Consider the following 115,343-nt stretch of genomic DNA (forward strand, 5'->3'; position numbering starts at 1 on the left):
CACTGAAAAGTTGCCGGAGAGGGCATTTCAGACCTCCAAACGAGATCGGTCCTTAAGAGCACCGAGACCGTTGTTTCCCCGGCGATACCGGGACTTGCTGCCCCTGAGACACTCCGTTTCCCGCCCGAGATCAGGCGTGTCCCGCCTGAGATCGCCGTAGCCGCGCCGCGATCGCGCCTTGCCATCGCCGAGACATACGGGAAGCTCCCCGCCGGGGTCGGCGCTGTCTCCGGCGCCGCCCACTCGGCCCCGGGGCCCGCGCCTCAGGCCGGCCGGTAGGTGAACCGATCCCAGCCGAGGGTCTCGATGGCCTCGGCCATGCGCTCGCACCGGGCGTCCCAGCCGGGAGCGACGACGTCGAAGGCCCCGCTCGTCCCCCTCCCGCGCGCCTGCTGGAGGGCGTAGACCCGCGCCCCGGCATCGTGGACGCGGCGGGCGACCTCGACGGCGTCGTCGGCGGTGACGTCCCCCGGCACCACGGTGGTGCGCACCTCGAGGCCCGGCCCCCCGACGGCGCGGGAAGCCACGAGCGCGGCCAGGCAGGACCAGGCCTTCTCCCCCGCACCGGGGCGGCCGACGACGGCCTCGTAGTGCTCGGGCAGGGCTTTGATATCCAGGCCCACCCAGTCGATGAGGCCGGAGGCCACGAGGTCGGCCAGCCGCCTCGGGTAGGCGCCGGCCGTGTGCAGCCCGACGGCGAAGCCCATCGAGCGCGCCTCGGCCGCGGCGCCGGCGAGGGCGTCCTGGCGCAGGGCCTCCCCGCCGGTGAAGACGACGCCGTCGAGCAGACCGCGCCGCCGCTCCAGCAGCTCTCGAACCTCCTCCCAGGCCACCGCGCCCGGGGCGCGGGCGGGGATGAGCGCCCGGTTGTGGCAGTAGAAGCAGTTCCAGGGGCAGCCCTGGCAGAACACCGTGGCCACGAGGCGGTCGGGCCAGTCGACGGTGCTCATGGGCACCAGCCCCGCGATCACCAGGGAATCAGCGGGACCGGCGAGCCGGGCTCTCGACCCGTCCGCCTCAAGCATCAAGCCCGAGCTCCGCGACGATCTCATCGAGGCGGCGGGTCTTCAACTTGCCACCCCCGTCTCCGCCGTGGGCCCTCACGCGCTCACGGCGGTCAGTCGGGAGGCGACGGGGCCGTGCCCGGCGGCGGCGCCCTCGGTGAACATCCGGCGCTCGGCGTACTCGCCCTTCTTGCCGATGTTGAAGGAGCGCACGGGCCGGAAGTAACCCATGACGCGGGTCCAGACCTCGCACTCGGTGGGCTCGGCATCGGGGTGGAGAGCGGAGCACTTCTCGCAGGTGGCCTGCTCGCCGGGCAGGTAGCCGTGGACCGGGCAGATGGAGAAGGTGGGAGTGATGGTGATGTAGGGGGTGCGGAACGCCGTGAGCGAGCGGCGCACGAGCTCCTTGCAGGCGGCGGCCGAGGAGATGCGCTCGTTCATGTACAGGTGCAGAACGGTGCCGCCGGTGTACTTGGTCTGCAGCTCCTCCTGCATCTCCTGAGCGGCGAAGGGGTCGTCCGTGTAACCCACCGGCAGCTGCGAGGAGTTCGTGTAGTAGGGATTGGCGGGAGTGCCGGCCTGGAGGATGTCCGGGAAGCGGCGCAGATCCTCCTTGGCGAAGCGGTAGGTGGTGCCCTCGGCGGGGGTGGCCTCGAGGTTGTAGAGGTGTCCGGTGGCCTCCTGGAACTCCACCATCGCGGCGCGCACGTGGTTGAGGATGCGCACGCACATGGCGTGGCCGCGCGGGTCGGTGAGGTCGTACTCATCCGCCGTGAAGTTGCGGACCATCTCGTTCATGCCGTTGACGCCGATGGTGGAGAAGTGGTTGTCGAGAGTGCCCAGCCAGCGCTTGGTGAAGGGGAAGAGGCCGGTGTCGATGTGGTGCTGGATGACGGTGCGCTTGAGCTCGAGGGTGTCGCGCCCCAACTCCATGAGGTGGTCGAGGGCCGCGGTGAGGGAGGCTTCGTCACCGCGGTGGAGATAGCCCAGCCGCGCCATGTTGATGGTGACGACGCCGACGCTTCCGGTCTGCTCGGCGGACCCGAACAGGCCGTTGCCGCGCTTGAGGAGCTCGCGCAGGTCGAGCTGGAGGCGGCAGCACATGGAGCGGATCATGCCGGGGTCGAGCTCGGAGTTGATGAAGTTCTGGAAGTAGGGCAGGCCGTACTTCGCGGTCATGGTGAACAGCCGCTCGGCGTTCTCCGATTCCCAGTCGAAGTCCTTGGTGATGTTGTAGGTGGGGATGGGGAAGGTGAAGACGCGGCCGTCGGCGTCGCCGTCGGTCATCACCTCCATGAAGGCGCGGTTGATCATGCCCATCTCCTCGGCGAGGTCGCCGTAGGTGAAGTCGCAGAGCTCATCGCCGACGAGGGGGTGCTCCTCGGCGAGGTCGGCGGGGCAGGTCCAGTCGAAGGTGAGATTGGTGAAGGGCGTCTGGGTGCCCCAGCGCGAGGGGACGTTGAGGTTGAAGATGAGTTCCTGCATCCCCTGCCGGACCTCCTCGTAGGTCATGGAATCGAGGCGGACGAAGGGGGCCATGTAGGTGTCGAAGGAGGAGAAGGCCTGGGCGCCGGCCCACTCGTTCTGCAAGGTGCCCAGGAAGTTGACGATCTGCCCGACGGCGGAGGAGAAGTGCTTGGGAGGGTTGCAGGCGATCTTGCCGGGGATGCCGTTGAAACCCTGCTGGAGAAGGGACTTGAGCGACCAGCCGGCGCAGTACCCGGCGAACATGTCGAGGTCGTGGATGTGCAGGTCGCCCTCGCGGTGGGCCCGGCCGGCCTCGCGGGAGTAGATCTGGCTCAGCCAGTAGTTGGCGATGATCTTGCCGGAGGTGTTGAGGATCATCCCGCCCAGCGAGTAGCCCTGGTTGGCGTTGGCGTTGACGCGCCAGTCGGAGCGGTCGAGGTACTCGGTGATGGTGGCGACGGCGTCGACGACAGGGCGCTCCCCTCCGGCCACAGCGGAGTCAGCGGCGCCTTGGGCCACGAGCTCGGGGCGGGCCGCGGGGGAGAAGCCGACGGGCTCGGCGGGGCGGGCGGACTGGTTCTCGGGCTGTGCGGGCACTGCTCTCTCCCTCTGTGCTGTCTGCGATGACGCTCGCGGGCCCCACTCGGGTGCCGCGCGGCCGACGACGCGACCGACCTTACCCCCGAATCACACTCATGCAACACACTATGTGGGCATGTTGACTCCATCAACCACAATATCTTGTGGTCTCATACGGTTGCGAAGCAGTAACTCTCACACCGATAACCATCGACTTTTCGGCGGGACGACGGTGAAACCCAGCAGCGGGGAGGGGCGGTCGGCCGACCGATGCTAGGCGAGCGTATTGAGGCGCGCGTCACACATCCGGCGACCGGGCGGCGCGTCGACCTCGCCACTTCGGGGATCAGGCGGCACCCGCACCGCGCGCCATCGCCAGGGCGGCGGCCGCGGCCTCGCGACCCTTGTCCTCCACGGATCCCTCCAGGCCGGCCCGATCGAGCGCCTGCTGCTCGTCGTCGCAGGTGAGCAGGCCGAAGCCCACGGGGACGCCGGTGTCGAGCATGACGCGCATGAGGCCGGCCGTGGCGCCATCGCAGACGTAGTCGAAGTGCGGGGTGCCGCCGCGGATGACGACGCCGAGGGCGACGACGGCGTCGTGGTCCGCCGCGGCCCGCTGCGCGCCCAGAGGAAGCTCGAAGCTGCCGGGGACGCGAATGATATCGGGCGTGATGCCGGCCTCGGCGGCAAGGCGCGTGGCACCACCGATGAGGCCGTTCATGACGGCGTCATGCCACTGGGCGGCGACGATGGCCAGGCGCAGGGGACGGCCGGCGAGACCGGGGGTGATGGCAGTGGTCGGTGCTCCGGATCCGGACATGGCTCCTCCTTCAGGACAGGTGGGTGAGGGCGTGGTTCATGCGATCGCGCTTGGTGCGCAGGTAGGCGAGGTTCTGCGGTCGCGCGGGGATCTCCAGGGGCTCGGCGCCCACGACATCGATCCCAGCGCGCCGCATGGCCTCGACCTTGAGAGGATTGTTGGTGAGCAGGCGGATGCGGCGCAGCCCGAGCTCGGCCAGGATGTCCGCGGCGTCACGCCATTCGCGGGCCTCACCGGGCAGGCCGAGGAGCTCATTGGCCTCGACCGTGTCCGCGCCCTGGGATTGGAGGTGGTAGGCGCGCAGCTTGTTGACCAGACCGATCCCACGCCCCTCATGACCCCGCAGGTAGATGACGGCGCCTCCCTCGGCCTGGACGCGCGCCATGGCGGCGTCGAGCTGCTGGCCGCAATCGCAGCGGTGGGAGGCGAAGACGTCACCGGTCAGGCACTCGGAGTGCAGGCGCACGAGGGGCACCGGGGCGGGGCGGGCGCCGGGGGCCGCGAGGCTCAGGTGCTCGGCCGGGGCTCCGGCGATCTCGGCAGGACCGCTGGCGCCCGACTCGGAAGCGCCGATCGCGTCTGCGCGGCTCCAGGCGATGGCCTCGAAGACACCGCGGTCGGTGGGCAGCTCGACGGCCTCGCTGCGCTGGAAGGCGGACAGGCCGCGCAGGCAGGCGGCGAGGCGATCGATGCCGAGCATGGTCAGGCCGTGCTCGGCGCTGAAGGCGCGCAGGGCTTCGACGCGCATGAGGGCGCCGGCGTCGTCAACGATCTCACCGATGGCGGCCACGGGCTCGAGGCCGGCCAGGCGGCACAGGTCCACAGCGGCCTCGGTGTGCCCGGGGCGCTCGAGGACGCCGCCGGCGCGGGCGATGAGGGGAAGCACGTGGCCGGGCCGGTGCAGGCTCGTGGCGGTGGAATCGGGGTCGGCCAGCGTGCGGATGGTCAGGGCGCGGTCGGCAGCGCTGATGCCCGTGGTCACGCCGCTGGCGGCATCGCAGCTGACCGTGTAAGCGGTGCCGCGGGGATCCTGGTTGTCGGGGACCATGAGGTCCAGGCCGAGGCTCCGCGCGCGCTGGCGGGTCATGGGGGAGCAGATGTAGCCGGAGGTGTGGCGCACGAGGAAGCCGAGGGTCTGCGCGGTGAGCAGGCCCCCTGCGGCAATGAGGTCGCCCTCGTTCTCACGGTCGGCGTCGTCGGTGACGATGACGGGGCGGCCGGCGGCGAGCTGCTCGACAGCGCGGACGACGTCGTCGAACCCGGCGGGGATCGCGGAGGCGCTCATGCGGTGTCCCCCGTCTGCGCGGAGTGGGCGGCCCCGACGTCGGTGAGGCGCGCGACGTACTTGGCCACGACATCGGTCTCCAGGTTGACGAGGGCTCCCACCCGCGCCTCACCGAGGGTGGTGGTGGCCAGGGTGGCGGGGATGAGGCCGATCTCGAACCAGGGCTCGCGCTCGTCGGCGGGGCTCACGCCGGTGACGGTGAGGGAGACGCCGTCGACGGCGATGGAGCCCTTGGCGGCGACCTGACCCGCCAGGGGAGCGGGGAGGCAAACGCGCATGAGCATCCACCCGCCCTGGTCCGTGATGGCCAGGACTGCGCCAACGGCGTCGACGTGACCTTGGACGATGTGACCGTCGAGGCGGCCGCCCGCGGGCACGCAGCGCTCCAGGTTGACGCGGCTGCCGGCGCCGAGGGAGCCGAGCGTGGTGCGCTGAAGGGTCTCGCCCATGAGGTCGGCGGCGAAGGCGCCGGGGGCGGGCACGGCGGTCAGGCAGACCCCGTTGACGGCGAGCGAGCCGCCGTCGGGGAGGTCGGCGATGAGCTCGCCCGCATCGATGATGAGCCGGGTGACGCCGGGGCGATTGGTGGGCGCGAGGTCGAGCACGGTACCCGTGCCGGCGATGATGCCTGTGAACATGGGGGTCCTTCCGTATGGGGTCAGTGGGCGCGCGGGGAGGCGGTGCAACGGATGACGATGTCGTCGCCGAGGAGGACGGGCGGGCAGTCTGGCTGGAAGCGATGGGCGCCGGCGAGGGTGGCGATACCGAGGTCGCCGACGGCGCCGCGGCCGGAGCCCAGGAGGAGGGGTGCGATGTGGACGATGAGCTCGTCGACGAGATCCGCGGCGAGGAAGGCGGTCAGCACGGTGGCGCCTCCCTCGATGAGGACGTGTCCGATGCCGCGCTCGGCGAGAACAGCGAGGGCTTCGCGGGGATCGCGGGTGGGCAGGTGGAGCCAGTGGTCGTCGGCGCGCAGGGCGGCATCCGAGGGGACGGGGCGCAGGCCCATGACGCAGCGCAGCGGCTGGTGGATGGGGGACGTGGAGGCGCTGGAAGCGCCCGAGCCGACGCGGGCGGTGAGGCGGGGGTTGTCGGCAGCGAGGGTGCCCGAGCCGACGAGGATCGCGCCCGCCCGTGCGCGCAGGTCGTGGCCGGAGGCTCGGGCGGCGGGGCCGGTGATCCACTGGCTGGTGCCGTCGGCGGCGGCGATGCGCCCGTCGAGGGTCATGGCGGTCTTGGCGGTGACGAAGGGGCGGCGGGCGCGGGCGCACTCGAGCCAGCGGGAGTTGAGGACGGTGGCCTCGGGGGCCAGGAGACCGCTGCGGACCTCGACGCCGGCAGCGCGAAGGGCGGCTGCCCCACCGGAGGCGGTGGGGTTCGGGTCGTCGATGGCGTGGATGACGCGGGGGATGCCAGCATCGATGATGGCCTGGGCGCAGGGCGGAGTGCGGCCGGTGTGGCCGCAGGGCTCGAGGGTGACGAGGAGCTCGGCTCGGCTGAAGTCCGCTCCGGCGTGGCGGGCGGCGTCGATGGCGTCGACTTCCGCATGGGGCGTGCCGGCGCCCCGGTGGTGGCCGACCGCGATGATCCGCCCGTCGATGAGAATGGCCGCGCCCACGAGGGGATTGGCGCCGCGGGGGCCCTGGCGGGCGGCCTCGAGGGCCGCGGACATGGCCTCGCTCTCGGCACGCGTCCAGGTCGATTCGCGCGGGTTCCCGCCTCTCACTTCCTGCTCCTCTCGGCTGCGGGGCGAGGGGAGGGCGGCGCGTTCTACGCGAGGCGCGTTGGGACGGCGGCCCCGGGTGGGGCCGATGCGGCCAGCGCGCCCATGCTCCCTCCCATCCAGACTTTCACTGTCGGCTCTGGAGTTCCACCAGATCAGCCGGTTGTCGAGCGGATCGACCACCGGGTCGCGGGCTGTGACCGCCGGTACGGAATCTCACCGTCCCCGGGACATGACGCGAGCAGTCTGCCACAGGCTGTGGGAGCGCGCCATCGTGCTGTGCCGTCCGGTCGAGGCCGATGAGCGGTGTCATCGGAGCGGTTGCCATGGTCGTGCCCCGTGACGGTGTGGTGGGTGGGCGAGTTGGCCCACGCCCCGTTCGGCTGGCGGCCGATGGTCCTGCGGGTGGGGTTGCGCCGTGAGCGCCTCCCCGGCTGCGCGCACATGTGGCGCCAAGACCCCACCCGCGCCGCATCACCGGACGGCATTCAAGACCTGACCGGCCACCCACCCCCCGACATAGCGCGACAGCCCCTCCCCCGCGCCGAGCATCGACGATCGCGCTCAGGAGCGCAACGCCCGCATCGCTGTCACGGTCTTCCCCTCATCATGCTCGCGGCCCTCCTGCCGCGCTCCTCGCCCCCGCGACTTACCGACCGCTCGCCGAGCACATGACGCCGCTGCTGGCCGTGGCGTACATGGTGGTGCCGGCCGCCCTCGACGCAACCAGCACCACCACCGTCGTTCACAGCATGCAGCTCACGCAGCCCTGGACCTCGGTTCCCTCGAGGGCGGCCTGGCGCAGGCGGATGTAGTAGAGCGTCTTGATGCCCTTGCGCCACGCGTAGATCTGGGCGCGGTTGACGTCGCGGGTGGTCGCGGTATCGGGGAAGAACAGCGTGAGGCTCAGGCCCTGGTCGACGTGCTGCGTGGCCGCGGCGTAGGTGTCGATGATCTTCTCCGGGCCGATCTCATAGGCGTCCTGGTAATACTCCAGGTTGTCATTCGTCATGTAGGGCGCCGGGTAGTAGACGCGCCCGATCTTGCCCTCCTTGCGGATCTCGATCTTGGCCACGATCGGGTGGATCGAGGAGGTCGAGCCGTTGATGTAGGAGATCGAACCGGTGGGCGGCACCGCCTGGAGATTGCGGTTGTACAGGCCGTGCTCCTTGACCTTGGCGGCCAGGCGCGCCCAATCCTCGCGAGTGGGCACGTGCACGCTGGAGGCCTCGAAGATGGCCTTGACCTTCTCCGTGACGGGGACGAAGTCCTGGGTGGTGTACTTGGTGAAGAACTCGCCGCTGGCGTAGGCGGAGTCCTCGAATCCCACGAAGGTCCGGCCCCGCTCGATCGCCAGGTCACAGGAGGCGTCCAGAGCCGCGAAGAGGACGGAGGCGAAGTAGACGTTGGTGAAGTCCAGGCCCTCCTCGCTGCCGTAGAAGATGGACTCGCGCGCCAGGAAACCGTGCAGGTTCATCTGACCCAGGCCAATGGCATGGGACTCGTGGTTGCCACGGTCGATCGAGGGGACGCTGGGCAGATGCGTCTGGTCAGAGACGGCGGTCAGTCCGCGTACAGCCGTGCGGATGGTGCGAGCGAAGTCCGGGGAGTCCATGGTCTTGGCGATGTTGAGGGAGCCCAGGTTGCAGGAGATGTCCTTGCCGATATAGGCGTAGGACAGGTCCTCGTTGAGCCGACTGGCCTCGGAGACCTGCAGGATCTCGGAGCACAGGTTCGACATGACGACTTTGCCCTTGATGGGGTTGGCCTTGTTGACCGTGTCCTCGAACATGACGTACGGATAGCCGGATTCGAATTGGATCTCGGCCAGCGTCTGGAAGAAGATGCGGGCGTTGATCTTCTTCTTCTTGATCCGGCCGTCGTCCACCATCTCGCGGTACTTCTCGGTGACGTTGATATCCGAGAAGGGGACCCCGTAGACGCGCTCGACGTCGTAAGGGGAGAACAGGTACATGTCCTCGTTATTCTTGGCGAGCTCGAAGGTGATATCCGGGATGACGACGCCGAGCGAGAGGGTCTTGATGCGGATCTTCTCATCGGCATTCTCGCGCTTGGTGTCCAGGAAACGCATGATATCCGGGTGGTGCGCGTGCAGGTAGACCGCCCCCGCGCCCTGGCGGGCGCCGAGCTGGTTGGCGTAGGAGAAGGAGTCCTCCAGGAGCTTCATCACCGGGATGACGCCGCTGGACTGGTTCTCGATCCGCTTGATGGGGGCGCCCATCTCACGCAGGTTGGTCAGCAGCAGGGCGACGCCGCCACCGCGCTTGGACAGCTGGAGGGCGGAGTTGATGCCGCGGGCGATGGACTCCATGTTGTCCTCGATGCGCACGAGGAAGCAGGAGACGGGCTCGCCGCGCTGAGCCTTGCCCTCGTTGAGGAAGGTGGGGGTGGCCGGCTGGAAGCGGCCGGTCATCATCTCGTCGATGAGGTCGAGGGCGAGTCGCTCGTCGCCGTCGGCCAGGGCGAGGGCCACCATCGTGACGCGGTCCTCGAAGCGCTCCAGGTAACGCTTGCCGTCGAAGGTCTTGAGCGTGTACGAGGTGTAGTACTTGAAAGCGCCCAGGAAGGTCTCGAAGCGGAACTTGTGGGCGTAGGCGGCCTTGAAGGCGCTCTTGACGAAGGCCGGGGCGTACTTGTCGAGGATGTGCTTCTCGTAGTAGCCCTCCTCGGTGAGGTACTCGAGCTTCTCCTCGAGGTCGTGGAAGAACACGGTGTTCTGGTTGACGTGCTGGAGGAAGTACTGGCGCGCGGCGGCGCGATCGGCGTCGAACTGGATCTTGCCGTTCGCGTCGTAGAGGTTGAGCTTCGCGTTGAGCGCGTGGTAGTCGAGCTCGGGGGCTCCAGAGGGCTCCAGACCGGTGTCCGTCAGCGTGTCTGCCAAAACTGTTCCAATCCTTGTGCGACGCGATCGACGTCGGTGGGCGTGCCGAGCAGCTCGTATCGGTACAGGTAGGGCACCCCGAGCTTGTCGGCGATGATGTCCCCGGCAAGGCCGTAGGCCTCGCCGAAGTTGGTATTGCCGGACGCGATGACGCCACGGCACAGGGATCGGTTGTGCTCGTCGTTGAGGAAGCGGATGACCTGCTTGGGCACCGCCCCCTTCACGGCGCCACCACCGTAGGTCGGCACGACGAGGACGTACTCGCCGTCAACCCTCAGGGGGGACTCCTTGGGAAGGAGGGGGATCCGCTTCGTCGGGAAGCCGAGCTTCCCGACGAAGCGATGCGTGTTCTCCGAGACGGAGGAGAAGTAGACGAGGAGGGGCGCGTCAGGCACGACTCGCCGCCGCCTCAGATCGCGACGGCCTCAGCAGCCGCGACGAGGCCCTTGATCTTGTCCGGGCGGAAGCCGGACCAGTGGTCCCCACCGGCGATGACGACGGGGGCCTGGGCGTAGCCGAGGGACTTGACCTGCTCGAGGGCCTCGACATCGACGGAGATGTCCACCGTGCTGTAGGACAGGCCGGCCTTGTCCAGGGCGCGGTAGGTCGCGGTGCACTGGAAGCAGTTGGGCTTGCTGTAGACGGTGATCGGCATGGCCGGGCCTTCCTCTTGATCGGAGCCCCCTGCGGCCGCCCCGGCCTCGCTGCGATGAGGAGGTTCCACGGGCGTAACCACACGGTTGTCATTCTTGGGAGGGCGCGAGTCCCTCGCAGTCCTGAACACTACCCCTGGGGGTGAGGATGGTCCACCACCCCAAGATGATGTGTCCACCACGCTGCTGTGCATAGCACTCCTCCTCCCTGTGGACAGCGGGCCTCGGCCTGTGGACAGCAGGTGGACGACGCTGCCCGACGATCCCGGCGACGATGGGGCCCGGCCCCTTCGAACCCGCGCCACCATGCTGCCGCGGGGGTCTGACACGAATCCGGGGGCGTTAGCCACAGCCGCGGGAGGCGCCGCGCGCGCGGCGCCTCCCCACCCTGGGGATCGAGATCGAAAAGTCATCTGCATCGCAGTGCGGCGTCGGCGTGTCGCCCCTCCCGCATCCCATGGCTCGGGCCGGGCTCATTCCGGACCCGGCCCATGGGATGAATTCCATGCGCCACTCTCACCGTTCTCACAGGCTCTCCATGGGATCAGGCATTTCACTAGTCATCACCAGCCAGTTACGACACTCAGGAGTGATCCCCATGACCACCCTCTCCCTCGCCTACATGGCTGCCGACATCACCGCGCTCGGCATCCTCGTGGGCGCCCTCTACTCCCGCCGGCACCACCGCAAGGACCTCGTGGCCGCGTACATCGGCGTCAACATCGGCGTTCTGGCGGTCACCCTCCTGCTCTCGACGGCGTCTGTGGCCGCCGGCCTGGGGCTGGGCCTCTTCGGTGTTCTGTCCATCATCCGCCTGCGCTCCACCGAGCTGGAGCAGCACGAGGTCGCCTACTTCTTCGCAGCGCTGGCTCTCGGCCTCCTCGGCGGGATCCAGACCGCCCCACTGGCAATGGTCGCCGCCCTCATGGCGCTCGTCGTCGTCTCCCTGTGGATCGGCGACCACCCCTCGCTCCTGGGGCGCAACCGCCACCAGATCGTCACGGTGGACCGCGCCATCCCCAACGAGGCCGAGCTCAGGGCCCGCCTGGAGGCCCTCCTGGGCGGCACCGTCCGCAGCCTCACCGTGCAAAGCCTCGACCTCGTCGATGACACCACGCTCGTGGATGTCCGCTACACCCTCCCCAGCGCGCCCGCCCCCGCCGTCCCGGCCATCCAGCCGCGCTACGAGCCCCTCACCGCGCTGCGCTGAGCACGCCGCGCCCCACCACGACGCCCCTGAGAGGAGGGGATCATGACCGCCGCAACCACAACAGACACCAGCCTCTCCCCGAGCACCACCCCCCTGCCCCCGGTGGCGCGCACGCTCACCGGCCACCTCACCGCAGCGGCCACGCGTCCGGCCCTGAGCACGCGGGCCCTCGACGCGATCAGCCTCGACGAGCTCAACGCCACCGCGGGGCTGCTGACCCGCATGGACCGCAAGTACCTCGTGCCCATCGAGGCGGCGCAGGGCCTCCTGGACGCGCTCGCCTCAGGGATCGCGGGCAGGTCCCGAGCCCTGGAGATCAAGGGGCAGCGCTCCTTCGCCTACGCCTCGACCTATTTCGACACCCCCGACCTCGCCGCCTATCACCTCGCGGCCCGCAAGCGCAGGAGGCGCTTCAAGGTGCGCACCCGCTCATACCTCGACTCCGACCTGTGCTTCCTCGAGGTCAAGACCCGGGGGCCCCGCGGCGCCACCATCAAGGAACGCATCCCGTGGGCCCTCGACGACGCCGACCGCCTCACCCCGGAGGGGCGGGCATTCATCGCCGCTCTCCTGTTCGGCTCGGGCGTGTGCCGCGCACGGGACGGGGCTGAGCGGATCGCCGCCGCACTCACGCCGGTCATGGGCACCACCTACGAGCGCACCACCCTCCACCTGCCGCAGGCGGAGGCGCGGGCCACCATCGACACGCGCCTGGTCTGGATGCCCATGCGGGCCTCCCGGCACTCGGCCACAGGCGCGACCCGGGGAGCCGGCCGACCCGCAGGACCGCAGGCGATCATCGAGACGAAGAGCCCCGGGACACCGTCGCCCGCCGACCGCTTCCTCTGGAGCCTGGGGCACCGGCCGGCCAAGATCTCGAAGTACGCCACCGGCCTGGCCCTCCTCGAACGCGACCTTCCCGCAAATAAGTGGCACCGGGTCATCACGAACGATCTGGCCGGCGCTGCGAGGCCCCCCGAAGCGCAGGCGCACGACTGAGTCCTCGCAGCCGCGAAGGAGCAACCCCCACCCACCGCAACAAGACGCCCAGATCCCCGGCGAGTGACCGCCCCATCGCTCCGGGATCTGGGCGCACCCGTTCTTCTCCTCGATGCTCGCGCCGGATATGGCCGCCGATGCCGTGATCGGCCTGCGACCGCCCCCCGCATTTTCGCAGCCGCGTCATCCGCCATTCACAGCGGCCGCATAAGCCGTCCGGGAAGCATCGGTGGTGTCACCGACCAGGACCCACCCCAACGGGTCCCCCAGAGGAGCTCATGATGAACACACCCCTGACCACCAGACGCGCCATCCGCCGAGCGGGAGGAGGCGTGGCGGCCCTGGCCTGCGCGGCACTCGTCGCCGCTTGCGGGACGAGTGCCGCCTCCATCACCGGGGCCTCCGGATCCAGCGGTTCCACGAGCTCTCACAGCTCCGGGGCGGCCGTCGGAGCCGACTCGTCAACCACCGCCTGGACCGAGATCCCCGCGGAGACGGCCTCGGCCTCCACCGGCGCGACCGCCGCGATGATCAACAGCGCCAATGCCGAGGTGGCCGCCGACTCGACCGCGGCGGAGGACGCAGGCGGCTACGACGCCTCGTCCGCGACCGCCATCACCCTGTCCGGTACCAGCGCGAGCGTGTCCGGCTCCGGGGCCTCGGGGTCGGCCGGAGCGAGCGTCGACGGCTCCACGGTGACGATCAGCGCGGCGGGCACCTACGTGGTCTCCGGTGAGCTCACCGACGGCGAGATCATCGTGGCCGCTCCGGACGCGGATGTGCGCCTCGTCCTGGCCGGCGCCACGATCACCAACGCCGACGGGGCGGCGATCGATATCCAGGACGCGGGAACCGCCGTCATCACCCTGGCCTCGGGCACCACGAACAGCCTGTCCGACGGCGCAGCCCGTGCCGATGCCTCGGACGGCGCCGCCGACGCGGCCCTGTTCTCCTCCGACACCCTGACCATCACCGGCACCGGCGGCCTCACGGTCAACGGCGGCTATCAGGACGGTATCGCCTCGAAGAACGGGCTCATCGTCACCGGCGCCCCCACGATCAACGTCACCGCCGCCGACGACGCCATCCGCGGCAAGGACTACCTGGTGATCAACTCCGGAACCATCACGGTCAGCGCCGGAGGGGACGGCCTGAAGTCCAACGAGGACAACGACATCACCAAGGGCTTCGTGCGACTCGGCGCCGCCACGATCACCGTGACCTCCGCGGACGACGGCGTGGCCGCGGCCACCGATGTCACGGTCGAGAGCACGACCCTGCAGATCACCGCGGGCGGGGGCCAGGCCAACGCCGTCGATGAGGGGAAGGGCGACCCGGGCCGGCAGCGATCCTCCAGCTCCGAGGCCACCACCCCGAGCCCCAAAGGCATCAACGCGGGGGTCTCCTTCACCCAGGACTCCGGCGCGGTCACGATCGACGCCGCGGATGAGGGCGCGCAGGCGGCCTTCGTGAACATCAACGGCGGCGCCCTGCGCATCACCTCGGGCGACGACGGCATCAACGCCTCGAGCGGCGATCACACGATCGGCGGTTACGGGGAGGTGGACTCCGAGTCGGACGACGGCTCCGTGCTGACCATCAGCGGCGGCGAGGTGCAGGTGGGCAACGCGGGCTCCGATGGACTGGACTCCAACGGCTCGGCGCATGTGACCGGCGGAACTGTCCTGGTCTCGGGCAGCGTCGGTTCCATGGATGGCGCCGTGGACGCCAATGGGGAGACCACCCTTGTCGGGGCGAGCGCGGCCACGGCGATCGCCACGGGTGACGCGGTGACGCTCACGGACTCCTCCGGGACGACGACGATGAGGGCCGCCTTCAGTGCCCCGAGTGTCACTGTCCTCGGGCTGAGCGAGGGCACCACGTACACGGTGTCGACCACGTCCGGGGGCTCGGCCTCAGTGACCGCCACCGCCCTGACGACCGGTGGCGGCCCTGGGGGCCCGGGCGGCGGCCGGGCCCCGGGGAACGCCCCGGCGGCACCTGGCAGCGGGAGCTGAGCCCTTCTCAGGAGGGAACTCGGATCCAGGCGGCGGCGTCGGCGGGCAGGATGACCTGCCCGCCGGCGCGCGCCTCAGGAGCCGCGGGGGCGACGGGGACCTCCAGGGGCGCGGAGGCCAGGAGGACGTCGCCGGCGGGCAGGGCGACGGAGCCCTCGAAGGCGATCCAGCATTGAAGGTCGCCCCGGGCGAAGGCGAGGGCGCTGCCGCCCGTCTCCAGCCAGCGCGCTTCACGGCCTGCTTCCGCCCACGCGCTGCGCCGCAGGGCGAGGCCGGCGCGGTAGAGGGAGAGCATGGAGGAGGGTGCCGTAGCAGGCCCGGGCATGGCGGAGGATGCTGCGCCTGCTCTCCCCTCCCCATCGGCCTCCCGGATCCTCCGGGTCTCCTGGGCCTCCTGGGTCTCGATCGCGAAGGCGCCCCACCCGGCGGGCTGGGGCAGGTGGGGCTCGGCGGCACCGTCGGGGCCGAAGCCGTGGGAGCCGCCCCCTGCGGTCCATGGCAGGGGGACGCGGCAGCCGTCGCGGCCCTTCTCCTTGTCCCGCATGCGGTAGGCGATGGGGTCGGCGAGGCGGTCCTCGGGGATGTCGGGGACCTCCGGCAGGCCGAGCTCGTCGCCCTGGTAGATGTACATGGAGCCGGGCAGGGCCATCTCGACCATCGCGGCGGCGCGAGCGCGGCGGCGGCCGAGGGCGGCATCGCAGAAGGGGGCGGCGCCGTCGTTCATGAGCCAGCGGCGGGCGATGCGCTGGCCGATCCCGCCGAGGTAGTCGGGATCGCAGTCCTCGGGGGCGTCGTCGGCGGTGAGGTCGAAGCCGAGGCGGGTGGCGACGCGCGGGGTGTCGTGGCAGCCGAGCACCCAGGTGGTGGAGCCGGTGGTGGCCAGGTCCGCCAGGCCCGCCTCGATGGCCCAGCGGAAGGAGGCGGCGGTGAAGTCAGCGTCCTGGAGCTGAAAGTTGAAGGCCTGGCCGAGGCTGGCGGCGTAAGCGGCGCGGCGCGAGGGCCAGACCCCTGCCTCGGCGACGGCGAAGCGAGGCGGATCGTAGGAATCGAGGAGGGCGCGCCAGTCGCGGTAGATGGCGTGGACGGCGTCGCGGTCGAACAGGGGGTGGGAGCCGTCGGCCGGGAGGGGCCACCAGGGGATGCGCTCGAAGGGGCGGAAGGGCTCGGTCAGGTCCTTGGCCAGGCCGGGCGCGACGTCGACGCGGAAGCCGGCGACGCCGCGGTCGGCCCAGAAGCGCAGGGTGGCCAGGAAGTCGGCGCGCACCCGGGGGTGGTCCCAATTGAGGTCGGGCTGCTCGGGGGCGAATATGTGGAGGTACCACTGGTAGGGGCGGGCCGTACCGGGGCCGGTGAGGGGACGGCCATCCGGACCGGTGTCCTCGATGCGCTCCCAGGCGGGGCCGCCGAACATGGACATCCAGTCGTTGGGGGGTTCGGTGCCTCCCTCGCCGGTCCCGGGGCGCACGTGGTAGAGGGCGCGCTCGGGGGCGTCGGGACCGCCGGCGAGAGCCGCGCGGAACCAGGGGTGGCGGTTGGAGGTGTGGTTGGGGACGATGTCCACCATGACGCGGATGCCGTGGGCGGCGAGGGTGGCGACCATGCGGTCGAAGTCCGCCAGAGTGCCGATCTCGGGGGCGACGTCGCGGTAGTCGTCGACGTCGTAGCCGCCGTCGGCCAGCGCCGAGGGATAGAAGGGGGACAGCCAGACGGCGTCGATTCCGAGGGAGGCGAGGTAGGGGGCGCGGTCAGTGATACCGGCCAGGTCCCCGATGCCATTGCCGTCGGCATCGGCGAAGGAGCGGGGGTAGATCTGGTAGACGACGGCGTCGCGCCACCAGTCGGGGTCAGGGGCCGATGCGGGCGAGGCGTCGGCGAGGGCGGCGGGGGTGTTCACGGGGCGATGATGTCACGAGCCCGGCGCCGCCGATCTCACGCTGAGAGCCGCCGCGAGGTGGGGTTCAGGTGCTCGGCGATCCAGGCGGTCACGGCGTCGGGCATGTCGGGGCCGGCGGCCCAGGCCTCGCGGAAGCGCTCAACGGTCTCATCGACGACGTCGAGCACGTCCTCGTCCCCGACGCGGAGTTCCTTCTGCAGCCGGGCGAAGTGCTCACGCCCGACGTCGGCCAGCCGCGTCGCTTTGAGGAAGGGCAGCCCGAGCTCGGCATGCCCCTCATAGGCCCCTGTGCACACGAGGTCATAGGCGGGTGAGAGTTGGGCGCGACGGCCGTCGGGGTAGATGAGGGACCAGTTCTTCAGGTGGGCGTCGCCGTTGCCGACGAGCAGGTTGAAGACGGTCCTGCGCACCGCCTCCTGGAGCGAGTCGTAGTCCTGGCCACGATAAGCCAGGCCGAGGACCGTCTCGACATTGGACAGGTACTTGGCTCTCCCCGCCCCGTGGCGTCCGAGGACCTGCGCGAAGTCCTCGATGTGAATGCGTCCCGCGGGCGAGCGGTCGAAGCGGCGCACCGCGTAGGCCTGCGGCTCCTGCGAAGGCCAGGCGCCGGGGCCGAGGTCATCGACGTCGTCCCGGTGCCACAGGTCCACCTCGGGCACGTCGATCCCCACCTGACGGGCCAGGCTCATGACGGCGCGCTCATTGGCGGGCAGACCCGGGAAGGACTGGTCCGGAGTCTTGAGGATCCAGTCGCCGTCCTCGCCATGGACGGGGACGGCGAGGCGGTCCCCCTCTCGGCGCACGGAGAACTTGAGCGCCATCCCCGCAAGCGAGGCCCGGCGCGGGCCCGCGACCGGCACAGGTTCCCGCCCTGAGGTGGAGACCGCGTCATCGAAGGAGGTGTCGACTGGCTGGGCGGGGTCCAGCACGACGGACACCGCTCCCGGCAGGTCGCGGCCGATCCGCTCGAGCAGGTCCATCTCGCGGTACCCGGACACCGCCTGCTCCCGAGCGATGAGGTCGCGCAGCCTCCCCTCGGGCAGGAGGTTGGAGAACCAGGCGGGGACGCTGTTCGTGGCGAGCTGCTGCTTGCGCGGGTGGTCCTCGAACCAGCGCCCCAGGACCATCCGGTGGGGGCGGTCCCAGTAGTCGGCGTCGAAGACGAACTTCGTGAAATCCCCCCGGCGCTGGAGTGAGCCCACCTGCTTGCCATGGAGGAGGACCGCGTAGACAGCCTCGTTCATGCGCCGACCTCGGCGTCGTCGACGATGTAGTCCTCCAATGGCGGGGTGTCCTCCTGGTCCCAGGCGGTTCGCACAGCCACGAAGCGATGCAGACGCTCGGCAAGAAGGTCGCCCCGAAGCCGGATCGCCTCAGCACCGTCGTTGTTCTGCAGGCATGCGACGATTCCCTCGGTCAGGAGGAGGGAGTCCAAGCGCTTGACGTCGCCGCCCAGGAACTCCATGACTTCCCGTCGATCCAGCCCTGAGATCATCCGGTTCGCCGCCACTGGAACGCCCCCGGCAAGAGTATCGGCCGGCACAAGCTCCGTAAGGGCGGGGCTCGGCGTACTGCTGGACACCAGCATATCCGCGAGGGCCTCAACCGTCAGGGGCTCGCCTGTGCGCAGATCGGTGGGCTCAAGGCTCCACAGCGCACTGGCGATGACCTTGGAGTCGGAGCGATTGGCCCGGAACACGCTCAAGTCCGGCAATGGCGCCTCGTGCTCCAGGCGGGCCGCGGCGAGAAGGCGCTGGATAGAGTCCGACTCCTGATCCACCACGAGGCAGGCGGCCATGCTCCGCAGATCGGTCTGCGATCCGCTGATCCCGAGCTCGTCGGCGCCCACGCTCGTGCGCCACAGCCAACGGCCGAGCAGATCGAGGTTGCGATCATGCGGGCTGGGGAAGAGCGCGAAGAAGCGGGTGAGGACCAGCAGTTGGAATCGGAAGGGCAGGAAGGTCCAGTGCGGAACGCCTTCCTCCTGGAGGAAGCGGACAGCGGCGAGCAGCGCCGCCTCCGTGCCCCGGTACGCCTCCTCCTCGCTCTCGTCTGGGAAGTCGCTCACCCGGCGTCGGGAGTCGGAGAACTCACCGTGAAGATCCCGGGTGATATCCGTGTGCCGACGCACGAGGAGCGCCTGGACGACTGCGGCGCCGGGAAGCAGACCGAAACTCGTTCGGGAGGCGACAGAGGCCCGTATGCCTTCAATGGTCAGCCCCTTGCCCGGTCCTCCGTGAAGCGCGTCGAATACCTCGGCGTCGCTGAGCGGCTTGCCGCGATTGTTGATGCGGTCGAAGACCTCCCTCAAGATGCTCTCATCAGCGTCATCCATGATGGTCGCCGCGATCTTCGCGCTAGTCAGCCGGGTGACCGCCTTCTGGAGGCGGTCGGCCGCCTCTGCCGCCTCAGGATGATCCCCCAGCCAGGCGAGTGCCCGGCCGAGGTCGAACAGGTCGGGAAGGGGGACCACGGAGTCCTCCTCCGGATCGCGCCGCCGCACCACCTTCCCGGTCTTGAGGGAATACCCCAGGGCGAAGCGTCGATCACGACCGCCGTCCGGGTCCACCGCGTTGACGAGACTCGTGATGCGCTGCTGGCCGTCGACCACCCACAGGGCATCGGGCACCTCCGAGGCTTCGACGTCGAGCGCGCCGATCCGCAGGCGAGCGGCCTCGGCCGGCCGCTTCCACAGCAGGAGGCTGCCCACGGGGAAGCCTCGCAGGAGCGAGTCGAATAAGTCGAGGACGTCCTTGGTCTCCCACCGGAAGGAGCGCTGGAACTCGGGCACGCGGATGCGCCCCGCGCACACAAGGGCGTGCAACTCACCGATGGTGTAACTCTCCGCCCGGGAGATCGCCTGGGACTCGTCCATGCGCCCATCATGCCAGGCCGCACCGACACGATTTCGGGCGATGGGCCACGCCCCGACTGAGCGCGTCGAGTTCCTAGGTGTGGTGACGAGTTCGGCGGGCGGGGGACAGGCTCGTCACCAAAAGCACGAAGTCGCAATGGAGCGGGCCGGGCAGGGGAGCGCTGCCCATGACGATCACCCCGTTCCCACTGACGATGACCATGTCCAGGTCGAGCAACGCCCCCCCCCACCGAAGCCACGGGTGCCCGCCGCCTCTCGGGACAGCGGGCGCGGGGCGCGTCGGTGCGGCGTCAGTGCGGCTCAGCACACCCAGGCGCCCGAGGCGTCGAGGAAGTACCACTTGCCGCCGTCGGCGATCCAGCCGGTGGCCATGGCACCACTGGCCTTGAGGTAGTACCAGTGACCGCCCGTGGCGATCCAACCGGTGCGCATCGCGCCCGACGCATCCATGAAGTACCAGCTCCCGCCGTCGGCCACCCAGCCCGTGGCCATGGCACCACTGGCCTTGAGGTAGTACCAGTGACCGCCGATGAAGTGCCAGCCGGTGACCTTGGTGCTCGTGGACGGGTCGATGTAGTGCCAGATCGAGCCCGAGCGGACCCAGCCAGTCGCCTGGGAGGCGGCGGGCACGGGGCGCCCCGGGGCTGCGACGGCTGCCGGCCTGGAGCCGGAGAAGGAGTTGCTCGACGCCCCCACCTGCGAGCCGGCGGCCGGCGTCAGAGCGCCGACGTTCGCAGGGTTGCGATAGAGCGCGAAATTCTGGGTGGCGTACCAGGAGCGAGTGGCACTGTCATAGTGGACGGCAATGCCGATATGGGTGAAGGACGGGTCGAGCATGGCTCCCAGATGGCCCGGGGAATGCAGCCACTGATTGAATAGCGAGTACCCCTGGTTGCCATTCTTGTGGCCGTAATAGTACTGCCAGGCGATATTCTCGGATCCACCGCCCCAGCCGGAAGGATACAGATCCCAGAAGTTCTCCGGGGCACCCTTCTCGGTGATGTGGTGCTGGAATCCCTTGGGCAGATTATTCGATCCCACGCCGTAGGAGGCCATATGGGCGCTCCAGTCACGCGCGACGGTGTCGAGCTTGACCGCGCGCTTGACCGGGTTCAGCCCCTGCTCGACACGGAGCTGGTTGACGCGGTCGAGGATCTGCTGCTCGTAGACGGCTATGGCGGAGAGCGACCACCCCAGCGCGTCATCCTCGGCGACCGTTCCCTCGGGGACATCGTTGACGGAAGACGAGACCGTGACCTTCTTGGCGGCGGATCCCTCCCCCGAGATCACCGTGGTGGCTCGATGATCCTTGGGATTGGTCTGGCTGGGATCCGACACGACGGGGGCGGACAGAGCTCCGACCGTCCCCGGGGTGTCGGCGAAGCCCAGTGGATCCCCGCAGTTCTGGACGCATGGCAACGAGCCGCCGCGCGAGCCATCCACGGGCATGATCGAGGCCGTCGCACCCGGCACCACCGCCAATCCCAGGAGAATTGCGGAGGCGAGCGCGGTTACCAGTCGCGATCCACGAGACGCGACGTGCTGGGATTCTTTCAAGGAGGAAGACATGGGATCTCTCGGGAAGGGATGGCAGGGGCAGGGGCAGGGGCAGGGGCAGGGAGAGGATGGGAGGAGCGGTCGCAGGGAACCGGAGTCCTGAACTCCAGGCGATCGGGCGAGGACGATGCTAGCAGCGCCCCGGCAGCCTGAACATCGAGATTTCCCCGTGATGGCGCCGGTCGGGATAACGAATCATCGACGGCGCCCGACGACATTCCTGTCACGCCCATTCATCGCGGGGCGGACTCGTATTCGTCACGGTTCGCCGATGACCTGGTCCGGCACCGGGGCCACTGCGGGAACGCGAGCGCGCCGCGGGGATATCCCCGACCGCGCCCCGTGACCGCGGTGAGACCGGAAGAATCACGATGGCGCCCGGCGACTCGCCCTTTCACAGGGCCCGGCACCGGGCGCCATCGTGATTCTTCCGCAACGGCCACGAGACCGGAGAGCGACGGGAGAGCCGCGCAGTGCCCGCCCGGGGCGCCGCGCGGCTCGGGCGGGCGCTCAGTCGGTGGCGCGCACGAGCCACCAGGCGGCGTAGGGCGGCACGGGGACCATGCCGTCGCCGTCGCCCTCGAGAGTCGCCGTACCCGCCGGGATCGTGTCCGTCAGAGCGTCGACGGCGCCGAGCACACCGTGCTCCGCCAGCCGCCAGGCGGGGATCCTCCTCCAATCCGGAGTCACGTTGTACACGCCCACAAAGCTGCCCAGCGGGTGGTCGCGGAAGGTGACGAGCACGCCGTCGTCATCCAGGGGGGCCACCTGCGTGCGCACATCAGCGCTGAGCACGGGCAGGGAGGCGCGAACCCGTCCCATGTGGGCGAGGTCGGTGAAGACGCGGCCCTCGATGGTTGAGCGGTCCCAGCGGCCGGCCATGAGGCGCTCATCGAGGCGGGGGCGGCCCGCCCAGCGGGAATCGGTCTCGTGGCCGGGCTCAGTGTCCCAGTTGGGGTCGTTGAACTGGGCCAGCTCGTCGCCGGACCAGATGACGGGGACGCCGCCCCATCCGTAGAGGATCGCGTTGGCCATGCGCAGGGCGTTGATGCGCTCCTCGCGCCACCGCCGCAGGGAGTCGACCTCGTGCTCGGGGGTGAGGTCGTTGATCCCCTCCCAGGCCTCGGCCACGGCCTCCAGGCCGATGAGCGAGGCGGCGGTGCCCGAGATGCGGCGGTCACCGGTGGCCGGGTTGTGCTGGAAGACCAGGCCCCGCGCGTCGGAGAGCGGGTAGAGGCCCGCGTACCAGTCGGACAGGAAGGCTCGGTGCCAGTAGCCGGACAGGCCCACGGCATCGGCGTCGCCGTCGTCGATCGCCCAGCCGATGTCATCGTGGCAGCGCAGGTAGGTGATCCAGGTGGAGCTGGGGGACTCGGCGGGGAGGTGGCGCAGGGCATGGGCGCCGAGCACCGCGTTGCGCGCCGCGAGCATGGACCAAACCTGCACCATGAGGGAGTTGTGGTAGGCGAGATCGGAGACCTTGTTCGTGTACCGGCCCTGACCGAGGTACTGAACGAGCTCCGTGGGGGCGACGATCGCCTCGGCCTTGAGGATGATGGCGGGGCAGGCGACCCGGGTGATGGCGCGCAGCACCTGGGTGATGGCGTGGACCTCGGGCTGGCCCTGGCAGTCGGTGCCCTTGCGCTTGATGGTGAAGGCGATGGCGTCCAGGCGCAGCACCTCGACGCCGCGGTTGGCCAGTTCCAGGATGATGGAGACGAATTCCTCCATGACGTTGGCGTTGCGCCAGTTGAGGTCCCACTGGAAGGAGTTGAAGGTGGTCCACACCCAGGAGTCGAGTTCCTCGTTCCAGGTGAAGTTGCCGGGGGCGAAGTCCGGGAACACCTCCGGCAGATCGCGCTCGTACTCGTCGGGCTCGACTCGGTCGGGGAAGAGGAAGAAGTAATCCTGGTAGCGCTTCTCCCCCGCCCGGGCGCGCCGGGCCCACTCGTGCTCGGCCGCCACGTGGTTGAGGACGAGGTCAACGACGAGGCTCATGCCCTCCCCGCGCAGGGAGCCCGCCAGGTGCTCGAGGTCGTCCATGGTGCCCAGGTCCGGGCGGACGGAGCGGTAGTCGGCGACGGCGTAGCCGCCGTCGGAGTCCCCGGGGCGGGGGGTGAGCAGCGGCATGAGGTGGAGGTAGTTGACGCCGAGCTCGCGCAGGTAGGGGATGCGGTCCTCGACGCCGCGCAGGTTCCCGGCGAAGCGCTCGGTGTAGCAGGCGTAGCCGATGCGCGAAGGGTCCTGGATCCAGGAGGGGTTGAGCATGCGCTGAAGGTCCAGGTGGCGCAGCTCGGGGCTCCGTTGGGCGTAGGCGGCCGCCGCCTCGGTCAGCAGGATCGTGGCCGCCCGGGTCGCCGCGGGCTCGCCGTAGAGGGTGACCAGGCCGTCGATGACATCGGGGTACCAGCGCTCCAGGCGGGTCGTGAAGATCTCCTGCTCCGTAGGGCTGAGCCCTACCAGGGGGGTGGCGATGGCCCGGGACACCTCGTCGGGGATGCCGACGGGCGGGGTGGGAACGGGCTGTGTCTCGGGGGCGCGGCGCTGGGAGCTCATGTGATCATGATCCCCCACTCCGGGCCCTCGTGACAGCCGAACCGCGATTCGGCCTCGGCCGACCGCAGGGCTCAGGTGCGCACGCGCCGGGCGAGGTCATCGACGGGGAACCACACCATGCGGCGCCCCTGCCTAGCGGAGATCAGCAGCCCCCGGGCCTGAAGGTCCCGCAGATCGGTGCGAGCCGTCTGCGGGATGGCGCCGTGGGTGGTCCGATGGGCCTCCACCGAGACGCTTCCAGTGGAGTCGCGCAGGAAGGAGTCGATGACGGCGATCTGCCGGTGATTGAGCCCAGCTCCCCGCAGGGCCCGCGAGGCCTGGCGCAACTGGCCGGCCTTGCGCTCCAGGTAGACGTCAAGATCGTCGATCGCCCGGGCGACCACGCGGGCTTGCGCGAGGAGGAAGTGGGTGAGGTCGCCCTCGTCATTCTCGGTGAGCAGGAGACTCCGGGCGTACCGCGCCGGCGCGCGGCGCAGCGGGCGCGAGATGGGAAGGAAGTCAGTGAGGAAGAAGCCCTGGTGGAGCATCGCCCAGTAGAAGACCGCACGGGCCGTGCGCCCATTGCCGTCGGCGAAGCAGTGGTCGTAGCCCATCATGAAGTGCAGCGTGATGGCGCGGATCAGCGAGGGCATGTAAGGGGCTCCCTCCGAAGTGTCATCCGCAGCGTTGGCGAAGGCGCACAGCCGCTCCATCCGCTCAGGCAGGTCCTCGGCGGCCGGTGGGATGTGGAGCACCTGCTCATCGTCGGAGACGCCGTAGATGCGCACCCGCTGCTCCCCGGGGCGCTGGAGGCGCCCGGCGTCGTCGGGATCGTCGAGCGTGCCGTCTGTGACCATGCGGTGGATCTGGGTGATGAGCGCCGGCGACAGAGGCTCATCCTTGATCTCCACGATCCGTTGCATGGCCCGGTAGTTGTTGAGGATCATGCGCTCGGAGCGGTCGCGCGGGGAGCGATCCTCGCGCAGCATCTGCTTGGCGCGGACCCGGGACGTGGAGGCGCCCTCGAGCTGGGAGGAGGTGATGGCCTCCTCGATGAGGGAGCGCACGAGGTAGCGATTCCGTGTGGCCGTATTGGCGATCGGCTCGGAGAGCTCGACGCGCCCCCGGGCCCGGCTGGAGACGTCGTCGATGAGCCGCAGGAGTGGATCGGGCAGGTTATAGGTGAGCGGCGCGCCATCGGTCATGGTCAGGGGCGCGGGTCCGGCGGCCCTCGCGGGCGAGCAGGCTCTCCTTGGTCGCCGGCCCATAGCGGAAGCCGCCCAGGGAGCCGTCGGCGCGAGCCACCCGGTGGCAGGGGACGAAGAGCGCGGCGGCGTTGAAGGCGCAGGCGCCGGCTGCGGCCCGCACCGCCCGGGGGCTGCCGCACAGAGCGGCGTACTCAGCGTAGCTCACCAGGCGCCCCGGGCCGATGCCGCGCAGCACCTCCCAGGCCCGCTCGCGGAAGGGACCCGAGCGCTGGAGGACCGGAACCTGGGCGGGGGCGCCCAGCTCGCCGTCGTAATAGGCCTCCAGGGCAAAGAGCGCCTGGGCCAGGGCCCCGGGAACGGATCCCGACGACGCCTCCTCCAGGCGCCCGGGGCGCAGGCCGGGATGGATGAGCGCGAGGAGCCCGGCGGGATCCTCGGTCCACCCCGAGGCCAGCACGGCGCTGCCCGCGATGATCGTGAAGGGGCCATCCGCGGTGGGCACCGTGGCGACGGAGGCCGTCAGCCCGTCATCGTCCAGGTCCCGCTGAGGTCGCGTCATGCCCCTATCCTCCTGCACCACTCATGCCAGTGCGAGGGACAGGGCGGACGTCGCCTCATCCCAGGGCAAGCGCTCCTGCTCCAGGCGCAGGCCACAGTCGATGATCATCCGCCAGGCGCGCATCTGCTCGTAGCCGAGACCCTCGGAGCGCAGGCCGTCGCGGCTCGCCCGCTCGCCGGGGTCGGCCACCGCCAGGGAGCGCCAGCGCTCCAGGGTGGGGGCGTCCATGAGCACCGGCACGATCCCCGGGAGGCGCCGGCTGAGGCAGGCCAGGATCCTCATGCCGTCGCCATCGAGATCCCCCCAGTAGACGACGCGGCGCGCGCGGCGCGCCCAGGAGAGCCGGGGGAGCGTCTGGACGATCTTGCTGCCCGCGCCCCAGACGGCCACGGTTCGCGGCCGCTCCTCCAGGGCGAGGAACGTAGCCAGGTTATCCACGGCGACGACGTCGATGAACCCCGCCCGATCGGCCCACATGCGGCTGATCTCCTCCACCGGGGCCTCGACGTCGCGCAGGCCCCCGGCAGCCAGGCCCGGGTCGAGGATCCGCACGCGCACGGTCGTGGGAGGGCGGCGCAGGCCCAGCCCGGATTCCACGAGACGCTCCCCGCCCCGAGCCGCTCCGAGCAGGCGCAGCACCACGCGGCGGTGCCGTTCCAGCCATGCGGTGTCCAGGCCGGCGATCGGCAGTTGGCGCAGGTAGAGGCCGGAGGACGGATGCAAGGCCAGCCAGCCCACGGCGGCGACGAGGCGCTCGACGTCGTCGTCCTCGTACTCGACAACCTCGCCGATGACGGCGGCCACCGCCTCGGCCGCGCCGTCCCGCCCCGACGGGCCAGTGGGCCCCGCGCCCAGGGCCTCGAGCATGCCCGCGATCATCCCCGCCCGCGAGCTCGCCAGCCCCCAGTGGCCGGCGCGGCCCGCCGCCGATGCGATGGCATCGGCTCCCACGAGCTGGGCGCGCACGGGCAGGTGCTGGGTGCCCGGTGATGCCCAACGGCGCCCCTCCCAGGTGACGGTGCCGGGGGCGGAGCGCTCCCATTGGCGCCATGCGTCGATCCATGCGGCGACGCCGTCGGCGTTCGCGAGCGCGAGGTCCTGCGTGGGCGGGTCGAGGGGCAGGGGCAGCACCTCGGCGCGCGCCTGGTCGGGGTTGGCGGCCCAGGCGGCGTAGACGCGCTGGTAGCGCACGGCGGCGCGCGCGGCGAGCTCGGCCGGGCCCCTCACAGTGCCTCCTGAGTGAGGCCCTCGAAGGGGTCGCCGGTCCGCTCGGGGCCGCCCCAGACGGCGATCGCGGCCTGGTCCGAGCGCAGGAGGCGCAGCCCGGCGTGGGCCTCAGGACCGGCCAGGAGGCGGCTCGCGCTCAGGGCGGCGACGCCTGAGGACCGGGGCATGGCACCTCCTTCAGGGCGGGGGCGGCGGCTACGAACGCGCCGCACGGTACCCGCCATCCCTGACACCCGCCTGAAGGCGGGCAGGCGCCCAGGGGCTCCCGCTACTGGGCGCGGACCGGTTCGTCGGCCTCAGGGGTGGCGGGACCCGGGCCGTCGCCATCGAGGTCGGCGCGGTCGACGTCGTCGAGATCCACCTGCTCGACGGGATCCGGCGGATTGTCCCCGGCGGACAGGAAGAGGCTCACCCAGGCGGCGCGCCGATCGGTGTCGATGAGGAGGGCCTTGACGAAGAGGGTGAGCGGGATGGCCAGGATCGCGCCGAGCGCGCCGATGACCTGGGACCAGAACAGCAGGGAGATGAAGGTGACGGTGGTGTTGAGACCCACGGCGTCGCCGGTGAACTTGGGCTGGATGATGGACTGGATGACGAAGTTGAGCAGTGAGTAGATGACGATCACCCACAGGGCAGTCCAGGGCCCGGAGTCCACCATGGCCAGGAGGGCCGGCGGCATGACGCCGATGACGAATCCGATGTTGGGGATGTAGTTCGTGACGAAGGCGACGACACCCCAGGTCACGGCCATGGGCACGTCGAGCCACCACAGGGCCATCGTGTCGAGGACGGCGACGATGAGGCCGAAGACGGTGGAGACCAGCCAGTAGGAGCGCACGGACTGCGCGAAGCCGGCCAGTGCCGAGGCGAGACTCGGCTTGAGCATGACGAGGGCGCGGGTGCGCCTCTCGATGCGCGACATATCGAACATGAGGAAGATGACGGCCAGGCCCATGACCGTGAGCATGGAGCCGATGCCGGAGATCTGCCCGAGGAGCGCCTGGGCGAAGCTGACGACCTTGGAGGTGTCGACGGCCTTGGAGAACTGGGCGATGAGGTCGGCCTGGGACATGCCCAGTCGGGTGAGGCGGTCCTGCAGTTGCGTCCAGATGTCGGCGAACCTGTCCGAATAGCCCGGGAGGGTGTCGATGAGCTGTATGACGGCGATGCCGAGGAATGCGAACAGGCCCACGACGAAGGTGTAGATGATCATGATCGCGGCGAGCGCGGAGACGGGCCTCGGGATGCGGTGGCGGGTGGCCCAGGCGATCAGGGGCCGCACGGTGATGACCAGGGTGAGGGCGAGGAACACGGGACCGATGAGCCCGCGCGCGTAGTACATGCCGACGCAGCACACCGCGAGCGCGGCCACCGTGAAGGCGATCGTCTCCCCCTGGCTGCGCCCGGGCTCCCCGGAGGGCGCGGAGGGCGGCGGTACCGGGGAGGCGGGCCCCTCCTGATCGGCCGCTGTCACCGGCAGGGGCGGCGTCAACCGCTCTGTCTTAGGGATGGCAGTACTCATGGGCCGTATCCTCCCATGACTACCGCTCCTGGCTCATCCCGCGGTGCCGCCGATGGGAGCCAGGAGGCGCTCGAGCCACGGGTCGACGGCGGCATAGTAGCCGCGGCGCCGGCTGCGGCGGATGAGGTGCCCCGCGCCCTTGATGAGCATGGTGGTGATGAGCGGGTTGCCCAGGGCGCGGGCCTCCTCCAGGCCTCCGGCGCCGAGGCGGGCGGAGCCGGGCTGGTCACCGCTGAGCAGCAGCGTGGGAATCGTCAGGGCGGACATGGCCTCGCGCCAGGGGACCTCGGGGGCGACGACGCCGGTGCGGAGCAGCGCTGGATCCACGCGCTGACTGGCCCAGACCGAGGGCAGGGCCTCGGCCTCGGGCATGGTGGCCGAGGCGAGGGCCCGCAGGACGGCGCCGGCGGGATTGGCGAGCTCGGTGTCGAGGGAGCGCTCCCGAGCGGCGCCGCGGGCGAGCAGATCGGAGGGGCTTCGGGTCCCGTAGAGGGAGGGGTCCTCCAGGACGAGGCCGCTGAGGAGCTCGGGGTGGCGGGTGGCGGCGACCATGGCGGTGGCCCCGCCCATGGAGTGGCCGAGCACGATCGGGGCCGGCGCCGCGGTCAATCCCAGGGCGGCACGGCCCCGGGCCTGGGTGTCGAGGTCGGCGAGGAGGCCCAGGGCGTCGTCGACGAGCTGATCGCCGGCCCGTGCGAGCCGCGCGTCCTCCCAGCGGGGGGAGAGCCCGTGCCCGCGGGCGTCGGCGGCGACGACCCGGTAGCCGCGCCGGGCCCAGTGGTTGATCGCGTCGGCCTGGGAGATGGCCGAGGAGGTGATGCCGTGCAGGAGAACGAGGGTGGGAGCGTCGTCGCGGCCCACGGTGATCCGCGCCAGGGAGGAGTGCATGGGCGCTATCCTCCCCCATTAGGCTGTGCCCATGACAGGGGATAGAGATACGAATAAGCAACAGGTCGTCACCAACGAGGGCGCACGGACCGGACGGATGAACGTGGAGTCCTTCAATCTGGACCATCGGAGGGTGCGGGCCCCCTACGTCCGTATCGCCGACCGCAAGGAGCTGCCGGGCGGAGACACCCTCATCAAGTACGACGTCCGCTTCTGCCAGCCCAATGCGGAGCACCTTGCGATGAAGGCGGTCCACTCCATCGAGCACCTGAGCGCCGAGCTCATGCGCAACCGCACCGACCGGCTCATCGACTTCTCCCCCATGGGGTGCCAGACGGGCTTCTACGCGCTCATGCTGGGCGTTGAGACCGAGGAGTTCCTGGGGCTCCTGGAAGCGACGATGCGCGACATCCTCGCGGCCACCGAGGTGCCGGCGGCCAATGAGGTCCAGTGCGGCTGGGGCGCGAACCACTCGCTGGACCAGGCCCAGGACGCCGCGCGAGCCTTCCTGGCCGAGCGCGAGGAGTGGGAGACCGTCTTCCCCTCCTGATCCCGCCCGCCCCGCCCGCCGGCGAGAGCGGTCTCGCCGGCGGGCGGGATTTACGATCAGGGCATGACCGCTGATCCCGCTCCCGCACCCCTCGCCCGGCACCTCGCCGGGCGGCTCGACGACGCCGAGGCGCCCGTTCTCGTCCTATCCCACGGGATCACGGACTCGGCCGCCTGCTGGATCGAGGCGATCGAGCACTGGGCGCCGCGCCACCGGATCGTCGCGCTCGACGCGCGCGGCCACGGGGACTCCCCCCGCTGGGACAACGCCGACCTGAAGAACCAGGAGACCGCCGGGCGCCGCCTGGCCGCCGACCTCTCCGACGCCCTGGAGGACCTGCGCTCCCACGGCCTGCGCACGTCGCCCGAGGAGCCCTCGGTCGGCCCCCTGCGCGCGCCACTGCTGCTCGTGGGGCACTCCATGGGCGGTGTGACCAGCCTCGATGTCGCCTATCACCGCCCGGACCTGGTGGACGGCGTCGTCGCGGAGGACCCCGCCTTCGTCACCCCGACATGGCGGGCCCTCCTGCGCGCGAACGCCTTCCGGCAGGTGGCCGGGATGAAAGGCATCGCGAAGGATCCCGAGGCCCGCTTCACCGCGGAGACCACCGAGAACCCCACGTGGTCGCACCGGGAGGTGCGCGCGAGCGTGGAGGCATCCTGCGGCGTCGACCTGCGGTTCATCGGCCTGGGTTGCGTGTCCCCGCCGACACCGTGGGAGGAGGTGGTCGACGGCCTGGCCGTCCCCGCGCTCATCATCACCGGCACCGACGGCGTGGTGCTGCGCGGCGACCACTACCTGAACCTGCTCTCGCGCAGGAACCCCCTCATCTCCACCTCGGTGATCGTGGATGCCCCGCACTGCGTGCGCCGCACCTTCCCCGAGCGATTCCACGCGGTGTCAGACCCGTGGATGGAGATGATCATCGCGCGCGGGCGGCGGGCCGGGCGGGCCGCATAGGCTCTCGGCATGACATCCTCTCAGCTCCCACGGCCCGTTCGGCCCGCGCGCCCGGGCCGCCGGGTTCATTCCGTCGTCCTGACCGCGATGGAGGAGGAGGCGCGCCCCTTCCTCGAACGCCTCCCCGCGCTCAACGGCGCCGCTCCCCCCACGCTGAACGGTGACGCATGGGCCGCGAGCCTCACGCTGCCCCCGGCCATCCCGGGAAGCGCCGATGGCGCGGACCCCGGGGCCTCCCGCGAACTCATCCTCATCCGCACGGGGATCGGCCTGGTGGCGGCCGCCGCGGCGCTGGCGGAAGCGCTGACGCGGGTGGCGCCGCGCATGATCGTCTCGGCCGGAACGGCCGGCGGCCTGGCCCGGGGCATCGAAGTGGGGGACGTATGCGCCTCGACCGCCTTGGCGTTCACGGACGCCGATGCGACGGCCTTCGGCTACGCCCGAGGCCAGATCCCCGGCCAGCCCCCCGCCTTCGGGTCGGCTGCCGGGCTGCGCGACGCCGTCGAGATCCACGGCCCCGCAGCGCTGGCCACCGCAACCCCGGCATCGTCGTCGGCGCGCATCCATGCCGGGCAGATGCTCTCCGGCAATTCCTTCGTGACGGCGGCGAACGTGGCGGACACGCGCGAGGCGTTCCCGGAGGCGGTGTGCACCGACATGGAGTCGACGGCGCTGGCGCAGGTGGCGGCCGCCGCGGGCATCCCCTTCGTCTCGGTGCGCGGGATCTCCGACCTGTGCGGGCCCGAGGCGGGCCAGGACTTCCACATCGGCGCCGACGAGGCCGCGGCCCGCAGCGCCGCCGTCGTCATCGCCGCCCTGGCCGCGCTCGGCTGAGGCCGCGCCGACTCATACCGCCCCATGTCGGCGCCCCGAGCCCGCCAGGCTCCCGGCATGACCGCAGCGCGCGACCGCCTCATCGTCGAGGGAATCAGGTCGATCCGACGGATCGGACCCGGGCACAGGCCGCGATCCTCATCGGAACGAAGGCCCCGGGCTGCGCGATGGGGCCCACTGGGTGCAGGCTTGACCCATGAGCACTACTCCCCCCATCGCCCTGACCATCGCCGGCTCCGAGGCCTCCGGCGGCGCTGGCGCGCAGACCGACCTCAAGACCTTCCAGCAGCTCGGCGTCTTCGGCTGCGCAGCGCTGACCTGCATCGTGTCCATGAACCCGAAGGCGAACTGGGACCACCGCTTCGTGCCGGTGGACCCGCAGGTGATCGCGGATCAGATCGAGGCCTGCGCCACCGTCCACTCCGGGATCGACGCCGTGAAGGTCGGGATGCTGGGCACGCAGCCCACGATCGACGCCGTCGACGCAGCCCTGGAGCGCTACGGCTTCCCGATCGTGGTGCTCGACCCGGTCCTCATCTGCAAGGGCCAGGAGTTCTCCGCGACGATGGCGGTGGACAACGCGCTGCGCGAGAGGATCCTGCCGCGCGCCACGATGGTCACCCCGAACCTCTTCGAGTCGGCGACGCTGGCCGGCGTCGAGGAAATCACCTCTCTGGAAGCGCTCAAGGACGCGGCGAAGCGGATCTTCGACCTCGGCGTGCCCAACGTGCTGGCGAAAGCGGGCCCGAGCCTGGGCACCGGCACGGCGCTGGACGTCTTCTACGACGGCTCCGCCCTGGAGGTCCTGGAGGTCCCCGCGGTGGGCACGGAGCGGATGCACGGCGCGGGCTGCACACTGGCCGCTGCGGTGACGGCGGAACTCGCCAAGGGGGCCACGCCCCTGGAGGCGGCGGTGACGGCGAAGAACGTGGTCTCGGCGTCGGTCAATCCCGGCATGCGCGGGAACATCCCCTTCACCTACGTCTGGCAGGGCAGCTACCAGCACTGAGAGCCCGGCCGCCCGGGACATCCGATACCCCTCGCTCAAAACAGCCCTCCCATCATGGCGAGGTTTGAGGATTGCTCGTCGCCTCACCACTCTCCAGGCAGGAACTCAATCAACGAGCAAGCCGCTGACCTGCAATAATATCGGACCTGCCATCGCGTCAGAAAAAGGAATCCTCAAACCCCGCCATTTTCTCCACTCCCGAGCTCAGGTCTATCGCTCGTGGATCAGTCGCGCAGACCGCGGCGCAGGATGAGGACGACGCCGCCCACGCCCAGCGTGATGATCGCGAAGAGCACGAGGGTCGCGTTGGCGCCCGTCATACCGAGCATCCCCAGCAGCCTCTCCTGCGTGGACCGTGGCGTGCTGGCGGGCTCCGCCGGGGCGGCCACGACCTCGGAGGCCGTGCTCGGGGCGCCGATCGAGTCAGTCGTGCCGCCGGATGGAACGGCCACGGGAGCGGCGGTGGCCGTCGCGCTCGCCGAGGCGCTCGGCGTCGCGGCGGGAGCGGCGGTCGCCGTGGCATCAGGGGTCTCGGCGGCGTCCGGCGTCGGGCTCGCCCCGGGCGCGGGCTGGGCGGCCTCCGTCGAGGTTCCACCACTGGGCGCTCCAGAGTTGTTCGGCGCCGTCGATGGCGAGATGGACGAGCCCCCACCGGAGACTTCGAAGCCCGCCTGGATGTCGTCGGGGTAGGCGGCGAAGTTCTGGGTGGCGTAGATCGAGCCGTTGGAGGACCGGGCGATGCCGATCCCGATCGCCGTGGCGTTGCGATCCACCATGTTCTGGTAGTGGCCCGAGGAGTTCGCCCACTGCTGGAACAGGGCGTTGCCGAGCTCCGCGCCGGACAGGCCGTTGCCGTTCATCGCGATGTTCTCGGCCACCCACGTCCATCCCGAGGGGAAGGCGTTGCGCAGGTCGGGCCGGTGGTACAGGTTGTTCTCGGCGGCCATCTGGCCGGACCAGTCCTGGGCGACATCGTCAAGCGCGACGAGCCGGGTCAGCGGCTTGAGGCCGATGCTTTGGCGCAGCTCATTGACGCGGGCGAGGATCTGCTGGGCGGCGGCACTATCGACGGAGGTCGCAGCGGGCAGGAGGACCCCCGCGGCTCCGGGGCTGACCGGCGACACCGGGGCCTGCACCGCGACGGCCTGGGGGGTGGTCCCCACGAGCGACGCGGTGACTGCGGCGGCGGCGAAGAGATGGGCGATCTTCACAGGGCTGAATCTCCATGGGTAGTCAGTTCTGTCGATGACTCACCGGGACGCTAGGAACTCGTGAGCATCAGGCGCGGATGGGGTCCGCGCCTTCATGATACTCATCCCGTGATCTCCATGTTACCTGACGGGCTCAGGAACTTCTTCGCTACGCGCCTCGTCGCGACAGGTTTGGGAGGTGACTCACAGGGCCGCGAGTATCTGAACCATCACGATCTTGACCACGATCGCCAGGGCGAAGAGGGTCGCGTACCCGGCCTCGATCCGCACGTCGTCGCTGCGAGACAGGGCGTAGGAGAGGATCGCCGGCTGCCCCACGAGGCCCGCCAATCCACCGGCGGCTCGCACGGCGGAGAGCCCGGCGAATCTCGCCCCCGTGAGAAGTACCACGGCGCTGACGACGACGACGATCGCCGCGAGCCCGCCCACCGCCATGCCCGTGGAGGAGAAGGCGGCGGCCGCGAACTGCGGGCCGGACGCCAGGCCGATCGCGGCCAGGAAGAACAGGAGCCCGAGCTGGCGGATCGTGGCGTTCGCGGCATGGGGCAGCCCCCACAGGAAGGGGCCGGTGCGCCCGAGGCGCCCGAGGATCATCCCGGCGAGCAGCGGCCCCGCGGCGACCCCCAGCTTGAGGGTGATGCCACCGGGCAGCGGGATGGCGATGAGGCCGAGCAGCACGCCCAGGGCCATGCCGATACCGACGCTGAAGGCGTCGATCTGCGAGATCTTGCGCTCGGAGTCGCCGAACCAGTCGGCGGCCTCCTCCAGCCTCTCGCTGGGCACGACGGCGAGGACCCTGTCCCCGAGCTCGAGCACGAGATCGTCGCGGGCGAGCAGGTCGAGGTCCCCGCGCCGCACGCGGGTGATGACGCCCGCGAAGCGCCCGGGCATGTCCAGCTCGGCGATCGTGCGCCCCGCGACGCGGGTGGAGGAAACGGTGAGCCGGCGGTGGTCCACGGCCCGGCGGTCCTTGGCCAGGCAGGAGCGCAGTTCCGTGCCCAGCTCGTGCATGGCCTCCTCGACTGCGGCGGGCGCCCCGACGACGACGACCTTGTCCCCCGGCGCCAGCTCCTCGCCGGGGTCGACGACGCGCGTGACGCCGTCGCGCTCCAGGTAGGAGATGCGGATGTGGGCGCGGGTGAAGGCCTCCATCTGGTCCAGCCGCACGCGGGTGAGCACGTAGACGCTGGTGGCGGTGATGCCGTCGGCGCTGGCGGGACGGGGATCCTTGCGGCCGGGCCAGCGCTGGCCGATGACGATGGCGACGACGATGATCGCCACAGCCACGCCCACGGGGTAGGCGATGGCGTAGCCGATGGAGGGCTCCTGATTCCCGGCGGCCTCGATCGCGGCATCGAGCACCGGGGAGGTCAGAGCGCCCGCGTAGGCACCGGCGTCCATCGCGGGCGTCACCCCGGTCAGGCGCGAGAAGCCCGCCCCCGCCGCGCCGGCGGCGACGAGCGCGACGACGCACAGCGCCATGAGGGGCATCTGCCGCCCGAGGTTGCGGAAGAAGGTATTCCCCGCGCCGAGCCCCACCGTGTAGCAGAACAGCCCGAGCCCGAGGGCCCGCAGCATCCCGAGGTCGGCGCCGAGCCTGGGATCCAGCGCGCCGACGGCGAGCCCCGCGAATAGCGCCCCGGCCGCGCCGAAGCGGATCGGCCCGAAGGGGATCTGGCCGACGGCGGTCCCGAGCCCGATGACGAGGAAGACCGTGAGCAGGGGGGTGGCGGCGAGGACGTCGATGACGCCCTCAGGGATGAGCCCCGCCGCGACCGGATAGGTCATGTGAATAGCTCCAGGCACATCGGACAGGGTAGGCCACATCAGCGTGCGCCCCCTCCTCGGGGCGCGGCGGGCGGGGGCGGTGGATGCGGTCACGGGCCGAGCCCTCGCCCCATCGGACGCCGGGCGCCCTCCGGCGCTCCCGCCAGACCCGGTGCCAGCCCCTCGGACCGCATCCACTGCCCCCGCATAGTCCCGGTTTCGCCGGGAGACAAGGCGGCTTGGTGCGCCGCCGCGGCCGGGAGTACGTTCGCAGTGCCTCATATCCGAGGCGGACACGCAGCAGCACCGCAGCGAGGAGCATTCCCATGGCCGACTTCACCGACGACGGCATCGACCGCACCACCACTCTCAAGGTGTCCGGCCTGACGTGCGGGCACTGCGTCGCCCACGTCACCGAAGAGCTCGAGGCGCTCAAGGGCGTCAAGAACGTCTCCGTCGTCCTCAACAAGGGCGGGCAGTCCGTCGTCACGGTCGTCTCGGACGTCGTTCTCGAGGATGCCGCCCTGGCCGAGGCGATCGACGAGGCCGGTGACTACTCGCTGGACACCGTCGAGCGCGACGTCCGCATCTCTTGAGCACCCGCGAGGTCGATCTCGCTGTCGGCGGCATGACCTGCGCGTCCTGCGTGGCGCGCGTGGAGAAGAAGCTGCGCAGGATCGACGGCGTCGAGGCCAGTGTCAACCTGGCCACCGAGTCCGCCCACCTCACCGTTCCCGACTCTGTGACGGATAACGAGCTCATCGCCGCCGTCGCCCGGGCCGGGTACTCGGCGGCCCTCACCGGCCCCTCCGCGGCGGCGAGCACGGCCGCCCCGGCACAGCCGGCACCGCCGTCCTCCTCCGAGGAGCCATCGACCCGGCCCACCGGCGGCGCCCCCGCCGCAGGCGCCGCTCCTGCGACCACGGAGCCGGCGATCGCGAGAAGCGCCCGCGGCTCGCTGGGCGCCTCCCACTTCGTGCGCGCCGAGGACCTGCGGCGCCGCCTGGTCCTGAGCCTCCTGCTCTCGGTCCCGGTCATGGCGATCTCAATGAGCTCGGCCCTCCAGTTCTCCGGCTGGCAGTGGGCGCTGGCCGCCCTCGCACTGCCCGTCGTCACCTGGGGCGCCTGGCCCTTCCACCGCACGGCTCTGGCGGGCCTGCGCCATGGGGCCCTCACCATGGACACGCTCGTCTCGCTCGGCGTGACCGCCTCCACCCTGTGGAGCCTGTGGGCCCTCATCTGGGGCGGCGCAGGCGAGATCGGCATGAGGATGCCCATGGACCTGTCCGGAATGCTCGCCGGCGCCCATGCGGGTGGGCACCACCCGCACATGTACTTCGAGTCGGCCGCCTGGGTGACCACTTTCCTCCTGGCAGGCCGCTACGCGGAGGCCCGCGCCAAGTACCGCTCCGGGGACGCCCTGCGCGCCCTTCTCGAGCTCGGCGCCAAGGAAGCTGGCCGCGTCCGACTCACCGCTCCCTCAGGTTCCACCGACGCCGTCGACGTGCTCAACGACGACGGCGCTCCCCGCCCCGGCACCAAGCGCTGCGAGGAACGGGTCGGAGTCGATGACCTGGTCGCCGGCGACCTCATCGCCGTGCGCCCCGGGGAGAAGATCGCCGTGGACGGCGTCGTCGTCGAGGGCGCCAGCGCCGTGGACGCCTCCCTGCTCACCGGCGAGTCCGTGCCGGTGGAGGTCGGCGTGGGCGACGAAGTGACCGGTGGGACGATCAATACCTCCGGCGCCCTGCTCGTGCGAGCCACGCGCGTGGGCGAGAGCACCACCCTGGCGCAGATCGGCGCGCTGGTGAGCGCGGCGCAGGCGGGCAAGGCGCCCGTCCAGCGCCTCGCCGACCGCATCTCCGGGCTGTTCGTGCCCGCCGTCCTGGGAATCGCCGCCCTGACGCTCATCGGCTGGCTCGTGGTCGGAGCCTCGGCGCAGGACGCCCTCACGGCGTCGGTCGCGGTGCTCGTCATCGCCTGCCCCTGCGCCCTGGGCCTGGCCACGCCCACCGCGATCCTCGTGGGCTCGGGCCGGGCCGCCCAGCTCGGCGTCGTCATCCGGGGCCCGGAGGTCCTGGAGCTCACGCGCTCGCTGGACACGATCGTCCTGGACAAGACCGGCACTATCACGACGGGGCGCATGAGCCTCGACACCGCCGCCAGCGCCGGGATCGGGAGTGAGTCGGCGCTCCAGGGCCGATCCGCCCTCCCCACGATCGACCCCCTCATGCTGGCGGGCGCGCTCGAGGCCCTCAGCGAGCACCCGGTGGCGGCCGCCATCACGGCCGCTGCCCACAAGCGCGCGAAGATCGGGGGCTCCCGGCTCCCGGGGGTCGAGGGCTTCGTCAACCACGAGGGCCGGGGTGTCACGGGCCGGGTGACCGGCACCGCTTCGGAGCCGGGAAGCGCGCGCGAGGTCGCCGTGGGCCGGGCCTCCTGGATCGCCGAGCGCGGCATCGCCCTGCCCGGCCACCTGTCCAACGCGCTGGAGGCCGCCGAGTCGACCGGGGCCACCGGAGTTGTCGTCGCCGTGAATGGCCGGGCCGCCGCCGTGCTGGCGGTGCGCGACACGGTGCGGGCCTCCTCGGCCACCGCGATCGCCGAATTGCGCACCCTGGGAATCCGCCCGATCCTGCTGACCGGGGACAACGCCCGGGCGGCAGCGCATGTGGCGGGTCAGGTCGGGATTGATCCGGCGGATGTGCGCGCCGAGGTCCTGCCCGCCGACAAGCGCGACGTCGTCGCCGGGCTCCAGGCCTCGGGCGCCGTCGTCGGCATGGTGGGCGACGGGGTCAACGACGCCGCGGCCCTCGCCCAGGCGGGCACTCGGGGGCTCGGACTGGCCATGGGCTCGGGGACGGATGCGGCCATCGAGGCCGCCGATATCACCCTCGTACGGGCCGATCTCGACGCGGTGGTCGCCGCCGTGCGGGTGAGCCGGGCCACCCTGCGGATCATCAAGCAGAACCTATTCTGGGCCTTCGCCTACAACGTGGCGGCGATCCCGCTGGCCATGGCGGGGATGCTCAACCCGATGATCGCCGGTGGGGCGATGGCCTGCTCCAGCGTCATCGTCGTGGCCAACTCGCTGCGGCTGCGCAGAGCCGGATGAGGTGCTGAGACGCAGCGGGTTGGCGCGCCGATCCCCGTAGAATCCCGCCATGACCGATGCCGACGCCGAGATCCCGACCTCGGGCAGCGCGCCCGCCGACGCTGCGCCCGCCCTGTCCGCGGCGCCTGTACCGCCAGCGTCCGATGTCCCGCCGGCGCCTCCGACGCCCGCGACATCCCCAGTCGGCATCCCCCGCATCGGCCTGACGCCCGTGGTGGAGGCGGCCCCTGACCCGGAGCCCGGCCCCCGCTCGGCGGCGCTGCTCGTCGATGAGGCCCCCCGCCGCCGTCGCCGCGCCGAGGACCTGCTGAGCCTCGCCCTGGTGAGCGCGGGCATCCTGTCGGTCCTCGTCCTGGCCACCTACGCGCATGAGACGACCACCGGTGTCACGGCGGATGTCCGCGTGGTGCTGTCCTCCGTGCTGCGCCAGGTGCTCATCCTCCCCCTGCAGACCCTTGAGGGACTGGCGACTTTCCTCATCCCGGTCCTCATCCTCCTCGACCAGCTCCTGCGGGGGCGCTGGCGGGGGGCCGCCGAGAGCGCCGCCGGGGCCGTCGCCGGCTGGATCCTCACCATCACGGCCCTGTGGGCGCTGGAGGCCTGGGCGCCGCCGGCCCTCTCCGCCGGCCTGACCGTCACCGCCTCGGGCCTTCCGCGCCTGGGCGTATCCGTTGTCTTCGCCGCCCTGGTGGGCCTGCTCACGGCCGCGGGCGAGCGGCGCTCGTCGGCCACTGTTCGCTACGGCTGGGTGGCGATCTGGACGATCGTCGGGCTCGCCGTGCTGCGCTCGGCCATCACTCTTCCCGGGGCACTGCTCTCCCTCCTCCTGGGCCGCCTGGCGGGCCTGGCACTGCGCTGCCTGTTCGGGGTGGAGGACCGCTCCGTCCACGGCATCGCCCTCGTGCGGGCGCTGCGCCGGGCGGGGGTCGACGCCGTCCGCGTGGTCCGCGTGGACAGCGCTCCCGGGGCGACGGCCTGGTGGGTGACCACGGACGCCCCACTGGGCTACACCGAGGAGGTGAGGGAGAGCCCGCTGGCGCCCGCGAGCGCCTCGCCCGCGTCGGAGACCAGTGGCGACACCGCCGGCTCCCCCGCCGTGGCATGGGCGATGACGGCGGCCACGCCTCCGGATACGGCGCCGTCCGCCGGGTCGCCCGCCGAGGGGCCGGGCACGGATCCGGACACGGCCGCTCTGCCCCCCGCGCGTGAGGGCCGCGCCGCGGCGCCGTCGTCGACGATCGCGCCGGCGCCGGCGATCGACTCCCCGGCGCTCATCGCCGAGGCCCGCTCGTTGTCCCCGGGGAAGCCCAGCGCCCACCGCATGTACGCGGTCTGGGACCGCATGGGCGCGCGCCACGATCTGACGATCATCGACGCCGACCGGCAGGTCGCCGGCTACCTGGCCACACTGTGGGACAGGATCCGGGTCCGGGGACTGTCCCCCGAGCGGGGCATGTCCATCCGCTCCGAGGCCGAGCACGCCGCCCTCATGACGCTGGAGGCGCGCCGCGCCGGGGTGCGCACGCCCGCCCTGCGCGGGATGGCGGACACCCCTGAGTCCGTGCTGCTCGTGACGGACCACATCGCGGGCTCGCGCGCCCTGTCCGAGCTCGGCCCCGATATTCCCGACGCGGTCCTGACCGGTCTGTGGGATCAGCTCCGCCGCGCTCACGCGGCCGGCCTGGCGCACCGCAGCCTGAGCGGGGACAGCGTCGTCGTGGATGATGCGCGCCGCGTGTGGCTGCTCGGCTGGGACTCCGGGGAGACGATCTCCTCGGAGCTGTCCCGACGCGTCGACCTCGCCCAGGCCCTCGCCCTCCTGGCGGGCTCCGTGGGCGTCGAGCGCGCCATCGCGTCAGCCTCCCGGGTCCTGACCACCCCCCAGCTGGCCTCCATCGCTCCCATGCTCCAGCGCGTCGTCCTGCCCGCCGACACCCGCCGAGCCATGGGCCGCCGTGGACGGGTCCTCCAGGAGCTGAGGGACGCCCTCGTGGCGCTCACGCCCACCGCCCACGCCGAACCGGCCCGCATCAACCGCTTCCAGGCGCGCACCGTGGTCATGGCCATCATCTTCCTCGTGGCGGTGTGGTCCCTCCTGGCCCGCATGAACTTCGAAGAGGTCTCCAACGCCGTGGCCCAGGCCAATGCCTGGTGGATCCTGGGGGCGCTCGTCTTCTCACTGGCCACCTACCTGGGGGCAGGCATCATCCTGGTGGCCTTCACCCCGGAGCGCCTGAGCCTGTGGCGCTCCACCGAGGTCCACCTGGCCTCCTCCGTCGTCGCGCTGGTGGCGCCCGCCGGCGTGGGAGGGGCGGCGATCAACCTGCGCTTCCTGACCCGCAAGGGCGTGCCGACGGCGGTCGGCGTGGCCACGGTGGCGCTCGTCCAGGTCGTGCAGTTCCTCGTCACCCTGGTGCTGCTCGTCATCCTGGCCGCCACGACGGGGCAGTCGACAGGGCTGACCCTGCCCTCGGGCTGGGTACTGCTGGGAGCCGTGCTGCTGGCCGCGCTCGTCGCCATAGTCCTGGCCGTGCCGCGGGCGCGCATCTGGATCTGGGAGAAGATCGAACCCACGTACCGGCAGGTCCGGCCCCGGCTCGTGTGGATCCTGTCCAACCCCGCGCGGCTGCTCGCCGGCGTGGGAGGGGCGGTGCTCCTGAGCCTGTCCTACATCCTGGCCTTCGGGGCGAGCCTGTGGGCCTTCGGCTTCACCCTGCCCTTCTCCATGCTGGCGATCGCCTATTTCGCCTCCAACACGGTGGGGTCCGTGGTGCCCTCCCCCGGCGGGATCGGACCGGTGGAGTTCGCCCTGACGGCGGGCCTCATCGCTGCGGGGATCCCCAGCGGCACCGCGTTGTCAGCCGCCATCGTCTACCGCCTGGTAACCTTCTGGATCCCGATCCCCATCGGCTGGCTCAGCCTCCAGCGCCTCCAGAAGCTCGGGGAGCTGTGAGCCATCGACGCGGTCCCGTCCTGACGAGGACAGGACTGAGCCCCTCCCACCAGGGGTGAGGCGGAGCGAGACCCGCTCGGCGGGTCCTCGGCCGGCGCCCCGCTCCTCGTGCAGCATTTTCGTGGCCAGTGGTGTCCTTGTTGGACCTTGACTGAGAAGAAAATGGCGAAGTTTGAGGATTCCTTTTTCTAACATGACGTCATGACTCGCGTTTGCCCAGTCCATAGGCCTGCTCTTAAGGCAAACGCCGCGCCCGGCCCCCTCGAGGCCCGAGCAATCCTCAAACCGCGCCACTTCACACTCACCACATGAGCCTCGGAGCCCCAATGGAAGGATCACGATCGACCCTCAGGGGCGCCGACGCCCTATCCAGCCCTCTCAGCGCGGCCTCGACGATGATGACGCCACAGCCTCGCATGACATCCTCGTAGGTCAACCGGACAACCGGCAGCCCCATCGAGATCATCCGCTGGTCGCGCTCCCGATCCCTGGAGAGCGCCTCCCTGGAGGAGTGGTAGGCGAAGCCATCCGTCTCAACGAACAGGCGCTGATCCACGAGTTGATCGACCTCACCAACGCCATGCACGATCACCCCGACATCCACCTGATGGCCCGCGTCCTCGAGCTCGATGCGGAGCCGGCTCTCGATCAGGGACCGAGCACGCGGGTTGGCCCGCCCCGCCCTCCGACGCGCGACAGCCGCCTGATACCCATCACCCCCGAGGAGCTCATGAACGTCGTCCAGCAGGACAACGCCCTCGCGGAGCGCGGCGTCCAGTGCAGCGACGGCGTCGATCTCCGGGGAGCACCGGAGCATCCTCGCCAGGACGAGCTCAGGCGGGGCAACGGGCATCTCAAGCGGATCGACCCGGCCGAGATGGGCCTCCCGGTGGACGATCACACCACCGGGCGCCCGGATCACACCGGTACGCGCCGGCACCGCGACATGCAGTGAGCGCGGGCGGCGCACCAGAGGGAGTCCGTAGTGCTCAAGAGCGGATTCGGCCGTCAGCACGCCGCCAAGCGACCGGCTGACGACAATCGCCTGGGGCGCATCCGGCAGGTGGATGGCGCCGCCCGTCCTCAGCACGTCGCCCACGGTCAGCAGGTCGGCCAGCGCTCGCTGGCCGGTGCGGCCCAGGCGCAGGTCCCGACGGCGCAGGGCCCCATGGCCCGATCGAAGCTCCCGGAGGATCCTGCTCGCCTCCACCTCGCGTTGTCCCATGCGCCGGATTGTGAAGATCTCCAGGCCCGTCGAGGAGATGCCTCCACAGCGCGGGAGGGCCTGTGGGGGCAGCATCACCTGTGGTTCACGGCGCTCAGGCAGCCTGCGGGGACTCGCACGCCCGCGGATTTGGCGAAGTTTGAGGATTCCTTTTTCTAACATGACGTCATGACTCGCGTTTGCCCAGTCCAGAGGCCTGCTCTTAAGGCAAACGCCGCGCCCGGCCCCCCTCGAGGCCCGAGCAATCCTCAAACCGCGCCACAGTAGATAGGGGCGATACCGAGTGAAGGGCAGTGAAGGGCCGAGCCTCAGCCCCGCTCGACCAGGCTCTTGGTGCGGCTGGAATGGGTCCACCAGGCGGTCGCCATCACAACCAGCCACAGCGGTGAGGCGAGCACCGCCAGCCTGGTGTCATGGGCCTGCGTGAGCGTCCAGATCACGAAGACGAAGAAGACGATGCTCGCCCACGCCGCCGCCCGGTCGCCAGGCATCTTGAAGGCACTGGCCTCGTGGAGCTCGGGATGCACGGAGCGGAAGCGCAGGTAGGAGACGATGATGATGATCCACACGAGGATGAACAGCACGCTCGCCACCGTCGTGACCACTGTGAACGCCTCGATGATCGACGCGGTCGTGTACAGCAGCGGGATCGCCATCAGCAGTGCCGCGCAGGTGACTACCAGCGCGGGCCCCGGAACGGAGCGGGAGGTCAGGCGCTTGAAGATGGCCGGACCGTGCTCCGACCAGGACAGTCCATAGAGCATCCGGGAAGTGGAGTACATGCCGGAGTTCGCGCTCGATGCCGCGGCGGTCAGGACGACGAAGTTCACCAGCGACGCCGCGAGACCGAAGCCGGCCAGGGAGAACATGGCCACGAAGGGGCTGGACTCGGTGACCTCCCTCCAGGGGGTGACCATCATGATCGCGGTGAGCGCGCCCAGGTAGAACAGGAGGATGCGCACCGGGATGGCGTTGATCGCCTTGGGAAGGGTGACCTCCGGGTCCTTGGCCTCCGCGGCGGCGGTCCCGATGAGCTCGGTGCCCACGAAGGCGAAGACGGCGATCTGGAAGGCGCCGGTGAAGCCGGAGAAGCCATGGGGGAAGAGGGCGCCGATGGGGTCGGAGGGATCGCCCAGGTTCCCCAGGGAGGCGACAGCGCCATTGGGCGCTGTGAATCCGATGGCGACCATGACGATGCCAACGACGACGAGCGCGATGATCGCCACGATCTTGATGATGGAGAACCAGAACTCGATCTCGCCGAAGGCCCTGACCGTGGTCAGGTTGAGAGCCAGCAGCAGGGCCACGGTCAGGATGGCGGGCAGCCACAGGGGCACGGTGGGCCACCAGTACTGCGCGTACTGGGTGATGGCGATGACCTCCGCAATGGCCGTCACGAGCCAGCAGAAGTAGTAGGTCCACCCGGTGAAGAAACCCGCCCAGGGGCCGATGAGGTCGTGGGCGACGTCGGCGAAGGACTTGTAGTCCAGGTTGGACAGCAGGACCTCGCCGAGTGCCCGCATGACCAGGAAGAGGAAGCCGCCGATGATCGCGTACACGAGCAGCACACCGGGACCGGCCAGGGAGATCGTCTTGCCCGACCCCATGAACAGGCCGGTTCCGATCGCCCCGCCGATGGCGATGAGCTGGATGTGTCGATTGGAGAGACGGCGCTGGAGGTGCTCGCCGCGCTCGATGATCTCGTCGAGATCGTGCTCGCCCGTGTTGGCAGTCATCTATGTCTCCTCAGGGGTGGGTGTGACTGGGGCAGCCTACGCCGAGGGGTGTTTCGAGCATTAGGCTCGTCCGCGATGAGTCCAGTGCCCAGATCCGACAACACCGTTCCTTCCCAGGATGGAGACGCCGCGTTTCCGATCCCGCCTCTGCCGGCCGCCACGTCCGCGCCCCCGCTGCCGCAGGGCCGGCACCTGCCGCCCGATGCAAGGGCGCCGGGGGAGGGCACCGGGACTGCCCGAGCGATCGCCCCGGAAGCGGAGAAGGCACCGCCCTTCCGCCCAGCGCCACCGCATTCCCTCCGAGATCTGCGCGATCTCCTGCCCGCCGCGCTCACCGTCCTCATCGGCGCCTGGGTGCTCATCTCCTACTCCGTGGGCCAGTGGAGGGCGATGACCGTCCCGAGCTGGGACCTGGGCATCTTCTCCGAGGCGGCCAAGGCCTACTCGCATCTGCAGGCGCCGATCGTCCCGATCAAGGGCCCGGACTACAACCTCCTCGGCGACCACTTCCATCCCATCCTCGTGCTGCTGGGCCCCCTGTGGGCGCTGTTCCCCTCGGGCCTGACCCTCCTCATCGTCCAGGACCTCCTCCTGGCGATCTCCGCCTGGCCCATCGTTCGCCTGACCCAGCGCCTGACCCACCCGATCGTCGCGCTCGCGCTGGGCCTTGCCTACGTGCTGAGCTGGGGCTTCCAGGGCGCTGTGGCCGCGCAGTTCCATGAGATCGCCTTCGCGGTTCCCATGTTGGCCTTCGCCTCGGCGGCCTTCGTCGAGCGCAGGTGGCTGGCCGTGGCCTGCTGGTCCGCGCCACTGGTCCTGGTCAAGGAGGACCTCGGCCTGACGGTGCTCATGATCGGCCTGGCCGTGGCCGTGCGAGGGCTGGGCGAGCTGAAGCGGGGCCACCTGGCGCGCCCGGTCGGCCGCCTCACCACCTGGCAGTTCGGGCTCGCGCTCGCGGCCTTCGGCGTCATCATGTTCTTCCTGACCACCATGGTGCTCCTGCCGATGCTCAACCCGGACGGCTCATGGGCCTACTCCATCGGATCGGGCGGCGGCGCGCACCAGGGCCTGCTCACCCGCCTGTTCTCCCCGGAGGTCAAGATCCAGACCCTGGTCGTACTCATGCTCACCGCCGGGCTCATCGGCCTGGGATCACCATGGATCACCGTGGTGGCCCCGACACTGGCCTGGCGGTTCCTGGGCTCGGTGGCCTTCTACTGGGAGTGGAAGAACTGGCATTACAACGCCGTGCTCATCCCGGTGGCGATCGGGGCGCTCCTCGACGTCGTCGCCGCTCTCAAGCGGCGGCGCTCGCGAAGGCCGGAGGGTGCGGGCTGGCTGGAGGCGCCGCTGTGGGCCCGCTGGCTGACGCTCCTCGGCCTGGCCGCTCCGATGCTCCTGGGCGTTCTCACCGCTTCCTATCTGCCTCTATGGCAGTTGACCAACCGGGACTTCGGCAAGGCGCCGGAGCGCATGGCCTCCGTGGAGGCGGTCTACGGCCTCATCCCCGAGGGCTCGACCGTGGAGACGGACCTGTCCCTCATGGCCTACCTGGTCCCGCGGGCGGATGTCGCCTGGGTGGGCACGGGCAGCGAGGCGCCGCAGTACGTGGTCATCGACGCCCGGTCATCGGCGTGGGGCGGCAATGCCCCTCGCGACGCCGCGGCCTGGATCGAGGGCCGCACGGGTCGCGACTACATCCTCATCTTCAACAAGGACGATCTCCAGGTCGCCCAGCTCGTCGGCACCCGTTGACATGCGCCCCTCCACCGCCCCCGACTGGCCCGCCTTGGCGGTGGTGGGCCTTGGCGGAGCCGTCGGCACCTCGCTGCGGGCCAGTCTCGCCGAGCTCATCGGCCCCTCGCCGTCGGGCCTGCCCTGGGCGACGGCGACGGCGAACCTCGCCGGCGCGCTCCTGCTGGGCCTTATCCTGGGCCGATTCGCGGCGCCCTGGCGCCAGACGGGTAAGCATCGGCTCGTCCGCCTGGGGGTGGGCACGGGACTCATGGGGGCGCTCACCACCTACTCGACACTGATCGGCGAGACGCTTGCCCTCATCGACCAGGGATTCCCGGCCCTGGGGGCGGTGTACCTCCTGGGATCCCTCGTCGCGGGTCTGGCGCTCGCCGGCCTGGGGCTGCGGCTGTCGAGGTTCCTCGATCAGTCGCATCACACCGGTCCCACCGACGGCGCAGGGGTCGGCGCCGCGGGCTCGCAGTCGCCGTGAGCGGGGCATGGGCATGGTCCCTCATGGTTCTGGCCGGAGGCGCGGGGGCCATCGCCCGCTACCTCGTCGACAGCCGCATGAGTGCGACGGCGACCAGGGCCGCGGCCAGGAGGGCGGCCGCCTCATCCCGCCACGAGCAGGCCGGTCCTGCCGACGGGTCCACCGGCGAGGCCCGCGGGGCCGTCGACGAGCTTCCGGTGCCGGTGGGGACGATCGTCGTCAACATCACGGCATGCCTGATCCTGGGCGTTCTCACCGGTTGGGCGCAAACGGAGGCCGCAGCGAGCGCTGCGAGCCTGACCCGCGTCCTCGGCACAGGCCTCATGGGCGGCTACTCGACCTTCTCCACGGCCAGCGTGGAGGGCGCGCGGCTCGCCGCGCTCGGGCGCTGGCGGGCCGCCGCAGCCCACGGCCTGGGCATGATGGCCGCCTGCCTGGCCGCGGGGGCGCTGGGGATGGCGCTGGGCGCCGGGCTCGCAGGCTGAAGAGCATCGCGGATCCGTCGCGATGGGGCCGATGGCCGACTCCGAGCCAGTGATCTCTGCCAGACTGCGGGCATGACCCACTCGCCCAAGTCCACCACCGCGCCCATCAGCCACGCCTCGGACGGGGCATCACCGGTCCGGCGGAGCAATCAAGCCGTGGTCATCCTGCTCGTCATCATCGCCATACTCCTTGCCGTGATCGCCGGAATGCTCATCCTGCGCACCACGAAGGACTCCCCGTCCGGCGCGGCCCAGACAGCCTCCACGGCGGGAACGGCCGTCTCGTCCCAGATCGCCGATGGGACAGCGGCCGGAGCCGCTGGCGCGGCCCCCTCGCTCAGCCCCGAGCAGTTGCAGATCCTGCGCAACGAGCCCAAGCGCGACCCGAACGACGCCCGCGCCAAGGGAAGCGCGGACGCGCCGGTCGTGATGACGATCTTCTCCGACTTCGCCTGCCCGTACTGCACGAAGTTCGCCCAAGAGACCGAACCCGGGTTGCGCGACCTCATCGACAGCGGCTCTCTGCGGATCGAGTGGCGCGATCTCGCGCAGATCACCCCGTCCTCGCCGCTGGCCGCACAGGCCGGGATCGCCGCCGGGAACCAGGGCCGCTTCTGGGAGTTCCACGACGCCGTCTACGCGGCCGCCGATCCCACCGACCACCCCGAGTACACCCAGGACAGCCTCACGGCCTTCGCTCAGAGCGCCGGGGTGAAGGATATCGAGAGGTTCAAGGCGGACATGACCGCTGACGCCACCGCCCTGTCGGTGACCCAGGCCAGGGATCATGCCTACGAGATCGGAGTGAGGGGAACGCCCTTCCTCATGATCAATGACACCTACATCAACGGCTTCGCCTCTGCGGACGCGGTGCGCGCCACGATCGCCGAACAGGCCGCGAAATAGCTCCGCGAGCCACCGGGGCCCGCGATGGCCGGGGCCGGCCCGCAGGGACGCCGTCATTCGGTCGCGGAAGACCTGCGACGCCTGTCACAATAGATGCGCCTCGGCAGCGCACCCATCGACAGACGCGCGCCCACCCGGCACCGCATCCCCCGAGGCATGGCGAAGGAGCACGGCACATGGCGGATCAGACCGAAGCGACCACCGGGACGGCGCAGGACTTGCACGGCGCACTGAGCATCGGCGTGGACGTGGGCGGCACGAAGATCGCGGGCGGTGTCGTCGCCGTCGACGGCGAGGTCCTCGCGACGATCCGCCGCGATTCGCCCGCCCAGGAGCGCCAGGCCATCATCGATACGATCGTCGAGGTCGTGCGCGAGCTCAAGAACGACTTCCCCTCCTGCACGACGGTCGGCATCGGCGCGGCCGGCTTCATCGCCGAGGACCGCAACACGATCGCCCACGGCACGAACCTGGACTGGACGGGCCTGCGTCTGGCGGATGCGATCTCCGAGCGTGTGGGCATGCCCGTCGTGGTGGAGAACGACGCCAATGCCTTCGGCTGGGCGGAGGTGCGCTTCGGCGCCGCCCGGGGCAAGCGCAACGCCCTGGTCGTGGCGATCGGCACGGGCGTGGGCGGGGCGGTCGTCGTGGATGGCAGGCTCCTGCGCGGCGCGCGGGGCTTCGCCGCCGAGATTGGGCACATCAACGTCGTGCCGGATGGACGGCCCTGCGGCTGCGGCCTCAATGGCTGCCTCGAGCGCTACGCCGCGGGCACGGCCCTGGGGGTCAACGGCTGGGAGCAGGCGCGCTTCCGCCCCGCCTACGCCGCGCGCATCATCGAGCTCTCGGGAGGGGATGCCAACAACATCTCCGGCAAGGCGGTCACCGCGGCGGCCCGCGAGGGCGACCCCTGCGCCCTGGAGTGCTACGCCCAGCTCACGCACTGGCTGGGCCGGGGCCTCGCGGATCTGTGCGCCGTGCTCGATCCCGAGGTCATCGTCATCGCCGGGGGCCTGGCCGAGGCGGGAGACATCCTCCTGGAGCCCACGCGCAAGGCCTTCGAGGCCGCCCTCACCGCGGGCACCCATCGACCGCCGATCCCGCTCGTCCTGGCCGCCGGCGGCCAGGAGGCCGGTCTGGTGGGGGCGGCGGACCTCGCCCGCCAGAGCTGAGCCCGGTCCGGGATCCCACCGGTCCCTCCCGGGGCAGGGCAGTCCGGCACGGCGGATGATGACCCGCCATGCCGTCGAAGATGCGTCACGCCATACATCCCGCTCTTCCATAGGCGACCCTGACCTTACTAAGGTTGCCCTTGTCCATTTCCGGGCGCTCACCGCGATCGACCGCCCCCGACGACGAAGAGGAACCCATGCCCGTCTCCCGCAAGTCCTTCCTCGCGAGTACTTCAGCACTGTCCCTGTCGGCGCTCCTGGCCGCCTGCGGGAGCAAGAAGAGCGATGGCGGGGGTGCCAGTGGCTCCTCCGCCGACGGCGCCCCCGGCACCATCACCCATGCCTTCGGCACCACGGAGCTCCCCACCTCGGTGGAGCGGATCGCGACCGTCAACTGGGCGAACCAGGACGTCCCCCTCGCCCTGGGCGTCATGCCCGTCGGTATCGCCAAGCAGGTCTTCGGCGTCGAGGACGGCTCCGGGATGCTGCCCTGGACCAAGACGAAGGTGGATGAGCTCGTCGCCGGCGGCGCCACGGCACCCGTCCTGTTCGACGAGACCGACGGCATCGCCTTCGAGGCCATCGCGGACACGAAGCCCGATATCATCCTGGGCGCCTACTCGGGCATGACCCAGGAGGACTACAACCGGCTCAGCGAGATCGCCCCCACCATCGCCTACCCGAAGGCCGCCTGGGTCACCCCGTGGCGCGAGATGATCACCATGGATGCCACCGCGATCGGGAAGAAGACGGAGGGCGAGGCGCTCATCACCGCCCTGGAGTCCTCCATCTCCGCCGAGACCGCCAAGCACCCGCAGCTGGCCGGCAAGACCGCCGCCTTCTTCTACATGGGCGCGGGCGACCAATCCTCCATCGGCTTCTACACGACGGGCGACCCGCGCACGGCGTTCATGGAGGACCTGGGCCTGACCATCCCGGAGTCGGTGCGCAAGCAGGCCGAGGCGGACCCCTCCACCTTCTCCTACAACCTCTCTGCCGAGAACGCCGACATGGTCAACGACGTCGACATCATGGTCATGTACGGCACTGCGGAGGACCTGCCCACCCTCCAGGCCGATTCCCTCATCGGGACGATCCCGGCGGTCAAGAACGGGGCCATCGCCTTCGTCGGCAACGGCTCGGCGCTGTCGGCCTCCACCAATCCCGGGCCGCTCTCCCTGCCCTGGGGGCTGGCCGACTACGTGGCGCTCATCGCCGCAGCCGCAGACAAGGTCCAGTGACCACCCCGGCCACGCCCGGCCCGAGCAGGGCCGGCGATCACGGCCCCACGGCCCTGCCCGCGCCCGCCGTACTCGTCGCGCTCCTGGCACTGCTCGCCCTGGCGGCCATCGCCTCGATCGCCTTCGGAGCGCGCATGGTCAGCCTCCGCGAGATCCTCGATGGCGTGGTCGGCCATGACTCGACCATCGGGGCGACCGCCGTCGGCGAGAGGCTCCCGCGCACCGCCACCGCCCTCGTAGCGGGCGCGGCCCTGGGGCTGGCGGGCGCCCTCATGCAGGCCATCACCCGCAATCCCATAGCCGATCCCGGGATCCTGGGGATCAACACGGGGGCGTCCCTGGCAATCGTCACCGGGATCGCCTTCCTGGGAATCCATTCGCTCTTCCAGTACCTGTGGGTTGCGATGGCCGGCGCCATGCTCACCGCTATCGTGGTCTACGCCGTCGGCTCGCTCGGGCCGGGAGGGGCGACGCCGGTCAAGCTCGCCCTGGCCGGGGTGGCCACGGGTGCGGCGCTGTCCTCGGCGATCAGCGCGATCACGCTGCCCCGCGCTCAAGGCCTGGAGGACTTCCGCGCCTGGCAGGTCGGGAGTCTGGGGCGCGGCACCTGGGACTCCCTCGGAGTGGTCCTGCCCTTCATCGCACTGGCCACCGCCGCGGGCCTGGCGATGGCGCGCCCGCTGAACTCGCTGGCCCTCGGCGATGAAGCGGCTACCGGCTTGGGCGTCAACGCGCCGCTCACGAGGCTCTTCGCCGCCGCGGCGGGAGTGGTTCTATGCGCCGCCGTGACGGCGCTGGCCGGGCCGATCGGCTTCGTCGGCCTCATGGTCCCCCACGCGGTGCGGATGCTCACGGGCCCCGATCACCGGTGGCTCCTGCCCCTGTCCGTCCTCGGTGGCGCTGCCCTGTTGACGGTGGCCGATACCCTGGGCCGGGTGATCGCGAGGCCGAGCGAGATCTCGGTGGGCATCATCACCGCCTTCGTCGGGGCCCCCATCCTCATCGTCGTGGCCCGAAGCGCGAAAGTGCGCGAGTTATGAGCGCCCCGCCCCTCGCCCTCGGTTTCACCGACCGGGGCAGGCGCTCCCGGGCGGCGCGCTACTGGGGGGTGAGCGCGGCGCTGCTCATCGGAGTCGTCGCCCTGTGGTGGGCCTGCGTGCTCATCGGGAGGACCTGGTACTCCCCGGAGGAGGTCATCCGCGTCATGATGGGCGAGCACGTGCCCGGGGCGTCGTTCTCCGTGGGCCGCCTGCGCCTGCCGCGCGCGATGGTGGGGCTCCTCGCCGGGCTGGCCTTCGGCATGGCCGGCACCACGTCCCAGACCATGCTGCGCAACCAGCTCGCCAGCCCGGACATCATCGGCATCACCTCGGGCGCCTCGACGGCGGCGGTCTTCTCGATCCTTGTGCTGGGCTGGTCCGGGCCGGCAGTGAGCATCCTGTCGATCGTCGCCGGCCTGGCGACGGCGGCCGCCATCTACGCGCTGTCCGGCTCGGGCCGGACACAGGGTGCCCGGCTCATCCTCATCGGGATCGGCGTGTCCTCGATGCTGTTCTCACTGATCGCCTACCTGCAACTACGGGCCGCCATCTACGACGTCCCCAAAGCGATGCGCTGGCTGTCCGGCTCCCTGAACGACGCCGCCTGGGACCAGGTGGTAATCCTGGCGATCGCGGTGAGCGCCTGCGCGCTGATCATGGGGGTGATCGGCCGGGACCTTCCACTGCTCGCCCTGGGCGAGGAGACCGCCGTCGGCCTGGGAGTGACCACTGGCCGCGCCAGGCTCGCCCTTGTGCTCACCATGGTGGCGCTGGCCTCCTTCGCGACCGCGGCCACCGGCCCCATCGCCTTCGTCTCCTTCCTAGCCGGGCCTCTCGCGGCAGGCCTCGTGGGGCGCACGCATCGCACGCTGCTCCTGCCCGCCGCCCTCATGGGGGCCATCGTCGTGCTCGGCGGCGACCTCCTGGGCCAGCACGCCTTTCCCACGACACTCCCGGTGGGCGTGGTGACCGGTGTGGTCGGCGCCCCTTACCTCGTCCTCCAACTGCTGCGACTCAACCGCCAGGGAGCCTCCGCATGACCCCGTCCATGAGCACAGCCGCCCCTGCGACCCAGGATCGCGCGCGCCCCGCCGAACTGACCACTCGCACCCTGCGCTCGGGGTACGGCGGCCGCGTCGTCGTCGACGGCGTGGATGTCGCTATCCCGGTGGGCCGGATCTCCGTCATCGTGGGGGCGAACGCCTGCGGGAAGTCCACCCTGCTCAAGACGATGGCGCGAGTCCTGACCCCCATGGACGGGCGGGTCCTGCTCGACGGCGAGGAGATCCGATCTCTCCCCACCCGCTCTCTGGCCCGGCGCCTCGGCCTGCTGCCGCAGCAGCCGATCGCCCCGGAGGGCATCGCGGTGGCAGATCTCGTGGGGCGCGGGCGCAGCCCCCACCAGGGGCTGTTCCGGGCCACAAGCGCCGCCGACCGGCGGATCGTGGAGGCCTCACTGCTGGCCACCCGCACCGAGGCCCTGGCGGATCGCTCCATCGACGAGCTCTCCGGTGGGCAGCGCCAGCGCGTGTGGATCGCCATGGCGCTGGCCCAGCGCACCGACGTGCTCCTCCTCGACGAGCCCACGACCTTCCTCGACCTCGCCCATCAGGTGGAGGTGCTGGACCTTCTCACGGATCTCAACCGCGAGCGCGGTACGACGATCGTCATGGTCCTGCACGACATCAATCTCTCGGCCCGCTACGCGGACCACATCATCGCCATGCGCCACGGCAGGGTGGTCGCCTCGGGAGCGCCATCGGAGATCGTCTCGAGCGAGCTGGTGCGCGAGGTCTTCGATCTGGAGGCTGATGTCATCCCGGACCCGGTCTCCGGCACGCCGCTCATCGTCCCCAAGGGCCGCTACCACGTGGGCGGCGGTAGGGATCAGGCACCCGGGCAGGAGGGGGCGTGAGCGGCGCGGGGAGGGCCTCTTTTGGCTTCTTCTCAGTCGAAGTGGCGGGGATCCTCGATGTCTCCCCCTCCATGAGGCGCTTCACCTTCGTAGGCGCCGGGGCTGCCGAGGAGGGCGGCGACCCTCTTGCCGACTTCGCGGACCCGGGCTGGGACCAGCGCATCAAGCTCGTCCTGCCCGCGCCCTCGGGCGGCTACGAGCACCTGGTGGACGGCCCGGACTGGTACGCCGACTGGCTCGCCCTCCCGCCGAAGCGCCGCTGCCCGATCCGCACCTACACGACGCGCGCGGTGCGCGGGGCCGTCTGCCGCGGGGGCGCGACGGAGGTGGACGTCGACATGGTGGTCCATCCGGCCGCGCCGACTGGCGGGCCCGGCACCGGGTTGGGGCCGGCGGCGCACTGGATCGGGGGAGCCGTCGTCGGGAGCAGGGCAGTGCTGCTGGGGCCCCGTCGTTCCTTCGACGGCATGCCGGGTGGCGTCGATTTCATCCCACCGGCGCGCACCGGCGCCTATCTCCTGGGCGGCGATGAGACAGCGGCCCCGGCGATCGCCCGAATCCTGGAGGGCCTGCCCACGAGCGCACGCGGCATTGCCGTCGTCGAGATGCCCCAGGAGGCCGACCGCGCCTACCTGCCCGCGCATCCAGGTTTCGAACTGCGCTTCCTGGGGCGCGAGGGCAGGGCGCATGGCGAGTTGCTCACGACGGCGGTCGTTGAGGCGGCGGCCGAGCTGTGCCCGCCGGGCCGGCCCACCCGGGTGGAGGAGATCGACGTCGACTCCGACCTCCTGTGGGAGGTTCCGCGCACAGCGCGCGGCGGGGCGGCGCTGTCACGAACGGATCTGTACGCGTGGCTGGCCGGTGAGGCGGGAGCGGTGCGCGCGATGCGCCGCCACCTGGTCTCGGAGCGGGGCGTCGATCGGCGCGCAGTGGCGTTCATGGGCTACTGGCGCTTGGGGCGCGCCGAGAACTGACGACGGATCAGCGCACTGGAATCGGCGCTCCGCCGGGGAACGCATCGGTGCTCCGCCCGAGAAGGCCGTTCAGCCCTCGTAGTCGGGCTCGGCGGTGATGTCGCGCGCCATGTTGGAGAAACGGGAGAGGTGACCCTGGAAGGCCACGGGGATCGTCTTGGTCTGCCCGTTGCGGTGCTTGGCGACGATGATGTCGGCCTCCCCGGGGCGCTCCTCCATCGCGTAGTACTCGGGACGGTGCAGGAGCATGATGATGTCCGCGTCCTGCTCCAGGGAGCCGGACTCGCGCAGGTCGGACATCTGGGGCTTGTTGCCGGTGCGCTGCTCGGGGCCGCGGTTGAGCTGTGCGACGGCAATCACCGGGATCTCGAGCTCTTTGGCGAGGAGTTTGAGCGAGCGGGAGAACTCGCTGACCTCCTGCTGGCGGGACTCGACCCGCTTGCCCGAGCTCATGAGCTGGAGGTAGTCGATGACGAGCAGGCCGAGGCCGTTCTGCTGCTTGAGGCGCAGGGCCTTGGAGCGGATCTCCGGCATGGTGAGATTCGGGGAGTCGTCGATGTACAGCTGGGCGTTGGAGACGGGATTGTACGCCAGGGCGACGTCCTGCCAGTCACGCTCATCCATCTGGTTGGAGCCGCGCAGCTTGTTCATGGAGACCCCGGACTCGGCGGCGAGAATGCGCATCATGAGTTCCATGCGCCCCATCTCCAGGGAGAAGTAGCACGAGGGGATGCCGTGGTGGATGGAGGCCGAGCGGCAGAAGTCGACGGCGAGCGTGGACTTCCCCATGGCGGGGCGCGCGGCGATGATGATCATCTGGCCGGCGTGGAGGCCGCCGGTGAGCTCATCGAGGTCCATGAAGCCCGTGGGAACGCCCGTCATGACGCCCTGCTCGCGGCTCTGCCCGGCCTCGATCTCCAGGTTGGCCTCTCCCAGGAGCTCGGAGATCGCGACGTAGTCCTCTTTCTCCCCCTCGGAGTGGGCGACGGAGTAGACCTCGGCCTCGGCCAGGGTGACGAGCTCGGCGATGTCCCCGACGTCCTGGGAGTAGCCGAGCTGCGTGATACGGGTGCCGGCCTGGACGAGGCCCCGCATGAGGGACTTCTCCCGGACGATGCGCGCGTAGTGGGCGGCGTTGGCGGCCGTGGGCACGCTCGCCATGAGGGAGGCGAGGTAGGGGGCGCCCCCGACGAGGTCGAGCTCGCCGCGCTTGGCCAGCTCGTCGGAGACGACGATGGGGTCGGCCGGCATGGAGCGGTTGTAGACGTCGACGATGACGTCGAAGATCGACTCGTGGGCGGGCTGGTAGAACTCGTTGCCGCGCAGGACCTCCAGGACGTCGGTGATCGCCTCCTTGCTCAGCAGCATGCCGCCGAGCGTGGCCATCTCCGCCTCGTCGTCGTGCGGGGGGACGCGGTCGAAGACGCCGTCGAAGCGTGCCGCCGCCGGGCCGGGCGAGCCCTGGCCGCGGTGTTCCCGCGCGGCGCTCACGGCGGCGCGATCGATGACGTCGGTCACGACTCCCCCTCCCCTCTGGCGCCAGGCGGCCCGCGCGACACTAGCCGCCGCCCCAGGGCGCGGCAAACGCGCCCTGGGGGGACGCTGTGGGCAGACCACCGACACCTGTGGAAAGCGGTGGATAACCTGGGGGCGACGCGCCGCACAACCTGTGGATAAATTTGAGGTAACGACCTGCACATTTTTGACAATCGTTGATATACCTGCGTGATCCCGACGTGAAGTTCATGCTCAGAAACCCACAAGCGAGTGCGACAAAGTCCGCACAAAATCTGTGGATAACCCTGTTCTCCTGTGGAATGATCTCATCCTCACCTTCAGGTCTGGACCACTCGGAGGCGATTGGCGTCGGCGCGCGACCGGGCGGCGGCATCGCCCGCCCATGAGAGACTGGCCCCCCACGACCCCGGAGATGACGTGACCAGACCAGCGCGCGATGACGGTCCCTCGGACTCATCCGATCGCTACCGGGGCGGCTCCGCGGATTCCCTGAGCTCGGCGGGCCCCACGAGCCGCCATCACCTCGACCGCTCCATCCTGGGGCTGGCCCTGCCGGCGCTCGGCGCGCTCGTGGCCGAACCGCTGCTCGTGCTCGTGGACTCCGCGATGGTCGGGCATCTGGGCGCCACGTCGCTGGCGGGCCTGTCACTCGCCTCCACGGTGCTGACCACCGTTGTCGGCCTGTTCGTCTTCCTCGCCTATGCGACGACCGCGATGACGGCGCGGCTCTTCGGGGCGGGCGACCGGGCGGGCGGCCTGCGCGTGGGGATCGACGGGTTATGGCTCGCCCTGGTGCTGGGCCTCGGCGCGGCCGCGATCCTCGCCGGGACCGCCCCCGCCCTGGCCGAGCTGCTCGGCGCCCGCGGTGCGGTGGCCGGCGCGGCCATCGACTACCTGAGGGCCTCGGCGCCGGGTCTACCCGGCATGCTCGTCGTCTTCGCCGCCACCGGGACTCTGCGCGGGCTGCTCGACACCCGTACGCCCTTCATCGTCGCCTCCGCGGGAGCGGCGCTCAACATCGGGCTCAACGCCCTCCTTCTCTACGGCGTCGGCATGGGCATCGCCGGCTCGGGGCTCGGCACGGCGCTGAGCCAGAGCGCTATGGCGGTGGCGCTGACGCTGCCGGTGCTGCGCGCCGCCCGGCTCGAGGGCATCGGGCTCGCCCCAAGGCGTGAGGGCATGCGCGCCTCCCTCGGCTCCGGCCTGCCCCTGCTCGTGCGCACCGTCTCATTGCGCACCGCCATCCTGGCCACGGTCTGGGCGGCGACGGCGCTGGGCGACCTGCCCCTGGCCGCCCACCAGATCGTCACCGCCCTGTGGAGCTTCACCGCTTTCGCCCTCGATGCCCTGGCCATCGCCGCCCAGGCCCTCATCGGCACCGCCCTGGGGCAGGCCGACGCCGCAGCGGACCGCGCGCCGGGCACCGAGGAGGCCACCCGGGCCGGCGGCAGCAGCCCTGCCGGCACTAGTGGCCCGGCGGGCGGGGGCAGCGGGGACGTCCCCGTTCTGACGGTTGACGTCGTACTGCGCCGAAGCCTGCGATGGGGCGTGCTCGCCGGCGTGATTATCGGCGTGGTCATGGCAGCGGCGACGCCGTGGCTGCCCCTGGCCTTCACCTCCGAGGCTGCCGTGGCGGAGGCGGCGCGGCCGGCGCTACTCGTGGCGGCCTCGGCCATGCCCTTGGCGGGCGCCGTCTTCCTCTTCGACGGGGTCCTCATGGGCGCGGGCGACGGCCGCTACCTCGCCCGGGCAGGTCTGGCCACCCTCGTGCCCTATCTCCCGCTGACCGCGCTCGTGGCCCACGGTGCTCCCTACGGCGGTGCTGCCGGCCTCGTGTGGTTGTGGGCCGCCTTCGCCTGGGTGTTCATGGGGACGCGGGCCCTGACCACTGGCCTGAGGGCGCGCACCGACGCCTGGCGCTCCTAGGGCGCGGCCGGCGCCTCGGGGTGCTCGCGGCCCATTCCTGAGCCACATCCCGGGTCACGTCCCACGAGGGTGGCGAGATTTGAGGATTCCTTCCTCTGATGCTGCATCGCATCTTGCGTGATACCAGGTCAAGAGCCTGGGGACGAAGGAGGAGAACACGCAGAGCGCCTCCGGGTCGCGAGCAATCCTCAAACTTCGCCACCGCCGGGGCACTGATCGCGCAAGGGCCCGCCCAGGCAGTCCTGGGCGGGCCCTCAGCGCGAGTGCTCAGCGAGCGGCGACGACGTACAGCTCCACCGGGGCGACGACGTCGGCGTGCAGGCGAACGGAGGCGCTGTGGCGACCGGTCGACTTGATCGGGGGGGCGATGGTGATCTTGCGGCGGTCGATGGCGGGGCCACCGGCCTCCTTCACGGCATCGGCGATCTCGGCGGTGGTGACGGAGCCGAAGAGGCGGCCATTGGCGCCGGCCTTCGCGGTGATCGTCACCACGTTGTCAGTCAGCCAGGCGCGGGCGGTCTGGGCGTGCTCGAGGGACTCGATGCTGCGACGACGGCGGGCCTCGGCCATCTGGTCGATCTGCTTCTGCGCGCCCTTGGTCCAGGGCGTCGCGAGCTTGCGCGGAACCAGGTAGTTGCGGGCGTAGCCGTCCTTGACGTCGACGACGTCCCCGGCGGCGCCGAGGTGGGCCACGTCGTGGGTGAGGATGAGCTTGGTGGTCATATCCGTGCCTCCTTCTCAGCGAGCAGAGCTCGTGTAGGGCAGCAGGGCCATCTCGCGGGCGTTCTTCACGGCCTTGGCGATCTTGCGCTGCTCCTGGACGGACACGCCGGTGACGCGGCGGGCGCGGATCTTGCCGCGGTCGGAGATGAACTTGCGCAGCGTGGCGGTGTCCTTGTAGTCGATGACACCGACCTTGATCGCCTTGACGGGGCCGACCTTCTTCTTCGGCTTACGAAGCTGAGGCTTCGCCATAGTGGTACTCCTTGTTGCGAGCGCCGACGGCGCTCATACGAGATTGGGTTGTGAGTGTGGGAACGGAGCGCCTGGCTCCCGGGGAGTCAGAACGGGGGCTCGTCACCGAAGGAGGTGGAGCCGCCCGTGGCCCACGGATCGTCCGCGGCGCCGCCCCGGGGGGCGTTGTAGCCGGACTGGCCGCCCTGCCCCTGGAAGCCCTGGCCGCCGCCCTGGTTCCCGCCGTAGCCGCCAAGACCGCCCTGGTTCTGGGCGCCGCCTTGGTAGCCGCCGCCCTGGTTCCCGCCGTAGCCGCCCTGACCACCCGTGCGGGTGACCTGGGCCTTGGCACGGCGCAGGGAGGGGCCGATCTCGTCGACCTGCATCTCCACGACGGTGCGCTGAGCGCCCTCGCGGTCGGTGTAGGAGCGCTGCTGGAGGCGGCCCTGGGCGATGACTCGCATGCCCTTGGTCAGGGACTCCGCAACGTTCTCCGCGGCGTCGCGCCAGATCGAGCAGCGCATGAACAGCGTCTCCGCGTCCTGCCACTCGTTGGTCTGGCGGTTGAAGGTGCGCGGTGTGGACGCGATCGTGAAGGACGCGACCGCCGCACCCGACGGGGTGAAGCGCATCTCCGGATCCGCGGTGAGGTTCCCGATGATCGTGATGACGGTGTCGCCGGCCATTTCGCTTCCTTCCCTCGGTGGGCTCAGGCCTCGGGACGCAGGAGCTTGGTGCGCAGGACAGTCTCGTTGAGGCCGAGCTGGCGGTCGAGCTCCTGGGCGATCTCGGGCGTGGTGGTCATGTCGACGACGACGTAGAAGCCCTCGGAGCGCTTCTTGATGTCGTACGCGAGACGGCGCTTGCCCCAGACATCGACCTTGTCGACCGTGCCCCCGTTGCTGGGGACGACCTGCAGCAGCTTCTCGAGCGACGGCGCGATGGTGCGCTCGTCCGTCTCGGGGTCGAGGATGATCATGATCTCGTAATGACGCATGCTTGGTACCCACCTCCTCTGGTCTCAAGCGGTCACGGTCTCTCCGTGACAGGAGGGTTGATGCGTGCGGCGCACCGCCGGGGCGGGGTCGCCCAAAGGCGCGCCGGAGCACGAGCCTACTCCAGGCCCGCCCCCGCCAGGAAGACGGGGGCGGGCCATCGGGCCGTGCAGTGCGACACGCGCGAGAGTCCAGGCAGGGCTCTCAGGCGGTGATCTGCTGCGCGATCAGCGCCCAGGGCGGCCTGGCGCTGCCGCACCCCGGACAGGGCTCAGTACCTATTCGTCACCTATTCGTCCCAGTAGCGGGGGATCCAGCGGCGGGGGCCCCAGCCGTAGGCGTTGCGATTATTCTGGGCGCCCTGGTTTCCCTGCCGGTCGCCCCGCTGGCCTACCCGGGCATTGTCATCGTTGTCCTGGCCCGCCGGAGGCTGCTGCCCCCCCTTCTGCTCACCGTTCGGGCTCGACGGTTGACTGCGATCAGGGGTGGAACCCTGGTTCTGGCCCTCGATGAACTCATCGCGCTCCTCCTCCTGCGACGGCGCCTTCCGCGTCGGCTCCTCCTGCGTGGGGGTCACCGGCACCTTGGTGGGCTCGGGCTCAGGGGCCGGGGAGAAGTTGTACGAGGGCGCGGGGGCCTGGGCGCCTCCCAGGGAGCCCGGCGTGTAGGAGTTATCCGTACGGCCCGGGAACTGCTCAACGGGCAGGCCGTCCAGTGCGGACGCCATGTAGGTGGTGAAGATGTCCGCCGGGTAGGTGGAGCCGGTGATCTCGGAGTACTCGCCCCATGGGGTGATCGACTCCTCCTCTCCGTTCGCACCGGTCTGGTAGAGAGTAACGGCGGTGGCCACCTGCGGGGTGTAGCCGACGAATTGGGCCGACTTGTTGTCCGAGGACGAGCCCGTCTTGGCCGCGATGGGCCGCCCGAGCCTCAGAGCGGTGGTGCCGGAGCCCTCGTTGACCACCTGCTGCATGGCGTAGGTGGCATCGGCCATGACGTCGTCGGAGAAGACCTTCTCCCCATTGGTCGGCGCCGTGTAGGAGACGTTCTTGCCGCTGACTGAGGCGACGATATGCGTCTGGTGGCGAGTCCCCCGAGAGGCGAAGGTTGCGTACGCCGTGGCGATGTCGATCGTGTGCGGTGAGGCCGAGCCGAGGACGTTCTGGAGGTTCGCGGGCTCCAGACCCACCGTGTTCTGCGGGTAGCCGGCCCGCGTGGCAACCTCCTTGGTGGTCTCGGGCCCGACATCCTTATTGAGCTGGACGTAGGAGGTGTTCACCGAGTACGCGGTGGCCTTGACCAGGTCGGCCCACCTGAATTGGGCGCCCCCGAAGTTGACGAACCGAGTGCCCTCGATCGTCATGGGCGAGGTCCCGGGATAGCCATTGGCCAAGGTCGCGCCCTTCTCCAGGGCGGCCACGAGTGCGAAGGGCTTGAAGGTCGAGCCCGCCTGGGCGACGGCACCGGTGGAGGAGTTTAGTCCGTCGGTGAGGTAGTCGCTGCCGCCGTAGAGGGAGAGGATGCCGCCGCTGCTGGCGTCGATCGAGACCAGCCCCACCCGCAGGTTGGGCGAGTAGCCCTCCGGCAGGCTCTGGGCGGCGGCGATGGCGGCGTCCTGGTTGCCCTTGTTGATCGTGGTGACGATCGACAGCCCGCCGGTGTCGATCTGCTGGTCGGTGAGCCCCGCCGTCGTCGTGAGCTCCTCCCGGACCATCTGGAGGAGGTAGCCGTTGGGACCCTGGTAGGTCTCATCATTGGTGACATCGATCGTCGTCGGGAGAGTCGCGGAGTCGCGCTCCGCCTGTGTGATGTAACCGTCTTCCACCATGAGGTCGAGCACGCGGTTCCAGCGAATGGTGGCCTGGTCCTTATCGATCGCCGGGTCCCAGGCGCTGGGGGCGGGCAGGATCCCCGCCAGGAGCGCGGATTCGGAGTAGGTCATCTGGGAGGCCGGGTGGCCGAAGTAGGCCTGGCTCGCGGCCTCGATGCCGTAGGCAGCCCGCCCGAAGTACACCGTGTTGAGGTAGGAGCCGAGGATCTCCGCCTTGGTCTTAGAGCGGTCGATCTTGAGGGCCATGATGGCCTGCTTGAACTTGCCCGTGTAGGAGCTCGTCGTATCGACGTAGTAGTTCTTGATGTACTGCTGGGTGAGGGTGGAGGCGCCCTGGGTCCCCCCGCCGCTGGCATTGTTGACCAGTGCCCGCAGGATTCCCTTCGGGTCCACACCGCTATTGGTGTAGAAGGAGCGATCCTCGGAGGCGACGACGGCGTTGCCCACATGGGAGGGAATCGTCGAGGTATCGATAATAGTGCGGTTGACCTCGGCGAATTGCCCCATCGGGGTGGTGCCGTCGGAGTAGTAGACGGTGGTCGTCTGCGCCTGGGCGAACTCGCTGGGCTCGGGCACCTTGATCGTCGAGTAGGCGTAGACGAACAGGCCCAGCACCGCCGAGGTCATCAGGAGGAAGGAACCCAGGCAGAAGCGCCAGCTCGGGATCCAGCGATGGATCGGGCCCTTGCCGCGCCTGGGGTAGTTGAAGATCCTCCTCAGGCCCGTGGGGGCCGGGCCAGCGGCAGCGGCCCTGGCAGCCTTCTCGGCGGCCCGGGCGGCGCGCCTGTCGCGGCCGCTCGTGGGAGCCTGTCGGCCGCGCTCCTGCCTTCCGGAGCTGGCCGCCTGGGCGAGCCTGCCGCCATGGGGACGATTGCCTCCTGGGTTCGCGTTCAGTGTCACGCGCTCCTCATTCCTGCAGTGCCGGTCGGTTCGCTGGGATTCAGGGCTGGGGGCCCAACGAGCCATCGTGCAGTGCCAAGTATGGCCGGGAAGTGCCCCCTCGGGGCAAGGGGAATGCGGCGGGATCATGACTCGGCGTCGGCTCCACGGGCCCTGCGGCCCCGCCGATCAGCATCATCACAGGCCAGGGCACAATATGGCGCCTATCACTCAGGTGTCGGTCACACCGCCCTCCTCCCACCAGATCCGGCCGGGCCCGCAGGAGGCTCACAGGATGCCGAGGGGCCCCGCTCACGCCCCCCTAGGCTCGGCGCCATGCGGGCGCGATCTCCCTGCGACTCCAGCTCCTGGGCATCCCCGGCCCCACCGGGGCCACCTCCACGGAGATCGACCAGCCGGTCTCCCCGATCATCGCCCGCGCCCTGTCCTTGCCGGCTGTGTCATCCTGGCCCACACCTGACCCGCCTGACGAAGAAGGAGCTCGGCCTGCCCTCGTGGGAGAAAGCCACGGAGCGCCGGCGCAGCGACGGCATGTGCCACTGGACCGAGGACGAGCGCTACAACGGCGGCAAGGCCTTCAAGTGCTCGGCCCGCGACGAGCGTGGCGTCACCGTCATCGCGGACAACTATTTCGGCTGCTGTAAGAAGGAGGTCAAGACCCAGATCGGGTATTCGGCCAATCTCCTCGGCTGCGTGGAGGAGGAGCACGCCGGTGGCGCGATCGCCTTCCCGCGCTACGACCTGGGCCGCGAGTTCCGCGACGTCCACACCCCCGAGGGGCGCGCCCAGCAGGATGTGGAAGGCGCGGGTGGTCCCCGGGTCCTTCAGATCGCCGATGAGCCGCATATCCTCCAACCTGCCCGATCCGCGGGGCGGCCGGGGGCGGCAGCGGGCCCGGGAGCAGGTCAGACGCAGCGGGCGGAGAGCACGCCGTCGATCGCGACGAGCTCGTCCAGAACGCCGGGAGCGGGATCGCCCTCGACGTCGACGAGGGTGACGGCGAGATCGCCCCGGGACTTGTTGAGCAGGTTCGCGATGTTCTGGCCGTGCCCGGCGACGAGGGTGGAGACCTGGCCGACCATGTTGGGCACGTTCCGGTTGACGATGACGAGGCGGTGGGTGCCCTCGGCGCGGGCCATGACGGCCTCGGGGAGGTTGACGGAGTTGTGGATCTGACCGTCCTCCAGGTAGCCGCGCAGGGAGTCGGCGGCCATGATGGCGCAGTTGCGCTCGGCCTCCTTCGTGGAGGCGCCCAAGTGCGGCAACGAGATGCAGCGGGGGTGCTTGTGGACGGCCGGGGAGGGGAAGTCGCAGACGTAGCCGCCCAGGGTCTCCTCGTCGAGGGCGGCCACGACGGCGGCCTCGTCGACGATCTCGGCGCGGGCGAAGTTGAGGATGACGGCGGTCTCCTTCATGAGGCCGACGCGCTGGGTGGACACCAGGCCGCGCGTGGAGTCGAGGAGGGGCACGTGGACGGTGAGGATGTCGGCGCGCTTGAAGACATCCTCAATGCTCTCGGCGCGCTCGACCTCGGCGCTCAGGTGCCAGGCGGACTCCACGCTGATGGCGGGGTCGTAGCCGATGACGCGCAGGCCGAGGCCCAACGCCGCGTTGGCGACCTGCACACCGATGGCACCCAAGCCGATGACGCCGAGGGTGCGGCCGGGCAGCTCGAAGCCGACGAACTGCTTCTTGCCGGCCTCGACGGCCTTGGCCATCTCGGCGGCGTCGCCGGTGAGGGTATGGGCGAAGCGGGCGGCGGGGATGAGGTTGCGCGAGGCGATGAACAGTCCGGCCAGGACGAGTTCCTTGACGGCGTTGGCGTTGGCGCCGGGGGTGTTGAACACGGGGACTCCGCGCTCGGTGTACTCGGCGACGGGGATGTTGTTGGTACCGGCGCCGGCGCGGGCCACGGCCAGGACGGAGTCGGGGATGGGGGTTCCGTGCAGCTTGGCCGAGCGCAGGAGGAGCGCGTGGGGCTCGGCGACGCCGCCGCCGACCTCGTAGCGCTCGTCGGGCAGGCGGGACAGGCCCGCCCCGGAGATGGCGTTGAGGGTCTTGATGCGGAAGCGCTCGGGCTTGGGGGGCACGGGGACGTTCATGGTTCTCCTGTGTGGGTGCTGGTCGGGGCGCTGGTGGTGAGTGCGGCGATGGGGGCGGGCGCCCGCCGACCGGGCTCAGCCGTGGACGCGCTCGAACTCCGTCATGTAGTCGATGAGGGCGGCGACGCCGTCGGCCCCCATGGCGTTGTAGAGGGAGGCTCGCATGCCGCCGACGCTGCGGTGGCCCTTGAGGTTGGCCAGGCCCTCGCGGGCCGCACCGGCGAGGAAGTCGGCGTCGAGGGCGGGATCGGCCAGGGTGAAGGGGATGTTCATCCAGGAGCGCGAGCGCGGCTCAACGGGATTGGCGTAGAAGTCGGAGGCGTCGATGGCCTCGTAGAGGGAGCGGGCCTTGGCCTCGTTGGCGGCGCCGATGGTCGCCAGGCCCCCCTGCTCCTCCATCCACTCCAGGATGAGGCCGAGGAGGTAGACGGAGAAGGTGGGCGGGGTGTTGAGCATGGAGTCCTTGTCCACCATGGTCCTCCAGTCCCAGATGGCGGGGACGTCGGGGCGGGCGCGGTCGAGGAGGTCGTCGCGCACGAGCACGACGGCCAGGCCGGCGGGGCCGAGGTTCTTCTGGGCTCCGCCGTAGACAACGCCGAAGCGGGAGAAGTCGACCGGACGGGAGAGGTAGGTGGAGGAGAAGTCGGCGACGAGGGGGGTGTCACCGGCGTCGGGGACGTAGGGGAACTCGACGCCGCCGATGGTCTCGTTGGGCGTGTAGTGCAGGTACGCGGCGTCGGCGGGGATGATCAAGGACGCCGGGTCCGGGGTGGTGGTGTAGTGGGAGGCGGACTCGTCGGCGATGGTGACGACATTGAGGCCCTGGCGCTTCGCCTCCTTGGCGGCCTTGGCGGACCACTGCCCGGTGTTGATGAAGGCGGCGGTGGCGCCCCTGGCGGCGAGGTTGGCGGGAACGGCGGAGAACTGGCCGGTGGCGCCGCCGGCGAGGAAGAGGACGCGATAGTTGTCCGGCAGGGCGGCGACGCGGCGGAAAGCGGCTTCGGCCTGGGCGGCGCAAGCGATGAAGTCCTTGCCGCGGTGGGAGTCCTCCAGGACGGACATGCCGGTGCCGCGCCAGTCGGTGAGCTCGGCGGCGGCGCGCTCGAGCACGGGCAGGGGGAGCTGGGCGGGGCCCGCGGAGAAGTTGTGGACGCGCATGGGGCCAGTATGCCCGTGGGCACAGCATGAGGGCATCATGAGTCCGCGATTGGGGAGCGGGGCGAGGCCGGTGGGCGCGGGCCGCCGCCTTGCACCAATGGGTCACGCCTACGCCCCGCGAGGGGCGGCTCGCCGTCGGCGCCGGGCGCATCGACCCGTGAGAGCGCCCCAGCGACGTCACCTTCCGCGATACCGGTCGGCGTGCAGGGCTAGGGGGTGACAGCGCCTCCCTCAGCGGCGACGGAGTCGCAGCACGACATTCGAGGTACCCGCTGCTAGTGGTTCCCGGCGACGTCCACGACCTCGAGGCCGCAGCGCCGAACGCATGCCGCCATCTGCCTGTCATGAGTCAGCACCGCCACTGGGGCGAGCGGCGAGTCCAGGGCCATCGCCGTAGCGACATGCACCGCGTCCAGGGTTTTGATCGGACCGGGGACGATGCCCGCCTCCCGCAGCACCATGTCAACGCTGAACAACTCGACCTCCGCCAGCGCATTGTCGATCGCCGGTCCCGGCAGCCCGGCGCGAGAGGCAACCTGCTTGAGCTCGACCTCCAGCAGCGCCGACGAGACGAGCGCCTCCTCATCGGCGCCCTCCTGGAGAACTCGCTCAGCCTCGGCCCGCCCCTCCTGGTCGAGAAGGGCCAGGAGAAGGAAGGAGGTATCGACGTAGTAGATCACCGATCAGCGCCCCTCGCTCACCATCGCCATGATGCTCGCCAGACTCTGACCCTCGGGGATCGGCACCGGTGCGAAAGGGAGGTGCTGCCTGCGCCTCGCCTGACGGCTCCATCCCTGGCGGCGCAGCCGCTCGCGCGGCGACTCCTGGCCGGAGTACGGCGAAATCGTGGCCACGGGCCTACCGTTGCGGACCACGACCAGATTCTCCCCATCGTCAGCGACGCGGGAGAGGATGCGGCTGCCCTGCTGGTTCATCTCCGTGGCGGAGACAGTACGGCTGCTGTTCATCATCGGCCTACACATAGCGTCACGGTAACACCTACCTATCGACCTAGGTAACTCTGGCGGACGCAGCGAATCACCCCGAGGGGCGCAGGCGCTCCGCACGACGCCCGCGGGCCAGGCTGAGATGCCCGGCCCGCCGGCCAGTGGTTCGGCAGCGCCATTCAACGCCGCTCAGTGCGCGGAGAGTGGGGGGACTCCCCGCATTCCGGGCCCTATGAGCCCTTCTCGCCATTCTTCCCCCGTTTGGAGTCCCGGCCCCTGTCCCGGCGCCCGGCCTCGGCGCGGACGCGCTCCTCGGCGGGCACGGCGGCCCACCAGGCGTGGAGCGCCTCGCGTGCCATGTCCTCGCCGAGCGGCCCCCTCTCCATGCGCAGGTCCATGAGGAACTGGTAGGCCCTGCCGACCATGGGGCCGGGCGGCAGGCCGAGCTCGGTCATGATCCGGGAGCCGTCGAGGTCGGGGCGGATCGCGGCGAGCTCCTCGGCCTGGGCGAGCTCGTCGATGCGCCGCTCCAGGTCGTCGTAGGCGTGGGAGAGCATGGCGGCCTTGCGGCGGTTGCCGGTGGTGACGTCGGCGCGGGTGAGGCGGTGCAGGCGCGTGAGCAAGGGCCCGGCATCGGCGACGTAGCGGCGCACGGCGGAGTCGGACCAGGCGGCGTCGGCGTAGCCGTGAAAGCGCAGGTGCAGCTCGACGAGGCGGGCGACGTCCTTGATAGTCTGCTTGTCGAAGCGCAGGGCGGTCAGGCGCTTCTTGGCCATGCGCGCGCCGACGATGTCGTGGGTGTGGAAGGTGACGGTGCCGTCGGGTAGGAATCGGCGGGTGGCGGGCTTGCCGATGTCGTGCATGATCGCGGCCAGGCGCAGCACGAGGTCCGGGGCGGGCACGGGCCCGTCGGGCCCGGTCTCCAGGTCCATGGCCTGCTGGAGGACCACGAGGGTGTGCTCGTAGACGTCCTTGTGCCGCTTGTGCTCGTCAACGGTCTCGCGCAGCGCGGCGAGCTCCGGCAGGACGACGTCGGCCACTCCGGTGTGCACCATGAGCTCCAGGCCGCGGCGGGGGGCGGGAGCGAGCAGCAGGCGCTCCAACTCGGCGCGGACGCGCTCGGCGGAGACGATCTCCAGGCGGTGGGCCATCTCCTCCATGGCGCTCATGACGTCGGGCTCGACGTCGAATCCGAGCTGGGCGGCGAAGCGCGCGGCCCGCATGATGCGCAGGGGGTCATCGTCGAAGGACTGGGTGGCGGTGACGGGGGTGCGCAGGATCCCGGCCTCCAGGTCCGCCAGACCCCCGTGGGGGTCGACGAGCTCCAGGTCGGGCAGGCGCAGGGCCATGGCGTTGACGGTGAAGTCGCGGCGCGTGAGGTCCCCCTCCAGCGTGTCCCCGTAGGAGACGGCGGGCTTGCGCGAGCCTACCTCGTAGGCCTCGGTGCGGTAGGTGGTGACCTCGACGACGACGTCCCCCTTGCGCGCCCCGATGGTTCCGAACTCGCGGCCGACGTCCCAGCAGTGATCCCCCCAGGCCTTGAGAAGCCCCTCGGTCTGCTCGGGGCGGGCCGAGGTGGTCAGGTCCAGGTCATGGGGGGCCACGCCTAGGAAGGCGTCGCGCACAGGGCCTCCCACCAGCGCGATCTCGTGGCCGGCTCGCGCGAAGGCATGCCCGAGGGCGGCCAGCGACGGCGGCAGTCCCGCAAGGGCATCGCGCGCGGTGGGCGTCAGGGAGGGGGTCGGGTGGGCCGGGCAGGAGGCGCTGGTTGGGGAGGTAGTCATCGGGGCAAGCCTGCCATGAGCCCGACCGACCGGCTCCCGCGGAAGTCCATGCGGAATCCATGTGAGGAGCACCTGGCCCGCCTCGGCGCGCACTGCGCCGACCGAGGGGTCCGGACAGCCTAGAGTGTCCCCATGCCCTCTCACCGCGTCCGCAAGCCCCGCGCCGGCTCCTCGCCGCGGAGCTCGAGCGCGCGCGGCCTGCCCGTTGTCGATGAGACGAGCGCCGGCGGGCTCGTCGTCGACGTCCAGGGCGGGCGCGCCTTCGCGGCCGTCATCGCGCGCCGCAACCGCGGCGGGCGCCTGGAGTGGTGCCTGCCCAAGGGACATTTGGAGGGTGAGGAGACCGCCGAGGAGGCGGCTGTGCGCGAGATCGCCGAGGAGACGGGCATCACGGGCCGCGTGCTGCGCCACCTGGCAACGATCGACTACTGGTTCGCGGGCGACGCCCACCGGGTCCACAAGGTCGTCCACCACTTCCTGCTCGAGGCCGTCGGCGGGGACCTGACCACGGAGAACGACCCCGATCATGAGGCCGAGGACGTCGCCTGGGTGCCGCTCGACGACGTCGGCAAGCGCCTGGCCTATCCCAATGAGCGCAGGATCGTTGCCGCTGCCCGCGACATCCTCGTGGGGGATGGATGAGCCCGCGTCGCACGCGGCGCCTGCTGGCCTCAGCAGCGGCCGTCCTGTCCAGCGCGGCCATGATGATCGCCGAGCCGGCCCTCGCCGCACCCGCAGCACCGGCGGGGCCGCCGGTGCGGGGAGGCGCCCCGGCGGTCAAGGTCCTGCCCGCCGATAATGCGCCCAGCGCCCCCGGCCCGACCGCCCCTGCCGTCACCGCCGGCGCCCTCACCCTCACGGTGGACGCCATGGCCCCTGAGATCCTGCACTCGGGGGAGGACCTGCGCATCTCCGGGACCATCACCAACGGCACGACGACGAACCTGTCGGGTGCCTCGATCATCGTCCAGGCGCAGCAAACCACGGAGGTCTCCACCAGGAGCCTCGGCTCCTGGCTCGCCGGCGAGCGCAGCACATCGCTCGTCACCGTGATGGAGGACGCACTCGACTTCGACGTCGCCCCCGGCGCCTCCCAGCGCTTCTCCATGACCGTCAAGAGCTCCGACCTCCCCCTGTCGGACACTGATCAATGGGGCCCGCGCGGCATTCAGGTGACCCTGGCGCAGAGCGGCTCCACGCTCGCCCAGGACCGGGCCATCTCGCTATGGGACAGCGGCGCATCCGTGGATCCCAGCCGCGTCACCGTCGTCATCCCGGTCACCGCCAGCCCCGCCGAGCTCGCGCTCCTGGCGGACCTGGGAACCACCAAACAGCGTCAGGCGGAGCAGGCCGCTGAAGACGCCGCCAGGGCGACGAGCACCCCGGCGGCCGGCCCCACCGCCACTGATAGCGCCTCCCCGGACCCCGAGGCGAGCACCTCCGCGGAACCATCCGCGAGCGCGACCCCCGCCCCCTCCGCGACCGCCTCGCCGAGCACCTCCGCGGGACTCGATTCCATCCCGACGGTCGCCTCGCCGGGTTCCGGGCCCTCCATCCGCGCCCTGCGCCAGCGCGTCACGGGAATGCTCGACCTCGCCGGCAATGGCGTCGTCCTGGCCATCGATCCGGCCCTCATCGACGCGCTCGGCATGACTCCCGAGCGCCTCCAGGCCGCCGCCGCGGCGGGCTCGGGAGGCTCGGGGCCGCCGCCGGCACCCGTGCCCAGCGCGTCCGCCGACCCCAGCGGCTCGCCGAGCCCCACGGCCTTCCCATCGGCGGCCCCGCAGGATATGGCGGAGGAGGACCTCACCAGGCTCGCCGGCTCCCTGTACCGGGCTCTGACGGGATCGGGCGCGAAGGGCAAGGGCGATGTCGTCGTCCTTCCCTGGGGCGACGCCGACGTATCCGCCCTGACGCACCTGGGCGCCACGGAGCTCATGACCACCGCCACGACCCGGGCGAGCGGCTCGCTGCTGGCCGGCGCGAGCGCGAGCACCTCCCTGGCCTGGCCCGCGGGTCCCCTGGATGCCCAAACACTGTCGGCCCTGCCGGAGACGGCGAGCGTCGTCGTCGCCTCCCCGGGGGATATGAGCGTCACGGAGCCGCTGACCTACACGCCGTCGGGCATCGCCTCGCGGAATGATCGCACGGTCCTCCTGCCGGATACCGCACTGAGCGCCGGGATCGCGGGGAGCTTGGAGACGCAGGCCTCCACGCAGTCGTTGAGCGAGATCGATATCCGCCAGTACCTGCGCGCCCAGACGGCGATCCTCACTCGCCAGGCCCCGAACCTGGGCAGGGACGCGGTGATCGCCATCGACCGCCGGACCGCCTCGACGACCTCGCCCACGGTCCTGGGAGCCCGGGTCGATGCGCTGAGGCAGACCAGTTGGACGACGCCCGCCGCTCTGGCCGACCTCAGCGCCGACGCCGATCAGCAGGCCTCCCGGAATGATGAGCCCGGCCGCGCCGCGCTGCCGGACATCCAGGTCGCCGACACCGAGTTGAGCGATCCCGAGCTCTCCCAGGCCCGCGCCACCGCGCAGCGCGTGAGCGCCACGAGCTCCGTCCTCCACGACCCCGCGGCGATCATGGGCACGCGCGCCCAAGTGGTCTCCTCCGTATCCGCCTCGGCCTGGCGGTCGGACACAGCCGGCCGCACGGCGCTCATCACCGACGCCGCTGCCGCCGCGAACTCCGTGGTCAGCGCCCTGCAGGTCGCCCCGACCTCGACGATCAACCTCATCAGCGACGAGGCGGAGCTGCCGATCCGCGTCTCCTCGTCCCTCGCACAGGACTCCACCGTGGTGGTCGAGGTCATCTCCGGCTCGCCGCGACTCCAGACCAAGGAGACGGTCTCCGTGGTGGTCCCTGCCGGGGGCCAGGCCGTCGCCTCCGTGCCCGTGAGCGCCGTCGGCTCGGGTAACGCGCGCCTCACAGCGAGGATCCTGGCCCCGGACGGCACCGAGGTCGGCACCCCGGCGAGCCTGCGCATGCGGGTGCGCGCCGACTGGGAGGGCCGGGGCACCCGGATCGTCACCGGCGCCCTCGTGATCCTGCTGGCCGCCGGCATCTACCGAACCGTCCGGCGCGGCAGGCGCGCTGTGCCCGATGCGCCGCACGCGGGCGCCCCCGAGCCGGAGGGAGACGCATGACCCCCGCCCACGCCCAGAATGACCCGATGACGCCCCGGTCGGGCCCGCCGGTCGCGCCGGGTCGGCCCGACCGGCGGGCCCGGTCTCCCCGGATCGCCCCTGAGCCGAGCCGGAGGCGGAAGGCCCCCAAGCCGACGTCGATCATGCGCTCCTCGGCGGTCATGATGGTCGGGACCATGGCCTCCCGCCTCCTGGGGCTCGTGCGCAACGCCCTGCTCATCGCCGCCCTGGGGGCCACGGCCTCCGGCGCCGCCGACGCCTTCAACATCGCCAACACCCTGCCCAACCAGCTCTACAACATGCTGGTGGGAGGCATCCTCAACGCCGTCCTCGTCCCGCAGATCGTGCGGGCGCTACGGCGCGAGAACGGCGAGGAGGTCGTCAACCGGCTGCTCACCGCCGCCGGCACCCTCATCTTGGCCATCACGGCGCTGCTCACCCTCGCCGCGCCCCTGATCATCTACCTCTACGGCGGCGGTCTGGGGCGGTGGCTCCCAGTGGGCTACGCCTTCGCGTTCTGGTGCATGCCGCAGGTCTTCTTCTACGGGCTCTACGCCCTGTGGGGGCAGGTGCTCAACGCCCGGCACATTTTCGGGCCCTACATGTGGGCGCCCGTGGTCAACAACGTCATCTCCATCGCCTCGCTCATCGCCTACATGGCGATCTACGGCCGCTACGCGGGATCCGACGGCGGCCCTGCCGAGTGGGACGCCATGCGCATCACGCTCATCGCGGGAACGACGACGCTGGGCATCGTCATCCAGGCGCTCGTCCTCTACATTCCACTGCGCCGCTCGGGTTTCACCCCGCGCATCATCTTCGGTGCGCGGGGCCTGGGCCTGGGCGACACCTCCAAGATCGCCGGGTGGGCGCTCATCGGGATCGTCGTCGCCGCCCTGGGCGACTGGGCCGTCATGAACCTGGGCTCACGGGCCGTGTCCGCGGCGGAGAAGGTTGCCGACCAGGGCATCATCGTCCCCTCGACGACGATGTACAACAACGCCCTCCTCATCTACATCCTCCCGCAGTCCCTGGTGACGACCTCCGTGGTCACGGCGCTGTTCACCCGCATGAGCGAGAAGGCCGCGGCGGGCGACGGCGCCGGTGTGCGCGATGACCTCTCCCTGGGGCTGCGCTCGGTGGCCGTGTTCACGGTGCTGGCCAGTGCCGGGATCGCCGTCCTGGCCACGCCCGCGCTCCAGGCCTTCGTGCCCTCGGTATCCCTGGCGCAGGCCCAGGCGGCCGCGCCGATCCTCGTGGCCCTGGCGATGGGCATCGTGGTCCAGGGGATCTGGTTCACCACGCAGCGGGTACTGCTCGCCTACGGGGACACCCGCCGCCTTGTGCGGGCGGACATCACTGTGGGCGTCATCCCGGTGGTCTTCTGCCTCCTCACTTACTTCCTGGCCGAGCCCCGGCACTGGATGCTCTGGGCGGCGATCTCCTCGCCGGTCGCACAGGCCGGGGCGGTGGCCGTCGTGGTGCCGCTCATGCGCCGCCATCTGCCGGACCTCGACAGCCCGCGGGTCATCTCGACGCACCTGCGACTCATCGGCGCGGTCATCCCCGCGGCCGTCGTGGGCATCGGGGTGCGCGAGCTCCTGGGCGACGCCGACGGGCACCTCATGGGGGCCGCCGCCCTCGATGCCGTCCTCGTCGTCCTCACCGTCGGGGCGATCATGACTCTGGTGTACCTCGCCGCGGCCCGCGCCCTGCGGGTCGATGAGCTTGCGATCCTCATGAACCCGGTGGCCGGCATCGTGACCAAAGCCGGGCGCGTGCTCCCCGGCGGCGCCAGCCGGGCCCTCACCCGCCTGGGCGGGTCGCTGAGGATGGCCCCGGCGCGCCCCGCGCCCGCCACGACCGCACCAGCCCCCGCGGTCCCCGCGCCCGCCCGAGCATCCGCACCGCCCGCCCCACCAGCGGCGGCGATGCCCAGCGCCGCGCCCACCGCGAACGAGCCCACCGCCCTCCCGCCGTCCATCGCCCCGGCGGGGGGCCCCGGCGCATTCGCCACCGGACCGGCACTCGCCTTCCCAGGCCCGCTATCACCCGCGGCGATCCCGCGATCCGGGGCTTCAGCAGAGCCGGTCTCCCCATCCGGTCCCGATTCGTTCACTGTGAGCGCTCCGGGGGCCGCTACGATAAGTCCAAGCACACAAATAGCCGACAGCACGGGAGGCAGTGTCCGCATGGACGGCATGGATCAGGCGAAGCCCATCGGGTCGGGGCGCTACGCGCTCACGGCCGCGATGCCCGCCACCCTGCCCCGTATCGTGCGGCATCTCGGCCGCGACGAGATCCTGGGGCGCGAGGTCGTAGTCCTGACTCTCAGTGGTGCCACACCGCATCGCGACGAGATCCTCGATGCCGCCTCCCGCGCGGCCCTCATCGATGACGCCCGCCTGCAACGGGTCTACGACGTCGAGCGCGGCAATCCGGCCTTCATCGTCACCGAGTCCGTGGCGGGCCGTTCCTTCGGCGCTCTCGTGCGCGAGGGCCTGAGCCCCGCCCAGGTCCGCACCATCGTCGGGGAGGCGGCCCAGGCGCTGGAAGCGGCCTCCCGCAGGGGACTGCACCATCTCAACCTCGCCCCCGAATCCGTAAGGGTGCTGCCCGATGGCACTGTGCGGATCTCCGGTGTCGGCATCGAGGCCGCGGCACTCGGCCTGGAGAAGTCCAGCGGTGATCCGCTCGACTCCGATCGCGCCGACGCTCGCTCGCTCGTCGAGCTCCTCTACTTCGGGCTGACGCGCCGCTGGCCGGGCAAGCGCGCCGGTATCGCGCCCGCCCCCACCTCCGAGGGCATGCCCGCCCGCCCCTCGTCCTTCGTGCCCGCGCTCGCCTCGGAGAAGGAGCTCGACGATCTCGCCGCCAGGTCCTTCGCAGACCAGGCGCCGATCTCCGCCTCCGAGGTCGCCCACCAGCTCGGTCGTTGGGACACGGCCGATCTCCAGGGCCTCGTACCGCAGGCACCCGCGCAGGCGGTCTCTGCCGCTTCTGCGTCATCGGCCTGGTCCGCAGTGCCGCCCGCTCCGCCCGCGCAGGCGGCCGAAGCCGCCAAGACCGTCCTCGGCCGCCTGCGCGGCCTGTCCGCCAGTCGTACCGGGGCCCTGGGCACGAGGTCGGGCTCGAGCGCCGCTTCCGCCGAGGCCGCCCCCAGCGCGCCGGAACCCGCCACATCCACGGCGGTGCCGCCGCCGGCCCCGCTCCCACCGGTTCCACCAGCCGACGCTGCGGCCGCGCCGCCTCCCGCGGCGGCGCCCGCGCCCCCGGATTTCCTGCCGACCCGCCCCGCGCCGACGCTCATCGAGCCCCTTGACACCACCGGTTCACTGCCCCGCATCGGCGACGGATCGGAGGATGACGACGCGGAGACGGACAGCCGTGTCTCGACGGGCATCATCGTCGGCCTGCTCGCCATCGTGCTCGTCGTCGCCTATTTCGCCATCACCAATATCCTCCAGCTCCTGGGCATGCCCCTCACGGAGAAGGAGGTGCCCGCCGCCCGCACGGTCCCGTCCGCCGCCGCCCCCGGCGGCGATGGCCGCAGCGGCGGGAGCGAGACCCCGCAAGTGCCGATCACCATCACTGGCGCGAGAAGCCTGAGCGGCCAGCACCCCGAGCTCGAGGGCCGCCTCGTCGACGGGGACACCTCCAAGGAGTGGTACACCCAGTGGGCCAATCGACCCACAGGACTCGGGGATGTGATCATCGCCGTCACTCTGCAGCAGGCCGCTCCCGTCTCCGGTATCAGCCTCCAGGGCACCGGCCAGGGCGGTCACGTCCAGATCCGCGCCACCAGCGTCCAGGACCCCCAGGGGGGCACCGTGCTCGCGGAAGGCCCCTTCACCTCGGGCACCACCTCCTTCTCCTTCGACGCCACCACGACTGACACGATCGTCGTCGTCATCACCGAACTGCCGGTGGCCCCTGATGACGGCAAGAACAAGGCCACTATCACCGAGATCACCCTCCGATAGGCAAGCGGACGGGAACAAGCGGATTTCATCATTGGTTGCAACGACTACCGCTACCCGATCCCTCACACAGGAGAGTCATGATCCACGACGTCGTCATCGTCGGTTCCGGACCCGCCGGCTACACCGCCGCCATCTACGCCGCGCGCGCGCAGCTGAGCCCCATCGTGCTCGCCGGCTCCGTGACGGCCGGGGGCGCCCTCATGAACACCACCGAGGTCGAGAACTACCCCGGGTACGACGAGGGCATCATGGGTCCCGAACTCATGAATCGGATGCAGGAGCAGGCCGAGCGCTTCGGCGCCGACATCCGCTACGAGGACGTCACCGCGCTGGACCTGACCGGTGACATCAAGCGCATCACCACGGACGACGCCGTCTACGAGGCTCATACGGTCATCATCTCCACAGGCTCGGAGCACCGCAAGCTCGGGATCGACGACGAGGACCGGCTCTCCGGCCACGGGGTCTCCTACTGCGCCACCTGCGATGGCTTCTTCTTCAAGGACAAGCCGATCGTCGTCGTGGGAGGTGGCGACTCCGCGATGGAGGAGGCCACGTTCCTGACCCGCTTCGCCTCCTCCGTCACCATCGTCCACCGCCGCGATGAACTGCGGGCGAGCGCCGCCATGGCCGCTCGCGCCAAGGCGGATCCGAAAATCTCCTTCGCCTGGAACTCCAAGGTCGTCGCGCTGGGAGGGCAGGATGCTCTTCAGTCCGTCACCCTGGAGGACACTATCACCGGGGAGCGCCGCGAGATCCCGGCCGAGGGCCTGTTCGTCGCCATCGGCCAGATCCCGCGCTCCGAGCTCGTCAAGGACGTGCTCGAGTGCGACGACGCCGGCTACATCCTCGTCGACGCGCCCAGCCAGCGCACGGCCATCCCCGGGGTCTTCGCCTGTGGCGACGTCACCGATCCCACATACCAGCAGGCGATCACCGCTGCCGGCTCGGGCTGTCGCGCCGCGCTGGACGCTGAGCACTACATCGCCTCACTGACAGCCTGATCATCCGTTTCCACTCCCACCCGACCATGAGGAGATCCAATGTCCAACGCGCTCGCCGTCTCCGACGCCACCTACGAGGCCGAGGTCGCCTCGTCCGAGCTTCCCGTCCTCATCGACTTCTGGGCGCCCTGGTGCGGCCCCTGCCGCCAGATGGCCCCCGTGGTGGACAAGGTCGCCGACGAGCTCGGTGAGAGGCTCAAGGTCGTCAAAGTCGACATCGATGAGAACCCGTCGATCGCCCAGTCCTTCGGCATCACCTCCATTCCGACCTTCGCCATCGTCAAGGGCGGCCAGACCGTTCACCAGTTCTCCGGCTCCCGTCCCAAGCCCGCCTTGCTCAAGGAGATTGAGAAGGCCCTCGGCTGACGACCGGCCGCGAGGGAGAGCTCGACGCTCCAGCTGCGCGTTGTCCCGGCATCGCGCGATCCAGAACCGTGCCCTCCACCCCACGTGGGGTGGAGGGCACGGTTCTCTTATCGATGCGGAACATCTTTCACCTTCGCAATATTAATAGGTATTAGCTACTATTTTGAGAGCACCCTCCTTTTCCTGTATCGCAGTGTTTCACGTGAAACAGCTTCTGTGCGATGGGCACTGACACCCCGACAACGGCCATCGTCCTACGATGGGCACGACTCACATTCCATTCCGACCAGCGAGGCGCAGCATGCAGTTCATCTCCACCCGCGGCCAGGCACCTTCCGCCAGTTTCACTGAAACACTCCTCATGGGACTGGAGCCCGACGGCGGTCTGGCCGTGCCCGCCTCGATCCCCAAGCTCAGGGCTGACCATTGTGAGGAGTGGAGATCCCTCGACTACGTTGAGCTCGCGACCGCAGTCATCGGGCTCTTCGCGACCGACATCCCGGAAGCCGATCTACGAGGGATCGTCTCAACGGCCTACGGAGCCGATCGCTTCCCGACTCCCGTGGTTCCACTGAAACCACTCGACGACGTCGCTCCCGGTCTCGCCCTCGTCGGGCTATCCGAGGGGCCCACGATGGCGTTCAAGGATCTGGCCATGCAGTTCCTAGGGCAGGCGATCCCGTACGTGCTCGCACGCGAGGGAAGAGTTCTCAACATCCTCGGTGCGACGAGCGGCGATACCGGCTCGGCCGCCGAGCACGCGTTCCGCGCTCAGGAGGGAGTTTCCGTCTTCATGCTCTCGCCCGCCGGGAGGATGAGCAATGTGCAACGCGCGCAGATGTACTCCCTTGCCGATCCGAACATTCACAACATCGCTGTGGACGGGGTATTCGACGACTGCCAGGCACTCGTCAAGGCACTCAACAACGATGCCGCGTTCAAGGCCGAGCACAGCCTCGGCGCTGTCAACTCCATCAACATCGGCCGTATTATCGCCCAGGCGGTCTACTACGTGTGGGCGTGGTTGCGAGCCTCCGACGGCGTTGGGCCGGAGGAGAGGGGGGCGTTCCACGTGGACGTGGTAGTGCCGTCCGGTAACTTCGGCAATATCTACGCCGGCCACCTCGCCAGGAGCATGGGCCTCCCGATCCGTCGGCTTATTCTGGCGACGAATGAGAACAACGTCCTCGATGAGCTCTTCACGTCCGGCGTCTACCGCCCGCGCTCAGCCGCCGAGACCCTGGCTACCTCAAGCCCCTCGATGGACATCTCACGCGCCTCCAATCTGGAGCGATTCGTGTGGCAGCTCCTCGGCCCGGAAGAGTTCGTGTCTCGCTGGGCCTCGCTGGAGGAGTCGGGCTCTCTCGATCTCACCGACCGCCTCCGGGTCATGCATGAGGACTACGGCTTCGTCTCCGGCACGTCAACGCACAAGGACCGCCTCGCCGCGATTGCGCGCGTCCATGCGGAGGCCGGCGTGCTCATCGATCCTCATACCGCTGACGGCGTCACCGTGGCCCTACGCCACATGGAACAGGGATATCCAACACTCGTCATGGAGACGGCCCTTGCAGCCAAGTTCGCCGAGACCGTGGAGGAGGCCCTCGGTGGGGCGCCCGAACCACCGATCTCCGTACAGGAGCTCCTCGGCAAGGAACAGCACATCATCGAGATCCCGAACAGCGAGGATGAACTGCGCGCGCTGATCACGCGCTCAGCGCTGCATCGAGACTGAGCCGGGACCAGCCCTGAGGGGCGCTGTTTCACGTGAAACACCCTTGGGGTGTTTCACGTGAAACGCAGCGATTCCGCCGAGTTGATTCACCATCGAGCACTCGGTCCATCACGCTCTCACTTCGGGGCCGTGTTTCACGTGAAACACGGCCCCGCTACTCATCCGAGGAAAGGGGAATCGAGCTCAACACCGGGCGTGGCAGACTTGGAGCACGGCAAGGCTGACCGCCCCGAAAGGACGACGACGTGACTGACCCGCAGCATGTGAAAGGGAACCGGCTCGATCCCTGGCTCGACAACTACGCAGCGCGCGCCCATGGTCTGCGTGCTTCAGAGACACGCTCCTTGTTCGCCGTGGCGGCCCGCCCCGAGGTCGTCTCACTCGCCGGCGGCATGCCCAATCTCAAGGATCTGCCCCTCGAAGAACTCGCCGAGGCCACCGCGACGATGCTGCGCAAGGATGGGGGGAAGGCCCTGCAGTACGGCAATGGGCAGGGCCTTCCCCGTCTTCGGGAGCAGATCCCCGAGGTGATGGCGCTGGAGGGGATCGCCGCTGATCCCGAGGATGTCATCATCACCACCGGATCCCAACAGGCCGTCGATATCATCACCGAGCTGTTCATCGACCCCGGTGATGTGGTTCTCGCCGAAGCGCCCACCTATGTCGGCTCCCTATCCATCTTCGCCACGTACCAGGCGGACGTGCAACAGGTCCCTATCGATGCCGAGGGCGTTATCCCGGAAGCCTTGGAGGAGCGCATCGAATCGCTCGAGCGCCAGGGGCGCACTGTGAAGTTCTTCTACTGCCTCCCCAACTTCCATAATCCTGCGGGAGTGACTCTCTCGGAGGAGAGGCGTCCTCGGGTCATCGAGATCTGCCGTCGCCACCATGTGCTCATCGTCGAGGACAATCCTTATGGGCTTCTCGGCTTCGAGGGCCAGACCTATACGGCATTGAAGACGATTGCGCCGGATGATGTCGTCTACCTCGGATCCTTCTCGAAGATCTTCGCCCCGGGCTACCGCGTCGGATGGGCGGTGGCCCCACCAGCGGTTCGGGACAAGATGAAACTCGCCTCGGAGGCAGCCATCCTCTGCCCCTCCTCCATGGGGCAGTACTCGATCTCCACCTATCTCGAGCAGTTCGACTGGCGCGCGCAGATCTCAGAGTTCCGCGGTATGTACCGCCGTCGCAGGGACGCCATGATCTCCGCCCTGGAGGAGTACCTCCCCAGTTGCACGTGGGACACTCCCGACGGCGGCTTCTACGTCTGGCTCGGGCTGCCCGAGGGTCTCGATGCGAAGGAGATGCTGCCCAGGGCCGTCACGAATCTTGTCGCCTATGTCTCCGGGACCGCCTTCTTCGCGAGGGGCCGATCCGGCGAGGATCATCTCAGACTCTCCTTCTGCTATCCCGAACCAGAGGAGATCAGAGAAGGAGTCCGCCGACTCTCAGAAGTCGTGGCCCGCGATCTTGAGCTCGTCCAGCTGTTCGGCCCGGCGCATTTGGAGCCGAGCCCCGGCGTATCCGCCCCCGCCCCCGACCAGATCTGAGGTACTTCCATGACAATCGCGACATCGCCCGAGCCCCTCCGTATCGCCATTCTCGCTGGTGGCCTCAGCCATGAGAGGGACGTGTCCCAGCGCTCAGGGAACCGTGTGGCGCAAGTGCTCCGTCACCTCGGCCACAGCGTCATCGTCCTCGACGTGGATGCCCGCATGATCTCCTCGCTGCGCGCCTTCGGCCCTGATGTCGTGTGGCCACTGGTTCACGGTGGACACGGAGAGGATGGCGGACTCCAGAATGTGCTCATCGGCCTTCAGCTTCCCTATGTCGGCACGCACTCCGACGGGTGCCAGCGGGCCTCATTCAAGCCGACGGCCAAGGCCACTGTACGTACCGGGGGTGTTCTCACCCCTGACTCACTCACTCTTCCCAAGGACTACTTCGCCCAGATGGGTGCCCAGGAAGTCCTCGGTATGGTCACCGATCACCTTGGGCTCCCAGTGGTGGTGAAGCCTCATCAGGGCGGCTCAGGGCTCGGTGTCTCTCTTGCCTCGAATGCGGATCAGCTCCGCTCCGCGATGGTGGGTTGCTTCGCTTACGACGAGCGGGCGCTCATCGAGAAGTATGTTGCCGGTACTGAGGTCGCGGTATCCGTTGTTGACACCGGTTCGGGTCCACGTGCGCTCCCACCGGTGGAAGTCTCCTCCGAGGGGGCTTACGACTTCGACGCCCGCTACAACCCCGGCAGGTCCGAGTACTTCGTTCCCGCGCGGCTCTCGGAGGCGGCCATTGAACGACTCAAGGAGACCGCCATCATCGTCCACACGACGTTGGGGCTTGGCCACGTCTCCAGGACCGATCTCATTCTCGATGAGGCAGGAACATCTTGGTTCATCGACGTCAATGTCACTCCGGGCATGACTGAGACGAGCCTCCTCCCATTCGCCGCTGAGGCGGATGGCGACCTTCCCAACCTCTACGACGCACTCGTGCACGCACCGCTCCTCTAGCAATCCCTCCTCGACGGCTGATCGCCCCGGCGCGCCTTATCGCGCGCCGGGGCGATCACTTCGTCCGAGGCATCTCGCCGTCGACCAGAGCGTTTCACGTGAAACACATCGACGGCCGTCGGGCCTGCGGTGACATCAGGCAACTTTCTCGCGGGCCGGCTTGTTTCACGTGAAACCGCCTCCTCGACGCATGGGAGAGCATTGTTTCACGTGAAACGACCGAAGTCAGCTTCCGGGGTCAACGGCGCATCATTGTCCGGCCTCGTCCCCTGTTTCACGTGAAACAGTCGCGCCGCCAATCGAGAGGATTGGCGGCGCGACGATCGAGCGGTCGAGTCGAAAGGCCTTCAGACCTCGTCAAGCGAGGTACCCGGTGCGAGGGCCTCGACCAGACGGGCAAGATCATCCTCACCCGCGAACTCGATAGTGATCTTTCCCTTCTTGACGCCTCGAACCACTTTCACCCGGGTGTCGAAGGCATCCGAGAGCCGAGTGGAGAGCGCGGGGAGGGGAAGTGAGCGACTGCGCTGAGGACTCGGCTTCGCAGCAGTGGCGGGTTCGTCGTGAAGCGCGACGAGCTCCTCCGTTGCTCGCACGGAGAGGCCCTCGGAAACGATCCGCTCGGCGAGGGTCTCCATCGCATCATGGTCCGGCAGCCCGAGGAGGGAGCGGGCGTGCCCTGCGCTGAGAACCCCGGCGGCGAGCCGGCGCTGCACGGTACCGGGCAGCTTCATGAGGCGCAGGGTGTTGGAAATCTGAGAGCGTGAGCGCGCGATCCTCCGCGAGAGCTCAGCATGAGTGCAGCCGAAGTCCTCCAGGAGCGCCTGATACGCCGCGGCTTCTTCCAGGGGATTCAGTTGAACGCGGTGGAGATTCTCCAGCAGGGCATCGCGGAGCAGATCCTGATCGTCGGTATAGCGGACAATCGCAGGAATCGTCTCAATACCAGCATGCTTGGAAGCGCGCAAACGGCGCTCACCCATGATGAGTTCGTAGCGTGTGCCTTCCTCATCATCAATGCGGCGAACGACGATCGGCTGGAGGAGCCCGACCTCCTTGATGGAGGAGGCGAGTTCTTCGATATCCTCCTCATCGAAGACCTGTCGTGGCTGCCTCGGGTTGGGCGAGATGAGCTCCACAGGAAGCTCCGCGAAGGTCGCTCCTGGAACCGGGACGAGCCCGCTGGGATCCTCTCCCTGCCCGTCGTCGTCGCCGCTCTCACTGGGAATCGGCATCGAGCCACCATTCTCGACGACCTCCTCCTCAGCCACCACGTCCTGTGGCTCAGCGGCATTGACATCACCAGGCTGGGGAGGCGCCGCATCAGTGTTCTTCACAGCGGGAGTGTCAGTTTCACGTGAAACCGATGTCTTCCCAGAACCGGAGTCCTTCTGAGCGGTTTCACGTGAAACACCGTCGACGGCCTTCGCCGCCTTCTTCTCGATCTCGCTCGCCGGCCGCCTCGCCGCGACGCTCGTGCGCGCCTCCGTGGTCTCCACGGGCTGCCGACTCCGATTACCCGAGCCCTTCCGCCCATTCTTCGAGGCCCTCTTCGACGGGGCGAGGAGAGTGGCGGCGATATCCGCCGAAGTGTGTGCGGCGTGCCCGGATACCGTGGATTCCTCCACGGTGCCGGGCTCCTTCTCGCCATCTCCGATATTCGCCTTCACGCCGTCGTCCGCCTTGGTGACGCGAGCGGCGCGCCCTTCGGGGAAGAAGACATCTGTGGGGCGCCTGGCGGGCGCCTCCGCCTGGGCCTCCGGGATGAGGGCCTGCAGCCCGCGACCGAGTCCGCGCTTCTTCTGCGCCATCTGTGCTCAGGCCTCCTTGGAATTGTTGTCCGCCGTGCCGGCGTCGTTGCTGTTGTCATTTCCCGTGATCCCCACGTCCTCGACCTCAGGGTTGTGGGAGCCCTCGGTGGCCTCACGAACCACACGCCGCATCTGCCATCCCTCGATGCCGCGGTCGGCGATCTCCCAAGCGAGTCGCTTATAGGCGATGGCGCCTGAAGCACGTGGATCCCAGAACACCACGGGCGAGCCGAAGGAGGGGGCCTCCGCCACTCGAATCGAGCGCGGGATCTTCGTGTCGAGTGTGGCATCGGGGAAGTAGGTCCGCACTTCCGCCTCCACATCCCTGGCGAGAGTGGTGCGCCCATCGAACATGGTCAGGACAATCATCGAGACCGCCAGGGCTGGGTTGTGAATCTCCGCGATCCGCTCGATGGAGCGGCTGAGCAGCGCCAAGCCCTCCAGGGCGTAGTACTCGGCCTGCATGGGGATGAGCACCTCGTTGGCGGCCACGAAGGCGTTGATCGTCATGATGCCCAGGCTGGGAGGGCAGTCGATGATGATGTAGTCCATCCGGGACTGCCCGTCCTCGTATCGGGAGCGCAGATAGTCCTCAAGGGCGAGGCGAAGTTTGGATTCACGTGACGAGGTGTTGATGAGTTCGATCTCGACGGCGGCCACGTCAATCGTGGCGGGCAGGCAGTAGAGAGTCGGGGCGAAGCGCGTCTGAACGACGACGTCCCTGAACGGCATGCCATCCACGAGGACGTCGTAGATCGATGCGTGCTCCTCATCGTGGGGCACGCCGAGGGCAGTGGAGGCATTGCCCTGGGAGTCGGCGTCAATGAGCAGCACGTGAAGACCTGCTTCCGCGAGGGCGGCGGCCACGTTGACGGCGGTCGAAGTCTTGCCGACCCCGCCCTTCTGGTTGGCCACCGCGATCACCCGGGTCTGCTCAGGTGGCTGGAACCCGCCCTCGGCCAGCTCGTTCAGTGTCGAGTGATCAGCTCGGACCTGATCGAAGATGGATCCCGGCACGCTGCTCTCCTCCAACGACGGCGCACGGTACCTCAAGGGGCACCGTCTGTCCCGCCAGTCTACGGCAGAGTACCGCGAGCCACTGGTGGGCGCGAGGCGAACTCAGCGACGCGGGCGCTGAACCTGAACGACTTTCGTCACGTCGTCGCCGGCGGTGACGACTTCATGGATGACAGCAGGCAGGAGCTTCATCTTCTTAATGACGTACTTGGCATCGCGGACCTCGTCGTCCGCCTTGGCCCCCTTGAGGGCGAGGAGGCTCGCCCCGGGGCGGAGCATCGGCGCCGTGAGCCGGATGAGCTTGGAGAGATTGGCGACGGCGCGCGCGGTCACAGCGTCGTACTTCTCCTTCACCTCCTCGGCCCGGGCACGGTGAATCGTCACGTTGTCGAAGCCGAGCTCCTCGACGACATCTGATAACCACGCCACGCGGCGCTCCATTGTTTCAATAAGAGATACTTCTAGATCTGGTCGGATGATCGCAATGATGATCCCGGGGAAACCCGCGCCGGATCCGACGTCGGCCACGGTCCCCCGGGAGGGGAGGAAGGGCCCGACAGCGGCGGAGTTGACGAGGTGGCGGGACCAGAGCCTGGGAAGCTCCCGGGGACCCAGGAGACCCCGCAACTCGCCCTCGGCGACCAGCATCTGGGCGAAGCGCTCCGCCGCGGGGAAGCCGAGTCCGAAGATCTCGCGCATCTCCTCGCTCGGCTGCTCAACCCCTGTGGCCTGATCCGCCAGGGCGCTCCCGGCGTCCTCCCGGTCCGACCCCATCCTCAGTCCTGGCCCTGCTCGCCGGCCTTGTCGCTGTCAGCGCCGCCAGTATCGTCGATACCAGGCTCGTCACCCTCCTCGGGCAGCATGATGACGACGCGGCGGTGCGGCTCGGCGCCCTCGGACTCGGAGACCAGCCCTGCTGCGGCGACGACGTCGTGGCAGACCTTCCGCTCGAAGGGATTCATCGGCGCCAAGGACACGGTCTCGCCCGAGGCGTGGACGCGGGCGACGGCCTCGGCGGCGATCTTGGTGAGCTCCTCGCGCCGCTCCGCACGATAACCGTTGATGTCGAGCATGAGGCGCGAGCGGTTGCCTGTGCGGGCCTGGACGGCGAGCCGGGTGAGCTCCTGAACGGCCTCGAGGACCTCACCGTCGCGACCGACGAGGTCGGCGAGCTCGCGCTCATCGCCCTCCTCCGAGGCGACGATGGCGATGGAGGCACGGCCGTGATCGACGTCGATGTCGATGTCCCCGCCGAGGTCGGCGATGTCGAGGAGTTCCTCGAGGTAGTCGGCACCGATCTCGCCCTCCTCCTCCAGGCGCTTGACGGTGTTGGAAACGGCCGGGGCCGCTACCGCGTTGTCAGTGTTGTCCGTCACGATCTGTCCGTTCCTTTGCTTCTCAGAGTTCGATGCTGGGTGGACTGAGGCTTCGCTCAGCGGTTCTTGCGCTGCTTCTTGGCCTGGGCCTTGCGCTTGGCGGCCGCCTGCTGGCGGGCGCGGGCCTTGCGCTCGTAACGGCGCCTGGCGATCTCCTGCTCGGTGAGCCCACCGTGCTTGGCCGAACCCGTCGTCATCGAGGCGTGCGAGTCGTCATCCGACGCGCCGTCCTCCGAGCCCTTCGCGGCGTGGGCCTCCTGGACGGTGGCCGGCAGAGACCTCTTCTGGCGGTTCTTGCGCACGGGCTGAACGCGCTGGCCCCCGGTCCTGCCGGCGGCCTCGGCCTGCGCGGCGCGCTTGGCGGCTTCCTCCTCCTCGAGAGAGGGCAGGCCCTTGGCGGCGCGCTTGGCGTTCTGCTTGGCGCGGTAGTTGCGCTCGGCCTCCGACCCCGGTGCCGGCATTCGGTGGATCGTGTAGAACTGCTGGCCCATGGTCCACAGGTTGGAGACCAGCCAGTAGATGAGCACGCCGATCTGGAAGTTGATGCCCGTGACCGCGAACATGATGGGCATCACCGTCGTCATGATCTTCTGGGTGCGCATCATCGGGTTGTCGTCCGTCTTGGACGAGTCCGGCATGTTCTTGGTGGTGATCTGCGCCATCGTGTACCACTGGCTCACGGACATGGCCAGGATGAGGATGACGGAGACGATCTGGACCGTCAGATCGCCGTCGGCCCGCATGAAGGACGAGGACAGCGGAGCCCCGAGGACAGTGGAGTCCTGCACCTGCTGGGCGAACTCCTGGGTCAGGGGGCCGATGGAGTAATGACCGCTATACCCCTCACCGCTGGCGATGGGCTGGAGGTGGTTGAGGACTCGGAAGAGAGCCCAGAAGATCGGCAACTGCACGATGATGGGCATGCAGGAGGCCAAGGGGTTGGTCCCGTGCTTGCGGTAGAGGGCCATCATCTCCTCCTGCTGCCGCTGGCGGGAGGCGGGGTCCTTCTTGCCCTTGTACTTGTCCTGGAGGGCCTTGAGCTCGGGCTGCATGAGCTGCATGCCACGCTGGGCGCGGATCTGCCGCACGAACAGCGGCATGATGAGCAGGCGGACCACGATCGTCAGGCCGACGATCGACAGCACCCAGGCGATGCCGGCGCCGTCGGGCAGGCCGATCGCGACCAGGGCCTGGTGGATATGGACCATGACCCAGGCGATAGCCACCTTGAGCGGCCAAAGGAACGAGTCCATCTGCACTCCTTGTATGCGTCTGGCGGGAGGGAACCGCCTGCCGGATGATCCAGCGCTCCCCGCTCAGCCCTCCTCGAGCTCGAAGCGGGGGATGTCGTGTGGGTAGTGGTAGCGCCATTGACCGCGGTCAGGCACATGGTCGACGCCGCCCCTGCTCCAGGGATTGCATCTGAGGATCCGCCAGGCCCCCAGCACGAGGCCCTTGAGGGCGCCATGCGTGCCCAGCGCCTCGACGGCGTAGGACGAGCAGCTCGGATAGTAGCGGCACCTGGCAGGGATCACCGGGGAGATCCACCGCTGGTAGGCGTGAACGCAGGCCTTCATGACCTGGGCCAGGGGCGAGGGACGAGTACTGAGCGAGTCGATCATCGCCGTCGTCCTCTTCTCGCAAGATCGCGGCTGCGGGTCAGCGCGCGATCGAGATCGGCACCGAGCTCAGCGCTCGTGGCGCCGTCGGCGGCGGCGAGCCCCCGGATGACGATTCGCGAGCCGGGCTCGACGCCCCCGATCCTCGCCCTCATGAGGGCCCGGATACGACGCTTGATGCGATTGCGGTGCGTGGCCCTGGCCACCTGCTTCTTCGACACCACGACGCCGACGAGTCCGGGAGAGGTGTCCCCGGCCTCATCGGCGCGGTAACGGTAGTAATGGACGACGAGCCTGCGGCTCCCACTGCGCGCACCGCACTGCACCGCGATCGAGAAATCATCCGATCGCAGCATCCGATGCGCGGCCGGGAGCACCTCAGGCAGCGAGACGCGCGCGGCCCTTGCGGCGGCGCGAGGCGAGGACGGCGCGGCCAGCGCGGGTGCTCATGCGCTTGCGGAAGCCGTGCACCTTGGCGCGACGGCGGTTGTTCGGCTGGAAGGTCCGCTTGCTCACGGGGATACTCCTGGTCGGAAACGTGGAACAGCGCGACGCGGGCCGCGGCGCTGTCGCTCGCGGTGGCTGCTCCAGGGTGGGGGGCGTGACTCCACGCGAACGTCCGCACCACAATACGTTTCGGCGCTCTGACGGGTCAAACTCCCGGTAGTGCTCGAGGGTGAGAAACGGGCCACGTCGGCGCAAGGCTCCCCCGCGCGTTAGGCTCGTCGTCTAGATACGTTCATCATCACTCAGGAGAACCACGTGCTCGAGGACGCGGTCACCAAGTGGCATTCGGCTCTCGAGGTCCTCGCGGCCTCGGGCGAGCTCGGCCAGGGCAAGGTGTCCATCATCCGCATGACCCGGGTCATCGACGTCGATGGCACCCTGGTCCTCGTCGCGGGCTCCTCGTTCGCCAAGGACATCATCGACAAGTCCCGCGACCCCATCGGCCGTGCCCTCATGACCGCCTGGGGCAAGGAGGTCCCCTTCGAGGTCATGATCGACACCTCCGGGGACCCTGTGCCCCCGCCGGCGCCGCCCATCGCGCCACCGGTGGTCCACCCCACTGCCATGGCCGATGCCGGATCAGCGCCGTCGACCCTCTCCCCACCATCGGTGCCGTCGGGCGTCCCCCTTGCCCAGCAGATGCCGTCGGCCCTCATGACGGGGCGCACCGACTTCGCGATGGGTGAGAACGGATCCTCGACGGGGAGCACCGGGTCCAATCCCTTCGCCGCCACGGCGCCCGCGGGCTCTGACGGCTCGACCCTCAACCCGCGCTACACCTTCGACGCCTACGTCACCGGCTCCTCCAACCGATTCGCGCACGCGGCGTCGATCGCCGTCGCCGAGGCTCCGGCGCGCGCCTACAATCCCCTGTTCATCTACGGGGGCTCCGGGCTGGGCAAGACCCACCTCCTCCACGCCATCGGCCACTACGCGCGCACGCTCGACCCCACGATGCGAATCAAGTACGTCAACTCCGAGGAGTTCACGGCCGATTTCATCGCCGCCGTGCGCGACAACCGCGACAACGGCAGCCTCGACTCCTTCAAGCGCCGCTACCGCGACGTCGATATCCTGCTCGTTGACGACATCCAGTTCCTGGCGGACAAGGAGCAGACCCTCGAGGAGTTCTTCCACACCTTCAACGCCCTCCACTCCGCGGGCAAGCAGGTGGTCCTCACCGCGGACCAGCCGCCCAAGGCCATGAACAACCTTGACGAGCGCCTGCGCTCGCGCTTCGAGTGGGGCCTGCTCGCCGACGTCCAACCGCCGGATCTCGAGACCCGCATGGCGATCCTCTCGCTCAAGGCTCGGGCCGAGGGACTCGACCTGCCCATGGACGTCCTGGAGTACATCGCCTCCCGGGTGACCACCAATATCCGCGAGCTCGAGGGCGCCCTTATCCGGGTGACCGCCTTCGCCTCGCTCAATCAGCAGACGATCGACCAGACCCTGGCCGAAATGGTCCTGCGGGACATCATCTCCGACCCCGCCAGCGAGGAGATCACCACCCCCCTCATCATGGCGCAGACGGCGGACTACTTCGGCATCACCGTGGACGACCTGTGCAGCGCCAACCGCTCGCGCCTCATCGTCCACGCGCGCCACATCGCCATGTACCTGTGCCGCGAGCTCACCGATCTCTCCCTGCCCAAGATCGGCCGGGAGTTCGGCGGACGCGACCACACCACCGTCATGAGCGCGGACAAGAAGATCCGCCAGCAGATGGCCGAGCGCCGCTCCACCTTCAATCAGGTCACCGAGATGACCAGCCGCATCAAGCAGGCGGCCCTGGAGCAGAACTGATCTCTCGCCGAGACCGGTCGAAAATAGGAGCGAGACCGGTCCTCCATCCACAGACCCGCATGTGAAACGGAGCGCTGGCGCCGTCACCGCACCCTCCGAACCGGTTTCGATCATCATTTCGACCGGTCTCGGATATAGGGGGTATGCCAACGACCATGAGGCCTATGTGACTCATGTGATTCGTGGGATGTTTGATCATTGATCCACGCCTGTGGACAGACCTGTGGACAACATCACCGACGCGGTGGACGCCGAGCCCCGGTCTGTGGCGCTCATCGGGTCTCGCTGTGAGCCGGCCCTGATCGCTGCTGCGCCCCTCCACCCCTGCCATGCCCCAGGGCACCGAACCACTCCTTTGTCATTCCACACCCCCACCGGCGCCCAGCCAGCGCGGAAGTGCGTTTCCCACAGGATCCACACCTCCTACAACACCTACCAACTCACTACACCGACCCGAATCGCATGACCGGCCAACGAGGTGCCCGGCCCCCCAGCCCGAGCGCCTCCGGCCATGCGACGTGCGACCGACGCAGCAGGCGCCTCGTGCGCCAGGCGCAAACCGTCTACACTCGCCGATGTTGTTTGTCCGCACTCTCCTCAGGGGGCCACAGTGAAGCTCAGGGTCGACCGCGATGTCCTCGCGGAGGCTGTCACCTGGACAGCCCGCTCCGTTCCCGCCCGCCCGCCCGTGCCCGTCCTGGCCGGCGTGCGGCTGGAAGCCTCCGGATCGACACTCGTCCTGGCCTCCTTCGACTATGAGGTCTCCGCCCACTGCGAGGTGCCGGCCGACATCGAGACCGAGGGCGTCGTCCTCGTCTCCGGCCGCCTACTGGCGGACATCGCCAAGGCCCTGCCCGCCAAGCCGGTCGACCTCGAACTCGAGGGCACCAAGGTGATGGTCACCTGCGGCTCCTCACATTTCTCCCTAGCCGCCATGGCCGCCGATGACTACCCGGCACTGCCCCCCATGCCCCAGGCCGCTGGCACGATCGACGCTCACGACCTCGCCCAGGCGGTCGCCCAGGTCTCCATCGCCGCCTCCCGCGACGAGACCCTGCCGCTGCTGACCTCCATCCAGGTCGATGTCCAGGGCGATGCCCTCACCCTCATGGCCACTGACCGCTACCGGCTCGCCGTGCGCGAGATGACCTGGACGCCGTCGGACTCCTCCTTGGAGACCACCGCCCTGCTCAAGGCGCGCACACTGTCCGACGTGGCCAAGTCGCTCACCTCCTCCGGAGACGTCACCCTCGCCCTGTCCGACGGCGGCGGGACCTCCTCGGGCCTTATCGGCTTCGAGGCCGGCGGGCGCCGCACCACGTCCCTGCTCACCGACGGCGACTACCCCCCGGTGCTGCGCCTCTTCCCCGAGCAGACCCTCATCCACGCCACCGTCGGGCGTGAGGAGCTCATGGCCGCGGTGCGGCGCGTCAGCCTCGTCGCCGAGCGTTCCACCCCGATCCACATGTCGTTCACCCAAGGGACCCTTACGCTCGAGGCCGGTCAGAGCGATGACGCCCAGGCCTCCGAGAGCATCGTGGCGCACCTGGAGGGCGAGGACATCGCCACCGCCTTCAACCCCGGCTACCTCCTCGACGGCCTCGGGGCCATCTCCGATCCCTACGTGCGCCTCGACTTCACCCACGCCTCGAAGCCCGCGGTCCTGACCGGCATGAGCGCGATCGGCGGCGAGGAGGACTCCTCCTTCCGCTACCTCATCATGCCGATCCGTTTCGGCGCCTGACCCGGCGCGAGGCCCCAACAACGTTCTCGCGCCGTCCTCGCGCACCGCTGTGTACGTCTCCGACCTGGCACTCGACGACTTCAGGTCCTATCGGCACCTCGTGGTGGGCCTGGAACCGGGCATCAGCGCGTTCATCGGCCCCAACGGGCAGGGCAAGACCAACCTCGTCGAGGCGATCGCCTACCTGTCCACGCTGAGCAGCCATCGCGTGGGCGCTGATCGGGCCCTCGTGCGGCGCGCGGATGACGGCGAGCAGCCCGGTGGCGCCGTCGTGCGGGCCAAGGTGGTCCACGGCGAGCGCCCCAGCGTCATCGAGATCGAGATCATCGCGGGCAGGGCCAACCGCGCCCGCCTCAATCGCGGTGCCTGCCGGCCGCGGGACCTCGCCGGGATACTGCGCACCGTCGTCTTCGCGCCCGAGGACCTCGCCCTCGTGCGCGACGAGCCCGGGGTGCGACGCCGCTTCCTCGACGATCTCGCCGTCATGCTGCGCCCCGCCCTCGCCGGGGTGCGCCTCGAGCACGACAAGATCCTCGCCCAGCGCGCGAGCCTCCTGCGCTCGGCGCGCGCCCACCGGGGCCGGGGCGCCTCCTCCTCCATCGAATCGATGATGTCCACCCTGGAGGTCTGGGACGCCCAGCTCGCCGCCGCTGCTTCACGGCTCATCGCCGCGCGCATCGAGGTGGTCCAGCGCCTGCGTCCCTGGGTCGAGTCCTGTTATGAGGCCGTCTCCGACAATCAGTCCGAGGCGCGCCTCGCGTACCGCTCCAGCCTCCTGGCCCATGAGGGCGCCATCGACCCCGAGCCCGGACCGGCGTGGGAGGAGGCGCTGACCGCCGAGAGCGGACTCGCCGATGCCGCGGCGGTGTCCGCCCGTCTGGAGTCGGCGATGGGCGGGCTCCACGCCCGTGAGATCGAGCGCGGCGCCAACCTCGTGGGCGCCCACCGCGACGACCTCTCCCTCTTCTTGGGCTCCCTGCCCGCCAAGGGCTTCGCCTCCCACGGCGAGCAATGGTCGCTGGCGCTGGCACTGCGCCTGGCTTCCTACGAGATGCTCCGGCACGACGTCGATGCCTACGGGGGCGACGGCGAGCCGGTCCTCATCCTCGACGATGTGTTCGCCTCACTCGATGACGGGCGCCGCGCCGCCCTGGCCGCCATGGTGGCCGGCGCTCAGCAGGTGCTGGTCACGGCCGCCGTCGACGCCGACGTGCCGGAGGGCCTGGCCGGAGTGCGATTCCGCGTGGCTGGATCGGAGGTGACCCGTGACTGAGCCCGCACGGGAGGCCGGAAACCAGGACGGACACCACCTCGGGGGAAGCGGGACCGGCTCCGCCGGGGACGGCGCGAGCCTCGCCTCGCGAGCCCTGTCCCGCGTGCGGGCCTCCGCATTCGAGCGCGGCCAGATGCGCGCCCCTGCGCGCTCCAGCGGGCGCGCGGGGGCGGATGATCCTGCGCCGTGGGACGCTCCCCGGCACCGCGTCGGCATCGACGGTGGCCGGGGCGGTGATCCCGGGAGCGAGGACTGGACGAATCGCGCGCCCGGGTTGGCCGCCGATCGCGGCCGTCCCGGCCCCAGCCGTTTCGACCCGCGAACCGCGAAGAAAGACCTCGCCCGCATGGTCGAACGCAAGGGGTGGGCGGGGATGCTCGCAGTGGCCGGCATCGCCGCCCGCTGGGAGGAGATCGTCGGCCGGTCCATCGCCGAGCACTCGCGCGTGGAGTCCTTTGAACCCGGCAGGATCACCATCAGGGCCTCATCCTCCAGCTGGGCGCAGCAGTTGCGGCTCATGATGCCCACGATCGCGCGGCGCATCAGTGAGGAGGCGGGTGGCGCTGCCGTCGATGTCCACGTGCTGGGGCCGGCCGGACCCACCTGGCGCCATGGCCGCTTCCCCGTGCGGGGCGGGCGCGGTCCCCGTGATACCTACGGATGAGCGCCGCAGGGGCTGCCACGATCGCGCCCCGGGGCCCTTGCCCCAGGGCCACTCGGCACGCCCCACCTCCGAGGGTGACGCCCGGCACGCTCCGCTAGGCCCCCTGAGGTCGGGCTCAGGAACGGTTTCGCGATAAGATCGCCTCGGACAAGCCCATGTCGCGTCGAAGGCGTTGATGGCGCTGACACGTACCCCTCCCCACGGAGGGACCCCGCCTCCCAGGAGAGCCCTGTGAGAGCGGAATGCCGACGACCGTCCCGGCGACGCGGCGGGGCCACCGCCGCGCACCGCCCGGCCCGCCCGCACTGCGGGCGCGAGAACTGAGGAGCAGCAAACACGTGCCCGACCAGGACGCCTCTGAGAACTCTGTGCCCGAATCCAGCTCCGCCGGTGTGGCATCGCCCCAGGTGGAAACCCACCCGGCGACGCCCGCCTCGCCCGCGACTGCGGGATCCGCGGACTACGGCGCTTCCGACATCACGGTCCTGGAGGGACTGGAGGCCGTGCGCAAGCGTCCGGGCATGTACATCGGCTCCACCGGCGAGCGGGGCCTGCACCACCTCGTCTACGAGGTCGTCGACAACTCCGTCGACGAGGCCCTGGCCGGCTACTGCGATCACATCGAGGTCACGATCCTCGCCGATGGCGGGGTGCGCGTCGTCGACAACGGCCGCGGCATCCCCGTGGACATCCACCCCACCGAGGGCAGGCCCACCGTCGAGGTCGTCATGACGATCCTCCACGCCGGCGGCAAGTTCGGCGGCGGCGGCTATGCCGTCTCCGGCGGCCTGCACGGCGTGGGTATCAGCGTCGTCAACGCCCTGTCGACCCGTGTGGATACCGAGATCCGCCGTCAGGGATACGTATGGCGCATGTCCTTCGCCGACGGCGGCCGTCCCATCACCGAGCTCGTCAGGGGTGAGGAGACCGACGCCACCGGCACAACGCAGACCTTCTACCCCGACCCTGAGATCTTCGAGACGGTCGACTTCGACTACGAGACGCTGCGCCGACGCTTCCAGCAGATGGCCTTCCTCAACAGGGGGCTGCGGATCACGCTGAGGGACGAGCGCCCCAGTGCCGTCGAGGAGGGTGACGAGATCGCCGGGGACGAGGTCAAACCGAGCGATGAGGCTCCGGTGCCCGTCAAGGGGCACCGCTCCGACACCTTCTGCTACGAGAACGGGCTGCGCGATTACGTCGCCTTCCTCAACAAGTCCAAGAAGGTTGAGCTCGTCCATCCCGAGATCATCGACTTCGAGGCCGAGACCGTCCTCGAGGGCGCCCGGGCCATCAGCCTCGAGATCGCCATGCAGTGGACGAGCGCCTACTCCGAGTCCGTCCACACCTACGCCAACACCATCAACACTACCGAGGGCGGTACTCATGAGGAGGGCTTCCGCACCGCGCTGACCACCCTGGTCAACAAGTACGCCCGGGACAAGGGCCTGCTCAAGGACAAGGATGACAACCTCACCGGTGATGACATCCGCGAGGGCCTCACCGCCGTCATCTCCGTCAAGCTCTCCGAGCCGCAGTTCGAGGGCCAGACGAAGACCAAGCTCGGCAACACCGAGGCGCGCACCTTCGTCCTGCAGACCGTCAACGCCAAGCTCGGCGATTGGCTCGACTCCCACCCCGCGGACGCCAAGTCCGTCATCTCCAAGGCCCTCCAGGCGGCGGCCGCCCGGGTGGCCGCCCGCAAGGCCCGTGAGGCCACGCGCCGCAAGGGCGTCCTGGAATCCGCCTCCATGCCCGGCAAACTGCGCGACTGCTCGAGCCGCGACGCCGCCGACTGCGAGATCTTCATCGTCGAGGGGGACTCCGCGGGAGGCTCCGCCGTGGGCGGGCGCGATCCCGAGCACCAGGCCATCATGCCGATCCGCGGCAAGATCCTGAACGTGGAGAAGGCCCGCCTGGACCGCGCGCTGTCATCCGACACGATCCGTAGCCTCATCACTGCCTTCGGCACCGGTATCGGCGAAGACTTCGATCTTGCCAAGCTGCGCTACGGCAAGATCGTCATCATGGCCGACGCCGATGTCGACGGCCAGCACATCGCCACCCTCCTGCTCACACTCCTGTTCCGCTACATGCGTCCCCTCATCGAGCATGGGCACACCTATATCGCGATGCCGCCCTTGTACCGCCTCAAGTGGTCCAATGCGGACCACGAGTTCGCCTACTCCGACGCCGAGCGCGACAAGCTCCTCGCCGCGGGCGCTGACGCCGGTCACCGCCTGCCCAAGGAAGGAGGCATCCAGCGCTACAAGGGACTGGGCGAGATGAACGATCACGAGCTGTGGGAGACCACCATGGACCCCTCCTCCCGCATCCTCAAGCAGGTCACCCTCGATGAGGCCGCGAACGCCGATGAGACCTTCGCGATCCTCATGGGTGACGACGTCGAGCAGCGCCGCTCCTTCATCCAGCGCAACGCGACCGACGTCCGCTTCCTCGATATCTGATCGCCGCGGCCGGCGCCCCGCGCGCCGCCGTCGGCCCCACGCCACCGCCCGGCAGGGCACTCAAGGCACTGAAGGACACTGAAGGATCCACGTGAGCGACGAGACCACCACCCCCACCGACGTCCGCGGGCACGACCGCATCCAGCCGGTCGACCTCCAGATGGAGATGCAGCGCTCCTACCTGGACTATGCGATGAGCGTCATCGTCGGGCGCGCCCTGCCGGATGTGCGCGACGGCCTCAAGCCCGTCCACCGCCGCGTCCTGTACGCCATGTACGACGGCGGCTACCGACCCAACTCCTCCTTCTCCAAGTCCTCCCGCGTGGTGGGCGAGGTGATGGGGAACTACCACCCCCACGGTGACGCCGCCATCTACGACGCCCTCGCGCGCCTCGTGCAGTGGTGGTCCCTGCGCTACCCGCTTGTGGCCGGGCAGGGTAACTTCGGCACCCCCGGCAACCTGGGGCCGGCAGCTCCCAGGTACACCGAGTGCAAGATGGCCCCGCTGGCCATGGAGATGGTCCGGGACATCGACGAGGAGAGCGTCGACTTCCAGGACAACTACGACGGTAGGAACCAGGAGCCGGTCATCCTGCCGGCCCGATTCCCCAACCTGCTCGTCAATGGCTCCGAGGGCATCGCGGTGGGCATGGCCACCCGCATCCCCCCGCACAACCTGCGCGAGGTCGCCCGCGGCGTCCAGTGGTTCCTCGACCACCCCGACGCCACTCGAGAGGAGCTCCTCGAGGCTCTTCTCGAGATCATCCCCGGTCCCGACTTCCCCACGGGCGCCACCATCCTGGGCCGGCGCGGCATCGAGGACGCCTACCGCACCGGGCGCGGCTCCATCACCCAGCGGGCCGTCGTCAACGTCGAGGAGATCCAGGGCCGCCAGTGCCTCGTCGTCACCGAGCTGCCCTACCAGGTCAACCCCGACAACCTCGCTGACAAGATCGCCCAGCTCGTGCGCGACGGGCAGGTCGGCGGGATCGCCGACATCCGCGACGAGACCTCCGGACGCACCGGTCAGCGCCTCGTCATCGTCCTCAAGCGCGACGCCGTCGCCAAAGTGGTCCTCAACAACCTCTACAAGCGCACCCCGCTGCAGGACAACTTCCCCGCCAACATGCTCGCCCTGGTGGACGGGGTGCCCCGCACGCTCAGCATCGACGGCTTTGTGCGCCACTGGGTGGACCACCAGATCGACGTCATCGTTCGACGCTCCCGCTACCGCCTGCGCAAGGCCGAGGAGCGCCTCCACATCCTGGAGGGCCTGCTCAAGGCCATCGACGCCCTCGACGCCGTCATCGCCCTCATCCGGCGCTCGCCGACAACCGAGGAGGCCCGCACCGGCCTCATGGGGCTGCTCGGCGTCGATGAGGCCCAGGCCGAGGCGATCCTGTCCCTCCAGTTGCGCCGCCTGGCCGCCCTGGAGCGCCTCAAGATCCAGACCGAGGCCGAGGACCTGCAGGCCAAGGTCGCCGATCTGCGCGACATCATCGCCTCCCCGCAGCGCCAGCGCGACATCGTCTCCAACGAGCTCGCGGAGATCGTCGACAAGTTCGGCGACGAGCGCCGCACGAGGATCGTCCCCTTCGACGGCGAGATGAGCATGGAGGACCTCATCCCCGAGGAGGACGTCGTCGTCACCATCACCCGCTCCGGCTACGCCAAGCGCACCCGCACCGACGCCTACCGCTCCCAGCACCGCGGCGGCAAGGGCGTGCGCGGCGCCGCCCTGCGCGAGGACGACGTCGTCCAGCACTTCGGGGTGACCACCACGCACCGCTGGCTGCTGTTCTTCACCAACCTCGGCCGGGTCTACCGCGCCAAGGCCTACGAGCTGCCCGAGGGCGGGCGCGACTCCAAGGGCCAGCACGTGGCCAACCTGCTCGCCTTCCAGCCGGGCGAGGAGATCGCCCAGGTCATGGAGCTCGGCGCCTACGACCAGGCCGACTACCTCGTGCTGGCCACGCGCCGCGGCCTGGTGAAGAAGACCCGCCTGTCCGAGTACGACTCCAACCGCTCGGGCGGCATCATCGCCATCAACCTGCGCGATGACGAGGACGGCAACCCCGATGAGCTCATCTCCGCCTCGCTCCTGTCGGCCGGCCAGGACCTACTGCTCGTCTCTCGCCACGGCCAGTCCCTGCGCTTCCACGCCGATGACTCCACCCTGCGCCCCACTGGGCGCGCCACGAGCGGCGTAACAGGGATGCGCTTCCGGGAGGGGGACTGTCTGCTCGCCATGGGCGTCATCGACCCCTCCTGGGAGAACGCCGACCTGTTCGTCGTCACCGAGGGCGGCTTCGCCAAGCGCACGAACGTGCGCGAATACCCGGTCAAGGGGCGCGGCGGTCTGGGTGTCAAGGTCGCCAATCTCGTCGAGGAGCGCGGCGACCTCGTGGGCGCGCTCGTCACCGTTCCCACCGATGAGGTGATGTGCATCATGGCCTCTGGCAAGGTGGTTCGCTCCGCCATCGCCGAGGTCTCCGTGACCGGCCGCGCCACACAGGGCGTGACCTTCGCGAAGCCGGACGACGGCGATCGCATTATCGCGGTGGCCCGCAATGCCGAGCACGACCTCGATGCCGATGACTCTGCACAGGCCCCCGCCGACGCGGTAGCGTTGAGCGAGGACGAGAGTGAGGACCAATGAGCCAGCCCGACGCCGCCCAGCCCATGAACGCATCCATCACAACGAACCCGCCCGCGGCCGGCGCGGCTGGCACCGGCAAGGGCGCCAAGCAGCCCGCGCTCGGCAGCCCCCGCCGCGTGCGGCTCGTGATCAATCGAGTCGACCCCTGGTCCGTTCTCAAGGTGTCCCTGCTGCTCAACGTGGCGATCGGCATCATGATGGTGGTCGGCGCGGCCATCGTGTGGTTCATGCTCGACTCGCTGCACGTGTTCTCCCAGATCCAGGACCTCGTGGGCTCCGTCGTCGAGACGCAGTCCAATGCCTTCACCGGCGTCGTGGAGTACATGAAGTTCTCCCGGGCCATTTCGATGTCCACGATCATCGCGGTCGTCAACCTCATCCTGAGCACCGCCCTGTGCACGCTTGCGGCCCTCATCTATAACGTCATCGCCTCTCTCGTGGGAGGGATTCATCTCACACTGGCGGATGACTGACCGATTTGGTCCTCCCAGACCCGATGAGATAATCTCGTCCGGTCTCAAGGGCCTATAGCTCAGTTGGTTAGAGCGCATCCCTGATAAGGATGAGGTCGCTGGTTCGAGTCCAGCTAGGCCCACGGCACCGCAGCGCGACGGCGAGGAGGCTCCACATGAGGAACCGGACGGCCCTGACCGCTGCGGTTTTCTCGTGCATGGGCGCGATCGCCTACGCGGCCTGGCTCACGTACGAGGCCGCTCGCAAGGAGCAGACCGCCTGGGTCGAGGTCACGGACCCGGTCGAGGAGATCTGACCCTTCCCCGAGGGGCCATGGCGCAATTGGTAGCGCACCTGCTTTGCAAGCAGGGGGTTACGGGTTCGAGTCCCGTTGGCTCCACTCCTGTCGTCCGCGATGGCGCGGCGCGCCGGGTCCTCCAGCAGGCGATGGCTGGTTCAGCGACTCCCGCCGGGACTCCGATGGCCCCGCCGCCCCACCGCGCCCGGAATCCCGCTGACGAATGGGACGTCATGGCATGGGAGGCGACTTCGCTGGACCTGTTGGAGACGGCGTTGATCGCCCCGTCCCGCAGAGGCGCGATGGCCCGCTGCCGATAGGACACGGCGGCCTCGGGGCGCGCCAGCAGCTCGTGGGCGATCCGGATGATGACCGGCCGAGGGTGCTTGCCCACAGGCTGCGAAGAGACTCGGCCGCTAGCCCTGTGGAGACCTGTGGACAGTCAAGCGACTGCAATTCCGGGCTTTCCCCACTTGGGGACAGCTCTGTGGAAAACCACAGCGCTGTTCTTCCACATGGTTATCCCCAGCTGTGGATGAACCACACTGATGTGATTCGTTGGCGAGAAGTTCCTCAGAGGCTCGCCAGGCGCAGCGCCACGAGGCTCACCAGTGCCAGCGCCACGGCGACGGTGCCAGCCGCCGAGAGTGCTCCCCGGCGCTCGCGGGGCGCCCAGGCGTAGACCGCGGCGACAACGCCTCCGGTAATGAGCCCTCCCAGGTGCCCCTGCCAGGAGATCCCAGCGGCGGTGAAGGAGAAGACCAGGTTGAGCACGAGGATCCCTACGATGCTCGTGGTGTCCCGTCCGAAGCGCCGCTGGATGACGAACATGGCGGCGAACAGGCCGAAGACCGCACCGGAGGCTCCCACCGTCGCGGTGCGCCAGTCCGGTGACCCCGGCGAGGACAGCCAGTACACCGCCGTCGATCCGCCCAGGGCGCTCAGCGCCATGAGCGCGCTGTAGCGCCAGCGGCCGAGCAGGGGCTCAAGGGCCTCGCCCAGCACCCACAGGGCCCACATGTTGAAGGCCAGGTGCATGATCGAGCCGTGCAGGAGAGCGCTGGTCAGCAGGCGCCACGGCTCAGCGCCCACGAAGGCCGGCACGAGTGCGAGCTCCCTGATCACGTTCAGCCCCATCCCCGTCGAGGCGGGGAGCTTCTGGGCGATGAAGACAGCGGCGCACACGGCGATGAGCGCCTTGGTGATGAGCGTGGAGCCGTCGGAGAGCCGCCCGCCGAGCGCCGTCGTCGGGACCCGGCGCCCGGCGCTGGCGCGAGCGGTGCAGTCCACGCAGTGCACGCCGACGGCGCTGGGCACCTGGCAGGTGGGACACACCGGGCGGCCGCAGCGCTGGCAGCGCACATAGGCCACCCGATCGGGGTGGCGCGGGCAGACCGGTGCGCCTGGGGTACCCGGGCCGCCCGCCGCCGTCACTGGACGACGCTCACCGAGGTGATGGTGACGTCCTTGAGGGGACGGTCCGTGCTGTCCGTCGGCGTCGCCGAGATCGCGTCCACCACGGCCTTCGACTCGTCGTCGGCGACGGCTCCGAAGATCGTGTGCTTGCCGTTCAGCCAGGCCGTGGGAGCGGTGGTGATGAAGAACTGCGAGCCGTTGGTGCCCTTGCCCATGTGACGGCCGGCATTGGCCATGGCCAGGACGTAGGGGGCGTCGAAGGTGAGACTCGGGTCGATCTCGTCGTCGAAGGTGTAGCCGGGGCCGCCGCGGCCGGTGCCCAGCGGGTCACCGCCCTGGATCATGAAGTTCGGGATGACCCGGTGGAAGACGACGTTCTCATACAGGGGCGCGTTGGAGCCCTCACCAGTGCGCGGATCCGTCCAGGTCCGCGACCCGGTGGCGAGCCCGACGAAGTTCTCAACGGTCACGGGCGCCTGCTCCGGGAAGAGGGACAGGCGGATATCTCCGAGGGTGGTGTGAAGAGTCGCTTCCATGGACTCATCGTCCCATGGGCGGGCGGTCGGGGCTCTCTCCGCTCACGGGTGGCGGGGCGTGTTCACCCCAGGCAAAACGCTGCCATCAAGAGCACCCGCCCGGGCGAGATACAGTGCCATCATGGGTCCCAGTTCGCCTCACGCCGCCCTGGCATCCCGCGACACGACCATTTGAACGCCCCCAGGAGGAGAGCGCCATGCCTTGCAAGACCGCCGACAAGAGGATCGACTCCGACCACCTCCGTCAGGAGGCCGCCAACCTCGCCGAGGCCATCGCCGAGCGGGCCGAGCGCGCCGCCGAGTGGGCCGCCCCGCGCGTCGCGCGCGCCGGGGAGAATGTCTCGCGCGCGGCCAAGGAGGCGCAGACGCGCATCGAGCCCGCTTACAGCGAGGCCCGCGCCCGCGTCGTCGACGACTACCTGCCGCGCGCCCAGCGCGCCGCCGAGGCCGCCCGCGCCGCGATCGCCGAGGCCCCGGCGCCCGTCGTCGCCCCCAAGAAGCGCCGCTGCCGCCGCGGCCTCAAGGTTCTCACCTGGACCACCGTGGTCACCGCCGCCGCCGGTGCCGCCTACATCGCCTGGCGCCGCAGCCAGCCCGTCGAGGACCCGTGGGCCGAGGAGTACTGGGCCGACTCCACCGAGGAGGGCGCCGAGGCCATTGAAGAGCCCACCGGGGCCTGAGCCCACCGGCTGATCGCGCCCGTGACCGCATGACGACGGCGCCCCCGACCTGACATGGTGGGGGCGCCGTCATCGATCATCGCCCGGGTGCGGTGCTGGCCGCAGGGTCGGCGAGGCCCTCGCGGGGGTCTACTTCCAGCGCAGCAGGCCGAGGAAGCCGACCATCATAATGATGAAGCCGATGTAGAGGTTCCCATTGGACAGCCAGTCGGCGGCGTGGTGGCTGAGGAAGTACGGCAGTGGGTACTTCCCCTTGAACAGGTAGGTCACCACGACCCACAGGAGCCCGATGACCATGAGCGCGACCATCGACGGCGCGTACCAGCTGGGGCTGCCGGTGCGCACTACCTTCTGGGGCACGCGGGACACGCGATTGGCCGCTGCGCGCGACTCCTCCTCGGCGGCCTTCGCCGCCTTGGCCGGGTTACCGGAGCGCTTGACGCTGCGCTTCGCGTCATCATCAGATTTCTTGAGCTTGTTCAGCAGGGCCACGCGGGCCTCCTCCTAGCATGACGAGCCTGGGGAAGGGCTCGTGTGCGGGTACTAAAACGCTCCTAGCCTAGGGCATGGGCGGCGGCGAGCGAGAGATGGGACTGTGATCACGCTTGCCCCTACAGGCAGGGACGACGCCCTAGACTGGCGGCCGAGCGGCGGGCAGGCTATCAGTCCCGCCACAACCCTGGGGAAAGTCCTGCGGAAGACGGAGTGCGGATGACCACCATGAGGCACGGCGGCGCGGCGGCGCGCAAGAAGCACTCGGCACTCGACATCATGATCACCGGTGTCGGCGAGATCCTCATCACCGTGGGCCTCGTCATCGTCCTCTTCCTCACCTGGCAGCTGTGGTGGACGAGCCTGGACGCCCAGGAGGAGGCCGCCGCCACGCGCTACGCCTTCGAGAGCCAGCAGGTCGACTCCCCCAAGACCGAGGGCATCAAGCACTATGACGCCCCGCCCGCCTTCACCCCCGTCGGCAACGGGGAGACCATCGGCATGCTCATCGTCCCCAAGTGGTACGGCAAGACGAACAACAACATGCCCATCCTGGAGGGCACCGCCGCGGACATCCTCGACTCCGCCGTCGCCGGCCACTATCCCGAGACCCAGCAGGTGGGCGATATCGGCAACTTCGCCCTCGCCGGCCACCGGCGCACCTCCGGCAACTCCTTCCGGCGCATCGATCTCCTCGAGTCCGGCGACGAGGTGGTGGTGGCCACTAAGGACACCTGGTACGTCTACACCGTCACCGAGCACGAGATCGTGGCCCCGAGCGTCGTCGAGGTCATCGCGCCGGTGCCCCACCACCCCGAGATCGCGGCCACCGATCGCATGCTCACCCTGACCACCTGCCACTCGCTGACAGTCGGCGAGTGGGGCAATGACCACCGGTGGATCACCTACGCGAAGTTCTCCTACTGGATGCCCCGCTCCGAGGGCCGCCCGGCCTCGGTCCTCAACGACCTGGAGGTCAACTGATGTACGGATTGATCTGGCGCCGCCTGCCCGGACCGGTGTGGCTGCGCCTCATTGAGGCACTCGTCCTCGCTGCACTCGTGGTCCTCGGGTTGTTCGAGTTCGTCTTCCCGTGGGCCAACGAGACCTTCCACCTCTCTGGCGAGGCCACCGTATGACCGAGCATCCGCCCTCGGCCTCGCGCCCCGCCGCCCTATAGCCCCTCCTTACATGCGAGACCGGTCGATATCAGGATCGAGACCGGTTCGGAAGGAGTGGGTGGTAGCGCTGTCGGGGCGCGTGTTCAGCAAGGATGGCGGCGTTATCCACCGGAGTCGCGCTTTCAACGCACCCTTCGGTGCTCACGGCACCGGTGCGCGCAGCACCCGTCGACGAGGACGATGCTCGGCGGGAGGGCGGCCGGTTCGCAATCTCGCCGTACTGATCGACCGGTCTCGGTGCCGTTTTCGACCGGTCTCGGCGATAAGGAGGGGGTCAGCCGCCGGTTGGGGACGTGGTTTGGGTCGATGAAGGCTTCCCGCTCGGCTTCGGGGCGGGCGTTGTTGGCGCGGGCTGGTAGTCGAACCTCTTGTAGTCGATGGTGATCTGGGAACCGGCCTCCACCGAGCTGCCCGGCGCGGGCGAGGTCCCCGTGACCTCGCTGCTGTCCTTCTTGGCCTGGTCGGAGGTCTTCTCCGTGGTCGGACTGTTGACATTATAGGTCAGGCCCGCGTCCTGAAGGGCCGACTGCGCCTGCTCCAGCGTCATGCCCTTGACATCGGGAACGGTGACCCGGCCGGTGGACAGCACGAGCGAGACAGTGGTGCCGCGCTGCACGGAGGTCCGTGCCACCGGATCAGTGCGGATAACCTTGTCCTTGCCCACTTCCGCGGAGTCCTCCGAGGTGGAGGTTCCCACCTTCAGACCCGCCTTCTCCAGGGCCTCGCGCGCCTCCTCCTGGGTCTTGCCGGAGACATCGGGGACATCCACCATGGCCGTGCCGAGCGAGTACTGAACTGTCACCGTGGAGCCGGGAGCCGCATCCGTGCCCGCAGCGGGGTCGGTGGATGCCGCGCGGCCCGAGGGAATCGTGTCAGAGGCGACGTCGTCGCCCTTGGCGTAGACCAGGCCGACGGACTCGATCGCCGCCTTGGCCTCCTGCTCCGATTTGCCCGTGACATCCGGGACGGCGACGGTGGTCGGCGTCGGCGAGGCGGTCGGCTTGGGATCGGCCCCGCCGAGGATCCCCGAGCTGACCGCCCATACGCCCAACCCGGCCGCGACGAGGAGCGCCGCGATGAGCAGCCATAGGCCGAGACGGTTCTTGGACTCGCGCTGGTCATCCTCCTCGACGGGCATGGGCAGGGGCTGGCGGGCCGCAGGGGGCGGCGGGGCGGGCGTCTCGGGGTGAGCGGGGCTGAAGGCGTCGGCCTGCTGCGGGAGCGTTGTCGTCGGAGCGGCGGCCCAGGCGGAGGCCGCGGGCGCGGACACGGCACTGCCCCGCTGCGCGGCCAGGAGGTCGGTGCGCATGTGGGCGGCATCCCCGTAGCGGTCATCGCGGCGCTTGGCCAACGCCTTGAGGACCACCCGGTCGATCGCCTCCGGGATATCGGCGGCAATCGACGACGGCGGCTTGGGCACCTCCCGCACATGCTGGTAGGCGATGGCCACAGCGGAGTCGCCTGTGAACGGCGGTTGGCCGGTGAGGAGCTCGTAGAGGAGACAGCCGGTGGAGTAGAGGTCCGAGCGGGCGTCCACGACCTCCCCGCGGGCCTGCTCGGGGGACAGGTACTGGGCGGTCCCGACGACGGCGTGCTGCTGGGTGACGGTCGCCGCGGAGTCCTCGATGGCGCGGGCGATGCCGAAATCCATGACCTTCACCGCGCCGGTGGAGGTGATCATGATGTTCCCGGGCTTGATGTCCCGGTGGACGATGCCGGCGTGGTGGGAGTACTCCAGGGCGTCGAGCACGCCGGTGACGATCTCGACCGCTTCGGGGATCGGGACGGCCTCGCCGTCGCCCAGGAGCTCGCGGACCGTATGGCCCTCCACGTACTCCATGACGATATACGGGACGGTGCGGCTCGTCCCGTCCGGCTGGACGAGGGCCTCCTCGCCGGAGTCGTAGACGGCGACGATCGAGGGATGGTTGAGCGCGGCGGCGGATTGGGCCTCGCGCTGGAAGCGGGTCTGGAACGTGGAGTCGCTGGCCAGGTCCGAGCGCAGGAGCTTGATGGCGATGACGCGGTTGAGGCGCCGGTCGTACCCGAGGTGCACCTCCGCCATGCCACCACGGCCGATGAGGTCACGGATCTCGTAGCGTCCGGCCAGGATCGCGGGGAACGTGTCGGTCACGGTGCCTCCTTGACTGAGGTGACGGGCACTGGGGCGGGGAAGCCGGAGGCCTGCGCGATCAACTCTGAGCCTGCTTCGCTCAGGGCTCCGGCGGTGGTGGGCGGTTGAGGGGCGGCGTCCGTCGTGCCCGGTTGCGCTGAGGCTAGGGTACTCATGAGCGCCACGACGGCGGCAATGAGGATGAGCACTGCTCCGGCGAGCATGAGCAGAGCTGAGACGGACAGGCTGCTCAGGAGCGGCAGGCCGAGGCGGCCCCGACCCGAGCTGCGGCGGGGGCGACGAGCATCACGCGCACGGTGGGACACCGGCAGGGCCCGCATGCGCGAGCCGTGCGTGCTCCGGCGGGCGCTGTGGATCTCGGGTCGGCGCTCGGGCCAGCGTTCGGGCGCTGTCTCGACGATCGCGGCGGCCCACTCCGCGGCACTTGCCGACGCTCGCGGGCGCTCGGCAGCCTTCGATGGCTTCGAGGACGTCGGCACGGCGCTCTGCCCGTCAGTGGCGGCACTGGCCGGAGAGAAGCTGGAGGACGCGGAAGCCCGGCCTCTGCCCGCTGCGCCGGTGCCGATGGCGCCACCGGCAGTGGGGGCGGCGCCCGACCCCCGGGCCGACCTGCCTGTTGAGGCCCAGGCGAGGCTGTCCTCGGGATCCCAGTGCTCCTCCGGCAGGTGGATGACGATCCGATCGAGGCGCCGGGCGAGCTCGCGAGCCGAGGCAGGCCGATCGGCGGGCTTCTTGGCCAGGAGTTCCATGACGACCTGGCGGACCTCGGGGGGCACGCTCTTGGGCATCGGCGGCACGGGCTCGTTGACATGCGCGAAGGCGATGTCCACCTGAGTGGACCCGGTGAAGGGGCGGCGGCCCACGAGAGCCTCGTAGGCGATGATCCCCAGGGCGTAGAGGTCGCCGGAGGGCTGGGCGGCATTGCCCATGGCCTGCTCGGGCGCCAGGTACTGGGCGGTGCCCATGACCATGCCGGTGGCGGTCATGGGCCGCTGGTGGGGGCCGGTGGAGATCCCGAAGTCGGTGAGCTTGGCCAGGCCCTCCCGGTTGATGAGGATGTTGGAGGGCTTGACATCGCGGTGGACGACGCCGGAGTCGTGGACCACCTGGAGGGCGCGGGCCACCTGCGCGAGGATCGGCAGGATCTCCGCGGGCGCCATCGTGCCCTTCTCCTCCAGGATGTCGGACAGGGCGCGGCCCTGCACGAGCTCCATGATGATCCAGCCCGAGCCCTTGCGCTCCCCGAAGTCCAGGACGACGGCGAGGTTGGGGTGGCGCAGTCCCCGGGAGTTGGCGGCCTCCGCCCTCAGGCGGGACAGAAAGATCTCATCCCCGGTGAGCTCGGGGCGGAGGATCTTGGCGGCGACGATCCGACCTGAGTTGAGATCGGTGGCGCGCCAGACCTCCCCCATGCCGCCCAGGGCGATGCGCTCCAGGAGCTGATAGCGGCCCTGGAGCTCGAGCCCCACCTGTGGGATCACTGGTTCACCGCCGCGTCGATGACGGCGGCCGCGATCGGCCCCGCCTCCGAACCACCGGTGGCGGTGGGTGAGGTCTGCTGGCCGCCGTCGATCACCACGGCCAGGGCGATGGATGGTTTGTTGATGTCCGTGCCGGCGAAGCCGACGAACCAGGTGACAGGGCCGCCCTCGTCGGAGCCGGTCTCCGCGGTGCCGGTCTTGCCGGCGACCTGCACGCCGGCGACCTGCGCGGTGGTCCCGGTGCCGGAGGAGACGGCGTCCTGCATGAGGCCGGCGAGGGTCTTGGCGGTCTTGGCGTCGATCGGGGTGCGGGCGACCTCGGGGCCCGTCGTCGAGACAACGGACAGATCGGCGTCCAGGGTGCGGGAGACCAGGTACGGCTTCATCTGCTTGCCGTCATTGGCGACCGTGGCGGCCACCTGCGCCATCTGGAGGGGGGTGACGCGCACGGACTGCTGGCCGATCCCCGCCATGGCGGTCTCCGCGGCGGAGGAATTGGCCGGGTAGGTGGAGGCCGTCACCGGCAGGGGGAAGTCGTCCTTCGTGCCGAAGCCCCAGGCCTCGGCCTCCTTGGCCAGGGAGTCATCGCCCACGTCCATGGCGAGCTGGGCGAAGGGCGTGTTGCAGGACTGCGCGAAGGCCGTGGACAGGGTCGCGGTGCCGTTGCCGCAGGACTCGCCCCGGTAGTTGGACAGCGAGTGGTTCGTGCCGGGCAGCGTGATCGAGTCCGGGGCGTCGAGGGAGGTGGAGGTGGTGACCTTGCCGGCGCGCAGCGCGGCCGAGGTGGTGAGGATCTTGAAGGTCGAGCCCGGGGGGTAGAGATCGCCGCCGGTCGCCCGGTTGACCAGTGGCTTGCCGGGGTCGGCAGAGTACTGGTCCCAGGCGGCGGATACGGTGGCGGCGTCGTGGGAGGCCAGTACATTGGGGTCGAAGGACGGGGAGGAGACGAGCGCCAGGACCGCCCCGGTGGACGGATCGAGCGCGACGACCGCGCCGCGCCTGCCCCCCAGCGCGTTCGAGGCGGCCTGCTGGGCCTGGGCGTTGATGGTCAGGTCCACCGACCCCCCTTCCTGGGAGGTGCCGGTGATGAGGGCCTTCACCCGCGAGGAGAACAGGGAGGGGTCATCCCCGTTGAGCACCTCGTTCTCGGACTTCTCCATGCCGGTCAGTTCGGAGCGGATCGGCGAGGAGTAGCCGGTCACCTGCGCGTAGAGCGAGCCGGAGGAGTAGATGCGCTGGTAGGAGTAGACGTCGTCGGAGGGCTGCGAGGAGGCCACGGGGGAACCGGCCACGAGGATCTGGCCGCGATGGGCCCCGAAGGCGGCGAAGGCCGCGCGCTGGTTGCGCCGGTCGGTGGTCAGACTGCCCTCGGAGGACTCCGATTCCCACAGCGCGGGGCGCGCGAAGCCCTGCACGCTGGTCACGGACACGGCCAGTGCGAGGAACATGATGGTCACGAGCATGGCGACCTGGTGGATCTGGCGGTTCATGGCTGGAGTCCCTCCACTCTCGGCGTCCTCTGGGGAGCCGTACCGGTCGGGGCGCTGCCCTGCTGCTTGCTCACGCCGTCGGGCGGAGTGTCGATGGTGATGTCCGGATCCTCGTCGAAGGAACGGCCTGTGCCCGACGGCGTGCCGGCCGGGCCGTCCGCACCGTGCATCTCATCGAAGTCGAAATCGGGGTCGAGGACGAGCTTGCGCAGGCCCACCGGCAACTCGGCGGTGTCGATGATGCGCGGCGCCGTCGATGGCGGTCGGCGGGCGGCATCGGATAGGCGCATGAGGAGCGCGAGGATCACCCAGTTCGCCACCAGGGAGGAACCGCCGTAGGCCAGGAACGGCATCGTCAGCCCCGTCAGCGGTATGAGGCGGGTGACGCCGCCGACGACGACGAAGACCTGCAGCGCGATCGTGAAGGACAGGCCGGTGGCCAGGAGCTTGCCGAAGCCGTCGCGCAGGCTCATGGCGGTGCGCAGGCCGCGCTCGATGAGCACGATGTACAGCACGAGGATCGCCAGGATGCCGGTCAGGCCCAGCTCCTCGCCGATGGAGGAGACGATGAAGTCGGAGTTCGCGAAGGGCACGAGCGTGGGGTAGCCCTTGCCCCAGCCCGAGCCCGTCAGCCCGCCCGAGGCCATCCCGAACAGGGCGTCGGGCAACTGGCGCGACGAGTGCTCGTAGACGTCCCGGTCCATGGCGTGCAGCCAGTTCTGGATGCGCGCCTGCACGTGGGACAGGTGCGTGGCGGCGAACCAGGCGGCGGGCACGAACAGGCCGGCGCCGATGAGCAGCCAGGAGGGCCGGTCCGTGGCCACGTACAGGGTGACGACGAACAGCCCGAACAGGAGCAGGGAGGTGCCCAGGTCGCTCTGGGCGACGAGCACCATGATGCTAACCCCCCACACGATGAGCAGCGGCACGAGGTGGCGGGCCCGGGGCAGATTGATCCCCATGACCCGGCGCCCCGCCAGGGCGAGGTTGTCGCGGTTGGCCACGAGGAAGGAGGCGAAGAAGACCGCGAGGAGCACCTTGGTGAGCTCGGCCGGCTGGAAGGACATGGGGCCGAGCCGGATCCAGATCCTCGCGCCGTTGATCTGCACGCCCAGGAATGGGATGAACGGCAGGATGAGGAAGACCAGGCCCGCGACCATCGCCGACCAGTCCCACCGGCGCAGGACGCGGTAGTCGGGGATCATGAGCACCGCGCAGAACAGGGCGATGCCCAGGCCCGTCCAGATCGCCTGGCGCGGCCCGACGTAGTACTGCCAGGCCTCGAGGATCTTGTAGGACATGTCGAGACGGGAGATCATCGCCAGGCCGATGCCGTTGAGCGCGATGGCGGTGGGCAGGATGACGGGGTCGGCCCAAGGGGCTTTCCACCGCACCCACAGGTGCACGATGATGCCGATGAGCACGAGGGCCCCGCCGAGCAGGAGGGCCTGGGCCGGGGAGGCGCCGGTGCGGTTGAGGGCGGTGAGGACGAAGCCACTCAGGCCGATGATGACGGCGACGACGATGAGCGCGGCCTCCGCCCAGCGTCCCGTGGTGCGTCGCGCGCCCAGGGGGCTGGCGGGGGGCGCGCTCATCGGTTGGCTCTCGGGCCCGCGGGATCGGAAGCGCACGTGATCACCCCTGCGCGGTCGCCGATGGTGTGGGCGGGGCGGGGGGCGTGGCGCTGGGCGCGGGCGTCGCTGAGCCGCTGGCGGTGGGTGTCGCCGGGAGGACGGTCGCGGCGGTTACCGTCTGGGAGACGTAGGCGCGGGCCTCCTCCAGCGAGTCCTTGGCAACCGTGCCGGCGAGCCGGGACCGCATCTCCGCGGTGAGGGTGTCCACCGGTGGAACGTCATAGGTCTCGACGACGTGGCTCAGGTGGATGGGACCCACAGACTGCGGGATCCCCTGGTAGATGGCGATCTGTTCCTGACCGTTGGCCGGGGCGGTGGTCACGTAGTACTGCCGCTGCGTCCACATGTACCCCAGGTCGAGGGCCGCAGCCAGGGCGATGAACAGGATGAGGGAGGCGACCAGTGAGCGGCGGCTGCGACGGCGCTGGGCCTCGGCGCGCTCGGCCTGCTTGGCGGCCTCCTCGGCGACGAGCTCGCGCTCGGAACGGCTGGCCTCCTTACCGGCCTTCGGATCGAGGCCCGCCACGAGGGCGGCGGCCTTGGCGGCCGGGGTGTCGGCGGAGCCCGGCGCGGGGCGCGCCGCGCTATCGGCGCCCTCGTCCTCCTCGCCCTCCTCCCCGGGCCCGGCGTCGGCCGGGGTTCCGGCGCTCTTGGCGCGGGCCGCGGCGGCCAGGGCGCGCCGGTTGGCGGCCGAGCCGACGACCTGGGCGTCGGACTGGGGCGACTCGTCGTCGTCGACGATATCGACGACGACGACGGTGACATTGTCCGGGCCGCCGGCGCGCAGTGCCAGATCGATGAGCTGGTCGGCGGCCATCCCCGGCTCGGGGATCGAGGTGAGGACCTCGCCGATAGTCTCAGCGGTGACCGGGCCGCACAGTCCGTCGGAGCACAGGAGCCAGCGGTCCCCGGGGACCGCCTCGCGGATCGATTCGTCGAGCTGGACGTCGCCCTCGGCGTCGCCCAGAACGCGCAGCAGGACGGAGCGCTGGGGGTGCCGGCGCGCCTGCTCGCGGGTGAGGCGGCCGGACTCCACGAGGTACTCCACGAAGGTGTGGTCGGTGGTGACCTGGGTGAACTCGCCGTCGCGCAGGAGGTAGGCGCGCGAGTCCCCGACGTGGACCATGGCGAGCTTGTTGCCGGAGCGCATGAGGCCCACGCAGGTGGTGCCCAGTCCTGACAGCTCGGGGTCGGAGGCGGAGCGGTCGATGAGTTCGGCATGGGCGTCCTGAACCGCTGAGCGCAGGAGGCTGAGGAGCTCGCCGGCCTGGTGGGAGTCGGCGTCGAGGGGCGCCAGGTGCTCGATGGCGACCGCCGAGGCGATGTCCCCGCCGGCCGGGCCGCCCATGCCGTCGCACAGGACGCACAGGTGGGGGCCCGCGTAGGCGGAGTCCTGGTTGGACTGCCTCACGAGTCCGATATCGCTCCGGGCGGCGTAGCGCAGGGAGATCGTCATGGGCGCAACTCCAAGGTGGTCTGACCGATCTTCACGGGCACGCCGATCGGCAGCTCGACGGCCCCGTGCACCGAGCGCCCGCCCAGCATGGTGCCGTTCGTGGAGCCCAAGTCCTCCAGCCACCAGGACCCGTCCTTGGGGAAGACGCGGGCGTGGCGGCTGGAGGCGTAGGAGTCATCGAGCACGAGGGTTGATGACGGCGATCGGCCGATGATGATCGACGAGGGGGAGAGGGGAACGGTGGAGCCGGCGAGCGGCCCCTCGGTGATGATGAGGCGGCGGGCGTCGTTGCGCCTGGGCGGCGCGGGCGGGGCCTGAGGGGCGAGCTGGCCCTGCCCCCGCTGCGCGCGGGGAGCGGAGGGGAGCGCGCGCCCGGGGCGCCCGATCGGGATATCGGCCATGTCGCGCTTCAGGACGCGGATGACGAGATATACGAAAACCCACAGCAGGACGATGAACCCCAGTCGCAGAGCAGTGAAGGCCAACTGGCTCAAGTGGCCGCTCCTACGGGTGACGGCGCCTGGTCGGCGCTCTGCGACCCGTCCCAGAACATGATCCGGGTGCGGCCGATCGTCAGCGTGTTGCCGTCCAGGAGGGTGGCGGCGTCGACCCTGTGGCCCTCGACGAAGGTGCCGTTGGTCGAACCGAGATCGGTGGCGATGGCATGACCCTGGGTCAGGCGGATCTCCAGGTGGCGGCGGGAGACGCCGGAGTCATCGACGATGATGTCCGCTTCGCTGCCGCGGCCGATGACCGTGACCTGTCCGGTGAGCAGGTAGCGCTGGCCGTCGATATCGAGGATCGGTTGGGTCGGCGACGGCGTGGCGACCGGGGTGGAGGCGCCGCGGCGCGTGGAGGAGTCGATCTCGATGGCCGAGGCCGTGAGGGCGGAGTCGGAGGCGAACACGACCTCCACGGGCCCGACGAAGGAGTAGCCCTGCTCGGCGGCGTGGGACGTGGCGACGTCGATGAGCTGGTGGGCCATCTCCTCCTCGCTCCAGGCGCGGACTTGCTCGATGGCGGTGGCGGGGAGCCGGACGCGGAAGTGGTTGGGAACCACGGAGCGGTCGCGCGCGAATGAGGCGGCCCGCTTGTCCATCGTCTCGCGGATCTTGGAGGCGATCTCGATCGGCTCGATGTCGTCCCCCAGCCGTGACATGGCACGGTTGGTGACGCTCCCTACGCCCTTCTCGAGCTTGTCCAGGAAACCCATGGACTCAACCTCCCTGTGTGGGGACCGTGCCCGGCCGCATGAGACCGGGTTCTCTCCGCGTCCATCGTAACCGCTGATCCGGTGCGAGCCGAGTGGGGTGCGTTGCAAGACGGTCGACATTCGCGGGGCGGTGCTCCCTGTGGAGGAGCCGGGTGACTGGTGTCACTTCCGAGGGGGAGGTCCTCAATTGGACTCCGGGGGCGCCCAGCGGCTATCGTCTCTCTCGCTTCTCGCGCGAGTGGCGGAATTGGTAGACGCGCACGGTTCAGGTCCGTGTGATCTCACGATCATGGGGGTTCGAGTCCCCCCTCGCGCACCGAATGCGGTGCGGGCCCGGTCCAGATGGACCGGGCCTTCGTCGTCGTAGTGGTGATCCCGGTTGTCCCGGCCGCTGGCTGCCCCGCGGTTCGGCGGGGTGGGGGACGGCGGCCACGTGCGGCTCAGGCGCGGCGTCGGCGCTCGCCGAGGCGGGCGACCATGAGGCCGACGGCTGCTCCGCACCAGGAGCCGATGGCGTTCTGGGCGACGTTGGCCAGGCTCGGCCTGCGCTCCAGGGCGGGGATGAGTGCCTGGGCGAGCTCCGCGCCCGTTCCGATGAGGCAGCCCAGCAGTGCCCACGCCCACCAGGGCACCCTCGGCCAGGCCAGCGTGAGGATCGCCGTCAAGGGCGCCAGCATGACGAGGTTGAGAACGACGTCCTTGCCCGCCTCGCTCAGGAAGAACGGGCCGAGGAGGTCCTTCGTGGAGGCGATATCCCCTCCCGAGGGCCAGAGCACCGCCATGAGCACCGCGATCCCGTATAGCACCGCCAGAGCTCTCGCCGTCCTCCGGCGGGGGCCGAGGCGGTGGGTGTGCCCGGGCGTGGTGAGCTGATCAGGCCCGAGGAGGGGGAGCCCCTCGGCGGAGTCCGGATCGATGGTGCTGGGCGCTCTGACACGGGAGGAGTGCGAGGTCATGGGGGCGGGCACGCCTCTCAGCGTAGGTGCGGGACGGGACGGGTGTTGAGACCGCAGCGGCTCGAAATGATCACGAGGCCGGGTGATCGGCGCGAGACCGGTCGATATCAGGAGCGAGACCGGTCTGCTATCCACAGGCCCTCCCCGCCCCCGCAAGGGCTAGGAGGGCCTGTGGAGGACCGACCGGTCTCGATCGTCATTTCGACCGGTCTCGGCGTGGTGGGGCCCGGGGATCAGCAGCAGCCGGTCTCGATGCTCTGCTCGGCGAGCTCGCGGCGGGCGCGCCAGTACTCCCTCTCGCTCATCGGTTCGTGATCCGGATGCTCGCGCCGGTGACGGGCGATGTAGCGCTCGTACCCGGATTCGCCGGTGAAGTCCCGCCACATGGCGCGCGCCTGGCGCAAGCCGTTGGGGAGCCCCGTCAGGGCGCGAGTCATCCGAGTCATCTCCTTCTCCAGCCGGTTGTCAGTGGGCGCCGTGGGGCGCCTGGCCTGGGATGAGCGCCGGGTCGCCCACGGTCTCGTACTCCTTGACGAGCTTCTTCTGCAACGGCGATGCGAACATCGTGCTCGGTGCGTAGAAGTTGGACTCCTGGTACGGGTCCTCGGAGTTCGAGGTGTTGCCCGTGCGGATCGACTTGACGACCCGCAGGAGTGCCATGACCATGACGAAGGCCACCATGACCACGAAGACGACGGACAGTGTGCCCTGGATCATCGTGTTGCGCACCACGGCCTGGGTGTCGGCGATCGCCGCGGCGTCGGTGAGCGTGGGCAGGAGCTTCTTGGCGTCGCGCCACTGCTGGAAGTAGCCCACACTCCGATCGGTGGAGAAGATCTTGTGCCACGACGCCGTGAAGGTGACCACCGTGTCGAAAACCAGCGGGATCATCGGGATCCACACGTACTTCGTGTAGCCCTTGCGCACCACCATGACCGTGCACACCAGCAGCGCGACGGCCGCGATGAGCTGGTTGGCGATGCCGAAGAGCGGGTAGAGGGTCTGAATCCCTCCTCGTGGATCGGTCACGCCCATGAGAAGCAGCGATCCCCAGGCCGCCACGACGACGGCGGTGGTCGCCCAGGCGCCCACGTGCCAGGAGGGGTCGCGGAACCTGGGCCAGATGTTGCCCAGGGCGTCGGAGAGCTGGAAGCGCGCCACACGGGTGACGGCGTCGACGGCCGAGAGGATGAACAGGGCCTCGAACATGATGGCGAAGTGGTACCAGAAGCCCATCATGGCCCTTCCGCCGCCGATCTGGTGGAGGATGTGCGACATCCCGACGCTGAGGGTCGGCGCCCCGCCGGTGCGCGAGACGATGCTGGGCTCGCCGACATCGGAGGCCACCTGCTTGAGCGCATCGGCGCCGGTATAGGTCGTGGGGGTGCCCGCCTCGTCCCAGGAGTCCCAGGTGGGCTCCATCCGGTTGCCGTGGGCATCGGTGACGTTCAGGTTCTCGACGGCGGCATCGGCGATCTCGGCGCGCGCGGCGGCCTTGTCGTCGCCGTGGCGGGCGGCGGCCGTGGCGACGACGCCGGGGCCGGCGAGCTTGTTCATCGTAGCCTCGGAGGTGTTCATCGAGAAGTAGATGCCGGGGCTGAGCGAGACGGCCGCCGCCAGGGCCATGATCGCCACGAAGGACTCCATGAGCATGCCGGCGTAGCCGATCATGCGGACCTGCGACTCCTTCTGGATCATCTTGGGGCTGGTGCCCGAGGAGACCATGGCGTGCATGCCGGACAGGGCGCCGCAGGCGATGGTGATGAACAGGAACGGGAAGATCCCGCCGGCGAAAACCGGTCCCTCGGTGTTGAGGGCGAACTCGGAGACGGCGGCCATCTTGACGACGGGGTGCACGAT

Annotated in this window: 95 protein-coding genes, 3 tRNA genes, 2 pseudogenes and 1 riboswitch (1 of these 101 only partly in view); of the genes and pseudogenes, 44 read left to right on the forward strand and 56 right to left on the reverse strand. The window is 69.8% G+C overall.

Annotation, left to right across the window (positions count from 1 at the left end):
- Positions 1-263 precede the first annotated feature (263 nt).
- The 9 genes from B1H50_RS02770 to nrdH form a co-directional block, all read right to left on the reverse strand.
- On the reverse strand, positions 264-1,025 hold the full coding sequence (locus B1H50_RS02770; RefSeq protein ID WP_080462252.1) for an anaerobic ribonucleoside-triphosphate reductase activating protein: 762 nt from the start codon (positions 1,023-1,025) through the stop codon (positions 264-266).
- A gap of 75 nt (positions 1,026-1,100) precedes the next feature.
- Positions 1,101-2,990 (reverse strand): ribonucleoside triphosphate reductase, encoded by a 1,890-nt coding sequence (locus tag B1H50_RS02775; RefSeq protein WP_080462384.1) that lies wholly within the window; start codon positions 2,988-2,990, stop codon positions 1,101-1,103.
- A 406-nt stretch (positions 2,991-3,396) separates the two neighbouring features.
- Positions 3,397-3,870, reverse strand: a complete 474-nt coding sequence (ribH, locus tag B1H50_RS02780; RefSeq protein ID WP_080462253.1) for a 6,7-dimethyl-8-ribityllumazine synthase — start codon at positions 3,868-3,870, stop codon at positions 3,397-3,399.
- 10 nt (positions 3,871-3,880) lie between these two features.
- Positions 3,881-5,155, reverse strand: a complete 1,275-nt coding sequence (ribB, locus tag B1H50_RS02785; protein WP_080462254.1) for a 3,4-dihydroxy-2-butanone-4-phosphate synthase — start codon at positions 5,153-5,155, stop codon at positions 3,881-3,883.
- Positions 5,152-5,793, reverse strand: coding sequence for a riboflavin synthase (locus B1H50_RS02790; protein ID WP_080462255.1), 642 nt, complete (start codon positions 5,791-5,793; stop codon positions 5,152-5,154). Before B1H50_RS02790 ends, ribB begins: the two co-directional genes overlap by 4 nt.
- Positions 5,794-5,813: 20 nt before the next feature.
- Entirely contained in the window at positions 5,814-6,881 is a 1,068-nt protein-coding gene (gene ribD / locus B1H50_RS02795) for a bifunctional diaminohydroxyphosphoribosylaminopyrimidine deaminase/5-amino-6-(5-phosphoribosylamino)uracil reductase RibD (protein ID WP_229657828.1), read from the reverse strand.
- A gap of 100 nt (positions 6,882-6,981) precedes the next feature.
- A riboswitch (FMN riboswitch) is annotated at positions 6,982-7,114 on the reverse strand.
- A gap of 509 nt (positions 7,115-7,623) precedes the next feature.
- Positions 7,624-9,780, reverse strand: a complete 2,157-nt coding sequence (nrdE, locus tag B1H50_RS02800; RefSeq protein WP_080462256.1) for a class 1b ribonucleoside-diphosphate reductase subunit alpha — start codon at positions 9,778-9,780, stop codon at positions 7,624-7,626.
- The gene (nrdI, locus tag B1H50_RS02805; RefSeq protein ID WP_080462257.1) at positions 9,765-10,175 is read right to left on the reverse strand and encodes a class Ib ribonucleoside-diphosphate reductase assembly flavoprotein NrdI; all 411 of its coding nucleotides are present in this window, start codon (positions 10,173-10,175) and stop codon (positions 9,765-9,767) included. Before nrdI ends, nrdE begins: the two co-directional genes overlap by 16 nt.
- Positions 10,176-10,189: 14 nt before the next feature.
- On the reverse strand, positions 10,190-10,435 hold the full coding sequence (nrdH, locus tag B1H50_RS02810) for a glutaredoxin-like protein NrdH (RefSeq protein WP_080462258.1): 246 nt from the start codon (positions 10,433-10,435) through the stop codon (positions 10,190-10,192).
- A gap of 596 nt (positions 10,436-11,031) precedes the next feature.
- Here nrdH and B1H50_RS02815 point away from each other — a divergent pair.
- From B1H50_RS02815 to B1H50_RS02825, 3 genes and pseudogenes are all read left to right on the forward strand, one after another.
- Positions 11,032-11,604, forward strand: a pseudogene (locus tag B1H50_RS02815) (DUF4956 domain-containing protein); the annotation flags it as partial.
- Between the two features lie 81 nt (positions 11,605-11,685).
- Complete coding sequence (locus tag B1H50_RS02820; protein WP_080462260.1) at positions 11,686-12,642, forward strand: polyphosphate polymerase domain-containing protein; 957 nt, start codon at positions 11,686-11,688, stop codon at positions 12,640-12,642.
- Between the two features lie 281 nt (positions 12,643-12,923).
- Positions 12,924-14,660, forward strand: coding sequence for a carbohydrate-binding domain-containing protein (locus B1H50_RS02825; RefSeq protein WP_080462261.1), 1,737 nt, complete (start codon positions 12,924-12,926; stop codon positions 14,658-14,660).
- Positions 14,661-14,667: 7 nt separating this feature from the next.
- Here the strand turns inward: B1H50_RS02825 and B1H50_RS02830 are convergent, their stop codons facing one another.
- The 11 genes from B1H50_RS02830 to B1H50_RS02875 all read right to left on the reverse strand — a co-directional run bounded on the left by B1H50_RS02830 (position 14,668) and on the right by B1H50_RS02875 (position 28,925).
- Positions 14,668-16,554, reverse strand: coding sequence for a glycoside hydrolase family 13 protein (locus tag B1H50_RS02830; protein ID WP_080462262.1), 1,887 nt, complete (start codon positions 16,552-16,554; stop codon positions 14,668-14,670).
- A gap of 35 nt (positions 16,555-16,589) precedes the next feature.
- The gene (locus B1H50_RS02835) at positions 16,590-17,798 is read right to left on the reverse strand and encodes a type II toxin-antitoxin system HipA family toxin (protein WP_080462263.1); all 1,209 of its coding nucleotides are present in this window, start codon (positions 17,796-17,798) and stop codon (positions 16,590-16,592) included.
- Entirely contained in the window at positions 17,795-19,429 is a 1,635-nt protein-coding gene (locus B1H50_RS02840) for a DUF262 domain-containing protein (protein ID WP_080462264.1), read from the reverse strand. Before B1H50_RS02840 ends, B1H50_RS02835 begins: the two co-directional genes overlap by 4 nt.
- Positions 19,430-19,729: 300 nt before the next feature.
- Positions 19,730-20,902 (reverse strand): CAP domain-containing protein, encoded by a 1,173-nt coding sequence (locus tag B1H50_RS09885; RefSeq protein ID WP_158082815.1) that lies wholly within the window; start codon positions 20,900-20,902, stop codon positions 19,730-19,732.
- Positions 20,903-21,496: 594 nt separating this feature from the next.
- On the reverse strand, positions 21,497-23,542 hold the full coding sequence (locus B1H50_RS02850; protein ID WP_080462265.1) for an alpha-amylase family protein: 2,046 nt from the start codon (positions 23,540-23,542) through the stop codon (positions 21,497-21,499).
- 71 nt (positions 23,543-23,613) lie between these two features.
- A complete protein-coding gene (locus B1H50_RS02855; RefSeq protein ID WP_308421816.1) occupies positions 23,614-24,726 on the reverse strand; it encodes a Fic family protein in 1,113 nt (370 codons plus the stop codon).
- Positions 24,698-25,288, reverse strand: a complete 591-nt coding sequence (locus B1H50_RS02860) for a methylated-DNA--[protein]-cysteine S-methyltransferase (protein WP_080462267.1) — start codon at positions 25,286-25,288, stop codon at positions 24,698-24,700. Before B1H50_RS02860 ends, B1H50_RS02855 begins: the two co-directional genes overlap by 29 nt.
- 21 nt (positions 25,289-25,309) lie before the next feature.
- The gene (locus B1H50_RS02865; protein WP_080462268.1) at positions 25,310-26,515 is read right to left on the reverse strand and encodes a DUF3322 domain-containing protein; all 1,206 of its coding nucleotides are present in this window, start codon (positions 26,513-26,515) and stop codon (positions 25,310-25,312) included.
- The gene (locus tag B1H50_RS09685; protein WP_158082816.1) at positions 26,512-26,682 is read right to left on the reverse strand and encodes a hypothetical protein; all 171 of its coding nucleotides are present in this window, start codon (positions 26,680-26,682) and stop codon (positions 26,512-26,514) included. The genes B1H50_RS02865 and B1H50_RS09685 overlap by 4 nt, the downstream gene beginning before the upstream one ends.
- Before the next feature lie 101 nt (positions 26,683-26,783).
- A complete protein-coding gene (locus B1H50_RS02870; protein ID WP_080462269.1) occupies positions 26,784-28,037 on the reverse strand; it encodes an AI-2E family transporter in 1,254 nt (417 codons plus the stop codon).
- A gap of 33 nt (positions 28,038-28,070) precedes the next feature.
- Complete coding sequence (locus B1H50_RS02875) at positions 28,071-28,925, reverse strand: alpha/beta fold hydrolase (RefSeq protein WP_080462270.1); 855 nt, start codon at positions 28,923-28,925, stop codon at positions 28,071-28,073.
- Positions 28,926-29,022: 97 nt separating this feature from the next.
- Here B1H50_RS02875 and B1H50_RS02880 point away from each other — a divergent pair, with 97 nt between their 5' ends.
- The 4 genes from B1H50_RS02880 (at position 29,023) to B1H50_RS02895 (ending at position 32,278) form a co-directional block, all read left to right on the forward strand.
- Entirely contained in the window at positions 29,023-29,475 is a 453-nt protein-coding gene (locus B1H50_RS02880; protein WP_080462271.1) for an S-ribosylhomocysteine lyase, read from the forward strand.
- Between the two features lie 63 nt (positions 29,476-29,538).
- Positions 29,539-30,435, forward strand: a complete 897-nt coding sequence (locus B1H50_RS02885) for an alpha/beta fold hydrolase (RefSeq protein ID WP_080462272.1) — start codon at positions 29,539-29,541, stop codon at positions 30,433-30,435.
- 9 nt (positions 30,436-30,444) lie between these two features.
- The gene (gene mtnN, locus B1H50_RS02890) at positions 30,445-31,269 is read left to right on the forward strand and encodes a 5'-methylthioadenosine/S-adenosylhomocysteine nucleosidase (RefSeq protein WP_080462273.1); all 825 of its coding nucleotides are present in this window, start codon (positions 30,445-30,447) and stop codon (positions 31,267-31,269) included.
- A 196-nt stretch (positions 31,270-31,465) separates the two neighbouring features.
- Positions 31,466-32,278: a hydroxymethylpyrimidine/phosphomethylpyrimidine kinase gene (locus B1H50_RS02895; RefSeq protein WP_080462274.1), complete on the forward strand. Its 813-nt coding sequence runs from the start codon at positions 31,466-31,468 to the stop codon at positions 32,276-32,278.
- Positions 32,279-32,502: 224 nt separating this feature from the next.
- Here B1H50_RS02895 and B1H50_RS09690 read toward each other — a convergent pair whose 3' ends face one another.
- Together B1H50_RS09690 and B1H50_RS02905 are read right to left on the reverse strand one after the other, a co-directional pair.
- Positions 32,503-33,489, reverse strand: coding sequence for a CAP domain-containing protein (locus B1H50_RS09690; RefSeq protein ID WP_080462275.1), 987 nt, complete (start codon positions 33,487-33,489; stop codon positions 32,503-32,505).
- Positions 33,490-33,672: 183 nt separating this feature from the next.
- Complete coding sequence (locus B1H50_RS02905; RefSeq protein WP_095532460.1) at positions 33,673-35,277, reverse strand: aspartate-alanine antiporter-like transporter; 1,605 nt, start codon at positions 35,275-35,277, stop codon at positions 33,673-33,675.
- Between the two features lie 305 nt (positions 35,278-35,582).
- Between B1H50_RS02905 and B1H50_RS02910 the strand changes: the two genes are divergently transcribed.
- From B1H50_RS02910 to B1H50_RS02920, 3 genes are read left to right on the forward strand one after another with little or no spacing between them, the layout of a single operon-like run.
- Entirely contained in the window at positions 35,583-35,852 is a 270-nt protein-coding gene (locus B1H50_RS02910) for a heavy-metal-associated domain-containing protein (RefSeq protein ID WP_080462276.1), read from the forward strand.
- Complete coding sequence (locus B1H50_RS02915) at positions 35,849-38,371, forward strand: heavy metal translocating P-type ATPase (protein WP_373284801.1); 2,523 nt, start codon at positions 35,849-35,851, stop codon at positions 38,369-38,371. Before B1H50_RS02910 ends, B1H50_RS02915 begins: the two co-directional genes overlap by 4 nt.
- Positions 38,372-38,420: 49 nt before the next feature.
- A complete protein-coding gene (locus B1H50_RS02920; RefSeq protein ID WP_229657825.1) occupies positions 38,421-41,324 on the forward strand; it encodes a lysylphosphatidylglycerol synthase domain-containing protein in 2,904 nt (967 codons plus the stop codon).
- Between the two features lie 301 nt (positions 41,325-41,625).
- Here the strand turns inward: B1H50_RS02920 and B1H50_RS02925 are convergent, their stop codons facing one another.
- Entirely contained in the window at positions 41,626-42,423 is a 798-nt protein-coding gene (locus B1H50_RS02925; RefSeq protein WP_229657824.1) for a hypothetical protein, read from the reverse strand.
- Between the two features lie 434 nt (positions 42,424-42,857).
- Entirely contained in the window at positions 42,858-44,285 is a 1,428-nt protein-coding gene (locus tag B1H50_RS02930; RefSeq protein WP_080462278.1) for an amino acid permease, read from the reverse strand.
- Positions 44,286-44,675: 390 nt separating this feature from the next.
- Between B1H50_RS02930 and B1H50_RS02935 the strand changes: the two genes are divergently transcribed.
- The 10 genes from B1H50_RS02935 (at position 44,676) to B1H50_RS02980 (ending at position 54,245) form a co-directional block, all read left to right on the forward strand.
- Positions 44,676-46,040, forward strand: coding sequence for a DUF2079 domain-containing protein (locus B1H50_RS02935; protein ID WP_444541800.1), 1,365 nt, complete (start codon positions 44,676-44,678; stop codon positions 46,038-46,040).
- Between the two features lies 1 nt (position 46,041).
- A complete protein-coding gene (locus B1H50_RS02940) occupies positions 46,042-46,512 on the forward strand; it encodes a fluoride efflux transporter FluC (protein WP_080462279.1) in 471 nt (156 codons plus the stop codon).
- Positions 46,509-46,997 carry a fluoride efflux transporter FluC gene (locus B1H50_RS02945; RefSeq protein WP_229657822.1) on the forward strand — a complete coding sequence of 163 codons (489 nt, stop codon included), beginning with the start codon at positions 46,509-46,511 and terminating at the stop codon, positions 46,995-46,997. Before B1H50_RS02940 ends, B1H50_RS02945 begins: the two co-directional genes overlap by 4 nt.
- A gap of 72 nt (positions 46,998-47,069) precedes the next feature.
- Entirely contained in the window at positions 47,070-47,903 is an 834-nt protein-coding gene (locus B1H50_RS02950; protein WP_080462281.1) for a DsbA family protein, read from the forward strand.
- A gap of 176 nt (positions 47,904-48,079) precedes the next feature.
- Positions 48,080-49,075 (forward strand): ROK family protein, encoded by a 996-nt coding sequence (locus B1H50_RS02955; RefSeq protein WP_080462282.1) that lies wholly within the window; start codon positions 48,080-48,082, stop codon positions 49,073-49,075.
- Positions 49,076-49,272: 197 nt separating this feature from the next.
- Positions 49,273-50,316 (forward strand): iron-siderophore ABC transporter substrate-binding protein, encoded by a 1,044-nt coding sequence (locus B1H50_RS02960; protein WP_080462283.1) that lies wholly within the window; start codon positions 49,273-49,275, stop codon positions 50,314-50,316.
- On the forward strand, positions 50,313-51,356 hold the full coding sequence (locus B1H50_RS02965) for a FecCD family ABC transporter permease (RefSeq protein WP_229657821.1): 1,044 nt from the start codon (positions 50,313-50,315) through the stop codon (positions 51,354-51,356). The genes B1H50_RS02960 and B1H50_RS02965 overlap by 4 nt, the downstream gene beginning before the upstream one ends.
- Positions 51,353-52,396 (forward strand): FecCD family ABC transporter permease, encoded by a 1,044-nt coding sequence (locus B1H50_RS02970; protein WP_080462284.1) that lies wholly within the window; start codon positions 51,353-51,355, stop codon positions 52,394-52,396. The genes B1H50_RS02965 and B1H50_RS02970 overlap by 4 nt, the downstream gene beginning before the upstream one ends.
- A complete protein-coding gene (locus B1H50_RS02975) occupies positions 52,393-53,271 on the forward strand; it encodes an ABC transporter ATP-binding protein (protein WP_198939968.1) in 879 nt (292 codons plus the stop codon). The genes B1H50_RS02970 and B1H50_RS02975 overlap by 4 nt, the downstream gene beginning before the upstream one ends.
- Positions 53,268-54,245, forward strand: coding sequence for a siderophore-interacting protein (locus B1H50_RS02980; protein WP_229657820.1), 978 nt, complete (start codon positions 53,268-53,270; stop codon positions 54,243-54,245). The genes B1H50_RS02975 and B1H50_RS02980 overlap by 4 nt, the downstream gene beginning before the upstream one ends.
- Positions 54,246-54,314: 69 nt before the next feature.
- Here the strand turns inward: B1H50_RS02980 and dnaB are convergent, their stop codons facing one another.
- The gene (gene dnaB / locus B1H50_RS02985) at positions 54,315-55,736 is read right to left on the reverse strand and encodes a replicative DNA helicase (protein ID WP_080462394.1); all 1,422 of its coding nucleotides are present in this window, start codon (positions 55,734-55,736) and stop codon (positions 54,315-54,317) included.
- 516 nt (positions 55,737-56,252) lie between these two features.
- Here dnaB and B1H50_RS02990 point away from each other — a divergent pair.
- A complete protein-coding gene (locus B1H50_RS02990) occupies positions 56,253-57,689 on the forward strand; it encodes an MATE family efflux transporter (RefSeq protein WP_229657853.1) in 1,437 nt (478 codons plus the stop codon).
- Positions 57,690-57,956: 267 nt separating this feature from the next.
- On the opposite strand, the gene rplI is transcribed toward B1H50_RS02990, so the two are convergent.
- From rplI to B1H50_RS03015, 5 genes are all read right to left on the reverse strand, one after another.
- Positions 57,957-58,412, reverse strand: a complete 456-nt coding sequence (gene rplI, locus B1H50_RS02995; RefSeq protein WP_080462286.1) for a 50S ribosomal protein L9 — start codon at positions 58,410-58,412, stop codon at positions 57,957-57,959.
- Positions 58,413-58,427: 15 nt separating this feature from the next.
- The gene (gene rpsR, locus B1H50_RS03000; protein WP_017177879.1) at positions 58,428-58,664 is read right to left on the reverse strand and encodes a 30S ribosomal protein S18; all 237 of its coding nucleotides are present in this window, start codon (positions 58,662-58,664) and stop codon (positions 58,428-58,430) included.
- 86 nt (positions 58,665-58,750) lie between these two features.
- Entirely contained in the window at positions 58,751-59,329 is a 579-nt protein-coding gene (locus B1H50_RS03005) for a single-stranded DNA-binding protein (RefSeq protein ID WP_080462287.1), read from the reverse strand.
- Between the two features lie 23 nt (positions 59,330-59,352).
- Positions 59,353-59,640, reverse strand: coding sequence for a 30S ribosomal protein S6 (gene rpsF, locus B1H50_RS03010; protein ID WP_017177877.1), 288 nt, complete (start codon positions 59,638-59,640; stop codon positions 59,353-59,355).
- A 287-nt stretch (positions 59,641-59,927) separates the two neighbouring features.
- Positions 59,928-62,369: a transglycosylase domain-containing protein gene (locus tag B1H50_RS03015; RefSeq protein WP_080462288.1), complete on the reverse strand. Its 2,442-nt coding sequence runs from the start codon at positions 62,367-62,369 to the stop codon at positions 59,928-59,930.
- A gap of 447 nt (positions 62,370-62,816) precedes the next feature.
- Here B1H50_RS03015 and B1H50_RS09890 point away from each other — a divergent pair.
- A pseudogene (locus tag B1H50_RS09890) lies at positions 62,817-63,167 on the forward strand (hypothetical protein); the annotation flags it as partial.
- A gap of 107 nt (positions 63,168-63,274) precedes the next feature.
- Here B1H50_RS09890 and B1H50_RS03025 read toward each other — a convergent pair.
- The 5 genes from B1H50_RS03025 to B1H50_RS03045 all read right to left on the reverse strand — a co-directional run bounded on the left by B1H50_RS03025 (position 63,275) and on the right by B1H50_RS03045 (position 68,360).
- Positions 63,275-64,471, reverse strand: coding sequence for a phosphoglycerate dehydrogenase (locus tag B1H50_RS03025; RefSeq protein WP_080462289.1), 1,197 nt, complete (start codon positions 64,469-64,471; stop codon positions 63,275-63,277).
- Positions 64,472-64,546: 75 nt separating this feature from the next.
- A complete protein-coding gene (gene serC, locus B1H50_RS03030) occupies positions 64,547-65,629 on the reverse strand; it encodes a 3-phosphoserine/phosphohydroxythreonine transaminase (protein WP_080462290.1) in 1,083 nt (360 codons plus the stop codon).
- Positions 65,630-65,904: 275 nt separating this feature from the next.
- A complete protein-coding gene (locus B1H50_RS03035) occupies positions 65,905-66,309 on the reverse strand; it encodes a type II toxin-antitoxin system VapC family toxin (RefSeq protein WP_080462291.1) in 405 nt (134 codons plus the stop codon).
- A 3-nt stretch (positions 66,310-66,312) separates the two neighbouring features.
- A complete protein-coding gene (locus tag B1H50_RS03040) occupies positions 66,313-66,600 on the reverse strand; it encodes a type II toxin-antitoxin system Phd/YefM family antitoxin (protein WP_158082817.1) in 288 nt (95 codons plus the stop codon).
- 206 nt (positions 66,601-66,806) lie between these two features.
- On the reverse strand, positions 66,807-68,360 hold the full coding sequence (locus B1H50_RS03045; RefSeq protein ID WP_080462293.1) for a CCA tRNA nucleotidyltransferase: 1,554 nt from the start codon (positions 68,358-68,360) through the stop codon (positions 66,807-66,809).
- 132 nt (positions 68,361-68,492) lie between these two features.
- Here B1H50_RS03045 and B1H50_RS03050 point away from each other — a divergent pair, with 132 nt between their 5' ends.
- The 8 genes from B1H50_RS03050 to B1H50_RS03085 all read left to right on the forward strand — a co-directional run bounded on the left by B1H50_RS03050 (position 68,493) and on the right by B1H50_RS03085 (position 81,119).
- A complete protein-coding gene (locus B1H50_RS03050) occupies positions 68,493-69,002 on the forward strand; it encodes an NUDIX hydrolase (protein WP_080462294.1) in 510 nt (169 codons plus the stop codon).
- On the forward strand, positions 68,999-71,515 hold the full coding sequence (locus B1H50_RS03055) for a DUF6049 family protein (RefSeq protein ID WP_080462295.1): 2,517 nt from the start codon (positions 68,999-69,001) through the stop codon (positions 71,513-71,515). Before B1H50_RS03050 ends, B1H50_RS03055 begins: the two co-directional genes overlap by 4 nt.
- Positions 71,516-71,691: 176 nt before the next feature.
- Positions 71,692-75,498, forward strand: coding sequence for a murein biosynthesis integral membrane protein MurJ (locus tag B1H50_RS03060; RefSeq protein WP_233129473.1), 3,807 nt, complete (start codon positions 71,692-71,694; stop codon positions 75,496-75,498).
- Between the two features lie 77 nt (positions 75,499-75,575).
- Entirely contained in the window at positions 75,576-76,502 is a 927-nt protein-coding gene (gene trxB / locus B1H50_RS03065) for a thioredoxin-disulfide reductase (RefSeq protein ID WP_080462296.1), read from the forward strand.
- Positions 76,503-76,541: 39 nt separating this feature from the next.
- Positions 76,542-76,868, forward strand: coding sequence for a thioredoxin (gene trxA / locus B1H50_RS03070; protein ID WP_080462297.1), 327 nt, complete (start codon positions 76,542-76,544; stop codon positions 76,866-76,868).
- A gap of 301 nt (positions 76,869-77,169) precedes the next feature.
- Positions 77,170-78,603, forward strand: a complete 1,434-nt coding sequence (gene thrC, locus B1H50_RS03075) for a threonine synthase (protein WP_080462298.1) — start codon at positions 77,170-77,172, stop codon at positions 78,601-78,603.
- Positions 78,604-78,848: 245 nt separating this feature from the next.
- Positions 78,849-80,156, forward strand: coding sequence for an aminotransferase-like domain-containing protein (locus B1H50_RS03080; protein ID WP_080462299.1), 1,308 nt, complete (start codon positions 78,849-78,851; stop codon positions 80,154-80,156).
- Positions 80,157-80,165: 9 nt separating this feature from the next.
- Complete coding sequence (locus tag B1H50_RS03085; protein ID WP_080462300.1) at positions 80,166-81,119, forward strand: D-alanine--D-alanine ligase family protein; 954 nt, start codon at positions 80,166-80,168, stop codon at positions 81,117-81,119.
- 347 nt (positions 81,120-81,466) lie between these two features.
- On the opposite strand, the gene B1H50_RS03090 is transcribed toward B1H50_RS03085, so the two are convergent.
- The 8 genes from B1H50_RS03090 to rpmH all read right to left on the reverse strand — a co-directional run bounded on the left by B1H50_RS03090 (position 81,467) and on the right by rpmH (position 87,458).
- Positions 81,467-82,930 (reverse strand): ParB/RepB/Spo0J family partition protein, encoded by a 1,464-nt coding sequence (locus B1H50_RS03090; RefSeq protein ID WP_080462301.1) that lies wholly within the window; start codon positions 82,928-82,930, stop codon positions 81,467-81,469.
- Positions 82,931-82,936: 6 nt separating this feature from the next.
- The gene (locus B1H50_RS03095; protein ID WP_080462302.1) at positions 82,937-83,947 is read right to left on the reverse strand and encodes a ParA family protein; all 1,011 of its coding nucleotides are present in this window, start codon (positions 83,945-83,947) and stop codon (positions 82,937-82,939) included.
- A gap of 102 nt (positions 83,948-84,049) precedes the next feature.
- Positions 84,050-84,721, reverse strand: a complete 672-nt coding sequence (gene rsmG / locus B1H50_RS03100; protein WP_080462303.1) for a 16S rRNA (guanine(527)-N(7))-methyltransferase RsmG — start codon at positions 84,719-84,721, stop codon at positions 84,050-84,052.
- Positions 84,722-84,723: 2 nt separating this feature from the next.
- Positions 84,724-85,323: a Jag family protein gene (locus B1H50_RS03105; RefSeq protein ID WP_080462304.1), complete on the reverse strand. Its 600-nt coding sequence runs from the start codon at positions 85,321-85,323 to the stop codon at positions 84,724-84,726.
- A 56-nt stretch (positions 85,324-85,379) separates the two neighbouring features.
- Positions 85,380-86,576, reverse strand: a complete 1,197-nt coding sequence (gene yidC / locus B1H50_RS03110) for a membrane protein insertase YidC (RefSeq protein ID WP_080462305.1) — start codon at positions 86,574-86,576, stop codon at positions 85,380-85,382.
- 63 nt (positions 86,577-86,639) lie between these two features.
- Positions 86,640-86,945 (reverse strand): membrane protein insertion efficiency factor YidD, encoded by a 306-nt coding sequence (gene yidD, locus B1H50_RS03115; protein ID WP_080462306.1) that lies wholly within the window; start codon positions 86,943-86,945, stop codon positions 86,640-86,642.
- Positions 86,942-87,319, reverse strand: a complete 378-nt coding sequence (rnpA, locus tag B1H50_RS03120) for a ribonuclease P protein component (protein WP_080462307.1) — start codon at positions 87,317-87,319, stop codon at positions 86,942-86,944. Before rnpA ends, yidD begins: the two co-directional genes overlap by 4 nt.
- Position 87,320: 1 nt before the next feature.
- Entirely contained in the window at positions 87,321-87,458 is a 138-nt protein-coding gene (rpmH, locus tag B1H50_RS03125) for a 50S ribosomal protein L34 (RefSeq protein WP_017177846.1), read from the reverse strand.
- 246 nt (positions 87,459-87,704) lie between these two features.
- On the opposite strand from rpmH, the gene dnaA reads away from it, so the two are divergent.
- The 10 genes from dnaA (at position 87,705) to B1H50_RS03170 (ending at position 98,916) form a co-directional block, all read left to right on the forward strand.
- Complete coding sequence (dnaA, locus tag B1H50_RS03130; RefSeq protein WP_080462308.1) at positions 87,705-89,255, forward strand: chromosomal replication initiator protein DnaA; 1,551 nt, start codon at positions 87,705-87,707, stop codon at positions 89,253-89,255.
- 610 nt (positions 89,256-89,865) lie between these two features.
- On the forward strand, positions 89,866-90,999 hold the full coding sequence (dnaN, locus tag B1H50_RS03135; protein WP_080462309.1) for a DNA polymerase III subunit beta: 1,134 nt from the start codon (positions 89,866-89,868) through the stop codon (positions 90,997-90,999).
- A 49-nt stretch (positions 91,000-91,048) separates the two neighbouring features.
- A complete protein-coding gene (gene recF, locus B1H50_RS03140; RefSeq protein WP_080462310.1) occupies positions 91,049-92,272 on the forward strand; it encodes a DNA replication/repair protein RecF in 1,224 nt (407 codons plus the stop codon).
- Positions 92,265-92,936, forward strand: a complete 672-nt coding sequence (locus B1H50_RS03145) for a DciA family protein (RefSeq protein ID WP_188640662.1) — start codon at positions 92,265-92,267, stop codon at positions 92,934-92,936. The genes recF and B1H50_RS03145 overlap by 8 nt, the downstream gene beginning before the upstream one ends.
- Positions 92,937-93,343: 407 nt before the next feature.
- Positions 93,344-95,404: a DNA topoisomerase (ATP-hydrolyzing) subunit B gene (gyrB, locus tag B1H50_RS03150; RefSeq protein WP_080462397.1), complete on the forward strand. Its 2,061-nt coding sequence runs from the start codon at positions 93,344-93,346 to the stop codon at positions 95,402-95,404.
- A 91-nt stretch (positions 95,405-95,495) separates the two neighbouring features.
- A complete protein-coding gene (gene gyrA / locus B1H50_RS03155) occupies positions 95,496-98,063 on the forward strand; it encodes a DNA gyrase subunit A (protein WP_080462311.1) in 2,568 nt (855 codons plus the stop codon).
- Entirely contained in the window at positions 98,060-98,536 is a 477-nt protein-coding gene (locus tag B1H50_RS03160; RefSeq protein ID WP_080462312.1) for a DUF3566 domain-containing protein, read from the forward strand. Before gyrA ends, B1H50_RS03160 begins: the two co-directional genes overlap by 4 nt.
- A 48-nt stretch (positions 98,537-98,584) precedes the next feature.
- Positions 98,585-98,658 (forward strand) — tRNA-Ile (locus tag B1H50_RS03165).
- A gap of 33 nt (positions 98,659-98,691) precedes the next feature.
- Positions 98,692-98,832 (forward strand): hypothetical protein, encoded by a 141-nt coding sequence (locus tag B1H50_RS09800; RefSeq protein WP_164505168.1) that lies wholly within the window; start codon positions 98,692-98,694, stop codon positions 98,830-98,832.
- 11 nt (positions 98,833-98,843) lie between these two features.
- A tRNA-Ala gene (locus B1H50_RS03170) sits at positions 98,844-98,916 on the forward strand.
- Between the two features lie 471 nt (positions 98,917-99,387).
- On the opposite strand, the gene B1H50_RS03175 is transcribed toward B1H50_RS03170, so the two are convergent.
- Positions 99,388-100,131 carry a rhomboid family intramembrane serine protease gene (locus tag B1H50_RS03175; RefSeq protein ID WP_308421815.1) on the reverse strand — a complete coding sequence of 248 codons (744 nt, stop codon included), beginning with the start codon at positions 100,129-100,131 and terminating at the stop codon, positions 99,388-99,390.
- A 113-nt stretch (positions 100,132-100,244) separates the two neighbouring features.
- Complete coding sequence (locus tag B1H50_RS03180) at positions 100,245-100,766, reverse strand: peptidylprolyl isomerase (protein ID WP_080462314.1); 522 nt, start codon at positions 100,764-100,766, stop codon at positions 100,245-100,247.
- Between the two features lie 197 nt (positions 100,767-100,963).
- Here B1H50_RS03180 and B1H50_RS03185 point away from each other — a divergent pair, with 197 nt between their 5' ends.
- Positions 100,964-101,446, forward strand: coding sequence for a hypothetical protein (locus B1H50_RS03185; RefSeq protein ID WP_080462315.1), 483 nt, complete (start codon positions 100,964-100,966; stop codon positions 101,444-101,446).
- Positions 101,447-101,575: 129 nt separating this feature from the next.
- On the opposite strand, the gene B1H50_RS03190 is transcribed toward B1H50_RS03185, so the two are convergent.
- Positions 101,576-101,938: a cell division protein CrgA gene (locus B1H50_RS03190; RefSeq protein ID WP_095532462.1), complete on the reverse strand. Its 363-nt coding sequence runs from the start codon at positions 101,936-101,938 to the stop codon at positions 101,576-101,578.
- Between the two features lie 219 nt (positions 101,939-102,157).
- On the opposite strand from B1H50_RS03190, the gene B1H50_RS03195 reads away from it, so the two are divergent.
- Together B1H50_RS03195 and B1H50_RS09805 are read left to right on the forward strand one after the other, a co-directional pair.
- Positions 102,158-102,922, forward strand: coding sequence for a class E sortase (locus B1H50_RS03195; protein WP_188640660.1), 765 nt, complete (start codon positions 102,158-102,160; stop codon positions 102,920-102,922).
- Entirely contained in the window at positions 102,922-103,077 is a 156-nt protein-coding gene (locus B1H50_RS09805; protein ID WP_164505169.1) for a hypothetical protein, read from the forward strand. Before B1H50_RS03195 ends, B1H50_RS09805 begins: the two co-directional genes overlap by 1 nt.
- Positions 103,078-103,393: 316 nt before the next feature.
- Here the strand turns inward: B1H50_RS09805 and pknB are convergent, their stop codons facing one another.
- The 7 genes from pknB to B1H50_RS03230 are packed head-to-tail and all read right to left on the reverse strand — an operon-like array spanning position 103,394 to position 112,527.
- Entirely contained in the window at positions 103,394-105,253 is a 1,860-nt protein-coding gene (gene pknB / locus B1H50_RS03200) for a Stk1 family PASTA domain-containing Ser/Thr kinase (RefSeq protein ID WP_080462316.1), read from the reverse strand.
- Entirely contained in the window at positions 105,250-106,722 is a 1,473-nt protein-coding gene (locus B1H50_RS03205; protein ID WP_229657817.1) for a serine/threonine-protein kinase, read from the reverse strand. Before B1H50_RS03205 ends, pknB begins: the two co-directional genes overlap by 4 nt.
- Before the next feature lie 8 nt (positions 106,723-106,730).
- Complete coding sequence (locus B1H50_RS03210) at positions 106,731-108,224, reverse strand: peptidoglycan D,D-transpeptidase FtsI family protein (protein ID WP_080462318.1); 1,494 nt, start codon at positions 108,222-108,224, stop codon at positions 106,731-106,733.
- Complete coding sequence (locus B1H50_RS03215) at positions 108,221-109,819, reverse strand: FtsW/RodA/SpoVE family cell cycle protein (RefSeq protein ID WP_080462319.1); 1,599 nt, start codon at positions 109,817-109,819, stop codon at positions 108,221-108,223. The genes B1H50_RS03210 and B1H50_RS03215 overlap by 4 nt, the downstream gene beginning before the upstream one ends.
- A gap of 40 nt (positions 109,820-109,859) precedes the next feature.
- Positions 109,860-111,314: a PP2C family protein-serine/threonine phosphatase gene (locus B1H50_RS03220; RefSeq protein WP_080462320.1), complete on the reverse strand. Its 1,455-nt coding sequence runs from the start codon at positions 111,312-111,314 to the stop codon at positions 109,860-109,862.
- Complete coding sequence (locus B1H50_RS03225) at positions 111,311-111,808, reverse strand: FHA domain-containing protein FhaB/FipA (RefSeq protein ID WP_080462321.1); 498 nt, start codon at positions 111,806-111,808, stop codon at positions 111,311-111,313. Before B1H50_RS03225 ends, B1H50_RS03220 begins: the two co-directional genes overlap by 4 nt.
- Entirely contained in the window at positions 111,805-112,527 is a 723-nt protein-coding gene (locus B1H50_RS03230) for an FhaA domain-containing protein (RefSeq protein WP_080462322.1), read from the reverse strand. Before B1H50_RS03230 ends, B1H50_RS03225 begins: the two co-directional genes overlap by 4 nt.
- Positions 112,528-112,759: 232 nt before the next feature.
- On the opposite strand from B1H50_RS03230, the gene B1H50_RS03235 reads away from it, so the two are divergent.
- Positions 112,760-112,843, forward strand: a tRNA-Leu gene (locus B1H50_RS03235).
- Positions 112,844-112,967: 124 nt separating this feature from the next.
- Here the strand turns inward: B1H50_RS03235 and B1H50_RS09895 are convergent.
- The 3 genes from B1H50_RS09895 to B1H50_RS03250 form a co-directional block, all read right to left on the reverse strand.
- A complete protein-coding gene (locus B1H50_RS09895) occupies positions 112,968-113,495 on the reverse strand; it encodes a VanZ family protein (protein ID WP_229657816.1) in 528 nt (175 codons plus the stop codon).
- 221 nt (positions 113,496-113,716) lie between these two features.
- Positions 113,717-113,920, reverse strand: a complete 204-nt coding sequence (locus tag B1H50_RS03245; protein ID WP_080462323.1) for a YbdD/YjiX family protein — start codon at positions 113,918-113,920, stop codon at positions 113,717-113,719.
- 28 nt (positions 113,921-113,948) lie between these two features.
- A protein-coding gene (locus B1H50_RS03250; protein ID WP_080462324.1) for a carbon starvation CstA family protein crosses the window boundary here: on the reverse strand, positions 113,949-115,343 show its 3' portion. It continues 999 nt past the right edge of the window; only the last 1,395 of its 2,394 coding nucleotides appear in the window; the start codon falls outside the window, past its right edge; the stop codon is at positions 113,949-113,951.

Origin of the sequence: Actinomyces gaoshouyii, assembly GCF_002072175.1 — a bacterium.
Lineage (GTDB): Bacteria > Actinomycetota > Actinomycetes > Actinomycetales > Actinomycetaceae > Actinomyces > Actinomyces gaoshouyii.

What these genes read in the sequence shown, in the direction of transcription:
- B1H50_RS02770 (WP_080462252.1), bottom strand. Translation starts at nt 1,025, where the DNA reads ATGCTTGAGGCGGACGGGTCGAGAGCCCGGCTCGCCGGTCCCGCTGAT.
- ribH (WP_080462253.1), bottom strand. Translation starts at nt 3,870, where the DNA reads ATGTCCGGATCCGGAGCACCGACCACTGCCATCACCCCCGGTCTCGCC.
- ribB (WP_080462254.1), bottom strand. Translation starts at nt 5,155, where the DNA reads ATGAGCGCCTCCGCGATCCCCGCCGGGTTCGACGACGTCGTCCGCGCT.
- B1H50_RS02790 (WP_080462255.1), bottom strand. Translation starts at nt 5,793, where the DNA reads ATGTTCACAGGCATCATCGCCGGCACGGGTACCGTGCTCGACCTCGCG.
- nrdH (WP_080462258.1), bottom strand. Translation starts at nt 10,435, where the DNA reads ATGCCGATCACCGTCTACAGCAAGCCCAACTGCTTCCAGTGCACCGCG.
- B1H50_RS02820 (WP_080462260.1), top strand. Translation starts at nt 11,686, where the DNA reads ATGACCGCCGCAACCACAACAGACACCAGCCTCTCCCCGAGCACCACC.
- B1H50_RS02825 (WP_080462261.1), top strand. Translation starts at nt 12,924, where the DNA reads ATGAACACACCCCTGACCACCAGACGCGCCATCCGCCGAGCGGGAGGA.
- B1H50_RS02835 (WP_080462263.1), bottom strand. Translation starts at nt 17,798, where the DNA reads ATGAACGAGGCTGTCTACGCGGTCCTCCTCCATGGCAAGCAGGTGGGC.
- B1H50_RS02840 (WP_080462264.1), bottom strand. Translation starts at nt 19,429, where the DNA reads ATGGACGAGTCCCAGGCGATCTCCCGGGCGGAGAGTTACACCATCGGT.
- B1H50_RS02850 (WP_080462265.1), bottom strand. Translation starts at nt 23,542, where the DNA reads ATGAGCTCCCAGCGCCGCGCCCCCGAGACACAGCCCGTTCCCACCCCG.
- B1H50_RS02855 (WP_308421816.1), bottom strand. Translation starts at nt 24,726, where the DNA reads ATGACCGATGGCGCGCCGCTCACCTATAACCTGCCCGATCCACTCCTG.
- B1H50_RS02860 (WP_080462267.1), bottom strand. Translation starts at nt 25,288, where the DNA reads ATGACGCGACCTCAGCGGGACCTGGACGATGACGGGCTGACGGCCTCC.
- B1H50_RS09685 (WP_158082816.1), bottom strand. Translation starts at nt 26,682, where the DNA reads ATGCCCCGGTCCTCAGGCGTCGCCGCCCTGAGCGCGAGCCGCCTCCTG.
- B1H50_RS02870 (WP_080462269.1), bottom strand. Translation starts at nt 28,037, where the DNA reads ATGAGTACTGCCATCCCTAAGACAGAGCGGTTGACGCCGCCCCTGCCG.
- B1H50_RS02875 (WP_080462270.1), bottom strand. Translation starts at nt 28,925, where the DNA reads ATGCACTCCTCCCTGGCGCGGATCACCGTGGGCCGCGACGACGCTCCC.
- B1H50_RS02880 (WP_080462271.1), top strand. Translation starts at nt 29,023, where the DNA reads ATGAACGTGGAGTCCTTCAATCTGGACCATCGGAGGGTGCGGGCCCCC.
- B1H50_RS02885 (WP_080462272.1), top strand. Translation starts at nt 29,539, where the DNA reads ATGACCGCTGATCCCGCTCCCGCACCCCTCGCCCGGCACCTCGCCGGG.
- mtnN (WP_080462273.1), top strand. Translation starts at nt 30,445, where the DNA reads ATGACATCCTCTCAGCTCCCACGGCCCGTTCGGCCCGCGCGCCCGGGC.
- B1H50_RS02895 (WP_080462274.1), top strand. Translation starts at nt 31,466, where the DNA reads ATGAGCACTACTCCCCCCATCGCCCTGACCATCGCCGGCTCCGAGGCC.
- B1H50_RS02905 (WP_095532460.1), bottom strand. Translation starts at nt 35,277, where the DNA reads ATGACCTATCCGGTCGCGGCGGGGCTCATCCCTGAGGGCGTCATCGAC.
- B1H50_RS02910 (WP_080462276.1), top strand. Translation starts at nt 35,583, where the DNA reads ATGGCCGACTTCACCGACGACGGCATCGACCGCACCACCACTCTCAAG.
- B1H50_RS02920 (WP_229657825.1), top strand. Translation starts at nt 38,421, where the DNA reads ATGACCGATGCCGACGCCGAGATCCCGACCTCGGGCAGCGCGCCCGCC.
- B1H50_RS02930 (WP_080462278.1), bottom strand. Translation starts at nt 44,285, where the DNA reads ATGACTGCCAACACGGGCGAGCACGATCTCGACGAGATCATCGAGCGC.
- B1H50_RS02935 (WP_444541800.1), top strand. Translation starts at nt 44,676, where the DNA reads ATGACCGTCCCGAGCTGGGACCTGGGCATCTTCTCCGAGGCGGCCAAG.
- B1H50_RS02940 (WP_080462279.1), top strand. Translation starts at nt 46,042, where the DNA reads ATGCGCCCCTCCACCGCCCCCGACTGGCCCGCCTTGGCGGTGGTGGGC.
- B1H50_RS02950 (WP_080462281.1), top strand. Translation starts at nt 47,070, where the DNA reads ATGACCCACTCGCCCAAGTCCACCACCGCGCCCATCAGCCACGCCTCG.
- B1H50_RS02955 (WP_080462282.1), top strand. Translation starts at nt 48,080, where the DNA reads ATGGCGGATCAGACCGAAGCGACCACCGGGACGGCGCAGGACTTGCAC.
- B1H50_RS02960 (WP_080462283.1), top strand. Translation starts at nt 49,273, where the DNA reads ATGCCCGTCTCCCGCAAGTCCTTCCTCGCGAGTACTTCAGCACTGTCC.
- B1H50_RS02970 (WP_080462284.1), top strand. Translation starts at nt 51,353, where the DNA reads ATGAGCGCCCCGCCCCTCGCCCTCGGTTTCACCGACCGGGGCAGGCGC.
- B1H50_RS02975 (WP_198939968.1), top strand. Translation starts at nt 52,393, where the DNA reads ATGACCCCGTCCATGAGCACAGCCGCCCCTGCGACCCAGGATCGCGCG.
- rplI (WP_080462286.1), bottom strand. Translation starts at nt 58,412, where the DNA reads ATGACCACCAAGCTCATCCTCACCCACGACGTGGCCCACCTCGGCGCC.
- rpsR (WP_017177879.1), bottom strand. Translation starts at nt 58,664, where the DNA reads ATGGCGAAGCCTCAGCTTCGTAAGCCGAAGAAGAAGGTCGGCCCCGTC.
- B1H50_RS03005 (WP_080462287.1), bottom strand. Translation starts at nt 59,329, where the DNA reads ATGGCCGGCGACACCGTCATCACGATCATCGGGAACCTCACCGCGGAT.
- rpsF (WP_017177877.1), bottom strand. Translation starts at nt 59,640, where the DNA reads ATGCGTCATTACGAGATCATGATCATCCTCGACCCCGAGACGGACGAG.
- B1H50_RS03025 (WP_080462289.1), bottom strand. Translation starts at nt 64,471, where the DNA reads ATGAACGTCCCCGTGCCCCCCAAGCCCGAGCGCTTCCGCATCAAGACC.
- serC (WP_080462290.1), bottom strand. Translation starts at nt 65,629, where the DNA reads ATGCGCGTCCACAACTTCTCCGCGGGCCCCGCCCAGCTCCCCCTGCCC.
- B1H50_RS03040 (WP_158082817.1), bottom strand. Translation starts at nt 66,600, where the DNA reads ATGATGAACAGCAGCCGTACTGTCTCCGCCACGGAGATGAACCAGCAG.
- B1H50_RS03045 (WP_080462293.1), bottom strand. Translation starts at nt 68,360, where the DNA reads ATGACTACCTCCCCAACCAGCGCCTCCTGCCCGGCCCACCCGACCCCC.
- B1H50_RS03050 (WP_080462294.1), top strand. Translation starts at nt 68,493, where the DNA reads ATGCCCTCTCACCGCGTCCGCAAGCCCCGCGCCGGCTCCTCGCCGCGG.
- B1H50_RS03055 (WP_080462295.1), top strand. Translation starts at nt 68,999, where the DNA reads ATGAGCCCGCGTCGCACGCGGCGCCTGCTGGCCTCAGCAGCGGCCGTC.
- B1H50_RS03060 (WP_233129473.1), top strand. Translation starts at nt 71,692, where the DNA reads ATGGCCTCCCGCCTCCTGGGGCTCGTGCGCAACGCCCTGCTCATCGCC.
- trxB (WP_080462296.1), top strand. Translation starts at nt 75,576, where the DNA reads ATGATCCACGACGTCGTCATCGTCGGTTCCGGACCCGCCGGCTACACC.
- trxA (WP_080462297.1), top strand. Translation starts at nt 76,542, where the DNA reads ATGTCCAACGCGCTCGCCGTCTCCGACGCCACCTACGAGGCCGAGGTC.
- thrC (WP_080462298.1), top strand. Translation starts at nt 77,170, where the DNA reads ATGCAGTTCATCTCCACCCGCGGCCAGGCACCTTCCGCCAGTTTCACT.
- B1H50_RS03085 (WP_080462300.1), top strand. Translation starts at nt 80,166, where the DNA reads ATGACAATCGCGACATCGCCCGAGCCCCTCCGTATCGCCATTCTCGCT.
- B1H50_RS03090 (WP_080462301.1), bottom strand. Translation starts at nt 82,930, where the DNA reads ATGGCGCAGAAGAAGCGCGGACTCGGTCGCGGGCTGCAGGCCCTCATC.
- rsmG (WP_080462303.1), bottom strand. Translation starts at nt 84,721, where the DNA reads ATGGGGTCGGACCGGGAGGACGCCGGGAGCGCCCTGGCGGATCAGGCC.
- yidC (WP_080462305.1), bottom strand. Translation starts at nt 86,576, where the DNA reads ATGGACTCGTTCCTTTGGCCGCTCAAGGTGGCTATCGCCTGGGTCATG.
- yidD (WP_080462306.1), bottom strand. Translation starts at nt 86,945, where the DNA reads ATGATCGACTCGCTCAGTACTCGTCCCTCGCCCCTGGCCCAGGTCATG.
- B1H50_RS03160 (WP_080462312.1), top strand. Translation starts at nt 98,060, where the DNA reads ATGAGCCAGCCCGACGCCGCCCAGCCCATGAACGCATCCATCACAACG.
- B1H50_RS09800 (WP_164505168.1), top strand. Translation starts at nt 98,692, where the DNA reads ATGAGGAACCGGACGGCCCTGACCGCTGCGGTTTTCTCGTGCATGGGC.
- B1H50_RS03180 (WP_080462314.1), bottom strand. Translation starts at nt 100,766, where the DNA reads ATGGAAGCGACTCTTCACACCACCCTCGGAGATATCCGCCTGTCCCTC.
- B1H50_RS03185 (WP_080462315.1), top strand. Translation starts at nt 100,964, where the DNA reads ATGCCTTGCAAGACCGCCGACAAGAGGATCGACTCCGACCACCTCCGT.
- B1H50_RS03195 (WP_188640660.1), top strand. Translation starts at nt 102,158, where the DNA reads ATGACCACCATGAGGCACGGCGGCGCGGCGGCGCGCAAGAAGCACTCG.
- B1H50_RS09805 (WP_164505169.1), top strand. Translation starts at nt 102,922, where the DNA reads ATGTACGGATTGATCTGGCGCCGCCTGCCCGGACCGGTGTGGCTGCGC.
- B1H50_RS03210 (WP_080462318.1), bottom strand. Translation starts at nt 108,224, where the DNA reads ATGAACCGCCAGATCCACCAGGTCGCCATGCTCGTGACCATCATGTTC.
- B1H50_RS03215 (WP_080462319.1), bottom strand. Translation starts at nt 109,819, where the DNA reads ATGAGCGCGCCCCCCGCCAGCCCCCTGGGCGCGCGACGCACCACGGGA.
- B1H50_RS03220 (WP_080462320.1), bottom strand. Translation starts at nt 111,314, where the DNA reads ATGACGATCTCCCTGCGCTACGCCGCCCGGAGCGATATCGGACTCGTG.
- B1H50_RS03230 (WP_080462322.1), bottom strand. Translation starts at nt 112,527, where the DNA reads ATGGGTTTCCTGGACAAGCTCGAGAAGGGCGTAGGGAGCGTCACCAAC.
- B1H50_RS03245 (WP_080462323.1), bottom strand. Translation starts at nt 113,920, where the DNA reads ATGACTCGCGCCCTGACGGGGCTCCCCAACGGCTTGCGCCAGGCGCGC.